The organism is Amycolatopsis sp. DSM 110486 (assembly GCF_019468465.1).
In the GTDB taxonomy this organism is placed as follows: Bacteria; Actinomycetota; Actinomycetes; order Mycobacteriales; family Pseudonocardiaceae; genus Amycolatopsis.
The window spans coordinates 7,916,606-8,030,905 of sequence record NZ_CP080519.1; the positions used below are offsets into that span (position 1 = coordinate 7,916,606).

Annotated in this window: 110 protein-coding genes, 1 tRNA gene and 4 pseudogenes (2 of these 115 only partly in view); 62 read left to right on the forward strand and 53 right to left on the reverse strand. The window is 70.5% G+C overall.

All coding sequences use genetic code 11. The annotated features are described in order from the left end of the window. The 13 genes from pqqC to K1T34_RS38460 all read right to left on the reverse strand — a co-directional run. Positions 1–294, reverse strand: partial view of a pyrroloquinoline-quinone synthase PqqC gene (pqqC, locus tag K1T34_RS38400; protein ID WP_220239624.1) — the 5' end (the start) only. The gene continues 411 nt to the left of window position 1, outside the view; 294 of the gene's 705 nt are visible here — the first part of the coding sequence; its start codon is at positions 292–294; its stop codon lies beyond the left edge, outside the window. A gap of 3 nt (positions 295–297) precedes the next feature. Continuing rightward, positions 298–1,251, reverse strand: a complete 954-nt coding sequence (pqqB, locus tag K1T34_RS38405) for a pyrroloquinoline quinone biosynthesis protein PqqB (RefSeq protein ID WP_255637856.1) — start codon at positions 1,249–1,251, stop codon at positions 298–300. A gap of 9 nt (positions 1,252–1,260) precedes the next feature. Next, positions 1,261–1,356, reverse strand: a complete 96-nt coding sequence (gene pqqA, locus K1T34_RS38410; protein ID WP_220239625.1) for a pyrroloquinoline quinone precursor peptide PqqA — start codon at positions 1,354–1,356, stop codon at positions 1,261–1,263. Between the two features lie 45 nt (positions 1,357–1,401). Next, entirely contained in the window at positions 1,402–3,108 is a 1,707-nt protein-coding gene (locus K1T34_RS38415; protein WP_220239626.1) for a PQQ-dependent dehydrogenase, methanol/ethanol family, read from the reverse strand. Positions 3,109–3,121: 13 nt separating this feature from the next. Beyond that, positions 3,122–3,583 (reverse strand): MSMEG_3727 family PQQ-associated protein, encoded by a 462-nt coding sequence (locus K1T34_RS38420; protein WP_220239627.1) that lies wholly within the window; start codon positions 3,581–3,583, stop codon positions 3,122–3,124. A gap of 353 nt (positions 3,584–3,936) precedes the next feature. Beyond that, positions 3,937–6,189, reverse strand: a complete 2,253-nt coding sequence (gene katG, locus K1T34_RS38425; protein ID WP_220239628.1) for a catalase/peroxidase HPI — start codon at positions 6,187–6,189, stop codon at positions 3,937–3,939. Positions 6,190–6,251: 62 nt separating this feature from the next. Then, the gene (locus K1T34_RS38430) at positions 6,252–7,646 is read right to left on the reverse strand and encodes a DNA-binding protein (protein ID WP_220239629.1); all 1,395 of its coding nucleotides are present in this window, start codon (positions 7,644–7,646) and stop codon (positions 6,252–6,254) included. Between the two features lie 360 nt (positions 7,647–8,006). Further along, entirely contained in the window at positions 8,007–8,915 is a 909-nt protein-coding gene (locus tag K1T34_RS38435; protein WP_220239630.1) for a sigma-70 family RNA polymerase sigma factor, read from the reverse strand. A gap of 74 nt (positions 8,916–8,989) precedes the next feature. Further along, complete coding sequence (locus K1T34_RS38440; RefSeq protein ID WP_255637858.1) at positions 8,990–9,433, reverse strand: carboxymuconolactone decarboxylase family protein; 444 nt, start codon at positions 9,431–9,433, stop codon at positions 8,990–8,992. 114 nt (positions 9,434–9,547) lie between these two features. After that, positions 9,548–10,756: an FAD-dependent monooxygenase gene (locus K1T34_RS38445; RefSeq protein ID WP_220239631.1), complete on the reverse strand. Its 1,209-nt coding sequence runs from the start codon at positions 10,754–10,756 to the stop codon at positions 9,548–9,550. A 10-nt stretch (positions 10,757–10,766) separates the two neighbouring features. Then, positions 10,767–11,444, reverse strand: a complete 678-nt coding sequence (locus K1T34_RS38450) for a maleylpyruvate isomerase family mycothiol-dependent enzyme (RefSeq protein ID WP_220239632.1) — start codon at positions 11,442–11,444, stop codon at positions 10,767–10,769. After that, on the reverse strand, positions 11,441–12,286 hold the full coding sequence (locus K1T34_RS38455) for a fumarylacetoacetate hydrolase family protein (RefSeq protein WP_220239633.1): 846 nt from the start codon (positions 12,284–12,286) through the stop codon (positions 11,441–11,443). The genes K1T34_RS38450 and K1T34_RS38455 overlap by 4 nt, the downstream gene beginning before the upstream one ends. Continuing rightward, a complete protein-coding gene (locus K1T34_RS38460; RefSeq protein WP_220239634.1) occupies positions 12,283–13,413 on the reverse strand; it encodes a cupin domain-containing protein in 1,131 nt (376 codons plus the stop codon). Before K1T34_RS38460 ends, K1T34_RS38455 begins: the two co-directional genes overlap by 4 nt. A gap of 48 nt (positions 13,414–13,461) precedes the next feature. On the opposite strand from K1T34_RS38460, the gene K1T34_RS38465 reads away from it, so the two are divergent. Further along, positions 13,462–14,196 carry an IclR family transcriptional regulator gene (locus K1T34_RS38465; protein ID WP_220239635.1) on the forward strand — a complete coding sequence of 245 codons (735 nt, stop codon included), beginning with the start codon at positions 13,462–13,464 and terminating at the stop codon, positions 14,194–14,196. 55 nt (positions 14,197–14,251) lie between these two features. On the opposite strand, the gene K1T34_RS38470 is transcribed toward K1T34_RS38465, so the two are convergent. Beyond that, positions 14,252–15,613 carry an MFS transporter gene (locus tag K1T34_RS38470; RefSeq protein ID WP_220239636.1) on the reverse strand — a complete coding sequence of 454 codons (1,362 nt, stop codon included), beginning with the start codon at positions 15,611–15,613 and terminating at the stop codon, positions 14,252–14,254. Between the two features lie 31 nt (positions 15,614–15,644). Beyond that, on the reverse strand, positions 15,645–16,106 hold the full coding sequence (locus K1T34_RS38475; protein ID WP_255637859.1) for a carboxymuconolactone decarboxylase family protein: 462 nt from the start codon (positions 16,104–16,106) through the stop codon (positions 15,645–15,647). Between the two features lie 381 nt (positions 16,107–16,487). Between K1T34_RS38475 and K1T34_RS38480 the strand changes: the two genes are divergently transcribed. From K1T34_RS38480 to K1T34_RS38525, 10 genes are all read left to right on the forward strand, one after another. Next, a complete protein-coding gene (locus K1T34_RS38480; RefSeq protein ID WP_220239637.1) occupies positions 16,488–16,967 on the forward strand; it encodes a pyridoxamine 5'-phosphate oxidase family protein in 480 nt (159 codons plus the stop codon). 26 nt (positions 16,968–16,993) lie between these two features. Further along, a complete protein-coding gene (locus tag K1T34_RS38485) occupies positions 16,994–17,725 on the forward strand; it encodes an alpha/beta fold hydrolase (RefSeq protein ID WP_220239638.1) in 732 nt (243 codons plus the stop codon). A 109-nt stretch (positions 17,726–17,834) separates the two neighbouring features. After that, positions 17,835–18,296, forward strand: a complete 462-nt coding sequence (locus K1T34_RS38490) for a GNAT family N-acetyltransferase (RefSeq protein WP_220239639.1) — start codon at positions 17,835–17,837, stop codon at positions 18,294–18,296. 36 nt (positions 18,297–18,332) lie between these two features. Next, positions 18,333–19,292, forward strand: a complete 960-nt coding sequence (locus K1T34_RS38495) for a zinc-binding dehydrogenase (protein WP_220239640.1) — start codon at positions 18,333–18,335, stop codon at positions 19,290–19,292. A 637-nt stretch (positions 19,293–19,929) separates the two neighbouring features. After that, positions 19,930–22,602, forward strand: a complete 2,673-nt coding sequence (locus K1T34_RS38500) for a Pls/PosA family non-ribosomal peptide synthetase (protein WP_220247616.1) — start codon at positions 19,930–19,932, stop codon at positions 22,600–22,602. A gap of 14 nt (positions 22,603–22,616) precedes the next feature. After that, complete coding sequence (locus K1T34_RS38505) at positions 22,617–25,862, forward strand: amino acid adenylation domain-containing protein (RefSeq protein WP_220239641.1); 3,246 nt, start codon at positions 22,617–22,619, stop codon at positions 25,860–25,862. A 22-nt stretch (positions 25,863–25,884) separates the two neighbouring features. After that, positions 25,885–26,889, forward strand: coding sequence for a TauD/TfdA family dioxygenase (locus K1T34_RS38510; protein WP_220239642.1), 1,005 nt, complete (start codon positions 25,885–25,887; stop codon positions 26,887–26,889). After that, positions 26,886–27,956 carry a 2,3-diaminopropionate biosynthesis protein SbnB gene (gene sbnB / locus K1T34_RS38515; RefSeq protein WP_220239643.1) on the forward strand — a complete coding sequence of 357 codons (1,071 nt, stop codon included), beginning with the start codon at positions 26,886–26,888 and terminating at the stop codon, positions 27,954–27,956. Before K1T34_RS38510 ends, sbnB begins: the two co-directional genes overlap by 4 nt. A gap of 24 nt (positions 27,957–27,980) precedes the next feature. Next, positions 27,981–28,967 carry a 2,3-diaminopropionate biosynthesis protein SbnA gene (gene sbnA, locus K1T34_RS38520; protein ID WP_220239644.1) on the forward strand — a complete coding sequence of 329 codons (987 nt, stop codon included), beginning with the start codon at positions 27,981–27,983 and terminating at the stop codon, positions 28,965–28,967. Between the two features lie 49 nt (positions 28,968–29,016). Beyond that, on the forward strand, positions 29,017–29,367 hold the full coding sequence (locus K1T34_RS38525) for a VOC family protein (RefSeq protein ID WP_255637863.1): 351 nt from the start codon (positions 29,017–29,019) through the stop codon (positions 29,365–29,367). On the opposite strand, the gene K1T34_RS38530 is transcribed toward K1T34_RS38525, so the two are convergent. From K1T34_RS38530 to K1T34_RS38545, 4 genes are all read right to left on the reverse strand, one after another. After that, the gene (locus tag K1T34_RS38530) at positions 29,331–30,362 is read right to left on the reverse strand and encodes a GNAT family N-acetyltransferase (RefSeq protein ID WP_220239645.1); all 1,032 of its coding nucleotides are present in this window, start codon (positions 30,360–30,362) and stop codon (positions 29,331–29,333) included. The two genes, K1T34_RS38525 and K1T34_RS38530, sit on opposite strands and share 37 nt — an antisense overlap. A gap of 14 nt (positions 30,363–30,376) precedes the next feature. Continuing rightward, positions 30,377–30,913 (reverse strand): helix-turn-helix domain-containing protein, encoded by a 537-nt coding sequence (locus K1T34_RS38535; protein WP_220239646.1) that lies wholly within the window; start codon positions 30,911–30,913, stop codon positions 30,377–30,379. An 87-nt stretch (positions 30,914–31,000) separates the two neighbouring features. After that, a complete protein-coding gene (locus K1T34_RS38540; RefSeq protein ID WP_220239647.1) occupies positions 31,001–32,509 on the reverse strand; it encodes a sodium:solute symporter in 1,509 nt (502 codons plus the stop codon). A gap of 9 nt (positions 32,510–32,518) precedes the next feature. Next, entirely contained in the window at positions 32,519–32,746 is a 228-nt protein-coding gene (locus tag K1T34_RS38545) for a DUF3311 domain-containing protein (RefSeq protein WP_220239648.1), read from the reverse strand. Positions 32,747–32,912: 166 nt separating this feature from the next. On the opposite strand from K1T34_RS38545, the gene K1T34_RS38550 reads away from it, so the two are divergent. Next, complete coding sequence (locus tag K1T34_RS38550; RefSeq protein ID WP_220239649.1) at positions 32,913–34,049, forward strand: aminotransferase class V-fold PLP-dependent enzyme; 1,137 nt, start codon at positions 32,913–32,915, stop codon at positions 34,047–34,049. Continuing rightward, the gene (locus K1T34_RS38555; RefSeq protein WP_220239650.1) at positions 34,046–35,299 is read left to right on the forward strand and encodes an amidohydrolase family protein; all 1,254 of its coding nucleotides are present in this window, start codon (positions 34,046–34,048) and stop codon (positions 35,297–35,299) included. The genes K1T34_RS38550 and K1T34_RS38555 overlap by 4 nt, the downstream gene beginning before the upstream one ends. Before the next feature lie 245 nt (positions 35,300–35,544). On the opposite strand, the gene K1T34_RS38560 is transcribed toward K1T34_RS38555, so the two are convergent. From K1T34_RS38560 to mftR, 4 genes and pseudogenes are all read right to left on the reverse strand, one after another. Next, a complete protein-coding gene (locus K1T34_RS38560) occupies positions 35,545–36,378 on the reverse strand; it encodes a spermidine synthase (RefSeq protein WP_220239651.1) in 834 nt (277 codons plus the stop codon). Next, positions 36,375–36,767, reverse strand: a complete 393-nt coding sequence (gene speD, locus K1T34_RS53755; RefSeq protein ID WP_255638825.1) for an adenosylmethionine decarboxylase — start codon at positions 36,765–36,767, stop codon at positions 36,375–36,377. The genes K1T34_RS38560 and speD overlap by 4 nt, the downstream gene beginning before the upstream one ends. 60 nt (positions 36,768–36,827) lie before the next feature. Then, positions 36,828–37,952: pseudogene (locus tag K1T34_RS53760) on the reverse strand (type III PLP-dependent enzyme); the annotation flags it as partial. Then, positions 37,949–38,596 carry a mycofactocin system transcriptional regulator gene (mftR, locus tag K1T34_RS38570; protein WP_220239653.1) on the reverse strand — a complete coding sequence of 216 codons (648 nt, stop codon included), beginning with the start codon at positions 38,594–38,596 and terminating at the stop codon, positions 37,949–37,951. The gene mftR and the pseudogene K1T34_RS53760, both read right to left, overlap by 4 nt. Before the next feature lie 97 nt (positions 38,597–38,693). On the opposite strand from mftR, the gene mftA reads away from it, so the two are divergent. The 9 genes and pseudogenes from mftA (at position 38,694) to K1T34_RS38615 (ending at position 45,838) form a co-directional block, all read left to right on the forward strand. Beyond that, the gene (mftA, locus tag K1T34_RS38575) at positions 38,694–38,789 is read left to right on the forward strand and encodes a mycofactocin precursor MftA (protein WP_220239654.1); all 96 of its coding nucleotides are present in this window, start codon (positions 38,694–38,696) and stop codon (positions 38,787–38,789) included. Beyond that, entirely contained in the window at positions 38,779–39,066 is a 288-nt protein-coding gene (gene mftB / locus K1T34_RS38580; protein ID WP_220239655.1) for a mycofactocin biosynthesis chaperone MftB, read from the forward strand. Before mftA ends, mftB begins: the two co-directional genes overlap by 11 nt. Next, entirely contained in the window at positions 39,066–40,259 is a 1,194-nt protein-coding gene (mftC, locus tag K1T34_RS38585) for a mycofactocin radical SAM maturase (RefSeq protein WP_220239656.1), read from the forward strand. The genes mftB and mftC overlap by 1 nt, the downstream gene beginning before the upstream one ends. Position 40,260: 1 nt before the next feature. Further along, positions 40,261–40,950 (forward strand): mycofactocin biosynthesis peptidyl-dipeptidase MftE, encoded by a 690-nt coding sequence (gene mftE / locus K1T34_RS38590; RefSeq protein ID WP_220239657.1) that lies wholly within the window; start codon positions 40,261–40,263, stop codon positions 40,948–40,950. Continuing rightward, complete coding sequence (locus tag K1T34_RS38595) at positions 40,947–41,726, forward strand: mycofactocin-coupled SDR family oxidoreductase (RefSeq protein ID WP_220239658.1); 780 nt, start codon at positions 40,947–40,949, stop codon at positions 41,724–41,726. The genes mftE and K1T34_RS38595 overlap by 4 nt, the downstream gene beginning before the upstream one ends. Continuing rightward, positions 41,723–43,144, forward strand: a complete 1,422-nt coding sequence (gene mftF, locus K1T34_RS38600) for a mycofactocin biosynthesis glycosyltransferase MftF (RefSeq protein ID WP_220239659.1) — start codon at positions 41,723–41,725, stop codon at positions 43,142–43,144. The genes K1T34_RS38595 and mftF overlap by 4 nt, the downstream gene beginning before the upstream one ends. Continuing rightward, entirely contained in the window at positions 43,141–44,334 is a 1,194-nt protein-coding gene (gene mftD, locus K1T34_RS38605) for a pre-mycofactocin synthase MftD (RefSeq protein ID WP_220239660.1), read from the forward strand. The genes mftF and mftD overlap by 4 nt, the downstream gene beginning before the upstream one ends. 58 nt (positions 44,335–44,392) lie before the next feature. Continuing rightward, a pseudogene (locus K1T34_RS38610) lies at positions 44,393–44,754 on the forward strand (dihydropteroate synthase); the annotation flags it as partial. Positions 44,755–44,914: 160 nt separating this feature from the next. Beyond that, a complete protein-coding gene (locus K1T34_RS38615; protein WP_255637865.1) occupies positions 44,915–45,838 on the forward strand; it encodes a PLP-dependent cysteine synthase family protein in 924 nt (307 codons plus the stop codon). Between the two features lie 22 nt (positions 45,839–45,860). Here K1T34_RS38615 and K1T34_RS38620 read toward each other — a convergent pair whose 3' ends face one another. Further along, positions 45,861–47,324 carry an amidase family protein gene (locus K1T34_RS38620; protein ID WP_220239662.1) on the reverse strand — a complete coding sequence of 488 codons (1,464 nt, stop codon included), beginning with the start codon at positions 47,322–47,324 and terminating at the stop codon, positions 45,861–45,863. Positions 47,325–47,363: 39 nt separating this feature from the next. Then, positions 47,364–47,966 (reverse strand): DUF302 domain-containing protein, encoded by a 603-nt coding sequence (locus K1T34_RS38625; protein ID WP_220239663.1) that lies wholly within the window; start codon positions 47,964–47,966, stop codon positions 47,364–47,366. A gap of 19 nt (positions 47,967–47,985) precedes the next feature. On the opposite strand from K1T34_RS38625, the gene K1T34_RS38630 reads away from it, so the two are divergent. The 3 genes from K1T34_RS38630 (at position 47,986) to K1T34_RS38640 (ending at position 49,279) form a co-directional block, all read left to right on the forward strand. Next, positions 47,986–48,594 carry a TetR/AcrR family transcriptional regulator gene (locus K1T34_RS38630; RefSeq protein ID WP_220239664.1) on the forward strand — a complete coding sequence of 203 codons (609 nt, stop codon included), beginning with the start codon at positions 47,986–47,988 and terminating at the stop codon, positions 48,592–48,594. A gap of 140 nt (positions 48,595–48,734) precedes the next feature. After that, positions 48,735–48,908: a hypothetical protein gene (locus tag K1T34_RS38635; RefSeq protein ID WP_220239665.1), complete on the forward strand. Its 174-nt coding sequence runs from the start codon at positions 48,735–48,737 to the stop codon at positions 48,906–48,908. A gap of 77 nt (positions 48,909–48,985) precedes the next feature. Beyond that, complete coding sequence (locus K1T34_RS38640) at positions 48,986–49,279, forward strand: hypothetical protein (protein ID WP_220239666.1); 294 nt, start codon at positions 48,986–48,988, stop codon at positions 49,277–49,279. Positions 49,280–49,288: 9 nt separating this feature from the next. Here K1T34_RS38640 and K1T34_RS38645 read toward each other — a convergent pair whose 3' ends face one another. Then, complete coding sequence (locus K1T34_RS38645) at positions 49,289–50,608, reverse strand: DUF4474 domain-containing protein (RefSeq protein WP_220239667.1); 1,320 nt, start codon at positions 50,606–50,608, stop codon at positions 49,289–49,291. Beyond that, a complete protein-coding gene (locus K1T34_RS38650) occupies positions 50,605–50,913 on the reverse strand; it encodes a hypothetical protein (protein ID WP_220239668.1) in 309 nt (102 codons plus the stop codon). The genes K1T34_RS38645 and K1T34_RS38650 overlap by 4 nt, the downstream gene beginning before the upstream one ends. 186 nt (positions 50,914–51,099) lie before the next feature. On the opposite strand from K1T34_RS38650, the gene K1T34_RS38655 reads away from it, so the two are divergent. Further along, the gene (locus K1T34_RS38655) at positions 51,100–51,702 is read left to right on the forward strand and encodes an LLM class flavin-dependent oxidoreductase (protein WP_220239669.1); all 603 of its coding nucleotides are present in this window, start codon (positions 51,100–51,102) and stop codon (positions 51,700–51,702) included. 165 nt (positions 51,703–51,867) lie between these two features. Continuing rightward, positions 51,868–52,518 (forward strand): PhoU domain-containing protein, encoded by a 651-nt coding sequence (locus K1T34_RS38660; RefSeq protein ID WP_255637867.1) that lies wholly within the window; start codon positions 51,868–51,870, stop codon positions 52,516–52,518. On the opposite strand, the gene K1T34_RS38665 is transcribed toward K1T34_RS38660, so the two are convergent. From K1T34_RS38665 to K1T34_RS38725, 13 genes are all read right to left on the reverse strand, one after another. Beyond that, a complete protein-coding gene (locus K1T34_RS38665; RefSeq protein ID WP_255637869.1) occupies positions 52,440–53,021 on the reverse strand; it encodes a DUF2231 domain-containing protein in 582 nt (193 codons plus the stop codon). The two genes, K1T34_RS38660 and K1T34_RS38665, sit on opposite strands and share 79 nt — an antisense overlap. A gap of 207 nt (positions 53,022–53,228) precedes the next feature. Next, positions 53,229–53,429 (reverse strand): hypothetical protein, encoded by a 201-nt coding sequence (locus K1T34_RS38670; RefSeq protein ID WP_220239670.1) that lies wholly within the window; start codon positions 53,427–53,429, stop codon positions 53,229–53,231. Between the two features lie 50 nt (positions 53,430–53,479). Continuing rightward, on the reverse strand, positions 53,480–54,295 hold the full coding sequence (locus K1T34_RS38675; RefSeq protein WP_220239671.1) for a hypothetical protein: 816 nt from the start codon (positions 54,293–54,295) through the stop codon (positions 53,480–53,482). A gap of 209 nt (positions 54,296–54,504) precedes the next feature. Then, the gene (locus tag K1T34_RS38680) at positions 54,505–54,795 is read right to left on the reverse strand and encodes a gas vesicle protein K (RefSeq protein WP_220239672.1); all 291 of its coding nucleotides are present in this window, start codon (positions 54,793–54,795) and stop codon (positions 54,505–54,507) included. Next, on the reverse strand, positions 54,788–54,970 hold the full coding sequence (locus K1T34_RS38685) for a gas vesicle protein (RefSeq protein ID WP_220239673.1): 183 nt from the start codon (positions 54,968–54,970) through the stop codon (positions 54,788–54,790). Before K1T34_RS38685 ends, K1T34_RS38680 begins: the two co-directional genes overlap by 8 nt. Then, positions 54,967–55,737: a GvpL/GvpF family gas vesicle protein gene (locus K1T34_RS38690; protein WP_220239674.1), complete on the reverse strand. Its 771-nt coding sequence runs from the start codon at positions 55,735–55,737 to the stop codon at positions 54,967–54,969. The genes K1T34_RS38685 and K1T34_RS38690 overlap by 4 nt, the downstream gene beginning before the upstream one ends. After that, entirely contained in the window at positions 55,724–56,080 is a 357-nt protein-coding gene (locus tag K1T34_RS38695; protein ID WP_220247619.1) for a gas vesicle protein, read from the reverse strand. The genes K1T34_RS38690 and K1T34_RS38695 overlap by 14 nt, the downstream gene beginning before the upstream one ends. Before the next feature lies 1 nt (position 56,081). Further along, positions 56,082–56,411, reverse strand: a complete 330-nt coding sequence (gvpO, locus tag K1T34_RS38700) for a gas vesicle protein GvpO (protein ID WP_220239675.1) — start codon at positions 56,409–56,411, stop codon at positions 56,082–56,084. 6 nt (positions 56,412–56,417) lie between these two features. Then, positions 56,418–56,684 (reverse strand): gas vesicle protein GvpG, encoded by a 267-nt coding sequence (locus K1T34_RS38705; protein WP_220239676.1) that lies wholly within the window; start codon positions 56,682–56,684, stop codon positions 56,418–56,420. A 4-nt stretch (positions 56,685–56,688) separates the two neighbouring features. Then, positions 56,689–57,474 (reverse strand): GvpL/GvpF family gas vesicle protein, encoded by a 786-nt coding sequence (locus K1T34_RS38710; protein WP_220239677.1) that lies wholly within the window; start codon positions 57,472–57,474, stop codon positions 56,689–56,691. A gap of 5 nt (positions 57,475–57,479) precedes the next feature. Then, complete coding sequence (gene gvpJ / locus K1T34_RS38715; RefSeq protein WP_220239678.1) at positions 57,480–57,878, reverse strand: gas vesicle protein GvpJ; 399 nt, start codon at positions 57,876–57,878, stop codon at positions 57,480–57,482. Beyond that, positions 57,875–59,047 carry an SRPBCC family protein gene (locus K1T34_RS38720; RefSeq protein ID WP_220239679.1) on the reverse strand — a complete coding sequence of 391 codons (1,173 nt, stop codon included), beginning with the start codon at positions 59,045–59,047 and terminating at the stop codon, positions 57,875–57,877. Before K1T34_RS38720 ends, gvpJ begins: the two co-directional genes overlap by 4 nt. Beyond that, on the reverse strand, positions 59,044–59,811 hold the full coding sequence (locus K1T34_RS38725; RefSeq protein WP_255637870.1) for a hypothetical protein: 768 nt from the start codon (positions 59,809–59,811) through the stop codon (positions 59,044–59,046). The genes K1T34_RS38720 and K1T34_RS38725 overlap by 4 nt, the downstream gene beginning before the upstream one ends. A gap of 159 nt (positions 59,812–59,970) precedes the next feature. Between K1T34_RS38725 and K1T34_RS38730 the strand changes: the two genes are divergently transcribed. Further along, complete coding sequence (locus K1T34_RS38730; RefSeq protein WP_220239680.1) at positions 59,971–60,153, forward strand: CDGSH iron-sulfur domain-containing protein; 183 nt, start codon at positions 59,971–59,973, stop codon at positions 60,151–60,153. Here K1T34_RS38730 and K1T34_RS38735 read toward each other — a convergent pair. The 3 genes and pseudogenes from K1T34_RS38735 to K1T34_RS38745 all read right to left on the reverse strand — a co-directional run bounded on the left by K1T34_RS38735 (position 60,138) and on the right by K1T34_RS38745 (position 64,016). Further along, positions 60,138–61,132, reverse strand: a pseudogene (locus tag K1T34_RS38735) (iron-containing redox enzyme family protein). The gene K1T34_RS38730 and the pseudogene K1T34_RS38735 overlap by 16 nt on opposite strands. Positions 61,133–61,389: 257 nt before the next feature. Beyond that, positions 61,390–62,386, reverse strand: a pseudogene (locus tag K1T34_RS38740) (DNA topoisomerase IB); the annotation flags it as partial. Between the two features lie 130 nt (positions 62,387–62,516). After that, a complete protein-coding gene (locus K1T34_RS38745) occupies positions 62,517–64,016 on the reverse strand; it encodes an FAD-dependent oxidoreductase (protein WP_220239681.1) in 1,500 nt (499 codons plus the stop codon). Positions 64,017–64,191: 175 nt separating this feature from the next. Between K1T34_RS38745 and K1T34_RS38750 the strand changes: the two genes are divergently transcribed. Beyond that, entirely contained in the window at positions 64,192–64,470 is a 279-nt protein-coding gene (locus tag K1T34_RS38750; RefSeq protein WP_220239682.1) for a GlsB/YeaQ/YmgE family stress response membrane protein, read from the forward strand. Positions 64,471–64,546: 76 nt separating this feature from the next. Here the strand turns inward: K1T34_RS38750 and K1T34_RS38755 are convergent, their stop codons facing one another. The 3 genes from K1T34_RS38755 to selD form a co-directional block, all read right to left on the reverse strand. After that, complete coding sequence (locus K1T34_RS38755) at positions 64,547–65,224, reverse strand: HAD family hydrolase (protein WP_220239683.1); 678 nt, start codon at positions 65,222–65,224, stop codon at positions 64,547–64,549. 163 nt (positions 65,225–65,387) lie between these two features. Continuing rightward, complete coding sequence (locus K1T34_RS38760; RefSeq protein WP_220239684.1) at positions 65,388–65,822, reverse strand: ATP-binding protein; 435 nt, start codon at positions 65,820–65,822, stop codon at positions 65,388–65,390. Positions 65,823–67,008: 1,186 nt separating this feature from the next. Next, positions 67,009–68,001, reverse strand: coding sequence for a selenide, water dikinase SelD (gene selD, locus K1T34_RS38770; protein WP_220239685.1), 993 nt, complete (start codon positions 67,999–68,001; stop codon positions 67,009–67,011). A 54-nt stretch (positions 68,002–68,055) separates the two neighbouring features. On the opposite strand from selD, the gene K1T34_RS38775 reads away from it, so the two are divergent. The 6 genes from K1T34_RS38775 (at position 68,056) to nrfD (ending at position 76,159) form a co-directional block, all read left to right on the forward strand. Continuing rightward, positions 68,056–68,150 (forward strand) — tRNA-Sec (locus K1T34_RS38775). Further along, positions 68,150–69,436, forward strand: coding sequence for an L-seryl-tRNA(Sec) selenium transferase (gene selA / locus K1T34_RS38780; protein ID WP_220239686.1), 1,287 nt, complete (start codon positions 68,150–68,152; stop codon positions 69,434–69,436). Before K1T34_RS38775 ends, selA begins: the two co-directional genes overlap by 1 nt. After that, positions 69,427–71,181, forward strand: coding sequence for a selenocysteine-specific translation elongation factor (gene selB, locus K1T34_RS38785; protein ID WP_220239687.1), 1,755 nt, complete (start codon positions 69,427–69,429; stop codon positions 71,179–71,181). Before selA ends, selB begins: the two co-directional genes overlap by 10 nt. Before the next feature lie 10 nt (positions 71,182–71,191). After that, complete coding sequence (fdh, locus tag K1T34_RS38795) at positions 71,192–74,419, forward strand: formate dehydrogenase (protein WP_255637871.1); 3,228 nt, start codon at positions 71,192–71,194, stop codon at positions 74,417–74,419. Then, positions 74,412–75,239, forward strand: a complete 828-nt coding sequence (locus K1T34_RS38800) for a 4Fe-4S dicluster domain-containing protein (protein WP_220239690.1) — start codon at positions 74,412–74,414, stop codon at positions 75,237–75,239. The genes fdh and K1T34_RS38800 overlap by 8 nt, the downstream gene beginning before the upstream one ends. Continuing rightward, positions 75,236–76,159 carry an NrfD/PsrC family molybdoenzyme membrane anchor subunit gene (gene nrfD, locus K1T34_RS38805; RefSeq protein ID WP_220239691.1) on the forward strand — a complete coding sequence of 308 codons (924 nt, stop codon included), beginning with the start codon at positions 75,236–75,238 and terminating at the stop codon, positions 76,157–76,159. The genes K1T34_RS38800 and nrfD overlap by 4 nt, the downstream gene beginning before the upstream one ends. 185 nt (positions 76,160–76,344) lie before the next feature. On the opposite strand, the gene K1T34_RS38810 is transcribed toward nrfD, so the two are convergent. Continuing rightward, complete coding sequence (locus tag K1T34_RS38810; RefSeq protein ID WP_220239692.1) at positions 76,345–76,833, reverse strand: carbonic anhydrase; 489 nt, start codon at positions 76,831–76,833, stop codon at positions 76,345–76,347. Between the two features lie 416 nt (positions 76,834–77,249). Here K1T34_RS38810 and K1T34_RS38815 point away from each other — a divergent pair, with 416 nt between their 5' ends. From K1T34_RS38815 to K1T34_RS38835, 5 genes are all read left to right on the forward strand, one after another. After that, complete coding sequence (locus tag K1T34_RS38815) at positions 77,250–77,627, forward strand: hypothetical protein (RefSeq protein WP_220239693.1); 378 nt, start codon at positions 77,250–77,252, stop codon at positions 77,625–77,627. A gap of 40 nt (positions 77,628–77,667) precedes the next feature. Continuing rightward, a complete protein-coding gene (locus tag K1T34_RS38820) occupies positions 77,668–78,978 on the forward strand; it encodes an ammonium transporter (protein ID WP_220239694.1) in 1,311 nt (436 codons plus the stop codon). After that, positions 78,975–79,313, forward strand: coding sequence for a P-II family nitrogen regulator (locus tag K1T34_RS38825; RefSeq protein ID WP_220239695.1), 339 nt, complete (start codon positions 78,975–78,977; stop codon positions 79,311–79,313). Before K1T34_RS38820 ends, K1T34_RS38825 begins: the two co-directional genes overlap by 4 nt. 139 nt (positions 79,314–79,452) lie before the next feature. Further along, positions 79,453–80,994 carry an amidase gene (locus tag K1T34_RS38830; RefSeq protein ID WP_220239696.1) on the forward strand — a complete coding sequence of 514 codons (1,542 nt, stop codon included), beginning with the start codon at positions 79,453–79,455 and terminating at the stop codon, positions 80,992–80,994. A gap of 261 nt (positions 80,995–81,255) precedes the next feature. Then, positions 81,256–83,475, forward strand: a complete 2,220-nt coding sequence (locus K1T34_RS38835; protein ID WP_220239697.1) for a GAF domain-containing sensor histidine kinase — start codon at positions 81,256–81,258, stop codon at positions 83,473–83,475. Positions 83,476–83,523: 48 nt separating this feature from the next. Here the strand turns inward: K1T34_RS38835 and K1T34_RS38840 are convergent, their stop codons facing one another. The 3 genes from K1T34_RS38840 to K1T34_RS38850 are packed head-to-tail and all read right to left on the reverse strand — an operon-like array spanning position 83,524 to position 86,257. Further along, positions 83,524–84,627, reverse strand: a complete 1,104-nt coding sequence (locus K1T34_RS38840; RefSeq protein ID WP_220239698.1) for an amidohydrolase family protein — start codon at positions 84,625–84,627, stop codon at positions 83,524–83,526. After that, positions 84,624–85,748, reverse strand: coding sequence for an amidohydrolase family protein (locus tag K1T34_RS38845; protein ID WP_220239699.1), 1,125 nt, complete (start codon positions 85,746–85,748; stop codon positions 84,624–84,626). The genes K1T34_RS38840 and K1T34_RS38845 overlap by 4 nt, the downstream gene beginning before the upstream one ends. Continuing rightward, positions 85,745–86,257: a Rieske 2Fe-2S domain-containing protein gene (locus K1T34_RS38850; RefSeq protein WP_220239700.1), complete on the reverse strand. Its 513-nt coding sequence runs from the start codon at positions 86,255–86,257 to the stop codon at positions 85,745–85,747. Before K1T34_RS38850 ends, K1T34_RS38845 begins: the two co-directional genes overlap by 4 nt. A 252-nt stretch (positions 86,258–86,509) precedes the next feature. On the opposite strand from K1T34_RS38850, the gene K1T34_RS38855 reads away from it, so the two are divergent. From K1T34_RS38855 to K1T34_RS38865, 3 genes are all read left to right on the forward strand, one after another. Beyond that, a complete protein-coding gene (locus K1T34_RS38855) occupies positions 86,510–87,829 on the forward strand; it encodes an MFS transporter (protein ID WP_220239701.1) in 1,320 nt (439 codons plus the stop codon). 68 nt (positions 87,830–87,897) lie between these two features. Beyond that, positions 87,898–89,412: a GAF domain-containing sensor histidine kinase gene (locus K1T34_RS38860; protein WP_220239702.1), complete on the forward strand. Its 1,515-nt coding sequence runs from the start codon at positions 87,898–87,900 to the stop codon at positions 89,410–89,412. Next, positions 89,409–90,074: a response regulator transcription factor gene (locus tag K1T34_RS38865; protein WP_255637872.1), complete on the forward strand. Its 666-nt coding sequence runs from the start codon at positions 89,409–89,411 to the stop codon at positions 90,072–90,074. Before K1T34_RS38860 ends, K1T34_RS38865 begins: the two co-directional genes overlap by 4 nt. 103 nt (positions 90,075–90,177) lie before the next feature. Here K1T34_RS38865 and K1T34_RS38870 read toward each other — a convergent pair whose 3' ends face one another. From K1T34_RS38870 to K1T34_RS38880, 3 genes are all read right to left on the reverse strand, one after another. Further along, positions 90,178–91,602, reverse strand: coding sequence for an MFS transporter (locus tag K1T34_RS38870; RefSeq protein ID WP_220239703.1), 1,425 nt, complete (start codon positions 91,600–91,602; stop codon positions 90,178–90,180). Between the two features lie 66 nt (positions 91,603–91,668). Further along, a complete protein-coding gene (locus tag K1T34_RS38875; protein ID WP_220239704.1) occupies positions 91,669–92,679 on the reverse strand; it encodes a LysR family transcriptional regulator in 1,011 nt (336 codons plus the stop codon). Positions 92,680–92,800: 121 nt separating this feature from the next. Further along, positions 92,801–94,204 carry an aminomethyl transferase family protein gene (locus K1T34_RS38880; RefSeq protein WP_220239705.1) on the reverse strand — a complete coding sequence of 468 codons (1,404 nt, stop codon included), beginning with the start codon at positions 94,202–94,204 and terminating at the stop codon, positions 92,801–92,803. A 331-nt stretch (positions 94,205–94,535) separates the two neighbouring features. Between K1T34_RS38880 and K1T34_RS38885 the strand changes: the two genes are divergently transcribed. From K1T34_RS38885 to K1T34_RS38975, 19 genes are all read left to right on the forward strand, one after another. After that, positions 94,536–95,417, forward strand: coding sequence for a methylenetetrahydrofolate reductase (locus tag K1T34_RS38885; RefSeq protein ID WP_220239706.1), 882 nt, complete (start codon positions 94,536–94,538; stop codon positions 95,415–95,417). Further along, complete coding sequence (gene purU, locus K1T34_RS38890) at positions 95,414–96,286, forward strand: formyltetrahydrofolate deformylase (protein ID WP_220239707.1); 873 nt, start codon at positions 95,414–95,416, stop codon at positions 96,284–96,286. Before K1T34_RS38885 ends, purU begins: the two co-directional genes overlap by 4 nt. 24 nt (positions 96,287–96,310) lie before the next feature. Then, positions 96,311–96,655: a protocatechuate 3,4-dioxygenase gene (locus K1T34_RS38895; RefSeq protein WP_220239708.1), complete on the forward strand. Its 345-nt coding sequence runs from the start codon at positions 96,311–96,313 to the stop codon at positions 96,653–96,655. Beyond that, entirely contained in the window at positions 96,648–97,502 is an 855-nt protein-coding gene (locus K1T34_RS38900; protein WP_220239709.1) for a class III extradiol dioxygenase subunit beta, read from the forward strand. Before K1T34_RS38895 ends, K1T34_RS38900 begins: the two co-directional genes overlap by 8 nt. After that, positions 97,499–98,206: an alpha/beta fold hydrolase gene (locus K1T34_RS38905; RefSeq protein ID WP_220239710.1), complete on the forward strand. Its 708-nt coding sequence runs from the start codon at positions 97,499–97,501 to the stop codon at positions 98,204–98,206. Before K1T34_RS38900 ends, K1T34_RS38905 begins: the two co-directional genes overlap by 4 nt. Positions 98,207–98,221: 15 nt before the next feature. Next, positions 98,222–98,518, forward strand: coding sequence for a muconolactone Delta-isomerase family protein (locus K1T34_RS38910; protein ID WP_220239711.1), 297 nt, complete (start codon positions 98,222–98,224; stop codon positions 98,516–98,518). An 853-nt stretch (positions 98,519–99,371) separates the two neighbouring features. Next, the gene (locus K1T34_RS38915) at positions 99,372–99,824 is read left to right on the forward strand and encodes a hypothetical protein (protein WP_220239712.1); all 453 of its coding nucleotides are present in this window, start codon (positions 99,372–99,374) and stop codon (positions 99,822–99,824) included. Positions 99,825–100,383: 559 nt separating this feature from the next. Continuing rightward, positions 100,384–101,682: an ATP-binding protein gene (locus K1T34_RS38920; protein WP_255637873.1), complete on the forward strand. Its 1,299-nt coding sequence runs from the start codon at positions 100,384–100,386 to the stop codon at positions 101,680–101,682. Positions 101,683–101,938: 256 nt separating this feature from the next. Continuing rightward, positions 101,939–102,718 carry an isocitrate lyase/phosphoenolpyruvate mutase family protein gene (locus K1T34_RS38925; protein ID WP_220239713.1) on the forward strand — a complete coding sequence of 260 codons (780 nt, stop codon included), beginning with the start codon at positions 101,939–101,941 and terminating at the stop codon, positions 102,716–102,718. An 879-nt stretch (positions 102,719–103,597) separates the two neighbouring features. Continuing rightward, entirely contained in the window at positions 103,598–106,345 is a 2,748-nt protein-coding gene (locus K1T34_RS38930; RefSeq protein WP_220239714.1) for an AAA family ATPase, read from the forward strand. A 1,134-nt stretch (positions 106,346–107,479) separates the two neighbouring features. Then, on the forward strand, positions 107,480–108,496 hold the full coding sequence (locus K1T34_RS38935) for a nitroreductase (protein ID WP_220239715.1): 1,017 nt from the start codon (positions 107,480–107,482) through the stop codon (positions 108,494–108,496). Then, positions 108,493–109,377 carry a universal stress protein gene (locus K1T34_RS38940; RefSeq protein ID WP_255637874.1) on the forward strand — a complete coding sequence of 295 codons (885 nt, stop codon included), beginning with the start codon at positions 108,493–108,495 and terminating at the stop codon, positions 109,375–109,377. Before K1T34_RS38935 ends, K1T34_RS38940 begins: the two co-directional genes overlap by 4 nt. Beyond that, positions 109,374–110,006: a CBS domain-containing protein gene (locus tag K1T34_RS38945; RefSeq protein ID WP_220239716.1), complete on the forward strand. Its 633-nt coding sequence runs from the start codon at positions 109,374–109,376 to the stop codon at positions 110,004–110,006. The genes K1T34_RS38940 and K1T34_RS38945 overlap by 4 nt, the downstream gene beginning before the upstream one ends. Beyond that, positions 110,003–110,875, forward strand: a complete 873-nt coding sequence (gene ppk2, locus K1T34_RS38950) for a polyphosphate kinase 2 (protein ID WP_220239717.1) — start codon at positions 110,003–110,005, stop codon at positions 110,873–110,875. Before K1T34_RS38945 ends, ppk2 begins: the two co-directional genes overlap by 4 nt. Positions 110,876–110,926: 51 nt before the next feature. Continuing rightward, a complete protein-coding gene (locus K1T34_RS38955) occupies positions 110,927–111,772 on the forward strand; it encodes a universal stress protein (RefSeq protein WP_220239718.1) in 846 nt (281 codons plus the stop codon). Positions 111,773–111,790: 18 nt separating this feature from the next. Beyond that, entirely contained in the window at positions 111,791–112,363 is a 573-nt protein-coding gene (locus K1T34_RS38960) for an HPP family protein (RefSeq protein ID WP_220239719.1), read from the forward strand. A gap of 49 nt (positions 112,364–112,412) precedes the next feature. Next, a complete protein-coding gene (locus K1T34_RS38965) occupies positions 112,413–112,694 on the forward strand; it encodes a DUF1918 domain-containing protein (protein WP_220239720.1) in 282 nt (93 codons plus the stop codon). Beyond that, entirely contained in the window at positions 112,681–113,574 is an 894-nt protein-coding gene (locus K1T34_RS38970) for a universal stress protein (protein WP_220239721.1), read from the forward strand. The genes K1T34_RS38965 and K1T34_RS38970 overlap by 14 nt, the downstream gene beginning before the upstream one ends. A gap of 309 nt (positions 113,575–113,883) precedes the next feature. Continuing rightward, positions 113,884–114,300: the 5' portion of an HPP family protein gene (locus tag K1T34_RS38975; protein ID WP_220247624.1), read on the forward strand. 198 nt of this gene lie beyond the right edge of the window; the window shows 417 of its 615 coding nt (coding positions 1–417); it begins with the start codon at positions 113,884–113,886; its stop codon lies off the right edge, out of view.

Below are 114,300 nucleotides of genomic sequence, written 5' to 3' on the forward strand. Positions count from 1 at the left end.
CTCGATGCCGCCCTCCCCGGGGTGGCGGCCGTCGTGGTCGACGATCCGGCGGATCCACCGGCGGCGGACTTCCAGGTCGGGACAGCCGGAGAGGATCGCCGCGTCTTTGCGGGGGATGTTCTCCTGGTAGTAGAACCGGTTGGCCACCCAGCCCCGGATCTGTCCGCGGCTCAGCCGGCCGGCGTTCATGCGGACGTGGAACGGGTGCTGGTCGTGGTACCGGCGTGAGTGGGCCCGCAACGTCTCGACGAACTCGTCGGTCGTCGCGGCGGTGGTCCCGGTTGTCGTTGTCATGCTTTACACCTCGACCTCGAGTCCGTCCACGGCCACCTCCATGCCGGCGGCCTCCACGAGGTGCCGCTCGGCCGTGTCTTCCAGCAGGATGGGATTGGTGTTGTTCATGTGCACGAAGATCACCCGCCCGACGTTCAGCGACGGGAGCCGGGCCAGCGTGCCGTCCGGGCCGTCGAGGGGCAGGTGGCCCATCTCGCGCGACGTCTTGCCGGCCAGGCCGAGCCGTACCAGTTCGTCGTCACGCCAGCAGGTTCCGTCGATCAGCAGGCATTCGCAGCCCGCGATCTCCGCACACAGCTCCGGCGTCAGCGCCTGCATCCCCGGCAGGTAGACCAGACGTCCTCCGCTGCGGTCGTCGGTCAGCCGGTAGCCCACCACACGACCGTGGTCCGCCCCGGGTCCGAACCGGTCCCGCTTGGTGGTGGGCACGTCGAACGCGCGGCACGACAGCCCGTCGGCCAGCGGCACGTCGGCCCCGGGGACCACCGCCCGCCATTCGACCGGGCAGTAGAGCTCGAGCGTGCGGAGCACCCCCGAGCCGTCGCGCAACGTCTTGTGCACCGCAGGCGTGGCGTGCAGCCGCAGACCGCGGGCCTCGCGCAGCAACAGCAAGCCGAGGGTGTGGTCCAGTTCGGCATCGGTGAGCAGCACCGCTTCCAGCGGCGACGCGCGATCACCGTCGTGTGGCCGCAGCCCTGGGAACGCCTCGATCTGGGTGCGGACGTCGGGGGAGGCGTTGATCAGGAACCAGGATCGGCCCTCGGCGCTCACCGCGACCGAGGACTGGGTGCGCGCGTGCCCGGTCCCGGACCGGACGGCGGTGCAGACCGGGCAGCCGCAGTTCCACTGCGGGGAGCCGCCTCCCGCAGCCGAGCCCAGCACCCGCAGCCACATCCCGGCACTCCGTCCGTGGTCGTCCGAGCGGGCGGAGGGCGCCGGGCCGAAGCCCGGCGCCACCCACGTCCTCTAGTCGTCCAGCTGAGCGATGTACATGGTCACCTCGGGCGCGACTCCGATCTCGTCGAACTCGGGCGTCTCCCACACATCGAGTCGAGACTCCATGGACTCACCTCCTTTGCCCGGTTCTCGGCGGGTTCTTCTCGAGCGTCACGCGGGTTCCGGGAGAGCGAAGACGAACAGGGCGCTTCCGTGCCCCGCACCCAGCATGCCGGGGAGGAACCCCTCGGCCCACCCGCCCCAGCCGACCGGCACGGCGATGTACTGCCGCCCTTCGACCGTGTATGTGGTCGGGTTGCTGTGGTGGCCGCTTCCGCACTGGAACTGCCAGAGCAGCTCCCCGGAGCGCGCGTCGAGCGCGTTGAACTCGCCGGTGGCCTCGCCGGCGAACACCAGGTCGCCACCGGTGGCCAGCGTCGAGGCGCACATCGGGAGTTCGTTGCGCCAGCGCCACTTCTCCTCGCCGTTGCCGTCGAACGCGCTGATCGATCCGGCCATGTCCTCGGCGTCCACCTGAACCCCGGCGCCCCAATAGGGGATGCTCTCCTTGAACTCCCGGCGGCGCCGGGTGGCCGTGGCCCCCGTGTCCTGGACCGGGACGTAGAAGAACTCGGTCTTCGGGCTGTAGGACGCGTGCGTCCACTCCTTGGCGCCGGCCGGACCCGGGTAGAAGTGAACCGGTTCGCCCTCCTTCTCCGGGTACAGCTTGGCGGTGACCCGGCCGTCCCGCGTGACCGCGCCCCACGTGATGCGGTCCACGAACGGCGTGACCGACACCAGCTCACCATCGGTGCGATCGACGACGTAGAAGTAGCCGTTCTTGTCGAAGTGCCCGAGCAGCTTGCGGCCGTCCTTCTCGAACAGGATGTTCTCGGCGATGCTGTCGTAGTCCCACAGGTCGTGCGGCGTGCACTGGTGGTGCCAGCGGATCTGCCCGCTGTCCGCGTCGACGGCGACGATGCTGTCGGTGTAGAGGTTGTCGCCTTCCCGGACCTCGCCGTCGAAGTCGGGAGCCGGGTTGCCGGTGCCCACGTAGAGCAGGTTGGTCTCGGGGTCGAACGTGCTGGTGACCCAGCAGTTCGCGCCGCCGCGCGCCCAGGCCTCGCCGTCGGCGGGCCAGGTCTCCGAGCCGGGTTCTCCGGGCTTCGGCACCATGTAGCAGCGCCACTGGTGCTCGCCGGATTCGAGGTCGAACGCGTCCAGGTGACCGCGCACGCCGAACTCGCCGCCGGAACTGCCCACGATGACCATGTTCTTCACGATCAGCGGCGCGACGGTGGCGCTCTCACCGGCCCGCACGTCGCCGTACGTCTTGGCCCAGACCATTTTCCCGTTGGTCGCGTCGAGCGCGATGAGGCGGGCGTTCGCCGTCACGAAGAAGACCTTGCCCTGCGCCACCGCGCAGCCGCGGTTGACGTTCCCGCAGCACAGCGACACGTCGAACGGCACGGCGTGCTTGTACCGCCAGATCTCCACCCCCGTTTTCGCGTCCAGGGCCCAGATCCAGCCGTCCCAGCCGGTCAGGAACATGATCCCGTCGACGACGATGGGAGCGGCCTCGAACGAGTAGGTCGACGCGCCCGCGATCAGGCCGGTCGTCCCGGCCTGGAACACCCACGCGGGGACGAGCCGCTTGACGTTCTCCGTGTTGATCTGGTCCAGCGGGCTGTAGCGCTGCCCGTCGTAGGCGCCGTAGTAGGTCAGCCAGTTATGCGGTTCGTTGCGCGCGTTGAGGATGCGCTCGTAGGTCACCGCGGCCGTCACCGGCGGAGCGATCTCTCCGCCCGGCATCTTGCCACTCAGGTTTCCCTGGTCGATGGCCTCACCCGCGTCGACATAGTCTTCAGACGTCGTCATGGTCTCCTCCTCCCTACGGCTGCGGCTGGTCGGGTCGGTCGAGACGAGCCTCCGGCGGCGCGTCGCCCAGGACGACGATGGCCCCGGTCAGCCCCCGGCCCTCGTCGTTGCCGGTGGGTGAGCTGTACCAGTAGTAGCCCGGGCCGTCGAGGTTGAGCGTCGCCCGGCCACGCGAATGATTCACCAGCCAAATGAATTTCCGGTCGCCATTGCTCGGCAGGAGCGCACAGTGGGTGTTCTTGTCGTCGTTGACGAGTTCGAGGTCGATATCCCCTCCGTGGGGCATCACGAGAATGGAGGGATCCCACATCAGCTCGTCCTCGTTGATGCGAATGGTGGCCTGCATACGGCCATCCGATCCTTCGCTGGCCCGCCCGATCTTTCCGGTGCCCAGCACGCGACCCAGTGTTGCGTGGTTCTGCACGTCCAGCCCGAGCTCTTTGAGCAAGTCGGTTCGCTCCGGCGCTGTTGTCATCGGCCTTCACCTTCCTCATCCCGATCGTCGTGCCGACTTCGCATCGGTCGCATCGAAGGTGCTCGGGCGCGGGGATGCGCATTTCCGCACGGAAATTCTGCGAAATCCGATCAATTTTCCCGCGTCGTCCGACGTCCGACTCAAAATCGGTGCTCAATAGGCACGCTACGCCGGAGAAAACACGCCGACAAGCACGCGGGGTGGGTGGACCGGCCCGCGCCGTTCACCTCGAATCGACCACCGTTCGCACCCGGTTCGGCTCCGTTGGGCAAGGGGCGGATCATCCGAAACCCGTCCCGGGTGCGGCCGGTGGCGCCCGGTGAAAAACTCGGCCGGCCGAGGACGCGCCCCGATCACGACCGAAGGTCGTACCGGTCGAGATTCATGACTTTGTCCCACGCCGCAACGAAGTCACGCACGAAGTGCGCCCCCGCGTCGTCGCTCGCGTAGACCTCCGCGAGCGCCCGCAGCTCGGAGTTCGAACCGAACACGAGGTCGACGCGGCTCGCGGTCCACCTGACCTCGCCGGTGGTCCGGTCGCGGCCCTCGAAGCAGTCCGCGAGCGAACCGGACCCCGGCCTCGGCTGCCACGCCACCCCCGCGTCGAGGAGGTTCACAAAGAAGTCGTTGGTCAGCGACCCGGGCCGGGACGTGAAAACGCCCAGCGGCGACTGCCGGTGGTTCGCCCCGAGGACCCGCAGACCGCCCACGAGAACCGTCATCTCCGGCGCGCTCAGGCTCAGCAGGTTCGCCCGGTCGACGAGCTGGTGCTCCGGCGTGAGCCGTCCGCCGTTGCCCCGGTGGTTGCGGAACCCGTCCGCAGCCGGTTCGAGCGCGGCGAAGGACTCCACGTCGGTCCACTCCTGCGTCGCGTCCATCCGGCCCGGGGTGAACGGGACTTCGACGTCGTGGCCCGCGTTTCCGGCGGCCCGCTCGACGGCGGCGGCCCCGCCGAGCACGACGAGGTCGGCGAGCGAGATCTTCTTGGCCCCGTTTCGGGATTCGGTGAACGACTGCCGGATCTCCTCCAGGGAGCGCAGCACCCGTGCCAGCCGGTCGGGCTCGTTGACCGGCCAGCTCCGCTGCGGTTCGAGGCGGATGCGCGCCCCGTTCGCCCCGCCCCGCTTGTCGCTGACGCGGAACGTCGAGGCCGACGCCCAGGCCGTGGAGACGAGCTCGGAGACCGACAGCCCGGAGGCGAGGATCTCGCTCTTGAGCGCCGTGATGTCCGCCGCGGAGACGAGTTCGTGGTCCACCGCGGGAATCGGGTCTTGCCAGAGCAAGGTCTCGCGCGGGACCAGCGGCCCGAGGTAGCGCTGGATCGGGCCCAGGTCGAGGTGCGTCAGCTTGAACCACGCCCGGGCGAACGCGTCCGCGAGCAGGTCCGGGTTTTCCAGGAAACGCCGGGCGATCGGCTCGTAGACCGGGTCCGTCCGCAGCGCCAGGTCCGTCGTCAGGATCGTCGGGGCGTGCGTTTTCTCCGGGTCGTGGGCGTCGGGCACGGTGCCGGTTCCGCCGCCGCCTCGCGGGATCCACTGCCACAGACCGGCGGGGCTCAGCTCCAGGTCCCACTCGTAGTCGAACAGGGTTTCGAAGAAGCTGTTGTCCCACCTCGTCGGGGTGGGGGTCCACGTGCCCTCGAGCCCGCTGGAGATGGTGTCCGCGCCTTTGCCGGTGCCGTAACCGCTCCTCCAGCCCAGGCCCTGCTCCTCCACGGCCGCGCTTTCGGGTTCGGGGCCGAGGTAGGTGTCCGGCTCGGCGGCACCGTGGGTCTTGCCGAACGTGTGCCCGCCCGCGATCAGCGCGACGGTCTCCTCGTCGTTCATCGCCATTCGGCGGAACGTCTCGCGGATGTCGCGCGCGGCGGTGAGCGGGTCCGGGACGGTGTGGGGCCCCTCCGGATTGACGTAGATCAGGCCCATCTGGGCGGCCGCGAGCGGGTTCTCCAGCTCCCGGACGCCGCCGTGCCGCTCGTCGCCCAGCCAGACGTGCTCGGGACCCCAGTACACGTCGTCGTCGGACTCCCAGACGTCCGCCCGGCCGCCGGCGAAGCCGAAGGTGGCGAAGCCCATCGTCTCCAGGGCGCGGTTGCCGGCGAAGACCATCAGGTCGGCCCAGGAGATCTTGCGCCCGTACTTCTTCTTCACCGGCCAGAGCAGCCGGCGCGCCTTGTCGAGGTTGCGGTTGTCTGGCCAGCTGTTCTGCGGGGCGAAGCGCTGCATGCCCGTCGCCGCGCCGCCCCGGCCGTCGTCGATGCGGTACGTCCCGGCACAGTGCCAGACCATCCGGATCACGAGCGGGCCGTAGTGGCCGAAGTCGGCGGGCCACCACTCCTGCGAGGTCGTCAGCACCTCGTCGACGTCGTTCGCCAGGGCGCCGAGGTCGAGGGTCCGGAACTCGGCGGCGTAGTCGAAGTCCCGCCCGAAGGGGCCGGCCGCGGCGGGGTGTTTCCGGAGGATGCCCAGGTCGAGCCGGTCCGGCCACCAGTCGCGGTTGCTCGTGGGCGCGGCCGGGCGGTTGCCGAGGTTGGCCGAGGCGGGGAGGCCGAGGCCGCCCGCGCTCCGGTCGTTCGTCTCGCCGACAACGGCGTCGGGGCTGTCAGACACCGGTGAATCCTTCCGGGTGGTGCGGTGGTGAGGTGGTGCGGTGGTGCGGTGGTGCCGGGAACTCAGAGGTCCAGCGCGCGGCGCACGGCCGGAGCGTTGCGGCGGGAGACCGGCACCATCTCGTTCGCCCCGTCGTCCATGACGAGCCGAAGCTCGCCCTTGTGCCCGCGCTCGATCTCCCGGATGCGGCTGAGGTTGACCACGTATCTGCGGTGCACCCGCAGGAAGCCCGCCTCCGCCAGTTCGGTGTCGAGCTTGTCCAGGCTCTGCGAAGCGGCCCGCAAGCGTCCCTGCGCGGTGGACAGCCACACGTCGTTACCCTCCGACTCCGCGAAGGAGACTTCCGGCAGGTGCAGCAGCACCATCCGGCTGTCCCGCATCCCGACCACCCGGCGCGGCCGCACACGAGGGCGTGCCGACGCCTCCCTCTGGGGCAGCTGCACGCCGTCGGAGATTCCGAACGAAACGAGATGCCCGATCAGCTGAGCGCAGGAGAAGACGGGCCGGATGCTGATCGCGGTCGGCTCGTCGGCCAGGTGGGTGAAGATCTGCGTCGAGCCGACCCAGTCGGGGTTGTGGGCGGCCTGCTTGCTGGCGTGCCGAGCGGCTGCGATCAGCTCCGGGAGCCCGGGGTTCCAGCGCAGCGTCGCGTCGATCGCCGGAGTCGACGCCGGGACGCCCATGAGCACGCTCGCCGTGTCGTCCGCGATCACCGCCTTGCCCGCGGTGTCGACCGCGGCGAGCGGGGTACGGGAGCGGGCACTCGCCTGGGTGAAGACCGCGACCAGCTCGGCTCCGCTGTCGCGGGCACGCCGCTTCAAGGCGCTCTGGGTCTTGGCGACCGCGTTCGCCAGCCACCCGCCCGCCGACGGGGGGAGCTGGCTGCGCCAGCACGAGAGGTTCAAACCCCCGATCGGCTCCCCGGTCACCACGTCGCGCACCGCGATGCCCGCGCCGACCCAGTTGTGGAACGCCTGGCACCAATGCTCCGCACCGCTGATCAGCACCGGGCCGTGCGCCTCGAGCGCCGTGCCCATGCCGTTCGTGCCCGCCGCGCATTCGGACCAGCAGAACCAGGGCGCCAGGTTGAGATCGGTGGCTCGGGCGAGCGTGGCCGGGTCGCCCCAGTCGCCCAGGATCCGGCCGGCCGCGTCGGTGACGGTGACGACGCCCGGCAGGCTCCCCATTTCATGGGCCACGGAGGCGGCGCGGAAACCCAGCTCGGCGAAGACGACATCGTGTTCGGGGTTGTGAGCACGCTCGGCGACGGCGACCGGAGCCTCGGTCAGGTGCGGATCCACGCGGTATTGCTCCCGGCACCGGTGCCAGGAGATCGCCACCACCGGCCGGACGCCGGGGACTTGGTCCTCGCCCTGGACGAACCGCTCCCACGCCGCGAAAACGGCGCCGCCGGCGGGGCTCGCCGCCTTCCCTTCGAACCGATGCGCATCGCCCATGGTGGGGACCCCCTCTGGTCCATCACCGACGCTCGACGGCAAGCCCATGGCCCGTACCGGTTTCCGTTCGTCCGGGCCTGGTCTGGCTTGCAGTGGACTGGCCACTGCCTCACGCTTGCCGCGGCGTCGTCACTCGTTCCAGGTTGTGTCACCGACCGGTACTGCCCAGTCTAGGTACCGTTGCCAGGCTGCGCACGTCTCGTGACCAGGCGAATCGTCTCGCCGATCGCCGCGGGTCGGAAAGCTATTGTGGTTGCGGCGCCCCAATATCTTCTTTCCACTGCCCGGTGAAGTCCGTGATGAGTTCACCGTCGGGGCTTTGGTCGGGGTGTGTCCACGGTGGACGGACGCAGCGATGGTTCACTCGAAATCCGGGCGCCGGTCACCCGGCCGGCGTGAAGCGGCCGAGTTTGTCCGGGTTGGACATCCACTGTATTCCCGTGATGAGGCCGTCGGCGGTCTCGAAGGAGCAGACGTGCCACGTCGAGCCGAGCCGGACGACCAGCGCGGCTTCGCCGTTGACGTCGGCGGCGCGGAACTCGACCTCGGAGTACTTGCCGATCGTGCCGAAGACGAACCGGCCAACCTTCGCGGCCCCGGACACCGGCCGCAGGGCCGCGCGCGGACCTTGCCGCCGCCGTCGCCCCAGAGGGTGACGTCCCGGGCGAGCAGGCCTTGCAGGGCGGCCCGGTCGCCGGTGCGGGCGGCGGTGAGGAACCGGTCCACGAGTTTGCGGTGCACGTCCGGGTCGAGGGTGAAGCGGTCGCGTCCGGTCGCCAGGTGCGAGGCGCCGCGCCGGTGCAGCTGCCGGGCGTGGGCCTCGCCAAGGCCGAGTACCTGCCCGATCTCCTCGTACGGCAGTTCGAAGGCTTCCCGCAGCACGAAAACCGCGCGCTCCGGCGCGGAGAGGCGGTGCATGAGCCGGAGGGTGGCCAGCGAGAGGGTGTCGCGTTGCGCGGCCGTGTCGGCCGGTCCCAGCGGCTCGCCCTCGTGGGTGTTCACCGGTTCCGGCAGCCATGGACCGACGTAGGTTTCGCGCCGCCGGTGGGCCAGGCGCAGGCGGTCGATCGCCAGCCGGGACACCACCTTGACCAGGAACCGGCGCGGTGCCTCGACCCTCGTGTGGTCGACCTCGGACCACCGCAGCCAGGCCTCCTGGACGACGTCCTCGGCGTCGTCGAGGCTGCCGAGGATCCGGTAGGCGGCGCCGAGCAGCACCGGCCGGTGCGCTTCGAAAGCCGCGCCGGCACCACTGGTGTCCGTCTCCACGGGACCGGCGTGGGAAGCAGCGCCCCGGGCGGCCCGCGTTCGGCTGGCCGCCCGGAGTGTCGTGGTCGCCGGGCTCACGCGTCCAGCGTCGGGGCCTGGCGGGTGCTGATCGCGATGCGGTTGAAGGCGTTGATCATGATGATCGCCATCACCAGGTCGGCCACCTCCTTCTCCGACCAGATCTCCCGCGCCTCGTCCCACACCTCGTCGGGCACACCGTCTTCGCCGATCTTCGTGACCGCGTCGGTCAGCGCCAGGGCGGCGCGTTCTTCCCGCGAGAAGAACGGCGACTCGGGCCAGACCGAGACCGCGAACAGCCGCTGCGCGGACTCGCCGGCCTTGAGCGCGTCCTTGCTGTGCATGTCGACGCAGAAGGCACAGCCGTTGACCATCGAAGCCCGGAGCTTGATCAGTTCCAGCAGGGAAGCCTCGACCGTGCCCTGGGCGTAGGTGTACAGCTCGAACACCTTCTTGTACGGCTCGGGCGCGACCTTCCCCATCACGATGCGTTGCGGCACGGTGGTTCTCCTTCTCCTGGTGTCTTGTTCTCCCGGTGTGTCTTGCGGGCACCCGAACGACGGGACAGCCGGGTCCCGGCGTGACAGAACCGTCGCGCGAGTGACCCGGATCACTTACGCACCGTGTCCGTAGAGCCAGTCCACGTAGCGGTAGTCGTCCGCGGCCCGGTCGCGCAGCAGGGCGTTGCGGGTGGCGCGGAACAGGCCGTCGCAATGCCACAGATCGCCCCAGTCGCGCGCGGTGCGCTGGACGCGCGCGGTGCGCACGGCCCGGGCCGCGGCGTAGTCGCGCAAGGCCGGGTCCCAGTCCGTGCCGGAACCGGTGTCGTGCTTGTCGGCTTGCTCGACGAGACCGGCGGCGTCCTCGAGCGCCTGGCAGGCGCCCTGGGCGAGGTACTGGAGCATGGGGTGGGCGGCGTCGCCGGTGAGGGCGAGGCGGCCGTCGACCCAGGTGCCGATCGGCCGGCGGTCGTACATGCGCCACCAGCGGTCCCGCCACAGGTGCGGCAGACCGGCGCGGACCGGTTCACAGGTGGCCGCGAACGCCGTGTCGAGCTCGTCGGGCGTGCCCCAGTCCTCTTCTCCGGCGAGGGCCTTGGGGGAACGGAACACGGCGACGGTATTGAGCATTTCGCCGCGGCGCAGAGGGTATTGGACGAGGTGGCAACCCGGTCCGACGTGGACGGTGACGTCCTCGAGGGCAAGGCCGCCGGTGTCCGGGAGGTCGGCGAGCGGGACAGCGCCGCGGTAGGCGACGTAGGCGGAGCTGACGGGTTCGTCGGAGCTGAGCCGGCGGCGCAGACCGGACCGGAGGCCGTCGGCCGCGATCACGATGTGGCCCGTGTCGCGACGGTGGTCGCCGACGGCTGTCGCGGAGTCCGGCCCGTTCTCCACGCCGGTGACAGTCGCGCCGGTGACCAGGTCGACGCCGGCGTCGCGGCAGGCCCGCACGAGGATGGCGTGCAGGTCGCTGCGGTGGATCACGACGTAGGGCGCGCCGTAGCGGCGTTCGGCGTCGGCGAGGTCGAGGTGGGTGAGCTCGCTGCCGTCGAGCGCGTCGCGCATGACGAGCCGCCGCGGGCGGACGCCGTGTTCGACGACTTCGCCGAGCAGGTCCCAGTCGCGCAGGACGCGCGTCGCGTTCGGGGCCATCTGCAGGCCGGCCCCGACCTCGCCGAACTCCGCCGCCTGCTCCAGGACACGCACCGCGCGCCCCGAGCGGGCCAGCGCCAGCGCGGTGCCGAGCCCGCCGATGCCGCCCCCGACGACGACGGCGTCGACGGCGTCGACGGCGGGAACGGTGGTCACGATCGAATCGGTCATCGTCGTCTCCTCACAGCCAGTGCGGCAGGGTGGGCAAACCGGCCTCGCGGTGGCGACCGGCCAGCCAGGCGGCGGCCGTCGCGAGCGGGAGGTCGACGGGCACGGGCGTGCCGTCGCCGGTGATCTCGTGGTCGGTGCGCGGGGTGGTGAGCAGGATCGCGGGTCCCGGCCGGGCCGAGCGCCAGGCGGCGATGTCGTCGACCAGCACCGCGAGGAACCCCTCGGGAAGGTCGTCGAACGTCGTGCCGGTCCCGAGGTCGACTGCGTGGACGCAGGTCTCGCGCGCCCGCATCCACGACGTCTCGCCGGCGGCGACGGTCCGGCCCTGGGCCGTGACGACCTCGGCGGCCCACGCGGTGGCGGGCATCGCGTCGGCGGCCTCCGCGAGTTCGGCGGCGGAGGCGGCGACCCAGCGGCGGAGGTCGGGGCGGGCGGCGCCGGACTCGATGGTGGCGGCGCGTTCGCGGGGGGAGGCGTACATCGGGGTTTCGACTCCGGTGCGCGCCCAGCTCAGCAGCCGCCCGAGCGCTTCCGCGTTGGACGCCACGTGGGCGAGCAGGTGGCGACGGGTCCAATCGGGGAGCGCGCACGGCTCGTCCAGCTCGGCGTCGCTCAACGTGTCGAGCCCGGCGAGCAGAAGCCCGGTGCCGGCGTCGGCCCAGGTCCGGGGATCCGGTGCGGGGGTCATGCCGGCCCCGACGTGCCGAGGCGCGCGGTGTTCCGTTGCGTGCCAAGGCCTTCGATCTCGGTGACGAGCACGGAGCCGTCGGTCAGGTAGCGCTTCGGGTCGCGCGCGTGCCCGACGCCACCGGGCGTGCCGGTCGCGATGACGTCGCCGGGGCGCAACGTGAGGATCGTCGAGACGTAGGCGACCAGCGCGACGGGATCGAACACCAGGTCCGCGGTGTTCGCGGCCTGCACGAGCTCGCCGTCGACGGTGCACCGCAGATCGAGCGCGGGACGGGCGCCGCCGGGCAGCTCGTCCGGGGTGACGAGGTACGGGCCGAACGGGGTGGTGGCCTCGAAGGTCTTGCCCTGCAACCACTCCACGGTCCGGTACTGCCAGTCCCGCATCGTGACGTCGTTGAGCACGGCGAAACCGGCGATCGCCGCTTCGGCTTCCGCGACGCCGGCCCGCCGGACGGGGGCGCCGACCACGACCGCGAGCTCCGCCTCCCAGTCCACGGCCGCCGAGGCCTCGTCGAGCGAGACGGAGTCGGCCGGACCGACCAGCGCCTCGGCGAACTTGGCGAACAGCGTGGGGTGTTCAGGCAGCTCGCGGCCCATCTCGAGGATGTGGCCGCGGTAGTTCAGCCCGACGCACAGGATCTTTCCGGGCCGCGGCAGCACGGGCGCGAGGTCGGCCGAGGAGAGCTCGTGGCGCGGTCCGTCGGCCGCCGCCGCGCGCTCCCGCCAGGCGGGGTCGGCGAGCAGGGTGCCGACGTCGGGCGAGTCGATCTCGATCGCCACGCCGGAATCGACGCGGGCGGCGCGGGTGCCGGCCGGGGTGCGCAGGGTCGTCAGCTTCACGCCGGGGCTCCTTCCACCTGGACGCGGTCGGCGTGCAGCCGTTCGAAGATCGGGGTGTCGGCGAAGCGGAACAGGTCGAGCCGGGTTCCGGCGGTGATCGTCAGCGGTTGCCAGGACGGCGCCGCGACCAGGTCACCGCGCCTGACACGCCAGCTGCGCGCACCGACCTCGACGGTGCCTTCGCCCTCGAACACCTGCCACACCGCGGAGCCGACCTCGCGCCGCGCGGCGGTGGTGGTGCCCGCGCGCAGGCGGTGCACCTCGGCGCGGATCGTGGGCAGGACGTCGCCGCCGGTCGTCGGGTTGGTGAAGCGGACGGCCGCGTGGCCCGGCTCGAGCACCCCGGGGTGGCCCTCGGCCTCGAGGTCGAGCTGGTCGCGCAGCGCGGCGTCGGTGTGCTCCCACCGGTAGGCGGCGATGGGGGAGCTCACCCGCGGCCCGTTCTGGGACACCGGTCGCAGGCCGGGGTGGGCCCACAGCCGCTCGGCGCGTGAGCGGTCCGGAGTGGAGCGGTCCTCGACCTGATCGGGGCCGAACTCGAAGAAGGCCGATCCGGTGTGGTGGGCGAACGGGATGTCGAGGCCGTCGAGCCACGCCATGGGGACGTCGGACTGGTTGTGGTGGCCGTGGAAGTGCCAGCCGGGCGTGAGCAGGAAGTCGCCGCGCCGCATCGCGACCGGGTCGCCGTCGACGACCGTCCACACGCCCTCGCCCTCCAGGACGAACCGGAACGCGTGCTGGCTGTGGCGGTGGACCGGAGCGTCTTCGCGGGGCTTGAGGTACTGGATCGCCGCCCACAGCGTCGGTGTCGCGTACGGCGCCCCGCCCAGGCCGGGGTTGGCCAGCGCGATCGCCCGGCGCTCGCCGCCGCGCCCGACCGGCACGAGCTCGCCCGAGCGCTCCGCCAGCCCGAGCAGGTTCGCCCAGCGCCACAGGTGCGCCTGCGCGAGCGGCCGGGGGCTCGCCGGCATCAGGTCGCCGATCTCCGCCCACAGCGGGATCAGCAGTTCCTGCTCGAAGCCGCGGTAGAGCTCGTGGAGCTCGGGGGTGGGTTCCGGCTGCCCTGGTCCCGCGGTGGCGCGCAGGGTCACCGGGGAGGCCGGTCGGTGTTCCGCCTTCGCTGTCATGCGGGCAACGCTAGACAAGTTCTGCTGTGCGGTGCTTATAGTTCTGATGTGAAGAACAAGCCGACCTACGGGATCGATTCCGTCGACCACGCGCTGCACCTCGCGACGATCCTTCAGCAGGAGGGTCCCCTGCGGCTGACCGAGGCGGCCGAACGGCTCGGCGTCGCCCGTTCGACCGCGCACCGGCTGCTGGCCATGCTCGTCTACCGGGACTTCGCCGAGCAGGACGAGGATCGGCGTTACGTCGCGGGTTCGGTGCTGCGGCGCCCGACGGTGATCGAACCCGTCGACCACCTCCGCCAGATCGCGTTGCCGCACCTGCAGAACCTGACCGAGCGGACCCGGGAGAGCAGCAACCTGATCGTCGTGGTCGGCGACCAGGCGCGGTTCGTGGCGACGGCCGAGAGCGACCAGGTGCTGCGCGTCGGGGACCGGGCCGGGCGCATGCTCCCCGCTCACCTCGCGTCGGGTGGGCGGGTGGTGCTGGCGGCGCTCGACTCCGACGACGTGCGCGCCCGGTACGCCGGGACGGACGTCGACGTCGAAACGCTGGTGCGGGACCTCAAGAAGGTGCGGCGCCAGGGCTTCGCGCTCAACGACCAGCTCACCGAGGTCGGGCTGACGGCCGTCGGCTGCCCGATCGCCGGTTCACCGGGCTCGATCCCGGCGGCGATCTCGATCGCCATGCCCACCGCCCGGTACCGGCGCGACCGTCTTCGCGAGTGGGTCGCCCACCTCACCGCCACCGCCGAGGACATCGCGCGAGAGCTCGCCGAGGCCTGAGCACGCAGCCGGGCCGCCGACCGGGGTGGTCGGCGGCCCGGACTGCGTCAGGCCGTCACGCGGCCGGGGTGTCGAGGTCGACGTCCTTGGTCTCGGGACCGAGCACCGCGCCGGCCACCGTGCACACGGCGCCGATGACCAGCAGGACCGCCACGCCGTACTCGTAGCTGATGACCTTTCCGAGCCCGATGAGCATGAACGAGTACAGCCCGGGGACGATCACGGCGAGCGTGAACCCGATGCCGTAGCCCGAGGCGCGCACGCCGACGTGGAACCGCTCGCACAGGTACGGGATCAGCACGGCGTTCGGCGCGACGCTGATGCACAGGGCGATGGTGAAAAAAACCATCGCCAGCCAGAACGGCCCGCCGGTGCCCAGCGTGCGCAGCATGCCGATCACACAGCCCACGGACACGGTTCCCGTCAGGACGCCGCAGACGATCAAGGTCCTGCGGCGGCCGAACCGCTGTCCCCACGCGCCGAGGAGCAGGTAGCAGGGGAAGAGCACCACGTTGGCGGCCAGGATGCCCCAGATCACGGTCTGGCTGGGCAGGTGCAGGTAGGAGATCAGGAGGCCGGACGGCGCGACGGTGAGCATCTGGATGGCGAACCAGATCCCCGTCATGAGCAGGAAAACCTGCCCGAGGCTGCGCAGGTTGTCCCCGCGGAACAGCTCCCGCAGCGGCGACCGGGTCTTCGCCGCCTGCTCCTCCTTGGCCTTGTTGGCGGCCCACGCCTGCGACTCGGCGGTCTTGCGCGCGTAGGCGAACAGGACGAACGCCATCACCGCGCCGATCAGGAACGGGATCCGCCAGCCCCAGGTGGCGTACGCCGACGTCGCCGAGCCGCTCGGGAACACCACCACGAGCACCGCCGTCAGCAGCGACACCGCGACGTAGGAGACCGGCCAGGCCGACGCGATGAACCCGCCCACGACCCCGCGCCGGGACTTCTCCGCGGACTCCATGGCCAGCGGGTTGGCCCCGGTGTACTGCCCACCCATGAAGATCCCGCCGAGCAGCCGCAGCAGCAGGACGCCGGCGAGACCCCACATGCCGACGGATTCGTAGCCCGGCAGGAACGCCACCAGCAGGACCGCGAACCCCATGCCGACCGAACACACGACCGTCGTGCGGCGCCGGCAGAGGGTGTCGGCGAGGTGGCCGAAGATCACGCTGCCGATCGGCCGGCCCAGGAACGCCGCGGCGAACGTGAGGAACGTGAGCGTCGACTTCGTCTGGGGTGGCAGCGTGGACGGGAGGAAGTACTCGATGGCCGGCCCCAGCGCGATCACCGGGAGCATGATCTCCCAGTAGTCGACGAGGAGGCCGTAGAAGGCGGCGCGTGCTGCTCGCTGCCCGCTCGTTTTGGCTTTCGTGCCGGGGAGGGTGGTTCGCCCGGCGGCGGAGGTGGACATCATGGTTCCTTCGGGGAGTCGGAGGGGCCGGCTACTTCGACACGACCGGCGTGGACCGGCCGGGGACCATGCCGGTGGTGATGGCCAGCCGGGTGAACGCGTTGATCGTGATGACGGCGAGCACGACGTCGGCCAGTTGCCGCTCGTCGAAGAACTTGCCCGCCAGCCCCCAGGTCTCGGCGGGAACACCGCGGCCGGCGATGAGCGTCATGGCTTCGGCGAGTTCGAGCGCGGCGCGTTCCTCGTCGGTGAACTCCGGCGATTCGCGCCAGACGGAAAGTGCGTAGATCCGGCTTTCCTCTTCGCCGTGTTTACGGGCGTCGCGCGTGTGGACGTCGACGCAGTAGGCGCAGCCGTTGATCTGCGCCACCCGGATCTTCACGAGTTCGTGCAGGGTGTGGTCGATCGACGACGTCGCCAGGTACTTCTGCATGGCGAGCATCGACTTGTACGCCTCCGGAGCGACGGCGGAGTAGTTCATGCGCTCGGTCACTGCGATCTCCCGGTTTCGTTCGCTGGGCTTGTCGGTCGGCTTTCGGGTCACCTGGAGAGTTCACATCCTGGATCGACCAGGTCCAGGTCGTGTTGACCGAGGACACTAACCTCGCGACGCTCGGTCGTGACCGGGAATTCTTGTGTGCAGAACGGTTGCGCGCCAAACCGGTCCACGGAGCCGGTGGGGAAGTGGACCAGGTGCCGGCGCCGGAATCCGGCTAGCGTGGCGGGAGGCAGCCGACGAACTCGGCGCCGACCGGACAGGAAATCGGCGCCGGGATCCCCTGCTGGTTCTGCTCAGAAGAATTTCAAGCTCCGCCGCACTGGCACGCGGTTAAGTGTCGGGCAGGCTCCAGAGATACGTAATGAGGTGTTTTCCGTGCCCACGATCAGCCAAGAAATGACCGACGTCATCGAAGCCGCGAAACTGATGTTCGTCGCGACCGTCCGTCCTGACGGGACTCCCAACGTCTCGCCCAAGGGCTCGGTGCGCGTGCTCGACCCCGAACACCTGATCTTCATGGACATCGCTTCGCCGCAGACCGTGGAGAACCTGCGCCACCAGCCGGCGATCGAGGTCAACGTGGTGGATTTCATCGCCCGCAAGGGTTTCCGCTTCCGGGGCACCGCCGAGATCCTCGACGCGGGACATCCGGATTTCGAGTGGATCCGCGCGTGGCTGGTGTCGAAGCACAGCGACAGCCAGCCGACCAACCACGCCGTGAAGATCGCGGTCAGCGAGGCGGCTGAGCTCCTGTCGCCCGCGTACACGGTGGACCACGTGCCGGAGGCCGACGTCCGCAAGGGCTGGCTGCGCAACTACGGCCTCGCCGAGGCCACGTCCGAAGCCGGCGTGTAGCCGCCCATTCCCCTGAAGGAGCCGGAGTGTCAGTTTTTGTTCTCGTGCACGGTTCGTGGCACGACGGATCGTCGTGGGCCGAGGTGGCCGAGCGCCTGGAGGAGCTCGGGCACGAGGTGCACAGCCCGACTGTCGCCGGCCACGGCGCCGGAGCGTCGCGGGAGGTGACCCACGACGACTGCGTGGCCTCGATCACGGACTACGTCGACCGGCACGACCTCGCCGGCTTCGTCCTCGTGGGACACAGCTGGGGCGGGAGCGTGATCGCCCGCGTCGTCGAGCGCTTGCCCGACCGGGTGCGGCGGCTGGTGTTCCTGAACGCCTTCGTCCCCGCGAACGGGACGAGCGTGCTGGACAACGCTCCGCCCGCCTACCAGGAGCTGTTCCCGATCCTGGCCGCGCAGTCGAGCGACAACACGGTGATGCTGCCGTTCGAGGTCTGGCGCGACGCGTTCATCGGCGACGCCGACCTGGCCCGGGCTCGGGAGACCTACGAGATGCTCACCCCGGAACCGCTCGGTCCGACGGTGGAGAAGTTGGACCTCACGAAGTTCTACGCGTCGACCGACGTTCCCCGCAGCTATGTCCTGTGCGGCGAGGACTCGGCTCTTCCGCCAGGCGACCCCGAGCACGGCTACCTGGCCAACGCCCGCCGGCTCGGCACGTTCCGGCTGGTGACGCTCGAAGGTTCGCACGAGGTCATGTTCACCAACCCGGCTCTGCTGGCGCGCAAGCTCGAGCTCGCGGGCCGGGACTGATCGGGTTCGACGGCTTGTCGCCGCGTCCGCGCCGGGCCGGGCCCCGCGGACGCGGCGACGTCCCCACCCGGGGGCCGGGTGGGCTGGAAGAACGAGGAGCCGCACGTCGATGGGCGAAGCCGAGCTGGTTTTCCGGGAGCTGGGACCGGCCGACGATCCGCGGGTGAGGAAGGACTTGCTGCCGCTGCTGCTGCGGCTGCGGCCCGCGTTGTCCGGCGAACTGTTCGAAGAGCTCGTGACCGAAGGACACGACCAGGGGCTGCGGTACCTGATCGCGTACTCGCCGGCCGGGCAGCCACTGGCCGCGGCCGGGTACCGCACGCTCGTCACCAGCCGGGGCCGCGTCCTGTTCGTCGACGACCTGGTCACCGACGAGGCCGCGCGGTCGCGGGGGGTCGGCGCCCGGTTGATGGGCGAGCTGAAGACGCTGGGCCGGCGCGGCGGCTGCGTCCGGCTGGAGCTCGACTCCGGCGTCGCCAACCCCCACGCGCACCGGTTCTACCTCCGCCACCGGCTGGACATCACGGCGTTCCACTTCGCCGGGCCGGTGGAGCTCGAGACCCGGTCTTGACCCGCGTCGGTACCAATCCCTTCAGGAGGAGAAAAAGTGCGTGCGGCCTACGTCGAACGGCTCGGTGGCGTGGCGGAGATCCGCTTCGGCGAGCTGCCCGAGCCCGTGGCCGGCCCGGGTGATGTCGCGGTGGATGTCGTTGCGGTGTCGGTGAACCCGGTCGACACCTTTGTCCGCTCCGGGCTGTATGTGACGGAAGTCCCGCTGCCGCTGGTGCTCGGCCGGGACCTCGTCGGGCGCGTCGCGGCGGACGCCCGGGGATTCCGGGCCGGTGAGTGGGTGTGGTGCAACAGCCTCGGCCACGCGGGGCGCCAGGGCGCGGCCGCCGAACGCGCGGTGGTGCCCGCCGACCGGCTCTACCGCGTGCCCGAGGGCGCCGACCCGCTCGACGTCGTCGCGATGGCGCATCCGGCCGCCACCGCGTACCTGGCTCTGGTCACCTTCGGCCGCGTGCTGCCCGGCGAGACGGTTCTGGTCGCCGGCGGCGGCGGGAACGTCGGCGGCGCGCTGATCGAACTGGCGGCCGCGGCGGGCGCCCGGGTCTTCGCGACCGCGTCGGCCGCCGACCTCGGCCGCTGCCGTGACCTGGGCGCCGCAGAGGTGTTCGACTACCGCGACGAGCGGTTGTCCGACAGGCTGGCGTCCGCCGGGCCGGTCGACCTGTTCGTCGACACCTCCGGCCGCAACGACCTGGAGGCGGCGGTGCGCCTGCTGGCCTGGCGGGGCCGCATTGTGCTGCTGGCCGGCGCCCGCAGCCGCCCCGTGCTGCCGGCCGGTGAGCTGTACATGCACGACCGCTCGGTCCTCGGCTTCGCCATCTCGAACGCGACGGCCGCCGACCTCGCCGAGGCCGCCGCGGCCCTGAACCCCCGCTTCGCCGCGGGCGGCTTGCGTCCGCGCCGGGTGGAGCACCGCACCCTCGCGGACGCCGCGGAAACCCATCGCCGCCTCGAACGCGGCGAGGTGCACGGACGTGTGGTGCTGCTGACCCCGTAGGACAGTGTCCACGGCGGACACAACGCGTTATCCGGATGCCCGGGCGGCCCCCGGGATCACATTCGTGCAACACCGCGAATAGTGCGATTCAGGCGGGTTGGAGTATTTCATCCCCCGTTTGTTCCTCGCTCAGACTGGCCGGTTACGGACAGTGAAGATCAAATTCACGACGGTGAATGATCAAATCGGCGTCACTGCTTGAAAAACAAATCTCGAATCGCTGTAACGGCCCGGTCGGAAAGGCCGATCAGCCGGGTCAGTCCTGATCTTGAACCCGACGCGACGAACTCGGCACCGTGTGCGAACCCCCTGGTGGATCAAGGAGAGCGCACGCCAGATCGCCCGGCCGACCCGGTTGCCGCTGAAATTTTCCGCTAACTCGGAAGACTTTCTCGGGAGAACTCCGGCCCCGGGGACGTAATGTGCCCGTAAGGACCGTTTTGGGGTCGACGGCACGCGGAGGGGGATTACAGTGGGTGGCGAACGGCCTCGAGACGATGCCGGTACGTCCGGCCGGTCGGGGACGTGGAGGTGGGAGAATACAGGTGGGAAGACCCAAGCCCGGAGCCTGGGGGAATCTGACGAATTCCTGACGGGGGACCGGGCAGAATCTCGACGGGGTAGTGGCAGGCACGCCATCACCCCCGACCGTACGGAGCGCGTCTACGCCGAGGTGCTCGCGGACGTGGCGAAGGTCGACCAGGTGTCGGCCGAGAGCCACTTCTTCGACGACCTGGGCGTGAACTCGCTGGTGATGGCGCATTTCTGCGCGCGGCTCCGCAAGCGGGCGGACGTGCCGTCGGCGTCGATGAAGGACGTCTACGCCAACCCGACCGCGCGGAGTCTCGCGACCGCGCTCACCGTCGACGAACCCGCTGAGGCGGAGCCGGCGGCCGAAGCACAGGCCCGGGAACAGGGCACACAACAGAACCCGGTGAAGGTTGCTGACCTCCCCCGCGCCGGCGCGGTGGCGTACGTCCTCTGCGGACTGCTCCAGTTCGTGACTTTCCTGGGTTATTCCTATCTCGCCGCGCTCCTGGTGGTACGCGGTGCTTCGTGGGTCTACGCCTCGGCGAACCTGCTGGAGGTCTACGTGCGGCTCGTGCTGTTCGGCGGTGCGAGCCTGATCGGGCTGTGCCTGCTGCCGGTCGTGGCGAAGTGGGTGCTCATCGGCCGGTGGAAGCCGCAGCGGATTCGTGTGTGGTCGCTTGCCTACTTCCGGTTCTGGCTTGTCAAGACGCTGGTGCAGCGGAATCCGGTGGCACTGCTGTTCCTGGGCTCGCCGCTGTACGTGCTGTATCTGAAGGCACTGGGCGCGAAGATCGGCCGGGGAGTCGCGATCTTCTCGCGCAACGTGCCCGTGTGCACCGACCTGCTCACGATCGGCGCGGGCTCGGTGATCCGGAAGGACTCGTTCTTCACCGGGTACCGGGCCGAATCCGGCGTGCTCCAGACCGGTTCGGTGACGCTGGGCAAGGACGTGTTCGTGGGTGAGCTGTCGGTGCTCGACATCGGCACGTCGATGGACGACGGCTCCCAGCTGGGGCACGTGTCGTCGCTGCACCCCGGGCAGGCGGTGCCGGCCGGTGAGCGCTGGCACGGGTCGCCGGCGCTGCGCGCGGAGGCGGACTACCGCGGGGTCGGGCCCGCGCGGTGCGGCCGGGTGCGCCGGTTTTCCTACGGTGTCTCGCAGCTGCTGACCACGCTGTTCGTGTACCTCCCGTTGGCGGTCGGCGGTGTGGACGTGCTCATCGACAAGGTCCCGCGGCTCAACACGGTGCTCGGGACCCCCGTGGTCGCCTTCGGGAGCTGGGCGTTCTACGGCAAGGCGCTGGCGGTCACGTCCGTGATCTTCTTCGGCGTCTCGCTGCTCGGGCTGCTCTTCATCGCCGTCGTCCCACGCGTGCTCAGCCTCGCGCTCAAACCGGACAAGGTCTACCGCCTTTACACCTTGCGCTACTCGATCCTGCGGGCGATCCGGCTGATCACCAACCTCAAGTTCTTCATGACCGTGTTCGGTGACAGCTCCGCGATCGTGCACTACCTGCGCTACCTCGGCTACCGGATGCCCGACGTCGAGCAGACTGGTTCGAACTTCGGCACGGCCATCAAGCACGAGACGCCGTTCCAGAGCTCCGTCGGCAGCGGCACGATGGTGGCGGACGGGCTTTCGATCGTGAACGCCGACTATTCGAGCACGTCCTTCAAGGTGTCCCGGGCGGCCATCGGCGCGCACAACTTCCTCGGCAACGTGATCGTCTACCCCGCCCAGGGGCGGACGGGGGAGAACTGCCTGCTCGCGACCAAGGTCCTCGTGCCCGTTGACGGCCCTGTCCGCGAGAACGTGGGGCTGCTGGGCTCGCCGAGCTTCGAGATCCCCCGCACGGTGGCCCGCGACCACCAGTTCGACCACCTGCGGACCGGCGATGAGTTCCGCCGCCGGCTCGCCGCGAAGAACCGGCACAACGCCGGCACCGTCGTGATGTTCCTGCTGGTGCGCTGGTTCTACTTCTTCGCGGTCATGCTGCTCGGCTGGGCCTCGGCGGAGCTCTACCCGCGCTTTGGGGTTTCGGCGGTGGCGCTGGCCTCGGTCGCCGCGCTGCTGTTCAGCTCCGTGTACTTCACACTGGTGGAACGCGCGTCCATCGTGATCCACCCGTTGCGGCCGCTGTACTGCTCGATCTACGACCGCCGATTCTGGCGCCACGAGCGGTTCTGGAAGGCGGCGGCGTCCACAGTGCACGTCCAGGCCCTCAATGGCACCCCGTTCAAGAACCTGGCCTGGCGGATGCTCGGGGTCAAGGTCGGGAAGCGCGTGTTCGACGACGGCGCGGCGATGCCGGAGAAGACCCTCGTGACGTTCGGCGACGAGGTCACCCTCAACATCGGCTCGCACGTGCAATGCCATTCCCAGGAGGACGGTGCCTTCAAGTCCGACCGCATCGTCGTCGGCGCGCGCAGCACCGTCGGGGTCGGTGCGTGGGTCCACTACGGAGTGACGATGGGCGAGGGTTCGGTGCTCGCGGCCGACTCCTTCCTGATGAAGGGCGAGGACGTACCGCCGCACACCCGGTGGGAGGGCAACCCGGCCCGGGAGATCCGGCCCGGCCGTGAAGCCGACAGTCGGGTCGCGGCCGGCCGGCACCGGCGACGGGAAGGGCACAACGGCAAGTCGATCGAGCACTTCAGCGTCACCGACGGAAAACGGCGGCCCAGCCCGCGGCGCCGCGCCTCGGACGGACACAACGGACACAACGGAAAGGCGATCATCGCCGACGGAACGTGGCGGCCGAGCCCGTGGCCACGGTGAGCGGAGGGGAACACATGGGAGAGCTACCGAGAGCGGACTTCCGGTTCTGGCGCGACGTGCTCGTGGCCGGAGGGGCCACGACCGTGCCGCGCTGGACCTCGGGTTCGGGGGCGGGAGTGGGGACGACGACCGTGCGGCTGCCCGCCCCGGTGGCGGCGGGAGTGCGCCGGCTGGCGCGGGAGCTGGGGATCCCGGGCAGCGCGGTGCTGCTCGCCGCGCACGCCAGGGTGCTCGCCGCGCTGACCGGTGAACGCGAGGTCGTGACCGGCTATGCGACGCCGGCCGGCGCGCCGGTGCCGTGCCGCCTGACGACGGAGCCGGAAACCTGGCGGGAACTGGTGACCGAGACGTACCGGGCCGAGTCGCAGTTGTTGGCGCACCGGCATTTCCCGGTGGACGAGCTGCGGCGCGACCTGGGTGTGCCCGGCCCGGTCACGGAGACCGTGTTCGACCCCGCCGGCGACGGTGAGCTCACCGGGACGACGGTGCTGCGCGTCGGGTTCGCGAACCGCCGCAGGCGTCTGGACGTGCGTTACCGCGCCGACGTGCTCGACGCGGCCGCCGCGGCCCGGATCGCCGGCTACCACGTCGCCGCGCTCGCGCGGCTGGTGGCGGCCCCGGACACCGAGCACGCGCCGCAGAGCCTGCTCGCACCCGACGAGCTGCGGTTCCAGCTCGACGGGCTCGCCGGACCGAGTCGGCCTTTGCCCGACCTGCGCGCGCACGAGCTGTTCGAGCAACGGGTGCGGCGGCACCCGGACGCGATCGCGGCCGTGCACGGCGAGCACGCGTGGACTTACCGCGAGCTCAACGAGCGGGCCAACCGGCTCGCGCGGGCGCTGCTCGCCCGCGGCCTGCGCCGGGAGAGCGTGGTGGCGGTGGTGACCGAGCGGAACCTCGGCTGGCTCACCGCTGTGCTCGCCGTGTTCAAGGCCGGTGGCGTGTACCTGCCGGTCGAACCGCACTTCCCGCCCGAGCGGATCGCGAAGACGCTGCGGCGGGCCGGCTGCGAACTGGTGCTGACCGAACGCGGCAGCAGCGAGACGCTCGACCACGCGCTGGAGTTGCTGCCCGGCGCGGTGCGGCTGCACATCGAGGCGGCCTGCGCGGAGGACCGGTCCTCGACCGACCTCGGGATCGACGTGACGCCGCGCCAGCTCGCCTACATCTACTTCACCTCCGGCTCCACCGGTGAGCCCAAGGGCGCGATGTGCGAGCACGCGGGGATGCTGAACCACCTGCACGCCAAGATCGACGACCTGGGGATCGCCGAGGGACAGGTCGTGGCGCAGACCGCGCCCCAGTGCTTCGACATCTCGTTGTGGCAGCTGCTGGCGCCGTTGCTCGTCGGCGGGCGGACGCTGCTCGTCGAGCAGGAGGTGATCCTCGACGCCGAGCGGTTCGTCGACCGGCTCGCGCGGGACCGGGTCGCGGTGGCGCAGGTCGTGCCGTCCTACCTGGAAGCCGTGCTGTCCTTTGTGGAGAGTCATCCGCGCCCGCTGCCGGACCTGCGGTGCGTGTCGGTGACCGGCGAGGCAGTGAAGAAGGAGCTGGTGCAGCGCTGGTTCGCGGCGTACCCGGACGTCAAGCTGGTCAACGCCTACGGCCTCACCGAGACCTCCGACGACACCAACCACGAGGTCATGGACCGGCCACCGGACGCCGGCCGGGTCCCGCTCGGGCGGCCCGTGAACAACGTGCACGTCTACGTCGTCGACGAGCACCTGCAGCCGGTGCCGCTGGGCGCGCCAGGCGAGATCGTGTTCTCCGGTGTGTGCGTGGGGCGCGGGTACGTGAACGACCTCGCGCGGACCCTCGCGGCGTTCCTGCCCGATCCGCACCGGGCGGGCGAACGCCTGTACCGCAGCGGGGACCGCGGGCGCTGGATGCCCGGGGGCCGGCTGGAATTCCTGGGCCGCCGCGACAGCCAGGTGAAGATCTCCGGCTTCCGGATCGAGATCGGCGAGGTCGAAAACACGCTGCTGCGTGTGCCCGGCGTCGGCGACGGCGCCGTGGTGGTCGCCGAGCGGGACGGCCAGGGCAAGCACCTGGTGGCGTTCTACTCGGCCGCCGAGGCTCTGCCCGGCGAGACGTTGCACGCGCGGTTGAGCGGCTCGCTGCCCGGTTACATGGTCCCGTCGGCGTTCCATTGGCGGGAGCAGCTTCCCCTGACCGCCAACGGCAAGATCGACAAGTTGGTGCTGACCGCGCTGGCGACGGAGCTCGAAGGCGCCGAAGAAGACCACGACGCTCCGGCGACACCCGCCGAGCAGCGGCTGGCGGCCGCGTGGGCCGGCGTGCTCGGCCTCGCGCCGGAGAAGATCGGCCGGCGCGACCACTTCTTCGACCGGGGCGGCACGTCGCTCTCGGCGGTGAAGCTGGCCGTCGCCCTGGATCGCGCGGTGTCGCTCGCCGAGATCACCCGGCACCCGGTGCTCGCCGACCAGGCCGCGCTGCTCACCGACCAGCCCCGCGCCGAGGCCGTCGAGCTGCTGCAGCCGCTCACCGAGCCGGTCGGAGAACCGGACGCCGTGCTCGTCTGCTTCCCGCACGCCGGGGGCAACTCGGTGAACTTCCGGCCGCTGGCTTCGGAGCTGCAGGGGAGCGGGCTCGCGATGTACGCCGTGGAGCTGCCCGGGCACGACCTGGCCGCCGATCGCGAGGCGTTCGCGCCGATGGCGCGGGTGGTCGACCAGGTCGTCGCGGAAATCGATCACCTCGCGCCGAAGGGCGTGCTGTTGTGGGGCCATTCCTCCGGTGCCGCGTTCGCCTTCGAGACGGCCCGGCGGCTCGCCGGGCGCGGGGTGGACGTGCGGCGGGTGTTCCTGGGCGCGCAGCTGCTGGGCGACGCCGACGAACGGCGCGCCTCGATCACCGAGCTGGGCCGGCTGAGCAACTCCGCGATCGCCGCGGAGCTGGCCGCGGACAGCGGCGACCCCGCGCTCGGCGAGCTCGACGCGCAGCGGGCCGAGCAGGTCGGCGCGGCGTTCCGGCACGACTGCGTGTCCGCGCACAGCTACCTCGCCTCCGCTCTGGCGAACCCGCCGGCCGAGAAGCTGACCACGCCCGTCACCGTCGTCGCCGCGGACGACGACCCGATCACCGTGGACTTCCGCGACCGCCACGGCGAATGGCGGCTGCTGGCCGAGCACGTCGAGGTGCGTGCGATCGCCGGCGGCGGCCACTACTTCCCGCGCACCAACCCGGCCGAGACCGCGCGGATCGTGCTGCGGGCCGCCGAACCGGTGCTCGTCACGTGAATTCGAGCCGAAAGGACAAGTCATGGTTTCCTCAACGTCGGCATCGCTCGCCGAAGTGCAGCTGAGCCCGGGCGGGGTTCCGCTGCTGCCGGCCGAGCCGGGCACCGGTGCGCCGGGCTGGGCGAGCGAACACCGCGACACGCTGCGCGCCGCCGTCGACGAGCACGGGTCCGTGCTCGTCCGCGGCCTCGGGCTGAGCGACGCCGCCGACGTCGCCGCCGTGTTCGAGCGCCTGGCCACCGAACTGATGAAAGACCGCGAGGCCTTCGCGTCGCGCGAGGTCTACTCGGCCGGGGTGTACTCGTCGTCGGCGTGGCCGCAGAACCAGCCGATGTGCATGCACCACGAGCTGAGCTACCGGCTCGAGGTTCCCGGTCTGCTGCTGTTCGCCTGCCTCGGCGCGCCCACCGAAGGCGGCGCCACGGCTGTGTCGGACTCGCCGACCGTGCTCGACGCGCTGCCCGCGGACCTCGTCCAGCGGTTCGAGCAGGAGGGCTGGCTGCTCACCCGCAGCTACAACGACGAGATCGGCGCGACGGTCGCCGAGTCGTTCGGCACCGACGACCGGGCGGAGATCGAGAACTACTGCCGGACAAACGCGATCGAGTTCGAGTGGCAGCCCGACGGCGGGTTGCGCACCCGGCAGCGGCGCAGCGCGGTGGTGCACCACCCGGTCACCGGCCGGCGCTGCTGGTTCAACCAGGTCGCGTTCCTCAACGAGTGGACCATGGATCCCGAGATTCGCGAGTACCTGATCGACGTGTACGGGGCCGACGCGCTGCCGTTCAACACCTGCTTCGGGGGCGGTGACCCGATCGGGGAGGACGTGGTGGCGCTGCTCAACCGCGTCTACGAGGCCAACACCGCGCGCGAGCCGTGGCAGGCCGGGGACCTGATGCTGGTGGACAACATCCGGACCGCGCACAGCCGGGAGCCCTTCGAGGGGTCCCGCGAGGTGCTCGTCGGGCTGGCCGATCCGGTGCGGCGGGCCGACCTCGCGCCGAGTACCGAAGCGGGTGCGAGATGACCGCGATCCGACCCACCCCGGCCCGCGCCGAAACCGGCGGGCCGAACGCGGTGCCCCCGTTCGCCGTGATCGGCGGCGGCCAGGTGCGGCGCACGCTCGCGGGGCGCGAGCAGGAGATCGTCGAACTGGTGGAGGGCACCTACCGGCTGCACAGCGCGGGCGACACGGTGAACCCGCCGTCGTACTTCCTGCGGTTCCCCGACCGCCCGGCGTCCCGGATCATCGCGCTGCCGGCCTCGATCGGCGGACAGGTGCGAGTGGACGGTCTGAAGTGGATCTCGAGCTTCCCCGAGAACATCGAGTCCGGCATTCCGCGGGCGTCGGCGGTTCTGATCCTCAACGACCACGACACCGGATACCCGTTCGCGTGCCTGGAAAGCTCCATCATCAGCGCCACGCGGACCGCCGCTCTGGCGGCGTGCGCCGCGGCGGCGCTCAGCCGGGGCCGGGCGCGGCCGACGCGGGTCGGGTTCGTCGGGACGGGGCTCATCGCCCGCTACGTCCACACTTTCCTGGCCGGCACCGGCTGGGAGTTCGACGAAATCGGCGTGCACGACCTGTCGGCCGAGAGCGGCGCGGGGTTCCGCGGGTACCTCGAGCGATCGGGAACCGGCGGGCGGATCACGGTCCACGAGTCGGCGGAGTCGCTGATCTCCTCGAGTGACCTGATCGTGTTCGCCACCGTCGCGGGCCGGCCGCACGTGTCCGAGCGGTCGTGGTTCGACCACAATCCGGTGGTGCTGCACGTTTCTCTGCGCGATCTCGCGCCGGAGCTCCTGCTGAGCACGGCGAACTTCGTCGACGACGTCGAGCACTGCCTGAAGGCCGGCACGTCGCCGCATCTGGCCGAGCAGCTCACGGGCGGGCGCGAGTTCCTCGACGGCACATTGGACGACGTCCTGGCCGGACGGGTCTCCGTGCCGGCCGACCGGCCGGTGGTGTTCTCGCCGTTCGGGCTCGGGGTCCTCGACCTCGCGGTGGGCAAGTACGTCTACGACGAAGTGACCCGGGCCGGCGAGCTGACCGTCATCCCGGACTTCTTCCACGAACTGCGCCGCTACGGCTGACGACAAACCAGGGAGGGGGTCATCGTGACCGTGATATCCGATCCCACGGACTTCAACGAGGAAGAGCTGTACGTCGATCTCGAGTCGATCTTCGGGCATTCTCTCTTCCTCAAGTGCGAGGGTTTCAACTTCGCCGGGTCGATCAAGCTCAAGGCCGCGACCGAGATGGTGGAGGCCGCCGAGTGGCAGGGACTGCTGACGCGGGACTCGATCCTGGTCGAGTCGTCGTCGGGCAATCTCGGCGTGGCGCTCAGCATGGTCGCCGCCAGCAAGGGCTACCGGTTCCTCTGCGTCACCGACTCGCGCTGCAACCTGGCCAGCCGGCGTCTGATGGAGGCGCTGGGCAGCCGCGTGCACATCATCGCGGAGCCCGCCGCCGACGGCGGTTTCCTGGGTGCGCGGCTCGCGCTGGTGCGTGAGCTGTGCGCCTCCGACGAGCGTTACGTCTGGCTCAACCAGTACGCCAACCCGGAAAACTGGAAGGCGCACTACCGGACCACCGCGCCGGAGATCGCCCGCCAGTTCCCGAAACTCGACGTGCTGTTCGTCGGCGCGGGCACCACGGGCACGCTCATGGGCTGCGCCCGCTTCTTCCGGGAATGGCCCCGACCGGTCCACATCGTCGCGGTGGACAGCGCCGGCTCGGTGACCTTCGGCGGCGCGCCGGGCCGCCGGATGATCCCCGGCCTCGGCACGAGTGTCCGGCCGGCGCTGCTCGATGAGTCCTATGTGGACGAGGTGATCGCCGTCGAGGAGGCCGACACCATCCGCAGCTGCCACCGGCTGGCCCGCAGGGGGTTCCTCTTCGGCGGCTCCACCGGCACCGTCGTAAGCGGCGCCATGCGTTGGCTCCCCGAGCACGAGGGGCAAGGCCTCACCGCCGTCGCCATCGCGCCGGACCTCGGCGAGCGCTACCTCGACACGATCTACCAGACGAACTGGCTTCAGGACCTCTACGGCGACGACGTGCTCGACCACGACGAGATGATCGCGGGCTTCCGGCGGGACTGATCGTTTGCGGAGTCCAGCTTCCGGCGTCTGGGTGTGCGACAGTGACCGCATGCCCATCAGCGGAGCCCACGTGATCGTCTCCAGCCACGACGCCGAAGCGGACCGCGCCTTCTTCCGCGAGGTTCTCGCCTTCCCTCACGTCGACGCCGGCGGCGGCTGGCTGATCTTCAAACTCCCGCCGGCCGAACTCGCCGTCCACCCCGGCGACGGCCCGCCGTCCCACGAGCTGTACTTCATGTGCGACGACCTGGATGCGACGCTGGCCGATCTGGCCGCCGCCGGCGTCACGTGCGCGCCGGTCGAAGAAGAGCGGTGGGGGCGGTTGAGCGGCTTCCGGCTCCCCGGCGGCAGTCAGGTGGGGATCTACGAACCCCACCATCCGCGGGCCACCGATCTCTGAGCTCGACGGCGCGCGAGCTTCTCGGTGTCCTGGGCGAGGATCACCGTTTCCCGCGTGGTCCGGTAGCCGAGCGCCACGTTCACGTTGACCATGTAAGGGTTCGCCGCCGCCGTCGACGTGACGACCTGTTCGACGTCGGGGCGCTCGGCGAGCAGCAGGCGCAGCATGGCCGCCTTCGCGCAGAAACCGAGTCCGCGCCCGCGGTGCGCGGCCAGCACGGCGATGTCGCCTTGGTAGCCGAGGTCGCGGCGATGCGGGTACAGCTGCAGTTCCGTGAAGCCCACGACCCGCCCGGAACCCCGGTGTACCACCGCGACCACCCGGTGGTCGATCCCGCGCCGGCGGCGGTCGGCCTCGGACTCGCGCACGCGGTCGGCGGTCCACCTCGGAAACCGGTACGCTGAGCGGCCGAACGGGCTGTCCGCGATCGCGCGCCGCGCCTCGGCGTAGGAGGTCACCAGTTCCTCCGGCGCGCTGCCGTGCCAGGTGTGCAAGCGATATCCGGCTGCCGGGGAGACTTCCCACGCGCAGCGATCGGCGCCGACGAGCGACAGCGTCTGGAACACCGTCTCGTCGACCACCTCGAAGCCGAGCGCCGTGCCGAAGGCGACGCAGGCGCCGCCCTTGGTGACGTTCCAGCACTCCAGGACCGTGCGTCCGCGCAGTTCCGGCGTGATCGCGCTGAGGACGGCGGTGCCGATGCGGCGGCGACGGGCCTCGGGGTGGACGGTCAGCTCCAGGAGGCCGAGATGGCTGTTTTCGGCGTCCGGAAAGTACAGGGCGGCGAGTCCGGCGACGCGCCCGTCCCGGCGTGCCACCCAGCGCAGGGCGCGGCCCAGGTTCGGCTGAGGATTCTCGAGCCGGCCGATGGCCGCGTCGAACGTCACCGGCGGTGCGCCCGGCTTGTCCAGCCGATCGGCGGCCGAGACCACCTCGTGGACGCCCTCGAGAACCGAGCTGCCGGCCGCCGCCGGGTCGAGCGGTTCGATCTCCACGTGCGAGCCCCTCGTCAGTAGCTCGGCGGAGTCACGCTCACCATGAACCGCGCGCTCGTCCGACCGTCGTTGCGGAAGCGGTGGGGGATGTTCGAGTCGAAGTGGCAGCTGTCGCCCGTCTTCAGCACGTGCACCTGGTCGCCGACCTCGACCGTGAGGCGGCCGGTGAGCACCACGACGCACTCTTCCGAGGGGTGGGAGCGCAGCGTGTCCGCCGACACCGAGCCCGGCTCCAGCTGGCCTTCGAGCACCTCGAGCTTCGCGCCGCCGGGGGAGACGCGGGTGTAGGTGATCGCGTGGTGCGGTGACGAGATGCGGTACCGGTTCTCGCGCCGGATGACGGCGACGGTGTCGTGCTCGCCGTCCTGGAAGAGGCTGAACAGCGGCACCTCGAGGACCTCGGCGATCCGCCGCATCGTCTCCAGGCTCGGGTCGGTGACGCCGCGTTCGACCTGGCTGATCAGCCCGGTGGACACCGAGGCCCGGTCCGCCAGCTCGCGGACGGTCAAGCCCCGGAGGGTGCGGAACTCACGGATCCGAGTCATGGTCATCCGGCCATTATCGTCTGCCGGCCAGTCGAGCCGTGGTGTGTCCGGTCCCGGGCGCGCACGCCCGGGACCGGAAGGTGCCCGGAGCGTTCATCGGTGCAGCGCGGCCTCACCGACGGGCTCCCGGTCCTCGGCAGGAGCACTGTCCCCGGTCCCGGCGTCGATCGCCGCTGCGGCCGGCGGTCGCGTCACCAGGCTCACCAGCACCGTGACGACGAGGTTGACCACCAGAGCGGGCAGGCCGATGACGGTGCCCGGCGGCACCGTGTGCGCGAAAAGCGCACTCAGCTGCGGCACGCCGACGATCAGCCCGCCGCACACCGCCCCGGCCGCCAGCCCGACCGCGGTGACCCGCCGCCACAGCATCGAGAGGAACAGCGCGGGCGCCAGCTGCCCGACGGCGCTGTACACGTTGGTCATGATGCTGAGCAGTTTCGAGCTGCTCTGCGCCACGAGCAGCACCACGATCGCGGTGAACACCACCACGCCGGCCCGGGAGATCGTGAGCGAGCCGGCCAGCTTCTTCGACATGCCGCCCACCACGTTGCGAGTGAACAGGCTGCTGGCGGTGAGCACGAGCACCGCGGTCGGCACGAGGGCGACGAGGATGCCCGCGCCGCCGAGCAGCCCGATCACCCAGCTCGGGAAGTTGTCGTGGACGAAGATCAGCAGCGACGCGTTGGCCTGCTTGTCGGGCAGGTTCGGCAGGGCCAGCACCGCGGCCAGCGCGATCAACACGATCAGCACGTAGAACAGCGAGTACAGCGGCTGGATCACCTGGTTGCGCCGGATCGTCGCCACGTCCTTGGCGGTGTAGGACACCTGGAACATGTGCGGCAGTGCGAACGAACCGAGCGGCGTGATCAGCAGGAAGCTCATCCACCACCACGTGTTCGTCGCCGCGGTGCCCTTGATGCCGGGCAACGTGGCCGCGTGCGGCTGGGTGTCCTTGAGGGCGTCGAACACCCCGAGCGGCCCGCTCGCCCCGGCCGCGCTCGCCGCGCCGACCGCGATCACCAGCAGCACCGCGATGAGCAGCACGTCCTTGACCACCGCGGTGAACGCCGCGCTGCGCATCCCGCCGACGAGCACGAACGCCGCCACGAGCACGCCGCCGGCGACGACGTAGGCCAGTGACGGCAGGCTGTCGCCGAACAGGCTGCCCAGGATGAGGCTGAGTCCGGTCAGCTGGACCTGCGCGTAGAGCAGCAACGAGATGATGCCGAACACCGCGATCAGGCCGCCGAACCAGGGCGCGGAGAACCGGGTCGTGAAGTAGTCGCCCATGGTGACCAGGCCGTGCTGCTTGCCCGCCCGCCAGATCCGCGGCACCACCCAGTAGCCCACGGCCGCGGTGAGCACCATGGTGCCCAGCACGTAGTAGCCGGGCGCGCCGTTGCTGAACACGCTCTGGGACGCGCCCAGCAGCGCGAAGGTCGTGAACGTCTCGCCGACCATCAGGAACCAGAACAGCCAGGTGCCGAAGCGCCGGCTCCCGACCGACCACTCCTGCAGGTTCATCTTCCGGCCGCGGGCCGCGGCGACCGTGCCCCACGCGATCGAGCCGACCGCGATCACCAACGCCAGGATCAGGGCCATCGCGTGCTCCTAGAACCGATCCAGATCGCCGTTGCGGCGATCGATGACGTAGACGGCGCCGATGGCGGCGGACCCGGCGAGCACGCCGAGGGTCATCCACACCAGCAGGAAGGGGATCGAGCCGAACAGGTAATGGACCCGGTTGGCCAGCGGGATGGCGGCGATGCACCAGACGAACGGGACCAGCAGCAGTAACCAGTGCCGCCGGCGGCGGGCCGGGGCCTTGGGTTCGGACATGGGCGCTCCTGAGGGGACACGGCGAGGTGTTCAGCTGTGATGAATTCGCATCAGTGTGGGTGATCGCCCCTGCTCCGTCAACCGGCAATCCCGGGTATTGCGCAGCCAGGCTTTCGCATGTTCACTGTGACTGACCAAGACCACAAGTTGCGCACGGAGGTGACTCGTGGACCCGCAGCGGTTCCGAGAGCAGTTCCCCAGTCTCGTCGACACGACGCACCTCGCGTCGTGCAGCCAGGGCGCCATCGCCACCAGGGTGACCGCCGCGCTGGCCGAGTTCGCGTACCTGCTGCGCGACCAGGGAGCGCCGTGGGGACCGTGGATGTCCGAAGTGGAGCGTCTGCGGACGTCGATCGCGGCGTTCCTCGGCGCGAGCGCGGACGAGATCGCTTTGGTGCCTTCGGCTTCGCACGCCGCGTACCAGGCTGTCGGGGCGCTGCGCTTCGCCGAGGAAGACGTCGTCGTGTCGATGGCCGCCGAGTTCCCCAGCGTCGGCCAGGTGCTGCACGCGTGCCGCCCGGGCGAAGGGCAGATGCGCTGGGTCGACGACGCGTCGATGCGCGAGCACGGCGTGGTGGAGGCTTACCGCGCGCAGATCGACGAGCGGACGCGGCTGGTGTCGATCCCGTTGGCGCTCTACACCAACGGTTCGCTGCAGCCGGTCAACGAGATCGCCAAGCTGGCCCGCGAAGTCGGTGCCCGAGTGCTGGTCGACGCGTACCAGGCGACGGGCGTCGTGCCGGTCGACGTGGCCGAGATCGACTGCGACTACTTGGTGACCGGCACGCTGAAGTACCTGCTCGGGCTGCCCGGCGTCGCCGCGCTGTACGCCCGGGCCGGCGTCGAGGACGAGCAGCGGCCGACGATGACCGGCTGGTTCGGCCGGACCGACCCGTTCGGCTTCGACCCGGTCGCGCTCGACGGGCCGGCCGCGGCGCGCCGCTTCGAGTCCGGCACCCCGGGCATTCCCGCGGTGTACGCGGCGCAGGCCGGGCTTCAGGTGCTGGCCGAGGTGGACCCGGCGGCCCGCTGGCGGCACGTGGCGAGCCTCGTCGAGGAGGCCACCGCGCGGCTGACCGAGGCGGGCGAGGTGCTGAGCCTCCCGATGCCCGACGCCCGCCCTGGGCCGCAGGTCGCCTTGGTCGACGCCGATCCCGACGCGCTGGGCCGGTTCCTCGCCGAGCGGCGGATCGTCACGTCGCCGCGCGGGTCGATCCTGCGGGCCGCGTTCCACTACTACAACAGCAGCGAAGACGTCGGGAAGTTCTGCGCGGCGCTGGCGGAGTACCGGCGGTCGGCATGACCGGGATCTACACGGCCGCCCGGCTGCTGACCGACTCGGCGGCGCCGCTGATCGAGGACGCCGCGGTGTGCGTCGAGGACGGGCTGATCACCTACGCCGGGCCACGTGCTTCGGCTCCGCGCGCCGACGACGCCACCGATCTCGGCGACACGACGCTGATGCCGGGCCTGATCGACTGCCACGTACACCTGTCCCTCGACCCCGCCGCGGGCGCCGTCACCCTCGCCGGGCCGGACGACGAGGACGCCCTGCGCCACCGCATGATCGCCAACGCCCGGCGGCTGCTGGACGCCGGCGTCACCACCGCCCGCGACCTCGGCGCACCCGGCACCCTCGGCACCGAGATCCGCGACCTCCTGCCGACCCTGCCCGAGGCGGCGCCCCGGATCCTCGCCGCGAACGCGCCGATCACCGTGACCGGCGGCCACGCCGAGTCCATGGGCGGCGCCGCGGACGGCGTCGCCCAGCTGCGCATGCGGGTGCGACGCCACGCCGAGGAGGGCGTCGACCTGATCAAGGTCATGACCACCGGCGGGTTCATGACCCCCGGCAGCCACCCGTCGGAAGCGCGCTACACCACCGCGGAGCTCACCGCGCTGGTGACCGAGGCCCACGCACTCGGCCTCCCGGTGACCACCCACGCCCTGGGCGTGGAAGGCATCGACCGCGCCGTCACGGCCGGCGTCGACTGCATCGAACACTGCGGCTGGGTCACCCGCACCGGCACCCGCTTCGACCCGGCCATCGCGGCCCGCATCGTCGCCGGCGGCATCGCCGTGAGCCCCACCATGAACTCCGCCTGCACCGCCGCGGAGTACTTCTGCCCCTGGGACGAACGCGACACCGTGCTCGACAACCTCCGCCGGCTGGTGGCCCTCGGCGCGACCATCGTGGCCGGCACGGACGCCGGCATCCCCCTCGTCCACTTCGACCGCTACGCCGACGGCCTCGACCTGCTGGCCGAAACCGGCATGTCGCCCCGCGGCGTCTTGGCGAGCGCCACCGAAGTCGCCGCGTCGGTCTGCGGGCTGTCCACCGTCACCGGCCGCTTGGCTCCCGGGCTGAGCGCGGACCTCATCGCGGTGGCCGGTGACCCGACCGAAGACCTGTCGACCTTGCACCGGCCCCGGTTCGTGCTGGCCGCGGGCAGCCGCCATCTCCCTCGCCCACCTCGGACCGACGTGGCGGACGAGCGCGAGCGGGAACGCTTGCGGCGCACCATGACGGAGGGCGCGGGCCGCACTTCCTGAGGTTGTGACCCCACCGGTGTGAGTACTCGTCGCTACTACTCTCGCGGCGCACGAACCGGCCGCGGCGGCGATTCCCCGAGTGGCTGCGTCGTTGCGGGCGAGGGCTGGTTGATGGTGATGATCTGGACGCCGTCGCGTGCCTCGACCAGGACGGGGGGCTGCTCTTCGGGGGGTCTGACCGAGCCGTCAACACGCATGAACTTCGTGGCCAGCGTCAACGGCGCGCGCGGGGGAGCACCAGCCGATCAGCGGCGGAGACTGAGAGGCGGCACCGTGGATCCGCGCAGGGTCGGCTCGTTGATCGTCTCCGGGCGGTACGGCAGGGTCGCCCAGCGCCGCACCATGGTGTCCACCGGCGCGTCGAGCTCGGTGCCGAAGAGGAACGCCCACTCGTGCTCGTCCGAGCCGAAGTACACCGGCGAGGGGAACGTCTCCGTGAACCGGTGCCAGCACTTCACGAGCGTCGAGTTGCGCCAGAGCGTCGGGCAGCCACCCTGGTATGCCACCACCCCGCCGGGGGTGAGCAGGTTCCGGCACAGCCGCAGGAAATTTGTGCCGTACAAGCGGTTGTGCTGCGCGTCGGTGCCGTCCTGCTCGTCGGGCAGGTCGACCACCACGATGTCGTACTTCTCGGTGGAGGCGCGGATGAATTCCCAGCCGTCGGCGTAGTGCACGCGGATCGCGCCGTCGCCACGCTCGGCGGCGGCCAGCTCGGCGGCCGAATAGCCGTAGGGCAGGTGTTGCGCGCACAGCCGCACCGCCTGAGCGTCGATGTCCACGTGGTCGACGACCGACGCGCCCGCCTGCACCGCGAGCCGGCACACCACACCTTCGCTCGACCCGACGACCAGCACCCGGTTCACCTGGGCGGCCAGCAGCAGCGCGGGCACGAGCAGGGCCTCGTGGTAGACGAGCTGGCTCAGCTCGGTGCTCTGCCGCTCGTCGTCGCAGAACAACGAGATGCCCTGGGCGGTCTTGCCGATCACCAGGTGCTGGTAGTCGGTGCGGGTGTCGACGAGCACGTCCGAGACCTGCCAGGCCCGCGTCAGGCCCGCGCCGACCGATTCCGTGATGTTCACCGTGCGTCCTGTCCTCTGTGGATGGTGCTGGTCCTGGCCGCCGTCGCGCCGAGCATGTCCTGCAACAGCTGCACAGCCAGTTCGGGGTCCGCGCGGCGCCCGCACGTGAACACGTCGACGAACACCGACCCGCGTTCGGGATAGGAGTGGATCGACGCGTGCGATTCCGACAGCAACGCGACCACGGTCACCCCCTGCGGGTCGAACCGCGTGGACGTCACCTCACGCACGGTCGCGCCGGCCTTGCGCAACGCGCGTGCCAGGCTCTCGCACAGGAATTCGACGTCGTCGAGCAGTTCGGCCGCCACACCCGAGAACTCGGCGAGCACGTGCCGGCCGGCGAACTCGCCGATCTCCTCGGGTTCTCCGCCGACGAAGTACGTTTTCAACGGCGGGAACCCGTTGAACGACACCGACGAGTAGCTCTGCGTGTAGGCGCCCGTGCTCAGGATGTCCACGTGGTCACCGGCCGTCAACCCGAGCGGCAGGCGGTACGGAGTGCGAAGGTAGAGCACGTCGTCGCCGTCGCACGTGGGACCGGCGACGACGACCGGGCCGTCGGGAGTTCCGTCGAGCGCGGTCTCCAGGCGATAGGCGATGGCCTCGTTCTCGGTCTCGGCCAGCCCGCCGTACCGGCCGATGTCCAGGTACACCCAGCGTTTTTCGTCGGTCACGGACTTGCGCGACACCAGCACGACCTCGCTGCGGATCAGCCCGGCGTCGGCCACCACCGCCCGGCCGGGCTCGAACGCGAGGTCCGGCGCGACGGGGAAGTGCCGCGCGATCGACGCCCGGATGGCCGCCGCGTACTCGGCGAGCGGCGGGGGCGTGGTCGTGTACCGGCCCGGCAGCCCGCCGCCGATGTTCAAGCCGCGCAACGCAACACCGCGCGCCGCCACCTCGCGTGTCACCCTCGCGGCGGTGGCGACCCCGGCCTCCCAGGCCCGCGGGTCGAGGTGCTGCGAGCCGACGTGGAACGCGACGCCTTCCGGGTCCAGCCCCAGGGCGGCGGCCCGCGTGAGGAGGTCCACCGCCATCTCCGGGGCGCAGCCGAACTTCTGCCCGAACGGGGTCTGCGAGCCGGAGCTGTCCACGAGGACGCGGCACGACACCGTCGACCCGGGCGCGTGCTCGGCGAGGTTGGCGAGGTCCTCGGCGCTGTCGAACGTGAACCGGCGAACCCCGGCCCGGAACGCGAACGCGATGTCCCGGGCCTTCTTCACGGTGTTGCCGTACGAGATCAGCTCGGGGCGTGCGCCCTGGGCGAGGCAGAGCTCGATCTCCTCGCGGCCCGCGACGTCGAAGCCCGCGCCGGCCCGGACGAGCAACCGCACGATCTCCGGCGCCGGGTTCGCCTTCACCGCGCAGTACATCCGCGCGTCGGGCAGCGCCTCGCGAAGCCGGTCATGGCTTTCCCGCACCGCGTCGAGATCGATCACGAGGCAGGGTGTCGGGGGTCTCCGGTCGTCCAGGAACGCCCGAGCTCGTTCCGGCGCCGGCGGTCGGACGTCGATCACAGGCGCCGAGTATAGGGGTGTTTCCGCTGGTGCCGGGCCGGATTCGGCACGCCTCACACGCGCTCGGCCGGCGGATCGGGCTCGGTGGTCAGCACGGGGTCGGCGAACCCGGCGGCCAGGGCTTTCAGGGCGGCCTCCAGGTACACCGTGAGGTCGGCGTCGGCGCGCGCGGACCAGCGCTCGTAGGCGGCGCGGCAGGTGGCGAGCACCGAACGGCCGACGGTGAGCGGGTAGAGGGAGTCCGTGGGCTGGCCGGTGCGCCGGGCGACGAAATCGGCGACGGCGCGTTCCCAGGCGTCGTAGTGGATGGTGGCGCTGGCGGCGAGGTCGGGGATGGTGCTGATCAGGCTCATGCGCTTGCGCAGCTCCGGCACGTCCTCGGCGCTGTAGTGGTTGGCCTCGAGCACGGCGCGGAGCACGGCCTCCATGACGGTCAGGTCTTCGGGCACCGCGGCGAGCAGCGACCGGATCGTGGCCACCTCGTGGTCGAACTCGTTCCACAGCACGTCGGCTTTGGTGTCGTAGTAGCGGAAGAACGTGCGCTTGGTGACGCCGGCCGCGGACGCGATCTCCTCGACCGTGGTCTCGTGGAAACCCTGCTCGGTGAACAGCCTGAGGGCGATGACCTCGAGCTCGCGGGCGCTCGTGCCCGGCGGCCGGCCGCGGCGGGAGGCGCGAGGGGCGGGGGCGTCAGTGCTCATCGGGTGACCGTTCGTCGGGAGTCTTGTCTTTCGTCACGCGGTGACGTTACTCTCCCTGATATTCGTCGCGAGGTGACGAAAATCGAAGGAGGTCCTGATGGACGACACCACCGCCGAGGTCGAGGCCACGGACGTGGCCGAAGACCTGCTGGTCGAAGAGGTCTCGATCGACGGAATGTGCGGTGTCTACTGACCCCGCGCCGTTCGAGCTGGATGGCGCCTGGGAGCTCGACGCCCAGGTGTCCGTCCGGCCCGAGCGGTTCGGCGCGCTGCTGTACCACTTCGGCACGCGCCGCCTGTCCTTCCTGAAGAACCCGACGCTGCTGGCCGTGGTGCGAGCCCTGCCGGAGCAGGCGACCGCCCGCGCGGCCTGCGCGGAAGCCGGCGTGGCCCCGGCCGAGCTGCCCCGTTATCGCGGTGCGCTGGCCACGCTGGCCGCTTCGCGGATGATCCGCCCGAGGAGTGTGTGATGTCGCTGGTCGAGGAGTTCCAGTACGGGCTCGACGCGCCGATCTGCCTGACGTGGGAGCTGACCTACGCGTGCAACCTGTCGTGCGTGCACTGCCTGTCCTCGTCCGGGCGGCGGGATCCGCGCGAGCTGAGTACGGCCGAGTGCAAGGCGCTGATCGACGAGTTCGAGCGGATGCAGGTCTTCTACGTGAACATCGGCGGCGGTGAGCCGACGGTGCGCCCGGACTTCTGGGAGCTCGTCGACTACGCGACCGAGCACCACGTGGGCGTGAAGTTCTCCACCAACGGCATCAAGATCACCGACGAGGTGGCGCGCAAGCTCGCCACGAGCGACTACGTCGACGTGCAGATCTCCCTCGACGGTGCCACCGAGGAAGTGAACGACGCCGTGCGCGGCCCGGGTTCGTACCGCACCGCGGTGCGGGCCATGGAACGCTTGCGGGACGCGGGTTTCGCAGACTTCAAGGTGTCCGTTGTGGTCACCCGGCAGAACGCCGGGCAGCTGGATGCGTTCAAGGCCATCGCCGATCGCCACGGTGCCCAGCTGCGCCTGACCCGGCTGCGTCCTTCGGGCCGTGGCGCGGACGTCTGGGACGAGCTGCACCCGACGGCCGCCCAGCAGCGCGAGCTCTACGACTGGCTCGTCGCCAACGGCGACAACGTGCTCACCGGCGACTCGTTCTTCCATCTCGCCGGCTACGGCGACGGCGGCCTGCCGGGGCTGAACCTGTGCGGCGCCGGGCGTGTGGTGTGCCTGGTCGACCCGGTCGGCGACGTCTACGCCTGCCCATTCGCCATCCACGACACGTTCCTCGCCGGCAACATCCGCTCCGACGGCGGGTTCGCCCCCGTGTGGCGGGATTCGGAGTTGTTCGCCGAGCTCCGCAGTCCCCAGACCGGGGGTGCGTGCACGTCGTGCTCCGCGTACGACTCCTGCCGCGGCGGCTGCATGGCGGCGAAGTTCTTCACCGGCCTGCCGCTCGACGGCCCCGACCCGGAATGCGTGCGGGGACAGGGGGAACTGGCGCTGGCCGGGGTCGCGCCGGGCAGCGCGCCGAAGCCGTCGCTGGACCACTCGCACCGCGGCGCCCCCTCCCGGCGCCGCACCGGCCCGGTGCCGGTCACCATCGGCCTGCGGCGCCCGCCGGAGCGCGCCTGCGACGAGAGCCCGCTGGCCGGGTTCGGGCACTGAGATGCAGCTGTCCGACTTGCCGTTCCCGGAGGTCGCGCGGCGCGCCGCGGCGGGCGCCGTCCTCGCGGTGCCGATCGGCGCGACCGAGCAGCACGGTCCCCACCTGCCGCTGTCCACCGATACCGACATCGCCCTCGCGCTGTGCGAGGCGCTCGCGGCGGCGCGGCCCGAGGTCCTGATCGCGCCCGCGGTCGCGTACGGGTCCAGCGGCGAACACGCCGGTTTCGCCGGCACGCTGTCCATCGGGCAGGCCGCGACCGAGCTGCTCCTGGTCGAACTGGGCCGGTCGGCCACGGAGACGTTCGGCCGGGTCCTGTTCGTGTCCGCGCACGGCGGCAACGCGGAACCGGTCGCCCGCGCCGTCGCCACGCTGAGGTCGGAATCCCGCGACGTCTCCGTCTTCCAGCCCCGCTGGAGCGGCGAGCCTCACGCCGGTGCTCCGGAGACCGCTCTGCAGCTCGTCTTGCGGCCGGCCGCGGTGCGCATGGAGCGGGCCGTCGCGGGGGACCGGCGTCCGTTGAGTGAAGTGCTGCCGCTGCTGCGATCCGGAGGCGTGCGGGCCATCACGGACACCGGCGTCCTCGGCGACCCGACCGGAGCCACGGCGGCCGAAGGCCACGTGCTGCTGGATACGTTGACTGCTCAGCTCCTCGCGCACGTCGCGGCCTGGCTTCCGGTGGTGGCCTCGTGAGCCCCCGCGTCGCCCTCGTCACCGGCGCCGCGCGCGGCATCGGCGCGGCGACCACCCGGCGGCTGGCTTCGGACGGCTGGGCCGTTCTGGCCGTCGACCTCGCCGCCGACGATCCGGCTTTGCCCTACAGGATGGGCACTCTCGCTGAACTGTCCACTGTGGCCGAACACCCGAACGTCGTGGCGCGCGTCGCCGACGTTCGCGACCGAGCCGCGCTGGCCTCCGCCGTCTCCGAAGCCGAAGAACGCTGGGGCGGCCTCGACGCGGTCATCGCGGCGGCGGGCGTGATCGCCGGTGGCGTTCCGCTGTGGGAAGTTCCTGAGGAGCAGGAAGACGCTGTGCTCGACATCGACCTCCGGGGCGTCGTGAACCTCGCGCGCGCCGCGATCCCGGCGTTGCTGCGCCGCCCGGCGCCACGCTCGGGCCGGTTCCTGGCCGTGGCCTCCGCCGCGGCGACGCGGGGGCTGCCCATGCTCGCGGCGTATTGCGCCGCCAAAGCCGGTGTCGCCGGGCTCGTCCGCGCGCTCGGCGTGGAACTGGGCGACACCGGGGTAACCGCCAACGCCGTCAGCCCGGGCTCCACCGACACCCCGATCCTGGCCGAAAGCGCCCGGCTCTACGACCTGCCCGCGGCCGCCGCGTTCGCCACTCAGCAGCCGATGGACCGGCTGCTGGACCCGGACGAAGTCGCCGCGGTGCTGGCGTTCCTCGCCGGTCCGGACAGCAGCGGGATGACGGGCTCGGTCGTACCGGTGGACGGAGGGCTGGCCCTGTGACCGAGCCTTTGCCACACGGCTTCCGTGTCGTCCTCGATCCCGGCACCAAACAGCTCACCGGCGCCCTGTGGTTCGGCGGCTCCCCGGCCCGCGTGCTGCGCCTGACGGCCGCCGGGCAGAAAGCGTGGCGCACCCTCGAAAACGGCCCGGTCGACTCACCGGCGACCGGTGCACTGGCGCGCCGGTTCACCGACGCCGGCCTTGCGCACCCCGTGCCGCCACCTCAGCGGAACCCGCCGGACCTCACAGTGGTCGTCCCAGTGCACGACCGCGCGGACGAGCTCGCTCGGTGCCTGGCCGGGCTCGACGGAGCCCACCCCGTCCTGGTCGTCGACGACGCCTCGGCCGACCCGGCCGCGATCGCGGCCGTGGCGGCCGCGCACGGGGCGAAGCTGGTGCGCCGCGACAGCAACGGCGGTCCCGCCGCCGCGCGTAACACCGCGCTCGACCACGTCACCACCGAGCTCGTCGCCTTCCTCGACAGCGACTGCGTCCCCCGTCCCGAATGGACAGACCGGCTCGCCGCCCACTTCGCCGACCCGCTGCTCGCCGCGGTGGCGCCGCGGATCCGCCCTCTCGCGCCCGACACCACGGCCGGCCGCTACACCCGCGCCGCCGGCAGCCTCGACCTCGGCGACCAGCAGGCGCGCGTCGCGCCGGGGACCCGGGTGTCCTACGTCCCGACCGCCGCACTCGTGGCCCGCCGCTCCGCCCTCGAGGCAGTGGCCCAGGGCGGGGCGGTGTTCGACCCGGCGATGCGGGTCGGTGAGGACGTCGACCTGGTCTGGCGCCTGCACGCCGCCGGCCTGCGCGTGCGCTACGACCCGTCCGTCCTCGTCGATCACGAAGAACCCACCACCTGGCGCGGACTGCTGTCGCGCCGCTTCCGCTACGGCACGTCCGCCGCGCCGCTGACCCAACGGCATCCCGACGCGATGGCACCGCTCGTCCTGCACCCCTGGCCGACACTCACGGTCGCCGGCCTCCTCACCAGGAAGCCACTCGCCGCCGCCGCCGGATTCGCCGGGGCGGTGCTGAGCATGCGCAAAACCCTTCAGCAGGGCGACATTCCCACCGACGGCGTCACCCGCGCGATGGCCACCGCCGTCCACCAGACCTGGCTCGGCGCCGGCCGCTACACCACGCAGTACGCCGCGCCGGCCCTGGTCGCCGTGCTGCTCGCCGGCGGTCGCCACCGCCTGGCCGCCGCGTCCCTGCTCCTCGGCCCGCCCCTCGCGAGCTGGCTCACCCGCCGCCCCGACCTCGACCCGGTGCGCTACAGCGCCGCCGCGGTCGCCGACGACCTCGCCTACGGCGCCGGCGTCTGGGCCGGCTGCCTCACCCACCGCACGGCCGCGCCCCTGCGCGTCCGCGTCGCGTGGCGTCCTCTCCGCATCGACCGCAAGGAAAACCGATGAGCAGCACCTGGTTCGAATCCGTCGCCGAAGCCCAGCGCAGGGCCAAAAAACGCCTGCCCGGCTCCGTCTACTCGGCACTCCTCGCCGGGTCCGAAAAAGGCCTCACCCTCGCCGACAACCTCGGCGCGTTCGACGAACTGCGCTTCGCCCCGCGCACCGCCGGGCACTCCGCGCAGCGCGAGCTCGCCACGACAGTGCTCGGCCGCGACGTCGCCCTGCCCGTGGTGATCTCGCCCACCGGCGTGCAGGCGGTCCACCCCGACGGCGAGGTCGCGGTTGCCCGCGCCGCCGCCGCGCGCGGCACGTCGATGGGCCTGTCGTCGTTCGGCAGCAAGCCGATCGAGGAGGTCGTCGCCGCCAACCCGAACACCTACTTCCAGGTCTACTGGACGGGCACGCGCGACGACATCCTCCAACGGCTCGACCGCGCCCGCACGGCCGGAGCCGTCGGCATCATCCTCACCCTCGACTGGTCGTTCTCCCACAGCCGCGACTGGGGCAGCCCGCACATCCCCGACAAGCTCACTCCGCGCGAGCTGCTCCGGTTCGCGCCGGAAAGCCTGCGGCACCCGCGCTGGCTCTACAGCTACGCCCGCACCCGCCGGCTGCCCGACCTGTCCGTGCCCAACATGACCCCGCCCGGCGGCACCGCGCCCACCTTCTTCGGCGCGTACGGCCAGTGGATGCAGACCACCCCGCCCACGTGGGACGACGTGCGCTGGCTGCGCGAGCAGTGGGACGGCCCGTTCCTGCTCAAGGGCGTCATCCGCGTCGACGAGGCCCGCCGCGCCGTCGACGCCGGCGTCAGCGCCATCTCCGTGTCCAACCACGGCGGCAACAACCTCGACGGCACCCCCGCCACCATCCGCGCCCTGCCCGCGATCGCCGACGCCGTCGGCTCCGACGTGGAAGTCCTGCTCGACGGCGGCATCCGCCGCGGCAATGACGTCGTCAAGGCCCTCGCCCTCGGCGCCCGCGCCGTGCTCATCGGCCGCGCCTACCTCTGGGGCCTCGCTGCGAACGGCCAGGCCGGCGTCGAGAACGTGCTCGACGTCCTGCGCAACGGCATCGACTCCACCCTGCTCGCCCTCGGCCACCGTTCCGTTCACGACCTCAGCCGTGAGGACGTCGTGGTGCCGGACGGGTTCGTCCACGCTCTGGGTTCCGATGTCCGCGCCACCGCTCACTGACCGCGCGCCGGGGATCCGGCTGGGACGGCACGAGTTCACGGGCGAGGAGTTCCTCACCATGGCGATCGTCAACCGCACCCCGGACTCTTTCTACGACAAGGGCGCCACCTGGAACGAGCAGGCCGCGTACGACCGCGTGCGCCAGGTCGTGGCCGAGGGCGCCGAGATCGTCGACATCGGCGGGGTGAAGGCCGCGCCCGGCGAAGGGGTCACCGCCGCCGAGGAGATCCGCCGGATCGTCGACTTCGTCGCGAACGTGCGCGCCGAGCACCCCGACGTCGTCATCAGCGTGGACACCTGGCGCGCGAAGCCTGCGCCGCCGGCGCGGACCTGATCAACGACACCTGGGGCGGCTACGACCCGGACTTGGCCGTCGTGGCCGCGCAGGCCGGCGTCGGCCTGGTCTGCACCCACACCGGGCGCGACGGTGGGGTGGGTGAAGAGGCGGTGGTGGACTTCAGGGCCGAGCCGTGTTTCGGTGATCGCCACGATCTGCGTTCAATCGGAGGGGCACAGCCCGCGCTGCGCGCGAGCACGGCGGGAGAGGGGTTCGATGATGCGAGCAGGGATCGCTTCGTCAGTGCTCGACGCCATCGGAGGAACCCCTCTGGTGCGGCTGACCCACGTCGTCCCCGGCGCGGCGGCGCAGGTTCTGGTGAAGCTCGAAGGTGGGAATCCCACGGGAAGTTACAAGGACCGGATGGCGCTGGCCATGATCGAGGGAGCCGAGCGCGCCGGTGTGCTTCAGCGCGGCCGGCGTGTTGTGGAGTACACCGGCGGCAGTACGGGCTCTTCCCTGGCGTTCATTTGTGCTGTCAAAGGGTATCCGCTGTCCATTGTGACTTCGGATGCCTTCGCGCCGGAGAAGCTGAGCACCATGAGAGCGTTCGGCGCCGACCTGACCGTGGTCCCGAGCGAGGGTGGGCGGATCACGCCTTCGCTGTTCGACCGGATGCGTGAGGAGGTTGACCGCATCGTCGCCCGAGAGGGCGCCTTCTGGACGGATCAGTTCCGCAACACGCACGCTCTGGCGGGCTACGAGCGGATGGGCCGTGAAATCCTCGAGCAGGCACGAGCCGGGGGAGTGACCGTCGACGCCTTCTGCGCCGGCGTCGGGACCGGCGGCATGCTGGCCGGGGTCAGTGCCGCGTTTCGCGCTGATCACCTTCCGACGCGGTTTGTCGCCCTCGAACCGGCGAGCTCGCCCATGCTCACGGCGGGACACGGTGGTCCGCACCGGGTCGAAGGGATCGGTACGGGCATGATTCCGCCGTTGCTCACCTCGGCGGTCTTCGATGAGGCGAGGGCCGTCGACGAAGACGAGGCGCGCGGTCTGGCGTTGCGGCTGGCAAGGTGTGAAGGGCTTTTCGCCGGCACTTCGTCCGCGGTGAACGTCTCGGGCGCGATCACGCTCGCCCGGGAGCTCGGGCCCGGGCACAGCGTGGTGACCATCGCGGTCGACACCGGACTCAAGTACCTCAGCGGTGATCTCTTCACCGAGTAGCGTGGCGCTGTTCCTGACGTCTTCACGCGGGTGCGAGCACCGTGCCGAAAACGGCCTGTGCCCGACGGGCCACGTCGAGCAGCTCGCGGTCACGACCGTGGGCGCCGTCGATCTCGATGCCCAGCGGCAGGCCGTTTCCGGTCAGCCCGAGGGGGATGCTGATGCCCGGCAAGCCCGCCCCGCTCGTGGGGACGGTGTTCCTCGCGAGAACCAGCTCGTCCACCTCCTCACCCGCGATCGTGAAGCGCGGCCGATCGTCGATCAGCGGTGCGGGGCAGGGCGTCGTGGGAAAGATCAGGGCGTCGAACCCGCTCCGGGTGACCACCTCGCCGAACCGGCGCCGGAGTTCCGGGCGGTCGACGGAAAGCGTGGTTTCGTAGGCGTCCTCAGGGAGGAATCCTTGGCCGCTCGGCAAGACCAGGTGACTCCACACTTCTTTGAGGCCGGGCTTGAGCTCGGTGAAGACGTCCTCGAAGGAGACCGGGAAGTTGTTGTGCAGTAGGAATTCGGAGACGGCTTGGTGCGCCTCGCGGAAGAAGAGGTTCCATGTCAGCCGGTCTGCCAGGGCGGAGAAGTCGTCGCCGAGGTCGATTTCACGGACTTCGGCACCGGCGTCGCGCAGGCGGTGCAGTGCGCTCGTGAACTGTGCTTCGGTCTCCGGATCGATCAACCGCAGGTAGTGGCTGGGTGCGTAAGCGAATCTCACCCCTTTCAGATCGGCGCGATCGGACGAGGGAGCGCCTGCCTCCCCGGTGACGATTCGGTCGATCAGCGCGCAGTCCTCGACGGTGCGGGCGAAGACGCCCGGCGTGTCGAGCGTGTGCGAAATCGGGGCGACCCCGCCGCGCGGCCATCGGCCCGTGGTCGGCTTGAATCCCACCACACCGCACAGCGACGCCGGCACCCTGATCGAACCGACCGTGTCGCCCCCGAACGCGGCGGGCACGATCCGGGCCGCGACGGCTGCTGCCGAGCCGCTCGAAGATCCGCCGGAAACACGGTAGTGGCCGTAGGGGTTCTTCACCTGGCCGTAGCGCCTGTTGTGCCCGGTCAGCCCGAAGGACATCTCGACGAGGTTGTTCTTGCCGAACACGATGCCACCGGCATCCTTGATCGCGCCCACGACATCGGCGTCTTCGGCCGGTGTGAAACTTCCCAGGCTTTCCAGCCCGAGTGTCGTGGGGAGACCACGCGTCAGGTAGCTGTCCTTCACTCCGAGAGGGACGCCGAGCAGCGGCGCGCTGGAACCCGCGGCGCGCGCCTTGTCCGCCTCCGCGGCCGCGGTCAGCACGGCGGATTCATCCACGGTGATGAACGAATTGAGGTTCGAGTACTTCCGAGCGTGCCGCAGAAGCGCGGCCGAGTACGACTCGGACGTGATGTCGCCCTGCCGGATAGCGGCGGCCGCTGCCGCCACTCCGAGTCCGGCCAGCTCGGTCTCCTCGGCCGTCGGCACGCTGTCGACGGAAATATCCTTGTCCTGCATGAGTACCTCTCCATCGAAATGGTCCTGAGTGGACATTTGTCACATCTGCGGGAGAACGGGAACGTCCAACACTCGGAGAAGATCGGCGACCTTGCGGTCCAGTTCCCGTCCGACGGCCGCGATCTCCGGGACTCCGAAGCTCGCGAACAGGGTGCTGGGCTGGTCGAGGGAGAACCGCGTGACCCCTTGCCCATCCTGGTGGATCGTCGTTCGCAGCGGGGCGTGGAGCATCACCGCGGGGTCGTGCCGGTACATGCGTTCCGCGATGGTGTGGTTTCCCATCAGGTAGGCAGCGCAGGATCCCGCATTGCCCGCGAGCTGCATGAGCCCTCCGACGTCAGTGCTCCAGAACCGCATGAAGCCATGCGGCGCGTTCTCTGTCGCCGCCGCGAGCACGGTGTCCCAGCTCGCGTGCTCGGCGCGGTGTCGCGCCATCCGATCGAGGTCCAGCACCGGTACGGCTGCTTCGTAGCGATCCCTGAAGTCCTCAAAGGATGTTCCTGTGTCGATCGACCACCGGACGACCTCGTGGGAAACCGAGGCGATTTTCTGTGTGGACATGGGTTGCGGGCTCCTCTTCGGGAGAGTGAAGTAAAGCGATCGTTGTACTTGACCGTAGCAGGCTTCGCCGAAGAAGTACAACGATCGCTATACTTGCGGCATGGCATCAATCGAGGCGACGGTCAACGCCCCCAAGGGCGGCCGCGGGGCGCGCGAGCGCATCCTGCGCGCGGCGACCGAGCTGTTCACGAGCGACGGCATCCACGCCACGGGCATCGCGAAGCTGACCGACGTGGCGCACGTGTCGACCCGGACGCTCTACCAGCACTTCCCGAGCAAAGAGGCCCTGGTCAGCGCCTACGTGCAGTCGATCGAGTCCGACGACGACTTCCTCGCCGAGACCGCCCTGGGGCGCACCGACCTCAGCGCCCGCGAGCGTCTCCTGGCGCTGTTCGCCGAACGCCCGGCCGGCCCGGCTTCGGCCACGGTCGTCCGCGGCTGCCCCTTGCACAACACCGCCGTCGAAGCGGCCGGCACGATGCCGGAAGCCGCAGCGGTGGTCGAGCGCCACAAGCGGGAACTGGCCGCGCGCCTGATCGCCACGGCCGCCGAGGCGGGCGCCCCCGACCCGGAAACCCTGGGGCGGCGCCTCGCCGTGCTGTTCGAGGGCGCTCGCGCCCTGGCGACCTCGCTCAACGACCCCCGCCCGTTCGAAGACGCCGAAGCCCTCGCCAGGACACTGATCGACGGAGCGGCCGGGCTCGCCTGACAGCCGCGGTGCTCCGGCTGTGCGCGAGCCGGTGCGCGACTCCTCGTCGCGGGCGCTCAGCTCTCCAGGGCGCGCCTCGCACCGGCAGCCGCGGCAGCTTCGACGTCCCGAGGCTGTCGCCGAGGCGCACGATCCGCGGCGTGACCCTCGGCGACAGCGAGCCGGAAACGTTCGTCCCGATCCTCGTGGACGCCTACCGTCGCGGCGCGCTGCCGCTGGAACGCATCCAGCGCCGCTACCGCTTCGAGGAGATCAACCAGGCTGCCGCCGACGCCGCGTCCGGGAAGACCGTCAAGCCGGTTCTGGTGTTCTGATCGTTCGGCCGCGGGGTCGCATGGGCCGCCGCGCGAAATGCGCCTTTTCGCCCGCCCTGGCCGGATAGTGTGTGCCCATGACTGAGTCGAGACGTGCCGGCGAGACGTCGGAAGAGCTGGCCCGCACGTTGCGCGCCCGAGCCAGGAACGCCGCGGTCGCCGTGCTGCGCGAAGGGCTGGAAGAGATCGACGAACGGCACGGACAGGGCGTCGCCGACGAGGTCGCCGGGATGATCGACGTCGCAGAGGTGTTCGCCGGTCTCGCCGACCGCGAGGTTCCGGCACGGCCGAGCCGCGAAGGTCGTGGGAGCCGCGGGGGCCGCGAGGACGACGACGAGCCTTGGGAGTTCAGGCCGCTGACCTCGTTGTGACCCCGCCGGTCACTTTTTCCAGTCGTAGCTGAGCACGGGCGGGTGGTCGGACACCTTCGTGACGGTGAGGTTCTCTTCGGGGTGCGCGGCGGCGTACCGCGTCATCTCGTTGTAGATCCGGTCGCGCATGTCCGTGTCGCGAACCTCGATCGTGGCTCGCTGGCCCAGCTGGTCGGGGTGCACGCCCGGCTCGGAGCGGATCGCCAGGTTCCAGAAGTGCCGTTTGTCGCTGCCGTCGGCGCCCTGGCCGTCGTTGGTGAAGTAGACCTTGCCGCTTTCCTTGTCGTAGATCTGCTGGGTCACCTTGATCTGGTCGTCTCCCTGCGCGGCCGAGTAGTAGCCGGACGGGTCCTGGGACTGGGCGTCGCGGGCGTAGAACCCGACTTCGCCGCCGAACGCGCCGCCGAACCCGTAGCTGCCCTTCCACAGTTCCAGCCGGTACTGCTTCCCGGTTTTGGGGTCGGTGAACTCCATGTTGTCGCCTTGGGCGCTGGTGCGGTCGAGGTCCGCGCCGATGAGCTTCTCCATCTTGTCGTAGATGTCGTGCCAGCCGAGGTAGCTCTGCACCGAGTGCTCGCCGGTGGTGTAGAAATCGCTGCCCTCGACGTACTTGAAGCCGAAGTAGTCATAGATCTTCTGCGCGACCTCGGGGTCGCGCATGATCGTGTCCCAATCACCTTTGAGCAGGGCGAGATCGAGCTTCGGGTTTTTCGCGACGAGCGCGGCGAGGCCAGGGATCTCGCGCAGGATGAGCGCGGCGATCTCGGCCGGGTTCCGCTTCTCGGAGCCGGCGAGCTCCCAGATCTGGCCCGTTTTGTTGCGCAGCTTCAAACCCTCGGCGAGCAGGACCGCGTCGTAGGTCGTGACCACCCGCTGCAGGTCGGCGAGCAACACGAGGGCCTCGGCCTTGATGATCTTGTCCTGGGCCCAGGCGAACACGATGTTGCCCTTGCCGTGCGAGAGGTCCTTCCACACGTTGTCGAGTTTCGCCTGCAATTTCTCGGCGTCCTCGCGTTTGCTCCTGGCGTCGGACTGCGCCTTCGCCAGCGCGTCGCGCACGACTTCGAACGATTTCGCCGACTCTTCGAGGTCCTCGGCCTGGTCCTCGCGGTTCTTCTTGAAGGCATCCAGCGAGGAAAGGGCCGACTCCCCGGCCCCGCCGTGCCAGCTCTCGCTCAACTGCGTACGGACGCTTTCCACCAGCGATTTGGCGTCCTCGACCGATTCCTTGGTGGCTCTGCACGCCCGGGCCCGATCATCCAGTTCGGTCGTGCTGCCTTTCTCCACTTTGCCGGCGAGCTCACGGATCTTGTCGAACACCGCCGTCACCGGTCGATCCGTGCGAAACCGCTGTCCAGCGCTTTCAGGAACACGCCGCGTGCTTCGTCGTCGCTGCTGTCGTAACTCTTCGCGGCGTTGCCGATCGTTTCGACCAGACTGTCGACCTGCTGCTGTGCCGCGTCCAGATCTTCCTGCCGGGTCAGCAGCCAGACCTCGTAGTCGCCCGCGAAGCCACCGGCCCGATCCGTTCCACCCACGTTCGGCGCCCCCGGCGCGGACAGCGACGGCGGCGTCCCTTGGCCGAGCTTGGCCGCGGCGTTGCTGATGTTCTCGACATCGACCTCGAACCCCACAGAGCTTCCTTCCGCACAGTCCCGCTCGCCAAGCGGAAGTCACCGACGAGCCGAGTGACATCCCGTGTCGGTAATGTAACACTCGTCCGTTCTGAGACGTCGGGATTCCGTGCCCGGTTCCCTCACGGTCACGCGGGGTTCCTTCCCGGATCCTGGACCCCCCGGGCTTTTGTGCCGCCTTCACTTTTGCCCGGCCCCGCGCCGGCGCCGGCGGGCCGTATCGGGTCGCTGGAGCGCGCCGCGTTCCTGGCCGAGGTGACGAGTGAGCTGGGGCTCGTGCCGGTCGTGTCGACGACCTACACCGAACCGTTCCACGTGTCGTCCGCCCTCGCCGCGCTGGACCACATCGGCCACGGCCGGGCGGGCTGGGTCGTGGGCAGCACCGAGAACCCGGCGGCCGCGCTCGCCTGGAGCCGCCCCGCGGTGACGGGGGATACCGCGCTGCGCGAGGCCGCCGACGGCCTGCGGGTGGTGCGCGCGCTGTGGGACTCGTGGGAGGACGACGCGGTGGTCCGCGACGTGGCCACGAGCCGCTACCTGGACCGCGATCGCTTGCACTACATCGACTTCGAGGGCGAGACGTACTCGGTCAAGGGGCCGGCGATCGTGCCGCGGCCGCCGCAGGGCAACCCGGTCGTGTTCGCCGCGCCGGAGCTGGTCGATCCGGCGGACGCCGACGTCGCCCTGATCTCCGGCAGGGACCTCAGTGCGGTGGTCGCGGCGTCGAGCCGGGCGAGCGCCGCACCGCGCCGGTTCGCCGAGGTCGACAAGGGCCACGGCGGTCCGTAGCGCCGCTGCCTGGGGCACACGACCGTTTATCCGGCTGCATTCCGGGTACTCGTTTGCTCCGGCGTCGACTGCAGAGGTCCGGCGGCGGCGCAGCGTCACGAGTCGATCAGGGCCCGGCTGGGCTTGCTGACGCGGTGGCGGGAGGCGCGCGAGAGGTTGGGTTCGATGGCCATGCGACAAGCATTTCATCACGAGCTGGCTCGGCTCGGCGCCGAGATGACGGCGATGTGCGTCGCCTGCTCGGAGGCGATGCGACAGGCCACGGCGGCGTTGCTCACCGCGAACTTGGAGCTGGCCGAGCAGGTGCTCGGCAGCGACGTCGAGCTGGATCTGCAGCGCGCCGAGTGCGAAGAGCACGCTGAGGCGCTGTTGGCGTTGCAGGCCCCGGTCGCCCACGAGCTGCGACTCGTGCTCGCCGCGGTGTACTGCGCCGACAAACTCGAGCGCATGGGTGACCTCGCCGCGCACATCGCCGGCACCGCGCGCTTTCAGCACCCGGACCACCTCGACTCCGCCGAGCTGGAAGAGAAGTTTCGTCGCCTCGGCGACCTCACCGCGGGCATGGCCGACCGGCTCGCGGACATGATGGCGGCGCCGTTCGCGGGCATGTTCACCGAGCTGGACAACGCCGACCAGGCGGTGGACGACCTGCATGCTCAAGTGCTCGGCCTGATCACGAGCCAGGACTGGGCAGGCGGCGCCGCCGCGGCGGCCAACGCTGCCCTGCTGGCTCGGTTCTACGAGCGCTTCGGCGACCAGGCCGTGTCGGTGGCCAGACGCCTCGAATTCACCGTGACCGGAGCCGTGCCCGTCTGACTCTGTGCGCGCTGCCAGCGGAAGACCCCCGCGCCCTGGGCGTAGGAGAGGTGGCCGCCGAGCGCGCCACCGACACCGAGGACGAGCAGGCCGAGTACACCGAGCAACTTGCCCCCAGCCGCACCGCGGCGACGCCGGCGGTAGGAGGCGGCGAAGACCACGGTTGCGACGAGGTTGAGCACGAGATGGCAGAACCCGACCCGGCGCTGTCGCTCGTCGAGTACGTGGTAATCGGCCGCACCGAGAACCGCGGCCGCCGGAGCCGCCAGCAAGCCGATGCCCACGAGGCGACGGGCAGCTTCGTCGTTGCCCGGCACCAAGTCGAGCAGCGACGAGCACGCCCACGCGCCGATCGGGAGAGTAACCGCGACTGGGTGCAGTGGATGGCCGAGCCGGCGGCCTCGTAGCTCTTCGCCGGCCTGGCCGCTGAAGAACTCGTCCACCGGCCTCGCCACCGCGGCCGCGGGTGCGTCCAGCGCTTGGACGTCTTCGAGGGCGGACATCAGCCGGTGCGGCGGGGACTCCGTCGCAGTCCGGGTCCTGGTGTACCTGATCGCTGATGGTGAGTTATCGGTCATGACAGGGGCCTACCCCCACGGTCGGGCTCCAACCCTCACCGCGGAATCGACTTGTTCGCGCTCCCGCCGCTGGCCCGGGAAACGGGCCGCGCGGTGCGGCGGAGGCGGTGGCGTCGTCTTCGCAGCCGTCCATCATGGCCTCTCGTCCATCGCTTGGTGGATGACGTACCAGATATCCGAACCGTCTGCCTTGGCGTGGTGCAGTTCGCTCTTCGGCCCGCAGAGACAGTCGTCGCAGAAGTCGTGCCACACCACGTCTTCGATGGGCACCAGGTGCAAGCCGCCGTCGTCAGCCCAGACGTTCGCCCACTTGGCTCGCTGTTCGGGCTTCATCAGACCAGCTCCTCTTCTCCGGCGCCCGCGCCGATTCCTCGTCGCTCGGGTCAGGATCGGTGAGCGCCCTCGGTGGTGGCCCTGGGCTGGGCCTGGACAGGCGGTGCACCCGCCTGCTGCTCGGCTTTGTGCTTGGTGTCGGCGGCGTCCTGGGCGGCGCGCTGTTTGCCGATCGCCGGTTCGGACTTGATCTGGTCGTTCTCATCCCTGGCCTTCTCGTACCCGGAATTGACCAGGTGCGCGGCGGCGTCCCGGCCGCCGATGCCGAATGCCAGTGCCGCGGCCAGTGCCGCCGCGCCGACCAGCGCGGCGTAGGTGATCGTGACGATCACCGGGGAGATCCCCAGCTGAGTCAGGATCATGAAAACGGCGATCCCCATGATCATCGCCGGGGCGAGGGTGCGGGCGATCTTCCCGGTCGGGGTGTCGCCCATGGTGCGGTGCAGCAGCCCGCCGACCGCGCCGGCGACCGCGGCCGCGACGATGAAGATCAGCAGCGCGGCGATGACGTTGGGCAGGTAGCTCAGCACCTGGTTCATGAACGCGGTCAACGCCGGAATCCCCAGCGTCCCGATGGCCGAGGAGATCACGAACAGCATGATCACCCAGAACACGACCAGACCGACGAGCTTGGACGGGCTGCCCCGCGGGGAGAGTTTCTCCACGTAGTTCGCGCCGCCACCGGACTTCAGCCGGTCGTCGACCTTCGCCTTCTGCAGGCCCTTGGTGATGGCCTTGTCCAGCAGTTTGGCGATGATGAAGCCGATCAGTAGCACGAGAAGCGCGCCGATCAGCTGGGGCAGGTAGTTCACGAACGTCGTGAATGCGCTCTGCAGACTTTGCAGGATGTTGAAGCCGGTATTCATCGATCTCGTCCTCTCGTGGACAAAATTCGGTTACGTTGATGGGTAGGTCCCGAGTCTGCTGTTGCCGTTTCGGCTCTGGCGTTTCGAGCGGCGACAACCCGGGCAGGTTGTATTTCCGCTGCGTACCCGGTCGGCGGCCGGTCAAACACGCTGTTAGCACCAGACGGAATGCGTCGTTACCCGGTCATTCGATCTCGAAAGTGGCAATGCTATTCCTCGGAAAGCAGCGATCCCAGTGGTCCGAGATCGATGTTCAGGTCCCGCCGCTCGAGTCCGAAGTGATCGCACAATTCTTCCATGCGCAGATCGAGGTACATCAGCGTCTGGCCGATCTCCTCGACCTTGTCGTCGTCCAGATCTCCGTGGTCGACGCGGCGCAGCGCCTGACGCTCCATGAGCTGGCGCAACAGTTCCACCACTGTTAGCACCAGACTGACGAGGCTGCGTTCCGCCGTCTCGGGATCGGCGTCGATCCGGTTCTTCCGCTCGTCGTCACCCATGGGGCTGCAATGCTGTGATCGACGTGATCAGGGTTCGCAGGGAAACGTGCACGAGATCGACGTCGGCGATGGACAGGGTGATTTCGCCGCTCACCACGACACCGCCCGCGAGTACGCGGTCGAGCAGGTCGATGAGGGCGACGTTGCGGTTTCCGGCGCGTACCGGCACAGTCATGGTTCCTCCGGTGTAGAGAACGAATACGGCGGCCATGGCCCGGTCAGCTCCACGGTGAGCATGGTGCTGTCCCGGCCACGCCAGTCCACCGCCTCGGCGAATCGCCCGGCTTCCGCGTCGTCGACGAGGTACGCGCCGTTGAGCATCATCGGCCCGTCCTGGTCGGTCAGCGCCCGGCTCTGCGGGGGGTGGGTGCAGGCGTCGGCCGCGAGTTCGCAGAGCGCGGCGTGGAGTCGGCTCACCTGGTCCGCGGCCCGCTGCTGACGTTCTTCCTGTGACGCCAGCGCGCTGCGCCGCCGCGCCAGGTAGGCAAATCCGGGGCCTTCGCCGTCCGGCACGGCCGCGGCGGGCTCCGGTTCGGACTGCAGGAATGCCTTCACCCCCCACTCGACCCGGCCCGAGACGTGCTCGAGCGTCCGCTCGAAATCGGTGCAGCGCTCCTCGACGGCGATCCGGACGGAGTCGTCGTCGTGGTACACCGTCGCGAGGCGGACGGGCGCCACCGGCCCCTGCTCGACGAGCGCCGCGACCACGGAGTCGTGCGCTCGCGCCACCGCGGCCAGCCAGTCGAGGTCCTCCAGGTTGCGACGCAAGGCTTCCGCGCCGAACGAGCCCAACGGGACATCGCCCACCACCGCGGCCAGCCTGCCCGCCGTGACGACCCGCGGGCGTTCGGCGGAGACGCCGGTCAGGCCGCCGAGTGCGGCGGCCCCGACTTCAGGCGTCACGGCGTACAGCCACACGCCCGTCTCGTCACTCTCGTTCATCGTCTTCCCCGCCGGCCTCGATGTATTCCGGCGCCGCCTCCAACTCGGCGACGCGCGCCCGAAGCTGCCGGTTCTCGTCTTGCAGCTTTCCGTTGTCACCGGTCAGCCACGGATCGCTCTCCCACCAGTTGATGCCCACCTCCCGGGCGGTCTCGAGCGAAGCGATCACCAGCCGCAGCTTGATCGTCAGCAGTTCGATGTCGAGCAGGTTGACCTGGATGTCCCCGGCGATGACCAGTCCCTTGTCCAGCACCCGTTCGAGGATGTCGCCGAGGTTCGCGGGCTGGCTTCCGGTAGCACCGAGCGAGCCCTGGGACCTGCTGACCGGTTGCCCCGATACCATCTCAGCTCCCCTCATTGCCGGTGCCGGACTTGCCGCGCGCGTACCGCCGCGTGCGGCGGAATGCGAGCAGGTCGCCTTCGGTGTCCAGCTCGATCTCGTACAGCGCCAGGATGTCGGCCGACGACGGGATGCGGTGCTCTTCGATCACTTCGACCTCGACGACCCAGCCGTCTTCGAGCGGCTCGACCGACGTGACGCCCACGGGTTCGTTCGTGATCAGCTCGTCCAGCTGACGCACCGCCGAAGCGGCCGCTGTCGAGGCGACCATGCCGTCGCGCCCCGATCGACGCCGGGTCGGCGGGGACCGGTCTTCACTTTTTGCGGTGGCCATCGGCCCTCACCTTTTCCTCTCGTCGCTTCGGTGCACGGGCCGGCTCGGCCGGGGGCCCGTCAGCCGGCTCAATGCCTGTTGCTGCGCTTCGGCTTCTTCTTCGGCCGAGATCTCGCCGGCGGCCCGCGCCTGCTCCACGGCCTCCAGCTCGCGCCGGACCGACGCTGGGTCGTGCAGCTCTTCGTCGACCCGCCGCCGGATCAGCTCGCCCAGGGCGAGGACCCCGCGGACCGGTGCCAGCGGCAGACCGACGATTCCTGACAACAGACCCACCGCGTCACTCCGGCGTCCGCGTGACGACGAAGTCGTACGCAGCGAGCGGACCGAGCAGGCGGACCTCGACGCGGCCTTCCCAGTCCTTCGCCAGCTCGCCGATGACGGCTTCCAGATCGCCCTGCCGGTCGGTCTCGGCCAGCACCGCGAGGTGCACCGCCTCCTCATCGTGAGTCGGCTGTCGCGGCGCGAGCTCCACGACCGAATCGGCCAGCGCGTCGGCGACCCGTTGCGTGTCGACCGCACGCTTCGCCTCGATCGCCTGGGTGATCTGCTCGCCCAGGGCCATGCGCTCGTTGCGGGTGGCATCCTGTGGCTTGCCCCGGATCGCGTCCGCGAGCTGCGCCATGCCGTCGTTCTCGGACAGGATCTCCCGCAGGATGGCCCCCTCGTCGTAGCGCGCCCGGACGAGGTACTCCGCTTTGCCCTCCAGCTCCTCCAGCGCTGCTGTGAAGTCATCGCGGTTCGCGTCGAGCAGCTCGTCGACCACCGCTCGCTCGTCCGCGACCACGGCGCCGAAGCGCAGCGGCAGCACCGGGACCTCGGCTGCCGCCGCGTCCAGCAGCCCGGCGTGCGCCGAAAGGTCCTCCGGCCGGCCCAGCGGCGTGTCCTGGGGGATTTCGCTGACCAGCGCGGCGATCGGTCCACTGTGCACTGTGGTCACGGCGGAAGGCGGATCGCCCACTCCACGCGCGTCGCCGTCGATCTCGACGTCGGCGGGCAGGATGCCGTAGACGTAGATCGCCGTCTCGGTTCCGGTCTCCGTCTCGGTGCCGGTTTCGGCGGTCACTCGCCTCACCGTCCCTTCCTGCCGCGGCTCACGGGTTCTTCCTCGTCTTCGTCTTCGCCGAGGATGTCGCGCAGCTTGTCGCCTGCTGCCTCGAGCGCACCGCGCGTCTTGGCCTTGGCGCCGCCGGAGGTCACGTCCTCCAGGAGGTCGGGCAGGCCCTTCTGCTCGGTGCCCGAGATGTCGAGCCGATTCACCGCTTCCGCGAACCGCAGGTAGGTGTCGACGCTGGCCACCACGATCCGGGCGTCGATGGTCAGCAGCTCGATGCCCACCAAGGACACCCGTACGTACGCGTCGATCACGAGGCCCTTGTCCAGGATCGTGTCGATCACGTCGGCGAGGCTGCTGGAGGACGGCCGGTCAAGGCCGCCGCCCCCACCGGAGGGCTGTACTGCTGTTGTCATCGCCTGCTCCCTCGGCTTCTGCCGGCGCCGGCACCGGCGCGAGCGCGGCCGCGACGAGGCCGCTCTTCTTCGGCCGCCTCGTCGGTCTCTTCGGCCTCTTCGGTTTCGTCGGTGTCTTCGGTCTCTTCCGGCTCCTCTTCCTCCGGCTCCTCTTCGGACTCTTCTTCCTCTTCGGGCTCCTCCTCGGACTCGGCGGCCTCGTCCTCTTCGGAACCGGTGTCGGCGGACTCCTCGTCCTGCTCGGGCCCGGTGTCCTCGGCCTCGTCGCGGTCGGCGCCCTCGTCCTGCTGCTCGACGACCTGCCCGTCGTGGATCTCGCCGTGCCACCCCTCGATGTCGTCGGGGTGCAGCAGGTCTTCCGTCATCACGTGGCGGCGGAAATGCTTGAGCTCCAGCCGCGCCCGGCGGCCCTGCGCCCGCCAGATGTTGCCGGTGCGTTCGAACAGCCCCTGCGGGTGGTACGCGAGCACCAGCACGACCTTGGTGAGATCCGGCGTGAGCTCGTGGAACGTCACCGCTCCGTCAACGTGACCCTTCGCGCCCTTGGAGCGCCACACGATCCGCTCGAACGGCACCTGCTCCAGGATGGTCGCCTCCCAGGTGCGGTGCGACCAGAGGACCTGCGCCTTCCACTCGGTCTTCTCTTCGCTGACCTGCTCGACGTTGTTGACCTTCTTCATGAACGCCGGGAAGTCGGTGAACCGGGTCCACTGGTCGTACACGAGGTCGATCGGCGCACCGATGTCGATCTCCTCGACGATGTTGGTGAGCTTGATCTTGTTGCCCTTTCCGCTGCCACGGCCGCCCCCGCCGCTGAACGCGTCCTTCACCTTCTGCGCGATACCGGACAGGCCGCCCTTGGCGGCGCCCATCATCGCCTTGCCCTTGATGCTGCCCTTGCCACCGGTCGCCGCTTCGAGAAGGCCACCGCCGCCGCCTTCGGCGAAGTCGGTCAGGCGCCCGGCCGTCGAAGAGATCCGCTTCGTGATGGAACCCGTCGCCCGGGTCATGGCCGCTTGACCCAGCCCGCGCAGGGCATCGGTCAGCTCACTCGTGTTGCCACCGGTCGCGTTCGACGCGGCGCCGGCGACCGTGCCGGTCGCTTTGCCGGCTGTGCTGGTGGCCTTGTCGGTGGTTTTCTTCAACGTTTTGGTGACCACTGCGTTCACCTCCTCGCCCGGCGGACGGGCGAGCGCTTGGTGGCGGTGCGTGTACTGCCAGAACTCTTGTCGCCGTCATCGGACGGCGTGGACCGCCGGCTCGATGAACGCCGCTGTGTCTGCTGTTCGTCGCCATCGCTCGAGCGGCGGGCCGCCGCACGGCGGCGCTGGGGCTTCTCGGGCTCCGGCTCTTCCTGGTCTTCGTCTTCGTCCTCGTCCTCGACTTCAGCTTCGTCTTCGTCTTCCGGCGTGGCGTCGTGCTCGTCGTCGGCCTTGGACTTCTTGCCGCGGGTGAGCGCGCCGCCGTCCGAGAGGCGTTCGCTCAGTGATTCGATCTTCCCGCTGGCGGCCGTCACCGCCGCGGCCTTCGCCGCGGAGAGCAACTCGTCACGCGCCAGCGACGTCAGCTGGCCGATTTCCGCGGACGAGCCCAGCTGCTTGAGACCACCTTGGACGAGCTTCGTCGGCGACACCCCGGCCTTGCCGGTGGCCCCTGCGGCCGCGATCATCAACGCGAGGCGCCCCTTCTTCGTCCGCCCCAGTAGATAACCGGCCGCGACTCCGACCGCCATCCGTGTTCCTGCCTTCATGGCCGCTCCTCCTGACTCTTGCGATAGCGAGTTCGTCCCGCACAACCTGCGCGCCGCCCCCGAAACCAAGGCGAACAGGAATGTGACTTCGTTTGATTCGGCTACCCGCAAGGTTCTGCGCGAAAACGCGAGAAAATGGAAAACACATTTCTTCGTCGTGCGGTAATGGGGAGAAAAAATCACGAAAGCGGTTCCAGCGATTTCGCCTTCTTACTGACGGGTATCTTTTGTCGAAAGCATGTTTCACCTGCAGGTGATCGATAGATGCAGCAATCGTCGCGGTGCGGTAAGACGGGCTCGGCGGACTGACCCCGCTGAGGAGCGTTACTACCCGTTGCCGCTGTGGCACTGAAATCGGCTGTTCGGTCCGGCCATCGGTTTTTCAACGCTCCCGGGACGCCGGACGGGGACGTCGTGCGCTCGGACCACTTCGTCGTCGCGGTGTGCACGTGCCGGCGCAGCAAGCGGTTCCCGCTGTGCGACACGAGCCACCGCAAGCGGGTGAGGACTCAGGACAACGGTTGACGCAGTGAGGACCGCCCGGCGCGCCAGCACGCCAGGAGGTGCTCACTGAGGCGTGCTTCGAGGAGATTGGTCGCCTGGACGCCGAACACGACGTCGGCTGCGAGCCCGGGATCCCGGGTGAGCAGGTCGCCGACGACGACGTGGCGCATCACCTGCTCGTGGACGGCGTCGGCCTCGATGTGCTCGGTGTAGAAGAGCTTGCACGCCTCGGCGGCACCCAGGCGGGTCAGCGCTTGCACCATCCGGTGCGCTGACGGTCCCGTGGTCACCTCAGTGGCGGCGAAATGACCGACGAGCGCGCCCCGCAGCGACCGGTGCAGACCGAACAGCGACATCATGTTGACGATCGCGATCATCGGTGCGGGCACGTGCTCCAGCAGAGCGAGGTAGCCGTCCGGCAGCTCGGCGCCGCGCAAGAGGTCGGCGAACAAGCGCGAATGGGCGGATTCCGCCCGGCCGCCGCCGAACTCGTCGAACTCGACTGCCACGAGCGCGGCCTTGGCCCGGCCGCACAGTCTCGGAATGACCCACGCGTGGGGGTCGCCTTCCTTGAGGTGGTAGATCGAGCGGTGGGCGAAGACCTCCCGCACGTGCCACCACTTTCCTTCGTCGCGAAGGAAGTGGGAAACGCCGGAGCTGTCGATCGGCTCGACGAGCAGGGCCTCGAACTCGGCGCCGACGTCGTGGCCACCGGGTACCGCGCCCTGGAGGCCGGTCAGGAACTGGTGCTCCAGTGCCGCGCGGGCCCGGAGCAGGTCCGGATCCCACTCCCACGTCTCGTCGACGCCGGCGTTCCCTGGTAGTGCTGTTCGTAGCAGAGGTGCAGCGCGAGTTGCAGGTCGTTGCCGAACGGCTGGGCGCCCGCGAGAGCGTCGAGCACCAACGGCCGCCCAGTCGGCGGAGCGGACAGCGCCGCGGCGACCGTGGCGGAAAGCGGGCCCCGGGCGGCGGGCAGGACGGGGGAGGACAGCATCGTCATGGCCGCTGGTTACCCCGCCGCGGCGGCTTCATGCCCGCCGGCCGGCACGGTCCGCTTGGCGAGCAGGCGGAGCACCGCAGGCAGCCCGGCCGTGGCGGCGGCGCGCTGCGCGACGGAATCGCGATCCTGGCGTTCCGCCGCCGCTGACGGTGAACGGCGTCGCCCGCGCGGGCACCGCCCTGCGCGGGTTCTCCGGTGAAAGGTTCCGTTGCCCGGCGGTGACCCCCCGGGCGGGCTACTGGGTTCTTCCTTCGGCTCAGCAGCCGGATGGTGGCGCGTTCGAGGACCGCGCGAGCGTCGTCGCTCTCGGCTTTCGCGGCGCGGCTCAGGGCTCGGCTGATCGTCCGTGACCAGCGGTAGGCTTCGACCACTCGGGGGTCCACATAGGACACCCGGCACACGGCCGGGGTGTTGCCGAGCGCTTCGGAGACCTGGCGGATCACCGCGGCCTCCGCGCGTTGGGCCGCCGCCTTCGACTTCGGTTCCGCCGCGGTGGCGAACGCGGCCGCGGCGAGCACGGTGGCGTTCCAGGTGCGCAGGTCCTTGGCCGTGCAGTCCTCGCCCGGCGAGCTCCTTGAACCGCTCGTTGACGTCGGCGGCGTGGATCTCGTGCCAGCCCGAGGGGGTGCGGTAGACGAGCAGCCGGTCGCTGTCCGCGCGGCTGCGCAGCAAGGATCGCAGCACCTCCACCAGCGCCGGATCGTCGATCGACACCGCCCTCGCGGCGCCGCCTTTGGCCGGGTACTCGAACACGCAGGCACCCTCGCGCACACAGGCGTGCTCACGCAGCAGGGTGGCCACGCCGTGGCTGCCGTTCTCCTGGGCGTACTCCTCGCCGCCGGTGTGGAAGATGCCCCGGTCGAGCATCCGCAGCGCGGCGCCGAGCACGCGGCGTTCGGTGAGTCCGCGTTCGGCCAGGTCGTCCTCGACCTGGGTCCGCCATCCGGGCAGCCGCTTCGCCATGGCCAGCACCCGGTCGTGCTTCTCCTCGTCGCGGTCGCGGCGCCACTGCGGGTGGTACAGGTACTGCCGCCGACCGGCGGCGTCCGTGCCGACGGCCTGGATGTGGCCGTTCGGCTGCGGCGCGATCCACGCGTCACGCCACACCGGCGGGATGACCAGGTCCTCGATCCGCTCCAGCGCCTCGTCTTCGGCGAGCCGGTCGCCGGCGGGATCGAGGTAGGAGAACCCGTGCCCGCGTCGCACCCGCCGGATGCCCGGGGCGGTGAGGACGCTGCGTCGCAGCCGCGTCATTCCCGCCAGATACCCCGGGTGGGGCCCTCGAAATCACGCTTCGGGGTGGTTGCCCGTCGCGCGCGATACCGATGCGTCGGTACCAGTCGATCGGAGGGTCCGTCGAACAGGCCAAGGGCGTGCTGATGGTTCAGCGCGGATGCCGGCGCAACGGCCGGACGGCGGGGCCCTGGACGACCGCGCCGTCGGGCGCGAAGCGGGAGCCGTGGCACGGGCAGTCCCACGTGTGTTCCGCGTCGTTGAAGGTCACCAGGCAGCCGAGGTGCGTGCAGTGGGCTTCGACGGTGTGCAGGTCGCCTGTTTCCGCTCGGTAGGCAGCGACGAGTTCGGCGCCTACGCGGACCACGGCGCCCTGGCCCGGTCGTACCTGGCCCAGAGAGCGGCCCTGCTGCAGCACGGACACGTGGTCGCCGACGAGGTGGCGGCCGACCTCGAAGGCGTCTTCGGCGAGGCTGAGCACCGAGCGCGCGTCGAAGCGGTTGGGGTCGAACAGCGCGGCGGCGGGATGCTCCTCGCCGAGGATGCGGGCGCTCACGACCTGGCCTGCCGCGGTGCCGCCGGTCATGCCCCACTGGCCGAAGCCCGTCGCGACCCACAGCGGGAGCGAGGCGGGTAGATAGCGGCCGGCGTACGGTAGACCGTCCAAAGTAGACAGATCGTGCGCGGACCAGCGGTGGGTCACGCGGTGCAGGCCCGCGTGTTCGCCGGCCCAGGCGGCGAGGCGTTCGTACCGCCGCTCGATGTGTGATTCGGCGCCGACGCGGTAGTGCTCGCCGCCGGCGACGACGATCGGGGTGCCGTCGGCGGTGTAGGCGCGCACCGAGTGGTGGGTGTCGGCGTCGAGGTACATGCCGTCCAGGGAGGTGTTGCCGGCCGCCGGGCCCGCGACGACCAGGTCGCGCACCGGGTCGAGTCGGGCGAAGTAGACCCCTCGGTCGAACACGGGGTAGTGCGTGGCGACCACCACGTCGTCGGCCTCGACGTCACCCTGGGACGTCCGCACGACCCGGCCGCGCACGTCGAGGCCCAGCGCGCGCGTGTGCTCGAGGACGGTGCCGCCCGCGTGTTCGACCTCGGCGGCGAGCCCGAGCAGCCAACGGCGGGGGTGGAAATGGGCTTGCCCGGCGACGCGTACAGCACCGAGGGCGGGCACGTCCAGCTCGACGTCCTTCACGTACGCCGCCGGGAGCCCGGCCTTCGTGGCCGCGTCGGCTTCCTTCTTGAGCTTGTCGACGGTCCCGTCCTGCGTCGTGTAGACGTAGCTGGGCGCGCGGGTGAACGCGCAGTCGATGCCCGCTTCGCCGGCGATCCACTCCAGTGCCGCGGACTGCGCCCCGGCGTAGGTCTTCGCCGCGTCGGCACCGTGGCGTGCCTCGAGCTCGGCGTACTTCAGGCCGTGCTGGGCGCTCACCTTCGCCGTCGTGTGCCCGGACACGCCGCTCGCCACCCGGCCGGCCTCGAGCACGACCACCGACTTCCCGGCCCGCGCCAGCAGCACCGCCGTGGTCAGCCCCGCGATCCCGGCCCCGAGCACGACCACCTCGGCCCATGTGGGCGGCGGCCCAGAGCCGCGTTCCGGCGCGGGCGCGGTGTCGATCCACAACGACAGCGGGGCGGGCAAGTCCGGCATCCCCGGGTGGTTCCCCCGGGGAGTGAGCCCAAACACCGGGCGTTTCACCCCGGCGCAATCCGGTCGCGGTATTACGGGGCGGCGGTCGATGGTGTTCTTGCGAATTTCCGCAAGCGCTGGTTTTGCTCGGCCGCGTCCGGGTATTCGGGGTCATCGCTTGGAAAAGAAGTCAGCGATGACCATCACCGGAATCATTAGTGCACTCGTCATCGGTTTGATCATCGGCGTTCTCGGTCGGCTGCTTGCGCCGGGAAAGCAGAAGATTCCGTTGTGGCTCACGATCGTGGTCGGGATCATCGCGGCGTTCGCGGGGACGGCGATCGCGCGTGCGGCCGGATACGCCGACACCGAAGGGTTTGACTGGCTCGAGCTGATCACCCAGCTCGTGCTGGCCGGGCTCGGGGTTTCGCTTGCCGCTGCCGCCTTTGGCCGGAGGCGGAAAGTGCTGCGATGACCCCTGCCCGCCCAGCCCGGTCCAGTTTTCTGGACCGGGCTGGTGCGTGGCGCCGTTACAAGATCGTCCGCGGCGATCAATCCCAGAGCAGTGGTGCCAGCGGGCTGTCGTCGAGCTGTGCCAATATTTCGGCGACGTCGCGGTAGACGGCCACTGCGCCGGCTTCGCGGAGTTCCGCGGCGCTGGTTCCGCCGGAGAGGACTCCGACCGTTCGGACCTCCGCGCGGCGGGCGGACTCGACGTCCCAGACGGCGTCACCGACGAAAATCGACCGTGCAGAACCGGCGCCGGCCGCGTCCAAGGCGACGACGACCGGCTCGGCGTCGGGTTTGGTCGCTTCGACGTCCTTGCCGGCGATGACCGCGGCGACCTCGTCGTCGACGTCGAGGACCTTGCGCAGGATCTCCAGCTCGTCGGGCCCTGCGGACGTGGCGAGCACGACGCGTGCTCCGCGCCCGGCCAGGGTCCGGATCAGCTCGCGGGCACCGGGAAACGGCCGCAGCAGGGCCGAATCACGCAGGTACAGCTCGGAATGCAGGTCCTTCACGCGGGAGCCGAGCTGCTGGGCGTCCGCGTGGCCGAGGAGCCGGACGAGGAGTTTGTCCGAACCCATGCCGATCGCCCGGTGCACGCGCCAGCCGTCCACCGGACGATCCACGGCGTGGAAGGCCCGCAGCCAGGCATGGACGTGCAGGTAGTTCGAATCGACGAGTGTGCCGTCCACGTCGAACAGCACGGCGGTCGGCTCGGGCATGCTGTGTTCCTTTCCGGACTGTCGCGGGGGTAACCGGTCGGCCACGCTTTCGCCAAGGAGGCGCCACCGGCCGAGTGACCGGCGGCGCGTCTCGGCTCGGGCCGCGCCCGCAGCGAGGTTTACCCGCTTCCTTGCCGGCCGAACGTCTCTGCACCGCGGAGTGTCAGTCCGAGGCACTACTGGCCGTCAGGTGCCAGGTCATGGTGACTGTCGTGCCGTGGGGTGTCGGCGTGATGGCGACGTCGTCGGTGAGGGCGCGGATGAGGGGCAAGCCGTGACCGTGGCACACGTCGGGGCCGCGTGGTGGCTGCCATCGGCCTTCGTCGGTGACCGTGACGCGGAGACTGCGCTCTTCGTGGTGGGCCCGCAGTTCCACTCCGCCATTCGCGGAGTCTGCGGCGTACGCGTGCTCGACGGCGTTGATCAGGGCTTCGTAGACCGCGAGTTCCACGTCGGTGATCAGCGGCGGCGCCAATCCGCGGGCGTCGGCCCAGCGGGCGACCGCCCGGCGCAGCGTGGCCGCGTGGGGCACCTGCGCGGGCTCGTGGAGATGCAGCGTGGCTGGGGGGCGGTACTGCGGGGCGCTCGCCGGGCACATCGCGGCCACTCCTCGACGTCGGCTGGACGTGGTCTGCTTTCTGCGTACCCGCTGGGGCCGAGGCTATGCGTGGTCTTCCGCGGTTCAGCCGGTTTCGTCCGTGACCTGGTGCGGTGCGCCGACGGGTTGGGCTCGGGGAGCCGCGGACTCGCGAACCGCGGCCCACGGGTGAGAAGGCCGTGCAGCAGCCCGTCACCGAGGGCCACGCCGAGCCCCAGTAGCGCGAGTGCGACGAACAGCCGTTCCAGTTGACGGCCGAAGGCGTGCAGCACCTCGTGGTACTCGTGGGACCGTTCCTCCGTGCGCACCGCGACGGCGGCGACGAACACGGCCACGAAACCGTTTCCGTGCACGAGTTCCGCAACCGCGTACGGCAGGAAGCGAGGGCGAGCAGCATGAGGCCGTCGGCGTAGTCGGCCAGCCGGAATCGCGAGGAGGTCGTGCGGAACGTCGCCCATCCCAGCAGTTTCCCGGCGCCGAGTCCCACCAGCACGCCGATGCCGACCGGCAGGACGAGGTCCACCAGGATCCAGCCGGCGTCCGGCTCGGGGGCTGCCCGGCCAGTGCCAGCGCCAGGAGGACGAAGGGCATGGTCAGGCCGGCCTCGATGGTGACCGTGGACCGGATCTCGTTGTGGCGGGCCAGGTCGGCGTCGGCGTCGGCGTCGGGGGAGGGGACGCCGACGTCGCCGGCCAGCACGGGGGTCGGTCGGCGCCAGGACCGCACCCAGCAGGATCGCGACGGCCGGGGTGAGCGCCAACCACCAGCCGAGCGGCGCGACGACGGCGATCATCGCGGGCATCGTGATGCCCAGCTGTCGCCCGGCCGACGCCCAGCGGCGGACTCCGAACGGGCGGTCCACCGAAAGCCCGGCCCCGGCCAGCGACACGAAGATGCCCAGCTGGGCGAACGATTCGACGCCGGTCAGGTGCGCGGCCGGGTCGGCCCACCCGTCGCCGTACGGCGCGGGCAGTGGCAGCAGGCCGAGCCCGATGCCGGCGACCAGCATCACGAGCGGGGTCGAGAACGGCCGGTCGGCGACCACTTCGGCAGCACGGCCGCGGCGAGCGCGAGCAGGCCGGCGACGCCGAAGAGGACGGTCAACATGGACACCGCGACACCTGCTGATCTTCCGGGTCGCCGATTTCGGAGCTTACCCGCCGGACGCGCGGCGCAAACGCGGCCCTCAGCCGGCCACGACGGTGTGGTCCGAGCGCGAAACGAGCTCGCCGATCACCGGGTGGCCGGGCAGCTCGCCCGCGACCAGCAGTCCGCCGGAAGTCTGGGCGTCGGCCAGGAGCAGGGCTTCGGTCTCGGTGGTCCGCGACAGGTCGGCGTGCGGGCGGACCCAGTCGAGGTTGCGCCGGGTGCCGCCGCTGACGTAGCCGTCGCGCAGCGCTTCGCGCGCGCCATCGAGGTAGGGCACGGCCGCCGGGTCGATCCGCGCGGTGACGCCGCTGGCGCGGGCCAGCTTGTGGAGGTGGCCGAGCAGTCCGAACCCGGTGACGTCCGTCGCGCACACGGCGCCCGCGGCCAGTGCGGCGACCGAAGCGTCGCGGTTGAGCGTGATCATCGTGGCGATGGCGTGCTCGAACCGCTCGCCGGTGGCCTTGTGGCGGGAGTTCAGCATGCCGATGCCGAGCGGCTTGGTCAGGGTGAGGGGTACGCCCGCGCGGCCGGAGTCGTTGCGCAGCAACCGGTCCGGGTCCGCCGTCCCGGTGACGGCGAGGCCGTACTGGGGTTCCGGGGAGTCGACGCTGTGGCCGCCCGCGAGGTGGCACCCCGCTTCGCCGCACACGTCGAGCCCGCCGCGCAGGACCTCGGCGGCCAGTTCGAACGGCAGGACGTCGCGCGGCCAGCCCAGCAGGTTCACCGCGACCACGGGAGTACCGCCCATCGCATACACATCGGACAGTGCGTTGGCCGCGGCGATCCGGCCCCAGTCGTACGGGTCGTCGACGACCGGGGTGAAAAAGTCCGTGGTCGCGATGAGCGCCGTCCCACCGGAAATCCGGACAGCCGCGGCGTCGTCACCGGCGTCCAGGCCGACCAGCAGCTCACCGGCCGCGTTCGCGGGCCGGGCGCCGGTGAGACCGCTGACGACGGATTCGAGCTCACCGGGCGGGATCTTGCACGCGCAGCCGCCGCCGTGCGCGTACTGGGTCAGCCGGATGGTCATGGCGCTCATCATGCGCGGGCGCCGCCGTGTTGGCAGGATGGCGGGATGCCCCAGGGAGGCGTTTCCGGCCTGGTGACCGGCACGGTCTTCAAAACCGTTGAGCGGCAGGTCCTGCCGCTGGCGGGTTCGATTCCCGTCCGCCTCCGCCATGGGTGACCCGCGCCGGGCGATCCCGCGCACCGATGCCGTGCTCGCCGAGCCGCGGCTCGCGAAAGCGGCCGGCACGCTCGGGCGTGACCTGGTGAAGTCGCTGGTCGTGGCGGCGCAGCAGCGGGCGAGAGCCGGGGAGATCGGGCCGGGCGACGTCGTCGACGAGGTGTTGGCCCGGCTGCCCACCACCGGGTCTTCGCTGCGTCCCGTACTGAACGCGACCGGCGTTCTCGTGCACACCAACCTCGGCCGCGCGCCGCTGTCCGCCGCCGCGCTCGACGCGGTCGTCGCCGCGGCCGGGACCACCGACGTCGAGTTCGACCTCGGGACCGGCGAGCGCGCGAAACGCGGCCGCGGTGCCCTCGCGGCCCTGGCCGCCGCGGTGCCGGGCGCGGCGGTGCACGTGGTGAACAACAACGCGGCCGCCTTGCTTTTGTGCGCGCTGGTTTTGGCGCAGGACAAGGAGATCGTGGCCAGCCGCGGCGAGCTGGTCGAGATCGGCGACGGCTTCCGCATCCCCGACCTGCTGGAGTCGACCGGCGCGCGGCTGCGCGAAGTCGGCACGACCAACCGCACCTCCGCCCGCGACTACGCGGCGGCCGTCGGCCCGGGCACGGGGTTCGTGCTGAAAGTCCACCCCTCGAACTACCGCGTTACCGGTTTCACGTCCGAAGCGAGCGTCGCCGAGCTGGCCGGGCTCGGCGTGCCGGTGGTCGCCGACGTTGGGTCCGGGCTGCTGGCCCCGCACCCGTTGCTGCCCGCGGAGCCGGACGTCACGACCGCGCTGGCCGACGGCGCCGCCGTGGTGACCGCTAGTGGTGACAAGCTTCTCGGCGGCCCGCAGGCCGGGCTGCTGTTCGGAGACGCCGTGGTGATCGAACGGCTTCGGCGTCATCCCGCCGCGCGGGCGCTGCGCGTGGACAAGCTCACGCTCGCCGCGCTCGAAGCCACCCTGCGCGGCCCGGAGCCACCGGTGCGTGCGGCACTCGGCGCCGACGTCGGAGAACTCCGGACGCGCGCCGAAACGCTGGCCGCGGCTCTGCGCTCGTCCGGAGTGGACGCCCGGGCCGTGGACTCGGTGGCGGTCGTCGGAGGCGGCGGAGCGCCGGGCGTCGAACTGCCGAGCTCGGCCGTCTCCTTGCCCGTCCGCTACGCGGCGGAGCTGCGGCGGGGTGAGCCTCCGGTGGTCGGCCGGATCGTGCGCGAGAAGTGCCTGCTCGACCTGCGCGCGGTGCGCCCGACCGAGGACGTGATGCTGCGGGAGGCCGTGCGCCGATGCGGGTGATCGCCACGGCCGGGCACGTCGACCACGGGAAGTCCACGCTCATCCGCCGGCTCACCGGCATGGAGCCGGACCGGTGGGCTGAGGAGCGCCGCCGTGGCCTGACGCTGGACCTCGGCTTCGCCTGGACGCGCCTGGCCGGCGAGCAGCTCGCGTTCGTCGACGTTCCCGGGCACCGGCGGTTCGTGCCGAACATGCTGGCCGGGATCGGCCCGGTGCCGGCCGTGCTGTTCGTCGTCGCCGCGGACGAGGGCTGGATGCCGCAGTCGGCGGAACACCTGGCCGCGCTCGACGCGTTCGGGGTCCGCCACGGCCTGCTCGTCGTCACCAAGGCCGACCGCGCGGACCCCGCCGCGGCCACGACGGCGGCGTCGCGGGAAATCGCGCAGACATCGCTCGGCCAGGTGCCCGCTGTCGCCGTCGGCGGGACGACCGGTGCGGGCCTCGACCAGCTGCGCACCCGGCTGGCCGGGCTTGCCGCCGGCCTGCCGCCGCCGGACCCGGGAGCGGACGTCCGGCTCTGGATCGACCGGGCGTTCACGATCAAGGGCGCGGGCACGGTCGTCACCGGCACGCTCGGCGCCGGCACGCTGCGGGTCGGAGACGAGCTGACGCTCGGCGAGACCCACGTCCGTGTGCGCGGCCTGCAGTCCCTCGGCGAAGCGCACGAGAGCGTGTCGGCCGTGGCCCGGGTCGCCGTGAACCTGCGCGGCGTGGCCCGCGATGCGGCGGAGCGGGGCGACGCCCTGCTCACGCCCGGCGCGTGGCGCACCACGGCCGAGCTCGACGTGCGGTTGCGCGGGACGCCCGCGGCCGAGCTGCACCGGCACCTGGTGGCGCACCTCGGCTCCGCGGCCGTGCCCGCCCGGGTCCGCCCCCTCGGCCTGGACACCGCGCGGCTGCTGCTCGCGACGCCGTTGCCGCTGCGCGTGGGCGATCGGGGACTGCTGCGCGACCCGGGGGAACACCGGATCCCGGCCGGGTTCGACGTCCTCGACGTCCGGCCGCCGCCGCTGGCGCGCCGTGGCGCGGCACGAGCGCGGGGTACGGAGCTGGCGGCGCCGGAACCCGGCTGGGATCTGCTGCGCCGCGAAGGGTTCGTGCGCCACGACGACTTCCACGCCCTCGGCCTCCCGGAGGCCGGCGAGCGGCTCGGCGGCTGGCACGCCGACCCGGCGCACCTCGCCCGGCTGCGTGAGGAGGCGCCCCGGGTGGTGGTCGGATGGACGCGCGAGCATCCGAATGCCGCGGGCATGCCGGTCGACGTGCTCCGGCAGCGGCTCGGCCTGCCGGCTGCGGAGCTGGTCCAGGCGATCCTGGCGGACGGCCTGGCCGCGTCCGGCGGACTCGTGCGGAGCCCGGGCGCGGCGTTGAGCGCGGACGTCGAACGCGCGCTCGCCGTGCTCGAGAAGCGCTTCGCCGGGCACCCCTTCCAGGCGCCGGAAGCGGACGAACTGCGCGAGCTCGGCCTGGGCACCCGCGAGCTGGCCGCCGCCGTGCGACTGGGCCGCCTGAGTGCTGTCGCGGACGGCGTGGTACTTTGCCCGGACGCACCGCGGCGCGCTGGAGAAGCGCTGGCCGCGCTGGGGAAACCGTTCACTGTGTCCGAGGCCCGGCGGGCGCTGGACAGCACCCGCCGCGTGATGATCCCGCTGCTGGAACACCTGGACGCCCTCGGCGTCACCGAACGGCAGGCGGATGGCACCAGACGTGTGGTTGGGGCTGCGAATCCCGCGTACGACGATTAGCGTGCGAGGCATGGGCGTGCGGCAGTGGATCGAAGGCTGGCCGGTGTACCGGCAGCTGACCGGTCCCGACCGCATGGCCCGCGCCGCCGCGGCCAAGTCCGCCGGTTCGGAGACCTGGCACGCCCGCACCGAAGACGCCGACAAGGTCGTCCGGTCGATCTGCCCGTACTGCGCGGTCGGCTGCGGCCAGAAGGTGTACGTCAAGGACGGCGCCGTCACCCAGATCGAAGGCGACCCGGACTCGCCGATCTCGCGCGGCCGCCTGTGCCCGAAGGGCTCGGCCAGCAAACAGCTCGTGACCAGCCCGAGCCGCGTCACCGAGGTCCTCTACCGCCGCCCGTACGGCACGGAGTGGGAGCGCCTGCCGCTGGACGAGGCGATGGACATGATCGCCGACCGCGTGCTGAAGACTCGCGCCGACACGTGGCAGGACGTCGACGAGCAGGGCCGCAAGCTCAACCGCACGCTCGGCTTCGCCAGCCTCGGCGGCGCGACGCTGGACAACGAAGAGAACTACCTGATGAAGAAGCTCTACACCGCGCTCGGCGCGATCCAGATCGAAAACCAGGCGCGTATTTGACACTCCGCCACGGTTCCCGGTCTGGGGACCTCCTTCGGTCGTGGGGGTGCCACGACGTTCCAGCAAGACCTCGCCAACGCCGACTGCATCGTCATCCAAGGCTCGAACATGGCCGAGTGCCACCCGGTCGGGTTCCAGTGGGTGATGGAGGCGAAGGTCCGCGGCGCGAAGATCATCCACATCGACCCGCGGTTCACGCGCACCAGCGCGGTCTCGCACGTCCACGCGGCGCTGCGGGCCGGGTCGGACATCGCGTTCCTCGGCGGGCTGATCAAGTACGTGCTGGACCACGACCTCGACTTCCGGGAATACGTGCTCGCCTACACCAACGCGGCCGCGATCCTGCGTGAGGACTTCGCCGACACCGAGGACCTCGACGGTCTCTTCTCCGGTTTCGACCCCGAGAAGCGCCGGTACGACATGACGACGTGGGCCTACGAGGGCGCCCCGACGGTGCCGGCGGCCGGGTCGACTGATCCGGAGCAGCCCGGCGAGCCCGGTTCGGAGCCCCACCACAGCGGGAAGGGCCATCAGCGCACCGCCCGCGCCGACTCGTACGGCAGCGGCGGCGCGGCGGTGGGCGCCAAGCCCAAGACGGACGAGACGCTGCGGCACCCGCGGTGCGTCTACCAGGTCCTCAAGCGGCACTTCGCCCGCTACACACCCGAAGCCGTCGCCGACATCTGCGGGATCCCGGTCGCGCAGTTCACCGAGATCGCGGAGGCGGTCACCGCGAACTCCGGGCGCGAACGCACCACGGCGTGGGTGTACTCGGTCGGGTGGACGCAGCACAGCGTCGGCGCGCAGTACATCCGCACGGCGTCGATCCTGCAGACGCTGCTGGGCAACATCGGCCGGCCCGGCGGCGGCATCCTCGCGTTGCGCGGGCACGCCAGCATCCAGGGCTCCACCGACATCCCGACGCTGTTCAACCTGCTGCCCGGTTATATCCCGATGCCGCACGCGCACCAGCACCAGACCCTCGGCGAGTTCGTCGAGGCGGATGCGGGCCAGACCGGCTTCTGGGGCAACATGCACGCCTACACCGTCAGCCTGCTGAAGGCCTACTGGGGTGACCACGCCCAGCCGCACAACGACTTCGCGTTCGGTCACCTGCCGCGGCTGACCGGCGACCACGGCACGTACGCAACGGTGCAGCAGCAGATCGAGGGGGAGTGCAAGGGCTACTTCCTGGTCGGCGAGAACCCGGCGGTCGGCTCGGCCAACGGGAAGTTCCAGCGCCTCGGCATGGCCAACCTCGACTGGCTGGTCGTGCGGGACCTGCAGATGATCGAGAGCGCGACGTTCTGGAAGGACGGCCCGGAGATCGAGACCGGCGAGCTGAAATCGGAGGAGATCGGCACAGAGGTCTTCTTCCTGCCCGCCGCCGCGCACACCGAGAAAGACGGCAGCTTCACCAACACCCAGCGCCTGTTGCAGTGGCACCACAAGGCCGTGGAGCCGCCCGGCGAGGCCCGCAGCGACCTGTGGTTCTACTACCACCTGGGCCGACTGATCCGGGAACGCGTGGGCGACGACCCGCGTGACGCGGCGATCCGCGACCTCACCTGGAGCTACCCGACCGAGGGTCCGACGGCCGACCCGAGTGCGGAATCGGTGCTCGCGGAGATCAACGGCCACGGTCCCGGCGGCCCGCTGTCGGCCTACACCGAGCTGAAGGACGACGGCTCGACCTCCTGTGGCTGCTGGATCTACTGCGGAGTCCGCGCCGACGGACACAACCACGCGGCGAACCGGCAGCCGGGGTCCGAACAGGACTGGGTGGCGAACGGCTGGGCCTGGGCGTGGCCCGCGAACAGGCGGATCCTCTACAACCGCGCCTCGGCGGACCCGGACGGAAAGCCTTGGAGCGAACGGAAAAAGCTGCTCTCCTGGGACGCCGAGCAGGGCAGGTGGACCGGCCCCGACGTCCCGGACTTCGAGCCCACCAAGGCACCGGACTACGTCCCGCCCGAAGGGGCGAAGGCACAGGCGGCGCTCAGTGGCAGCGATGCGTTCATCATGCAGACCGACGGCAAGGCCTGGCTCTACGTGCCCGCGGGGCTGGTCGACGGTCCGCTCCCGACGCACTACGAGCCGTTCGAGAGCCCGGTCGACAACGCCCTGTACAGCCGGCAGGAGTCGCCGACGCGCCAGACGCTGGACAGCCCGTCGAACCCGTACAACCCGGCGCGCAGTTCGGTGTACCCGTACGTGTTCACGACCTACCGGCTCACCGAGCACCACACGGCCGGCGGCATGAGCCGGACGCTGTCGCACCTGGCGGAGCTGCAGCCGGAGTTCTTCTGCGAGGTTTCCCCGGCGCTCGCGGCCGAACGCGGCCTGGAGAACGGCGGCTGGGCGACCATCGTCTCCGCGCGCACGGCGATCGAAGCCCGCGTGCTCGTGACCGATCGGATCAAGCCGCTCAAGGTCCGGGGCCGGACCATCCACCAGATCGGGCTGCCCTACCACTGGGGTCCCAACGGCCTCTCGCGCGGCGACGCGGCCAACGACCTGCTCTCGATCGTGCTGGACCCGAACGTGTACATCCAGGAGGCCAAGGCGGCCACCTGCGACATCCGCCCGGGACGGCGGCCGCGCGGGCCGTCCCTCCTGGACTTCGTGGCCGACTACCGGAGGCGAGCCGATGGCTGAGTACGGTACCCAGCCCCGCATGGGGTTCTTCACCGACACGTCCGTGTGCATCGGCTGCAAGGCGTGCGAGGTCGCCTGCAAGGAGTGGAACGGCGTCCCGGAGTCCGGTGGGCTGGACCTGCTCGGGATGTCGTATGACAACACCGGCGACCTGGGCTCGAACACCTGGCGGCACGTCGCGTTCATCGAGCAGCCCGCGGTGGACCTGGGGATGCCGACGGTCGGCGCGCCTCGACAGCTTGAGCAGGAGCCCGGTGTGCGCTGGCTGATGTCCAGCGACGTCTGCAAGCACTGCACCCACGCCGCGTGCCTCGACGTCTGCCCGACGGGCGCGTTGTTCCGCACCGAGTTCGACACGGTCGTGGTGCAGCAGGACATCTGCAACGGCTGCGGCTACTGCGTGCCCGCTTGTCCGTACGGTGTCATCGAAAAACGCGAGAGCGACGGCCGCGCGTTCAAGTGCACCCTCTGCTACGACCGGCTCGGCGCCGGCCTGGAACCCGCGTGCGCCAAGGCCTGCCCGACCGAGTCCATCCAGTTCGGGGAGCTGGCCGAGCTCCGCTCGCAGGCCGCGTCGCGAGTCGACGCGCTGCACGCGGACGGGGTGCCGGAAGCCCGCCTCTACGGCCACGATCCGGACGACGGCGTCGGCGGCGACGGCGCGTTTTTCCTGCTGCTGGACGAACCCGAGGTCTACGGCTTCCCACCCGACCCCGTCGTGACGACCCGCGATCTGCCGGCGATGTGGAAACGCGCCGCGACGACCGCGGCCGGGGTGGCCGCCGCGCTGGTCGTGTCGTTCCTGGGCCGGCGCCGATGAGCCCCCGCCGCGAACGCGCCATGGTCGAACCCGTCGAGTTCCGCTCGTATTACGGTCGCCCGATCCTGAAGGAACCGGCCTGGAAGCAGCCGGACGTGCCGCTGTACCTGTTCCTCGGCGGCGCCGCCGGGGCCTCGGCGTCGATGGCCGCGCTGGCCGACCTCACCGGCCGCCCGGCACTGGCCCGGGTGGGCCGGCTGGTCGCCTCGGGCGGCTCTCTCGCGAGCGTCGCGGCGCTGGTCCACGACCTGGGCAAGCCGACGCGGTTCCTGAACATGCTGCGCGTGCTCAAGCCGACCTCGCCGCTGTCGGTGGGGTCGTGGATCCTCTCCCCGTTCTCCGGGCTCGCGGCCGTGGCGGCCTTCTCGGGGGTGACCGGCATCCTGCCGCGCGTCGGCCGCCTCGCCGGGGCGGGCGCGGGCGTACTCGGCCCGGCGATGTGCACCTACACGGCCGTGCTGCTGGCAGACACGGCGACCCCGTCGTGGCACGAGGCTCGCGGCACGCTGCCGATCCTGTTCGCGGGCAGCGCGGTGACCAGCGGCGCCGGGGCGGCGCTGATTTCGGTGCCTCCGGCGGAGAACGGCCCGGTCGTGCGCGCGGGCCTCGCCGCGGCCGCGGCGGAGTTGCTCGCCGAGCACCACCTGGAGACCGGACTGGGCCTGGTCTCGGAGCCGTACCGCACGGGCCGCGCGGGAAAGCTGCTCAAAGCGGCTAAGTCGCTCACCGCCGCCGGCGCCGTGCTGTCGCTGGCCGCGCGCCGCAGCCGTGTTGCGGGTGTGGCCGCCGGGACGGCTTACCTGGCGTCCGGGCTGTGCACGCGGTTCGGGGTGTACGCGGCCGGAGTGGAGTCCACAAAGGACCCGAAGTACGTGGTGGTGCCGCAACGGGAACGGCTGGCCCGCCGCGCGGAGGGCTGACGGCAGCCCACCACGAGGCGAAGTGGTGATCAACCCACGTCCGCCGCGGTCCTGGCGAGTTCCCATTCTTCTCGGGACCGGACGGCGAGCACGGGCACGGCCCGGCTGGTGCAACGCGGCTCCCCGGAGTCGAAGCCCGTCCGTACCGAGCATCAGGCGACGGACGAGTCCGGCTGAGCCGGGATTCACCGGACTTCGTCGAGTTTTCCGGTGGCCACGTCGAACACGAACCCGCGCACGGACTGCTTCTTGGGGATGAAGGGCGAGTTTTCGATGCGGGCGATCGACTGGCGGACGTCGGTGTCCAGGTCGGCGAACGCTTCGGCGGCCCACGCGGGTTTGACGCCGGTGTCGTCCTGAATGGACTTCTTGAACTGATCGTCGGTGAAGGTGAGCATGCCGCAGTCGGTGTGGTGGATGAGGATGATTTCCTCGGTGCCGAGGAGGCGCTGGCTGATGGCGAGCGAGCGGATTTCGTCCTCGGTGATCACGCCGCCGGCGTTGCGGATCACGTGCGCTTCGCCTTCGTTGAGTCCGAGGATGCTGTAGACGTTGATGCGCGCGTCCATACACGCCACCACTGCGACGTGTTTGGCCGGTGGCAAGGGGAGCGGGCCGGAGAACTGCTCGGCGTAGCGGGCGTTGTTGGCCAGGAGTTCGTCGGTGACGGACATGGGGAGTCCCCTTCCGAAGTGGGTGTCCCGCCGAGTGGACTGCCCCGGCCGTTTGTGCGCAACGGGGTCCAGTCAGTGGAAACTCAGGTTCGTCGCCCGATACCGAACGTGAACCCGCTCGCCCTCGGGTCTTCGCCGGTCGGCTGTGGCGTGCCTTCGCGCGGGCCGGCGAGGAACTCGCCAAGGGTTTCGGCGGGGGCGCAATCGAATTCGGACTCGCGCGCATCGTGTCCAGGAGGACGGCCGCAGGACGGTGTCGAACAGACCCGGGGTTACAGGCACAAGGCGCAGCCGGCGGCGGGCCGCGCTCGAGCTCCGCCCGATCCGGGTGTCTTCGGGGCGAATCCGCGGTTCAGCTCAGCAGCGGCCGGTCCCGCACAGGCCGGGCGTCGCGAGGCGCGGAGGTGCCGACGATCATGACCGACCCGTTTCCCCGAACCACGGCGACGTTCGTCGTCACCACCACTCGCAAGTCGGCCGCGGGCGGCGACCTCGACTGCGCCGTCGCCGAGCGCCTGTCCGGGCTGCCGGCCGACGAGCTCGCGTTGCGCCCGAGTGTGCTGATCGTCGACCTGACCCGCGTGACCTTCTGCGGCACGCGGGTCCTGCACCTGCTCCTGACGGCTGCGGCCGATGCCCACGCGGCCGGAATCCCGTGCGTGTCCTCCGGTATGTCCTTTCCGGACAGTCCACGGCGGATCGCCGGTTCCGTTCGTCCGTTTCACACGTTTTGTCGTATTCGGAGTAGGCGGCGGACTCACAGCGGAAACACGCCGGTAACACCGCCCGGTTAACTTCCTGCCGCGGGTCGGCGAGACGAGGAGACGTACGGGCGTGGTGGATACGGGAAGCACGGCGTGGTTGCTCGTCAGCGCGGCACTGGTGATGCTGATGACGCCGGGCCTCGCGTTGTTCTACGGCGGGATGGTCCGCGCCCGGAGCGTGTTGAACGTGATGGCGATGACGTTCATCTGTCTCGCGACCGTCGGCCTCGTCTGGGTGGTCTACGGGTATTCGCTCGCGTTCGGCGCCGATTGGTTCGGCGGGCTGCTCGGCGATCTGCGGCTGGCCGGTCTGCGCGGGATCGCGGAGCAGACGATCGGGCCGGCGGGGAGCAAGGTGCCGCTCTTCGCGTTCGTCGCCTTCCAGATGATGTTCGCGGTCGTCACGGTGGCGCTGCTGGCCGGCGCGATCGCCGAGCGGGCCCGGTTCTGGACCTGGACGGTGTTTTCCGTCGTGTGGGTCACTCTGGTGTACCTGCCGGTCGCGCACTGGGTCTTCGCGCCCGACGGGTGGGTCGCGAGCAAGCTCCATGTGCTGGACTTCGCGGGCGGCACCGTCGTCGAGGTGAATTCCGGTGCCGCCGCGCTGGCGCTGGCGATCGTGCTCGGTCGCCGCCACGGCTGGCCGAGGCAGGCCGCCCGGCCGCACAACCTGCCTTTCGTGATGTTCGGCGCCGGGCTGCTGTGGTTCGGCTGGTTCGGTTTCAACGCCGGCTCCGCGCTGGCGGCGAAGAACTTGGCTGCCACGTCGTTCTTGAACACCACCGTCGCGGGGGCGGTCGCGGTGCTGGGCTGGCTGCTCGTCGAGCAGTTCCGCGACGGGAAACCGACCACCCTCGGCGCCGCGTCCGGTGCGGTGGCCGGGCTGGTGGGGATCACGCCCGGGTGTGCCTACGCCGAACCGCTCGGCGCGATCGCCATCGGCCTGGTGGCGGGGGTGGTGTGTTCGTTCGCGGTGGGACTGAAGTACCGGTTCGGGTTCGACGACGCACTGGACGTGGTCGCGGTGCACGGCGTCGGCGGCTTGATCGGGACGCTGCTGATCGGCTTGTTCGCGACCGTCAGCGTGGATCCACAGGGGGTCAACGGCCTGTTCTACGGCGGCGGACTCGACCAGCTGTGGCGCCAAGCGGCCGGGACGTTCGCGGTACTAGGGTACTCGCTGGTCGTGACCTTCCTGATCGGCTGGGTCATGCACAAGTTCATGGGATTCCGGCTCGACCGCGAGGCTGAGATCGACGGTGTCGACGAGGCCGAGCACGCCGAAGGCGCGTACGAGCTGGCAGTCCAATCCGGACGCCGGGGCAGCGTGCCCGCCGGTGCCGCGGGATCGCACCGGCCGGCACGCGAGGAGACTCGATGAAGCTGCTGACCGCCGTCGTCAAACCGTTCGTGCTCGACGACGTCCGGGAGGCTCTGCAGGAACTCGGCATCGCGGGCATGACGGTCACCGAGGTCCGCGGATACGGCCGGCAGAAAGGCCACACCGAGATCTACCGGGGCGCCGAGTACGCGATCGACTTCATCACGAAGCTCCGCCTGGAAATCCTCCTCGACGACGACCAGGTCGAGGCCGTGCTGCGCACGGTGCGCGAGACCGCCCACACCGGCAAGATCGGCGACGGCAAGATCTGGGTCACCCCGGTGGAAACCGTCGTCCGCGTCCGCACCGGCGAACGCGGATCTGACGCTCTGTAGGCCTGCCCTGCTCCGCAACAGAACCCATTGCCGACACCCCGAGCCGGCTCTCACCCAGGCCGCGTCGGCTCGACACGCGTTGACGTGCTGACCGATCGTCCCTAGGTTCGACCCCATCGCCGACCTCGAGGGAGCGGTCATGGCCATTCCGGTGCCCGATGCGGTAAGGCTCGCGGCGCTGTCGCAGCACTACGGATTCGACTTGACCCAGGCCGAGGTCGGGGAGTTCGTCCCGGTGGTCGAGGGGACGCTGGCGGCGTCGGAGGAGGTCGAGCGGCTCTACCGCAGGTCTGCGCCCGAGGCACCCGTGCGTGAGTTCGCGCTGCCGGCGGACAATCCGCTCAACGCCTGGTCGGTGCGGACCGCGATCAGCGAGACGGCGGAAGGCTCGCTGGCGGGCCGGACGGTCGTGGTGAAGGACAACGTCGCCGTGGCCGGGGTTCCGATGGTCAACGGTTCGGCGTCGATGGACGGCTTCGTGCCGAGGCGGGACGCCACGGTCGTGCGCCGGCTGCTGGCCGCGGGCGCCACCATCTCCGGCAAGTCGACGTGCGAAGACCTGTGTTTCTCCGGGGGCAGTTTCACGTCGTGGCCGGGGCCGGTGCGCAACCCGTGGGACCTCTCGCGCAACGCGGGCGGGTCCTCGAGCGGCAGCGCCGCACTGGTGGCGAGCGGCGGTGTCGACCTGGCGGTGGGCGGGGACCAGGGCGGCTCGGTGCGGATCCCGGCGTCGTTCACCGGCATCGTGGGGCACAAGCCGACGTACGGATTGGTGCCCTACACCGGCGCCTTCCCGATCGAGCAGACCATCGACCACCTCGGGCCGATGACGCGCACGGTGGGCGACGCGGCGCTGATGCTGAGCGTGCTGGCCGGTGTCGACGGCTACGACTCCCGCCAGCCGACAGTCCTCGATCCGGTCGACTACGTCGCCGCTCTGCGCGAGAGCGCGTCCGGTCTGCGGGTCGGCGTGGTGCGGGAAGGATTCGGCACACCCGTGTCACTGACCGGTGTCGACGACGCGGTCCGTGGCGCCGTGGAGGTGTTGCAGGCGGCCGGGCTGACCGCGGACGAAGTCTCGATCCCGTGGCACCTCGACGCCATGGCGGTGTGGAACGTGATCGCGACCGAAGGCGCCGCCTACCAGATGATCGACGGCCACGGGTACGGAATGGGCACCTGGGGCCAGTACGACCCCGAGCTGATCGCGCACTACGCCCAGGGCCGGGTCGCGCGCGGTCGCGACCTGTCCAAGACGGTCCAGCTCGTCGGCCTCTCGGGCCGCTACACCTTCGAACTCGGCGGCGGCAAGTACTACGCCATGGCGCGCAACCTCTCGTACGAATTGCGCGACGCCTACGACGCGGCACTGGCCGAGTACGACGTCCTCGTCATGCCGACGCTGCCCTACGTCGCGCGGGAGCTGCCGTCGCCGGACGTGTCTCTTGCCGACTACCTGGACACGGCGCTGTCGATGATCGGCAACACCGCGCCCTTCGACGTGACCGGGCACCCCGCCTGCAGCGTCCCCGCCGGCCTCGTGGACGGCCTGCCCGCCGGCATGATGATCATCGGCAAGCGGTTCGACGACGCCACCGTCCTGCGCGTCGCCCACGCCTACGAGCAAGCCGTGGGAGGTTTCCCCGCTCCGGCCGGCGCCGCGGCGCCGGCGACGTCTTGAGGGGCGACTCTGTGTGTTCGGCGTGCTGGCGGTTGCCCACGCTCTCGAGGCGCTTCGCCGGGCGTTGGCATCAGACTGGGCTGTTGAGTCGCGCGGCCTGGCGTGTCCGGGCACTCGATCGACGCCTGGGCCCGGCACGTGCCGGACGCGGTTGCGGTCGAGCGTCGCCAGGCCTTGACCCGGGGTGACGTGCCCGTCGTTCCAGTTGCTCCCGCTGATTCTCAGTACCTCTGGCTGGTACTCGGTTCCTTGACTGCATTCATGGTCGGGCGCACTGTTGGGTATCGGCGACGTCCAGTGTGTGGCGCCGCCGTTGCGGAGGATCTGACGGCTGACCGGACGGACGAGCGGATCGCTGAGGAGCGGGCGGCGCTGCGGCGAGTGGCGGCGTTGGTGGCGAGTGCCGTGCCTCCCGGCGAGGTGTTCGCGGCGGTTGCCGCCGAGATCGGGCGTGTGGTGGGCACGGACGTCATCACGATAAACCGTTACGGTCCGGATCGAATCGCAGTCGCGGTCGGCGTGTGGACACGGACTGCCACGAACTCGCCGCGTCCTGGCACCCGGTTCAGTGTGGATGACTCCGACGTATTGAAGTTGGTGCACGAGACGGCCCAGCCAGCGCGAATCGACCACGTCAACGAACTCGTCGACACGCCCACCACGGGGGCGTGCAAGCAGCTTGGTTCCGTGGTGGGCGTGCCGATCAGCGTCGAGGGCAGGCAGTGGGGTGCCGTAGTCGTTCTGTCGTTGCAACCGCGAACGTTGCCGGACGACATCGAGGAGCGCCTGGTCGGATTCACCGAGCTCGTCGCGACGGCGATCGCGAACACGCAGGCACGGGTCGAACTGCGTCGGTATGCCGACGAGCAAGCCGCGCTGCGCCGTGTGGCAACGCTGGTCGCGAGTGCTGCGACGCCTGAGGACGTGTTCGCCGCGGTCACGGCGGAGGTCGGCGGAGTCTTGGAGGTCGACTTCACGTTTCTGAGCCGATTCGACGCGGCCGATCGTGCGACGATCGTCGGCGCCTGGTGCCAGACCGATGACAGCACTGGGCTGGCCACCGTCGGCACCGGGTACGACCTGGCCGGATCGAACATTCCGACTCTGGTGTCACGAACGGGTCGAACCGCCCGGATCGATGACTACTGGGAGGCCACGGGCGCTGCCACCGACCTGATCCGGAAGCTCGGCATCCGGTCCGCGGCCGGGGCACCGATCAGCGTCGAGGGCCGGCTGTGGGGTTGCATCAGCGTGATGTCCTCGCGCGAGCAGTCACTGCCTGCCGACGCCGAAGGTAGGTTGACCGCGTTCACCAAGCTGGTCGCGACAGCCCTGGCGGATACGCTGGCCCGGTTGGAACTGCGTCAGTACGCCGATGAGCAGGCCGCGCTGCGTCGCGTGGCAACGCTGGTCGCTCGCGCCGCACCGCAGGGCGAGATGTTCACCGCCGTTGCCACCGAGGTCGGGATGTTGCTGGGGGTGGACCTTGCCGTTCTGAGCCGGTACGACCTCGACGGCTCTGCGGCTGTCGTGGGCGGTTGGTTGCGGTCCCGTCCCGACGAGCCCTTCTCCGCACGCGATCGACTCACGTCCGAGGGCCCACTGCACACCAAGGTTTTCCAGACTCACGCGCAGGCGAGAATCGACGATTACACAGTCAAGTCTGCCTCCGGTGCCTCATTCGCACGGATCTCGGGATTGCGCTCGGCGGTCGGTGTCCCGATCAACGTCGAACAACGGGTCTGGGGCGTCATCAGTGTGGCGACCACCGGGACCGAGCGCTTGCCGTCGAACACCGAGAAACGGCTGACCGCGTTCACCGAACTGGTCGGCACCTCGCTGGCCAAAGCCGAGGCACAAGCAGCGTTGCGAGCATCTCGGGCACGGATCGTGACCGCGGCCGACACCGCACGCCGCCGCATTGAGCGTGACTTGCATGACGGCGTCCAGCAACACTTGGTGTCTCTGGCACTTCTGCTGCGCGAAGCTCAGCTTGCCGCGCCGCCGAACGCCGGCGAACTGGTTCACCAACTCGACGGCGTCGTGGATGGGCTGGGCAGCGTGCTCGACGAGATCCGTGAGATCTCCCGTGGCGTCCACCCGGCTGTTCTGGCGGAGGGCGGGCTGCTGCCGGCTTTGAAGTCGTTGGCCCGGCGCGCGGCTCTGCCGGTCCATCTGGATATCCGCACGCAGGCGCGGTTCCCGGAACCGGTTGAGATCGCCGCCTACTACATCGTCGCCGAAGCACTCGCCAATACGGCCAAGCACGCGAACGCGACCGTGATCGACATCTTGCTGACCTCTGATGACGGCACACTGCGGCTCACAGTCCAGGACGACGGCCAGGGCGGAGCAGACCCCTCCCGAGGTTCAGGGCTGGTAGGCCTCACCGACCGAGTCGAAGCGTTGGGCGGCCATCTGTGGCTGCACAGTCCGCAGGGCGCCGGCACAACAGTCCGGCTCGCTATACCGCTTCCCTGACCCTGCGACACGGACCGGCACCGGCCATCGGGATCGATACCTCGAGGATCACGGGCCGAACGAGTACCAGGCGTCGGCGTTGCCGGCCAAGACCCGCGCCCGTTCGCCGTCGGTCAGTGCTGCCAGCAGCCGCTGCCCGCCGGGGCCGTGGTCGTGGGGGTGGTCGCTCGCGTACATCAGCATGGTGCCCGCGTCGAAGAGGTCGAGCGCCTGCCTGACCTGGAGCGGGTCCTGCGGCAGGTGGGCCGGCGCAGTGGTGAGCCGCAGGTGCCGCTGCGCGACCTCCGAAGGTTTGCCGGTCAGCCAGGGCACTTCGCGCCAGACGCCCTTCCAGTCCTTGTCGAACCGCCACAGCAGGGCCGGCAGCCACGAGAACCCGCATTCCAGCAAGGTCACCCGCAGCTCGGGCAGGTCGGCGAAGGCGCCTTGGGTGATCAGGCTGGTGATCTGCGCCTGCACGAGGATCTGCGAGTTGGCGAGGTAGTCCTCGAGGTAGGTGTGGGTGAGCCCGCTCGGGGTCGGCGCCTGGCCGATCCGTCCCCACGCGTGCAGGCCGACGACGAGACCGTGTTCGGCGGCGGCGCGAAGCAGCGGGCGGTGGCGGGTGTTGCCCCACGGTGCGTCGGTGCGTACCGGGAGCAGCACCTGCACGATCTGCGGATGGCTGCCGAGGCGTTCGATCTCGGCGACCGCGGCCGCGGGGTCGAGTGTGGGCACGACCATGCTCGCCCGCAGCCGGTCGTCGCGGCTCAACCACTTCTCGACGAGCCAGTCGTTGACCGCGCGGGTGAGAGCGGCCTCGTAGTACGGGTTGCGATTGCAGTGGAACGACGTGGTGCAGTTCAGCACGGCGAGCCTGAGCGACTCCGGGTCCAGCACCGCGGAGCGCACCTGCTCGACCTCGGTCGCGGGCAGGAGACCCGCGGCTCGTGCGGCGGGTGTGGCACTGGTGGGTGCGAGTGGCGGGTACGCCCCGCCCTGCGACGGCGACAGCGACTGCCCACCGTCCACGAGGTACTCGCGCCAATACTCGTCGAGGAACGGGGCCAGCTCGGCCAGCGACGCCGGTGCGCAGTGCACGTCGGTGTCGACGGCGCCGGTGCCGATCGCGGTCTCCGCAGCCGACACAGCCGACACAGCCGACACGCTCATCGCGTGCCCTCCGTGGCTCGCGCCGGCAGCCCGTACAGCCGGCAGGCGTTGGCCCCCATGATCTGTTCCCGTGCGTCGGACGGGAACAGTCGTGGCGCCAGCCGCGGGGAGTCGAAGTCCCAGTGCGGGTAGTCCGAGGCGAACATGATCCGATCGGTCATCCCGACGTGCTCCAGTGCGGTGGTGAGGTGGCGTGGGTCGTCCGGCTCTTCGATGGGCTGTGTGGTGAACCAGAGGTGCTCGCGGAGGTACTCCGAGGGCGGCTTGCGCAGGTGTGGCACGTCGATGCGCAGCCGCGGCCACGCCTCGTCGAGCGCCCACATCAGCGGCGCGGCCCAGACGATCCCGCCTTCCACGCAGATCACCTGCAGCGACGGGAACTCCTCGAACACGCCTTCGCACAGCAGGTTCGTGACCAGCGCCGCCATCACGTTGCCGTTCCAGACGTGCTCTTCGAGGTAGAACGACGGCCACCCGGCGCCGCGGTGCTGCTCGATCCCGCCGGTGTGCGCCGCGACCGGGAGGCCCGCCTCCACCGCGGCGCGGTAGATCGGCCAGTAACGGCGTGAGCCGAACCCGGTCTCGCCACCGGTGGGCAGGAGCACCTGCACGAACCGCGGGTCGTCGGCGCGCCGCGCGATTTCCTCGGCGGCGAGGTCGGGGGACTCGGTGGGGATCGCGATCGAGCTGCGCAAGCGCGGTTCGGGCGTGAGCCACTCCTCGGCCAGCCAGCCGTTGAGCGCGCCGCAGAGGGCCGCGGAGTACCGCGGTTCCTCGGCGCCGAAAGTGTGTCCCTGCAAGGGGATCAGGACTCCGTGGTCGATGCCGAACTCGTCGAGCAGTTGCGCCTGCGTCGTACCCAGGTCGCTGCCGGGGATGCCGCCCGCCTCGGGCCACGAGTCGAGCCGGAAGCCGGCGTTGCGCACGCGCGGGTAGAACTCGGGCGGGTTCGGCACCCTGCCGCCGAACATCTCCCAGCGTTCCCGGTGCGCGCCGCTCAACCGTGCCCGGATGTCCGCGGCCTGTGCGCTCGGGTGGATGTCGGTGTCGACGATCGTGTACCCGGCCCGCGCGGCCGCGGTGCCCGGCGACGACGCACCGGTGGGCAGCGTGCTTGTCATGACGCACCTCCGACTGTGCCCGGCTTGGCCGCCGGGTGTGGGCTGGTCTCGACCACCACGTAGGCGTCCTCGACGTGCACGGGGTAGGTCTCGGTGACGTACGGGCCGGGGCGGCGCCCGCCCTTCGCACCGGGCTCAGGCGCCGAGACCTGATCGGCCGCGACGGTGCCCTCTTCGACGCGAGGCTCCACGGACACCGTGTACGTGCGGGCCCGCGGCTCACCGGGGCCGAGGAACGACTGGCCGGTCTCGAGGTCGTACTCCCAGCCGTGCCACGGGCAGGCGACCAGGGCCTCTTCCTCGGCCATCGCGTACTCGCCCGGCCCGGCGGAGCTGACCCACGGCTTCGTGCGGCCGAGGCACAGCGGCCCGCCCATGTGCGGACAGTGGTTGTTGATCGCGTAGAAGCGGTCACCGACCCGGAACACCCCGATCGACCTGCGCCCCGCCTGCACGATCCGGCGCTCGCCCGGCGGGAACTCGTCGAGTCGCGAAACGACTATCTTCACGGTTCGGACTGTAAGCAGCCGCTTCCCCGCGGTGGAAGCAGAAACTCGGGATACGCGACATCAACGCGGTGAATACGCACTCGATCGGCGTAGCCGGTGCGCGGCCACTGTCCTGAAAGGACGGTTCCGATCAGCGGGCACCGAGACAAACGACGTAGGCCGAACAGGTCGCCGCGGCCGTGCCCGGCGCGGTTTTGTCTGCTTTCCTCGGTGCGCCACCCGTGCCGAACCGCCCGCGAGGAGTACGGATCCATGGCCGAACCAGCACCGTCGACGCGTCCGTCGAAGAAGACCCTCTTCGCCGCGAGCCTCGTCGGCACGTCGATCGAGTGGTACGACTACTACATTTTCGGGACCGCGGCGGCACTGGCGTTCGGGTCGGTGTTCTACCCGAAATTCTCCTCCGCCGCGGGCACGCTCGCGGCTTTGGCGACGTTCGCGGTCGGCTTCGTCGCCCGCCCGCTCGGGGGTGCGGTGATCGGGCACTTCGGCGACCGGATCGGGCGTCGGTCGATGCTCGTGCTCACCCTGCTGCTGACCGGCGGCACGACCACGCTCATCGGCGTCCTGCCGACCTACGCCGCGATCGGCGTCGGCGCTCCGCTGCTGCTCGTCCTCCTGCGGGTGCTGCAGGGCTTCGGGGTCGGCGGGGAATGGGGCGGCGCGGTCCTCATCGCCTCGGAGCACGCCACCCCGCGCCGCCGCGCGGTCTACGGCAGCTTCGCGCAGTTCGGCGTGCCGGTCGGGGTGCTCACGTCCAATCTCGCCTTCCTGGCCGTGTCCGGCCTGTCCGACGACGACTTCCTGGCGTGGGGCTGGCGGATCCCGTTCCTGCTCAGCGTCGTCCTCGTGGTGGGCGGGCTGCTGGTGCGCAGCCGGCTGCAGGACTCGCCGGAGTTCACGAAGGCCAAGCGGGAGCGGGCCACGAGCCGGGCGCCGTTCGCCGAACTGGTCCGCCGGCAACCGGTGACGCTGGTCCTGGCGAGCCTGGCCTCGATCGCTCCGCCCGCGATCGGCTACACCGTGACCGTCTACATGCTGACCTACGGGACGACCGTGGTCGGGTTCGACCGGACCACCCTGCTCTGGCTGATCCTGGCCTCGACCGCGATCTGGATCGGTGCGATCATGCTGGCCGCCCTCGCGAGCGACCGGTTCGGCTCCCGGCGGGTGTACGTGCTCGGCGCGGTGACCGCCGTGCTGTGGCCGGTGCCGATGTTCTTGCTGGTGGACACCGGCGACGCGGGCCTGGCGTTCCTCTCCTTCGCCGTCGCCGCGCTCGTTCAGGGCATCATGGCCGGGGCCCAGGGCGGGCTGTTCACCGAGATCTTCGACGTGCGAGTGCGCTACAGCGGGATTTCGATCGCCTACCAGCTCGGCGGGATGGTCGGCGGCGCCGTCACGCCGATCGTCGCGACCGCGCTGTTCGGGGCGAGCGGATCGTCGACCGTCGTCGCGCTCTACGTCGCCGCGCTGTCGCTGGTGAGCCTGGTGGCTGCGGTCGGGCTGAGCGTCCGGCGCGCGACCCTGACGGAAGACCGTTCCGCCACATCGGTGCGGCCGTCGGCGTGATTTCCACTCTGGCACCGCATAATGGGGCCATGCCAGGGCAACGGAGTCCGAGCGGAAGCAGGCCGGAATTGCCGTCCGAAGCTCTCCACGCCCTTGTTTCGGTGTCCGCCGACGGGCTCGCATTGCTCGACGCCGCGGGTTGTTTCGCCGCCCTCAACGACTCGGCCGCGGCCCTGCTCGGTTCGGCCGCAGCCGACCTGATCGGTGAGCCTGCGCCGTTCGCGCCCGACCCCGTGGAGCCCGACTCGGTGAAGCCCGACGCCGTGGCGCCGGACGGTGGCCGGCAAACCGTTCGCTGGCCGGTGCCGGGCGGACGGGTCCTGGATCTCGAGTACCGGCTGTCGCCGTTGTCCGACGGCGGGCAGGCGGTCTGGTTCAGCGACCGCACGGATGTCCGGCGTCAGCAAGAGCGGCTCACCGCGATCGCGCGGGCCGCGTCCAGCGTGGCCGGGGCGTTTTCGCTGCGGGCCACCCTTGACGCGGTGGCGCGCGAGATGGTGATGACGGCCAACATTGTCGCCGTGCAGATCCTGGCGCTCGACGATCCGGCCGCCGACCTGCGCATCCTCGGCATGGCGGGGTTCGGTCCGGCCGCCGATTTCGTCGACCGCCTCAGCGCGTGCCGGCGGCTCGGGGCGCACGTGCGGTTCTTCGACGCGTTCGTCGGCGGCGAGCCGGTGGTGCAGGTGCATCGCAAGGCCGCGATCATGGCCGACCCGACGTGGGAGCCGCTGCACGAGATCATGAACCGGCCGGACTGGGACGGGTTCGTCGCGATGCCCATGGTGGTCCGCGCCCGCACCGTCGGCGTGATCAACGCCTATTACCGCGCCGGGGAGGATCCGGGCGCGGGCTCGCTCGCGTTCCTGCAGGCGATGGCCGACCACGCCGCCGTCGCGATCGACACGGCGTCGTTGCTGGCGCAGACCCGCACGCGCGCGCAGTCGGACGAACGCCGCCGGCTGGCCCGCGATCTGCACGACTCGGTGGTCCAGCAGCTCTTCTCGATGCGCATGCAGGCCAAGGCACTGCGCGGCCGGCTCGATGGTCGCGACGCCGCGCTCGAGCACATCCGCCCGATAGCCGAGGAGCTCGCCGAGCTGTCCGCCGGCGCGCTCACCGACCTGCGGCTGCTGGTGTTCGAGCTGCGACCGCTGGACCTCGCCGAACACGGCCTCGTGGCCGCCGTTCGGGCGCACGCCGAGAGCGTGCGCGTGCGGACCGGGCTGGTCATCGACGTGGTCGCGGCCGACGAGCTGCGGATGACCGGCGCGCTCGACGTGCAGGAGGACCTGTACCGGATCGTCTGCGAGGCGGTGCACAACGTCGTGAAGCACGCCCGTGCGTCAACCGTCGAGGTCGGCCTTCGCGTCGAGGCCGACGACCTCGTCGTGCGGATCCGGGACGACGGTGCCGGTGGCGACGAGCCCCTCGGCAGCCGCGACCAGCTGGGCCTGGTGTCCATGCGCGAGCGCACCGAGCGCTGGGGCGGGCGGTTCGCGGCGGGGCCGGGCCCCGGCGGGGGCTGGACGGTGCGGGCGGCGGTGCCGCTGCGGCGAGTGCGGGAAGAGGCCACCGGATGAGCCCCGAAATGATCCGGATCGTGCTCGTCGACGACCACGTGGTGGTGCGACGCGGGCTGCGGGCGTTCGTCGAGATCGAGCCGGCCCTCGAGGTGGTCGGCGAGGCGGGGGACGGGGAGCAGGCGATCGAGCTGCTGCGCGAGTGGCGGACGCTGGAGCGGCCGCTGCCCCATGTGGTGCTGATGGACCTGCAGATGCCCCGGATGGACGGCGCGGAGGCAACCAGGCGAATCCTCGCGGAGCACCCGGAGGTGAAGGTCGTGGTCCTGACCAGCTTCGGCGAGGCCGAACGCGTGCACACCGCGCTCGCCGCCGGAGCCGCCGGCTACCTGCTCAAGGATGCCGAGCCCGAGGAAGTCGCCACGGCCATCCGCGCCGCCGCGGCCGGTGAGGTCCACCTCGACTCGGCCGTGGCCAAGCAGCTCACCCGGCGGATGGCCGCGCCCCGGGTCGGGCTCTCGGCGCTGACCGCGCGCGAGCGGGAGATCCTGGTGCTCGTGGCGCGGGGCTTCGCCAACCGGGACATCGCGGACACGTTGGTGATCAGCGAGCGCACCGCGCGTACGCACGTCAGCAATGTGCTGAGCAAGCTGCAGCTCTCGTCCCGCACGCAGGCGGCGCTGCTGGCGATCCGGGAGGGACTGACTCCGCCACCCGGCTGACGTCGGGCACCGCGATTTCCCCGCTGTGGCGGGGATCCCTCGTCGCAGCGGAGGGCTTCCCCGGTGCGCGGGAAGCCCTCCGCTGTCCACGGTTTCCGGTGGTTCAGCCGGATGTGGTGGTCTCCTCGCGAGTGGGCCGGGCCGCGTCGGTGGCCGTGGTCACGGGACGCAGCGCACCGTCCGCGGTGGCGGGGAGGTGGCGCTGGAAGCGGCCCAGCACCAGGAGCGCGGTCATCATCACGACGGGGAAGACGGCGAACACGAAGAAGGTGCTCTGCGCACTGAGACCGTGATCCAGGAGCACCCCGGCGAGCCACGGGCCGAGCATCGCACCGAGCTTGGACATCGAGGTCGCCCAGCCGGCGCCGTTGGCTCGGATCGCGGGGCGGTAGAAGATGCCCGAAATGCCGATCACGCCACCGTGGCCGCCGATGATGAACACGTTCGACAACAGCAGCACGAACACATACGCCAGCGCCGAGAGGTGGACGAACCCGATCACGAGCAGGCACGGCACCGCCAGCAGCGGCATGATCGCGATGGTCCCGGCCCCGCGGCGGTCGATGAAGCGGCCGATCAGGACCTGTCCCAGCGCGCCCGCCGCGGAAGTTCCCGCGGCGAGGGTGGCGGCCGCCGACACGCTGAAGCCGATCTGCTCGTTGAGGATCGGGCCCCAGAACGTCAGGTAGAACACGACCGTCGCCGAGCAGAAGTAGGACGCCCACACCAGCGTGGTGAGCACCGCCAGCCGCCCGCGGAACAGGGCCACCGGGGTGAAGTGCTTGCGTTCGACGACGTCGGTCCCGACGACGTAGGTCGCGTTGTCCGGCAGCGAGAGCCCGGGCCGCACGCGCAGCAGGGTGCGCTTGATCCGGTCCGGGGCGAGGCCCTTCTGCGCCAGGAACTTGACCGACTCCGGCAGCGCCGGCACCACCGCGAGGAGCACGACCAGTGACGCCGCGCCACCGACGAGGAACACCGACTGCCAGCCGAAGCGCGGGATCAGCAGGTTCGAGAGCGGGCCGCCCGACGCGCTGCCGATGCTGTAGCCGACCATCACGATCACCACGGACGTCGACCGCAGCCGGATCGGCGCGAACTCGCTGACCAGCGCCCACACCGGCGGGAGCGCGCCACCGACGAACAGCCCGGTGATCAGGCGCAGGAGCACCAGTTGGGGGTAGTCCTGCGCGAAGGCGACCAGGACCATGAAGATCCCGAACCCGGCGACCGACACGACGATGGCGGGCTTGCGGCCGACCCGGTCACCCAGGTAGCCGATGACGATCCCGCCCAGCAGAGTCCCGACGACACCCACGGTGCCCAGCGTGCCGAGTTCGGTGTTGGTCAGGTCGAACGATTGTTTCAGATAGCGGCCCGCGAAAGAGATGACTTGGAGGTCGAAGCCGTCCAGAAACGCGACCAGCCAGGATACGGAGAAGAGTGCGGTCCAGAACCTCCCCACTTTCTGGTTCTCGATCAGGGGGAGTACGTCGATGATCGGTCTGCTCGTCGTTGAATTCGACAAGGCACACTCCTTTGTGCGCTCGGGCCAGAGTGCTTCACCGTGTTTCGCAGATTGCCAGTATGTGGCTCACAGAGCGGGGTTCGGTAATAAATCGTCTGCACCCGCCGCATAACCGCCGTGAATACCCCGTTCGGGCTCACGAAGGCCGTCCGCGGCCTCTTCGACCACCGAGCGCAGCCACGCGTGCGTGCGTTCCTCGGTGTTCTTCCGGTGCCACCACAGAACTTCGACGATCGGTGGCGCGTCACCCGGGTACGGCAGGATGCGCAGATCGCCGCGGTCGGCGAACTGCCGGGCGAGCCGGTGCTGCATCACCGCGACCCGGTCCGTGCCCGCCACGAAGTACGGCGTCGCCTGGTAGCTGTCCACCCGCACGGCGACCTGCGGCTGCGTGGACAGTTGGGCGAGCACCGGCGCGAGCGGTGAACTCGCCGGGTACCCGTCGTCGGGGTGGTTGGGGATCACCCACGCCATCCGCTCCAGGTCGGCGAGACGCGGCCGGTCCCCCACCGGATTTTCGGCCGCCACCACACACGACCAGTGGTCGCGGAACAATTCCCGACCTCGGATTTCGTCGACCTTGAACGCGGACTTCGGCGCGGAAATGATCACGTCGATTCCGCGGAGGGTTTCCGGCAGATCCGCGGGCAGCTCACCTTTCGCCACTTTCACGCTCAACCGCGCACGAGGTGCTGCCGCGTGGAGTGCGCGTGACAGCGATTCGCCGAACGCGGCGATGACGTAATCGTTCGTCAGAACGGTGAATTCACGCTCGGTGTCTTCAGGGTGGAATTCCGGTTCGGGTGAGAAGAGCCGTTCGACGCCCAGGTACACCGGTTCTATTTCGGCGGCCAGCTGCTCCCCGAGCGGGGTGAGGACGAATCCCGAGCGCGTGCGTTCGAGCAGGTCGTCGCCGAAGTGCCGGCGCAGCCTCCCCAGCGCGGCGCTGGCGGCGGGCTGGGTCACACCGACGCGCTGGGCCGCCCGGGTCACGTTCTGCTCGCGCAGCAGCTCCCGCAGGATGACGAGCAAGTTCAGGTCGATGTTCGCCAGAGAGCCGACGCCCCGTCGGGTCACGTGCGATCACCACCGTGCGGTCACCTGCCAACAGGCCGTCCCGGGGACGACGACGGCCTCGCACACCGTACTACGCCCCTGGCGACCTCGGCAGCGCGGCGAAAGCACGGTCACGGCGTGCTCACACCGTCACGGCCGAGCGCCAGCCGGGGTGGTAGCTCTCGCGCGCCATCGCCGAGTACGGAGCCGGGCTGACGATGGCCCGGACGGAGAACTGTTCGTGCGGCTGCACGGTGGTCTTGCGGGAGCCGCCGTCCGGTTCGCCCCAGACCACGCGGACCTCCGCTCCGAGCGGCACGTCGGGGTTGACCGTGGCCAGTGACAGGGCGGCGCGCTCGTTCGCGCTGTAGCCGGTGAACAGCGACAACCCGATCCGGTTGCCGTCGGCGTCGAGCACCGAGTCGAAGTTCGACGAGCCGTAGTTGGCGTTGGGCAGGTCGAAGAACTGGTAGCCGGGACCGTCCGGATCGACGGGTGAGGTGAGCAGGGTGCCCACGTCTTCGGCGTTCCACGCGAGGGTGACCTTGCGCCGTTGGCTCTGGGGGTCGATCGCGGCGAGCGCGTCGCGGCCGATGAAGTCGTGGTCGAACTTGACGAACGAGCCGTAGCCGAGCTCCCAGGGGTTGAGGTAGTAGTCCTCGATCCGGTCGGACACGAAGCTGCCGGCCAGCGCGTTGGTCGCCTCGTAACTTTCGGCGCCGAGCCATTCGCGGTACGGGCGCAGCTGCTCGCCGGTGTAGATCGCGGGCAACGGCGACGGGATCCAGCCGGACTCCATCGTGTTGCACGAGTACGCGCGCGCCCCGGCCGGCTCGAGCCCGAACTCGCGGCCGGCTTCCAGGATGGTTTCGCGCACCTCGTCGTAGGTTTCGTACGGGCCCCACAGCTCCAGGCCGGGCGCGCCCGCCATCCCGTGGCGCAGGGTCCGGACCTGCCGGCCGGCGATGTTCAGGTGTCCCATGCGGAAGAACCGGACCTGCTCCACCGGGCCGCCGTGGACCTTTTCGATCACGGGCCAGGCGTTCGGGCCCTGGATCTGGAAGCGCCACAGATCCCGGGTCACCGGCTTGCCGTACGGCCGCGACGGCGACCGCTGGTCCAGCCGCAACTCGACGTCGTAGCCCTGGCTCGCGTGGAAGGTCAGCCAGTTGGCCACCGGGGCGCGGCCGACGAACACGAATTCCTCCTCGGCCAGCCGGAACAGGATGCCGTCGCCGATCACCCCGCCGTCGGGCGAGACGGGGACGAACTGCTTGGCCGAGTCGACCGGGAACTTCGCGACGCTGTTGATGCCGGTGTCGGAGATCAGCTTCAGCGCGCCGGGGCCCGAGAGGAAGAGGTTGACCATGTGGTGGGTCTGGTCGAACAGCACGGCCGTGGACCGCCAGGCGATCACCTCGCGGCGGAAGTTGGTGAACTCGGCGGGGACGACCGGGTAGATGTAGGCGCCGAGCTGGGAATTGCGGAGCAGGTCCACCGTGTTCTCCGCCTGATCGACCACGTCCTGCAGGCTTTTCGCGCTCATGTGCGGTCCGTTCTCGTGCGACTGGTGTCTGGGTCCCGGCGGCGGTCGCACGCCGCCGGAAGGCCGAGGGCCACTCGCCGGTCCTGGGCTGCCCCCGTTGGACGGTAGGCCCGCGGAGGTGCCGAGCGTGAGGTCCCGCAGGCCGGTCTCGGCTACGTCATTCGACCTAGGCGGATCGCGCAGGGCGGACGCCCCCGTCATTTGTCGCGGTGAACTAGGCCTCCCTGCCGGACGAAAAACGATCGGCGTTCCGTTCTACTGGTGGCCGGCCGATGGCGCGCCGGTCGGCGCGGCAGGCAGCGCTTGCGGTACGAGGAAACGAGGGCGGCGCATGACCATCCAGCAGGAGGTTGCGGGCTCGGGGCGCCGGCGGCCGGATCTGGCCGATCTGGTGCGGACCATGAGCTACGAGGTGATGCCGTTCCGCGGCACCGAGTCGGCCGTGCTCGAGCACGTGCCCACCGCCGTCCCGTTGACGGTCACCGTCACCGAGGCGAAGGGTATCGACACCACCCTGGACCTGACCGAACGTCTGCTGCGTCACGGTTATCAGGTCGCTCCGCACCTGCCGGCGCGGCAGTTCATCGACCGCGCCCACGTCGCCGACGTGGTAACCCGCCTGCGTGAGACCGGGGGGCGGTCGGTGTTCGTCATCGGGGGTGACGCGCCGAAGCCGGCGGGCGAGTTCGCCGACGCGTACGCCTTGCTGCGGGCGATGGAGGACCTGGGCCACCCGTTCACCGACGTCGGTATCGGTGGCTACCCGGAAGGCCACGCGAAGATCCCGGCCCCCGCGCTCGAGCGGGGGTTGCGGCAGAAGGCTCCGCTCGCGACCCGCGTGATCACCCAGATCTGCTTCGACGCGGCGGTCACCGGCGCGTGGTCCGCGGGACTCTCCGCCTCCGGGATCGACCTGCCGGTCCACATCGGACTGCCGGGCCCGGTGAACCGCCAGAAGCTCGTGCGGATCTCGGCCGGGATCGGGCTGGGGCAGTCGGCGCGGTTCCTGCGCAAGCAGCAGAACCTGATGTGGCGGTTGCTGCTGCCGCGTGGTTACGAACCGACGAAACTGGCCAGGCAGCTCGCCGCCGAGGCGCCGCGCGGCGGCAACGTCCACGGGCTGCACGTCTTCACGTTCAACGAGCTCGCGAAGACCGAAGCGTGGCGGCAGGAGCTGCTCGCCCGGGTCGAGGGAAAGGACGGGCGCGCGTGACCGGGGCCACCCAGGACGACGACTACGGGCGCCTGATCGTGCAGGGCGCGGACCGGCCGGGGATCGTGGCGACCGTGTCGGGGGTGCTGACGGACGAGGGCGCCAACATCGTCTCGCTCGACCAGTCGACCAGCGATCCGTCCGGCGGCCGGTTCTTCCAGCGCACGGTTTTCCACTTGGCGGATCTGCCTTCGCGGCTGGCCGACCTGAACGCGACATTGGAAACGCGCCTGGGCGAACAGCTGGGACTCGAGTTCCGGCTGGTGGAGGCGAGGCGGCGCAAGCGGGCCGCGATCCTGGTGTCCAAAGCGGACCACTGCCTGCTCGACCTGTTGTGGCGCCAGCGCCGCGGCGAGGTGCACATGACGGTACCGATGGTGGTGTCGAACCACCCCGACCTGGGCGACGACGTGCGCGGCTTCGACATCCCGTTCTTCCACGTGCCGGTGGGCAAGGGGGACAAGGCGGCCGCTGAGAAAGAACAGCTGAACCTGCTCAAGGGCAACGTCGATGTGGTGGTGCTGGCGCGCTACATGCAGATCCTGTCCGCCGATTTCCTCGCCGAGCTCGGCGTGCCGGTGATCAACATCCACCATTCGTTCCTGCCGGCGTTCGTCGGCGCCGGGCCGTACCAGCGGGCGAAGGAGCGCGGTGTGAAGCTCGTCGGCGCGACCGCGCACTACGTCACCGAAGACCTCGACGAGGGGCCGATCATCGAGCAGGACGTCATCCGCGTGTCGCACCGGGACTCGGTACCCGAGCTACAGCGAAAGGGGGCGGACGTCGAACGGCTCGTGCTCTCTCGCGCGGTGGCGTGGCACTGCGACGACCGCGTCGTCCGGGACGGCTCCACCACCGTGGTGTTCTAGCCGGGGGAACGGAAGGGAGTGGCTATGACGAAGGCCCGTGACGACTACCTGCTCGACCTGCGCGCGAGCCGGCGGGGGTACGCGCTGAACAAGATGTGCCTGTCGCTGAAGGACGAACGGAACCGGCGGCGGTTCACCGAGGACGAATCCGCCTACTGCGACGAGTTCGGGCTGTCGCCGGAGCAGAAGAAGGCGATCCTCGAGCGGGACTGGACCGGGATGCTCGAACTCGGCGGCTCCGTCTTCTACACCTACAAACTGGCGATGCTGGACGGGAAGTCCATGCAGTACCTCGGCGGTGTGTTCACCGGCATGACGGCCGAGGAGTTCGCCGAGGCGATGCGATCGGGAGGGCGGAAACTTGGCTAGGGTGATCTGGGGTCTCGCCACGTCGCACGTCCCGTCGATCGGCGCGGCGATGGACAACCGCAAAACCGCCGAGCCGTACTGGAAACCGTTGTTCGACGGGTACGCCCCGGCCCGGGAGTGGATGGCCGAGCATCGGCCGGACGTCGCGGTGATCGTGTACAACGACCATGCCAACGCGCTCGACCTCGACCTGGTCCCGACCTTCGCGGTCGGCACCGCGGAGTCCTACGAAGTGGCCGACGAGGGTTGGGGCCGCCGCCCGGTGCCACCGGTCGTCGGCGCGCCGGAGCTGAGTGAGCACCTCGTCCGCCGGCTCATCGACGACTCCTTCGACATCGCGACCTTCCACGGCCTCGACGTCGACCACGGCCTCACCGTGCCGCTGTCGGTGTACTGCCCGGATCCGGGGGAGCAGTGGCCGTGTGCGGTGGTGCCTGTGCTCGTCAACGTCATCCAGCACCCGCAGCCCACGGCCGCCCGCTGCTACGCGCTGGGGCAGGCGATCGGCCGCGCGATCCGGTCGTTCCCGGAGGATCTCGGCGTCGCGGTGTTCGGCACCGGAGGCATGTCGCACCAGCTGGCCGGTGCCCGCGCGGGTTTGATCAACACGCCGTTCGACCGCATGTTCCTGGAGAAGATCGAGACCGACCCGGAGGCCCTCACGCGGCTCACGCGGGAGGAGTACGTCGCCCAGGCCGGCACTGAGGGCATCGAGCTGATCATGTGGCTGGTGATGCGGGGCGCGATGGAGGAGCGGATCACGCGGATCCACGAGACCTACCACGTGCCGGCGTCCAACACCGCGGCCGCGCTGGCGCTGTTCGAGAACGGGGGAGCACCCGTATGACCGCTTTCGTTCTGCTGCACGGAGCGTGGCACGGGGGCTGGGCTTGGCAGCGGGTGACCCCCGCGCTGCGCTCGGCCGGCCACGAGGTCTTCGCACCGACGCTGACCGGGCTCAGCGACCGCGCCCACCTGCTCAGCCCCGCGGTGGGGCTCGGCACGCACATCCAGGACGTCGTGAACCTGCTCGAGGCGCACGACCTGCGCGACGTCGTGCTGGTCGGGCACAGCTACGCCGGGCAGGTGGTCACCGGTATCGCCGATCGGGTGCCCGAGCGGCTCGCCAAGCGGGTGTACCTCGACGCGTTCGCCGGCCGTGACGGCGAAGCCGCCATCGACCTGCTGCCCGAGCAGGTCGCCGGACACTACCGCGAGTCGGTGGCCGGCCCGGGTTTCGGCTGGCTCATCCCCGTCCGGTCCCTGAGTGTGCTCGGCGTGACGGACGAGGCCGACCTGGCGTGGCTCGGCCCGCGCCTGACGCCGCAGCCGTGGCTGACCTACACCGAGCCGCTGCGTCTCACCGGCGCGGGCGAGGGCGTGCCCGCGGAGTTCGTCGAGTGCACGGACTGGATGCGGGTGTTCCGGACCCACGCGGAGCGGGCCGCGAACCGCGGCTGGCCCGTGCACGAGATCGCCACCGGGCACGAGGCCATGGTGACCGCGCCCGGCGAGCTCGCGGACCGCCTGCTCGCGATCGCGAAGTCGTAGCCCACCGGAGGAACCGTGGAATTCCTGGTCCGCACCGAGAACCTGCTCCCGCCCGAGACCCCGGACGAGCTCCGTGAGCGCCTACGCAAGGCCGAACGCGAGCGCGCGCACGAGTTGCGCGCCGCCGGTGTGCTCAAACGACTGTGGCGGGTGCCGGGCCGCAACGCGACCATCGGCCTGTACGAGGCCGAAGACCCGGCCGCCCTGCACGACGCCCTGACCTCGCTGCCGATGTGGAAGTGGATGGACGTCAACGTCGAGGCACTGGCCACTCATCCGCAGGAGCGTTCGGCGGGGAACGGAGCGCCGTGACGCGGTAGTACTCGCTGAGCGGGGGACGAGTTCGACGGACACCATCGGCGATCCGTGGTCGTCATCCGCCACAGCCACACGGCCGATCTCCGGCCTCGAGCCGCTGCGATCGTTCCGGCTGAACAGAAGACAGTGTCGGCCGACTGCGGTACGGCAGCCGCCTTCCCCCAGGATGCCGTCTCCGACCTGCTGGTCTCCTAGGACGCGGCCGGCAACACGACCTCGATCACCGGTGATCAGATTCTCAGCCGGCCCGCTCAGCGCTCCGACGGCCGTGGCCAAGGGGTCAGCGCGACCATCGACTGCGCGGGCATCACGGTGATCCAGTGACGTGCCGAGGTAGGTCGTGCAGCCGATGTCCGAAGCGGGCTCCGAGCGACTCGTCGAGTCCTGGGGGTAGGCCCATTCGGGCTCGGTCCGGTTGCGGAAGCAGCACAGGTCGGCCTTTGTCGCCGGGAAGAATCTCGGCGTAGGCGAATCTGCCACACCTTCTTGATCAAGACCGTGCAGTGAATCCGCTCACTCGACGCCGGCTCGCCGTCTACGGCCTGGCTCGCGGTCAGTGCGTGCTGCCCGTGGGCGTGAACGTGCTCTAGCCAGCGCCGTTGTTCGCCGGCGGCGGCTGCACGATGGCCGCCTCGTGTTGTCCGCTGCAGACGCGCTGCTCGTCGGAGGAAGCGCCTGGGTCGTCGGGAGCCGAATTCCCGGCGGCGGCCGGTAACGCCGGGCGGGGTCGGACCGACCATGTCGTGTTGATGTCAGCGAAGGAGCACCAGTGTCCAACTCACACCCGATGGTCCCGCCACAACCAGCGTCCAGAGCGAGGCGGCGCTGGCCGTGGATCTTCGGGGCGGTGCTGGTCGTCGTGATGGTCGGGGTCGGCGCAAACGCTCGTCGAGCGGAGAGTCTGCAGCCCTCCCAGGCTGCCCACGATGCGGCGACGTCGTCGGCTACGGCAACCGACGGCGGCACCGGCGAGGCGGCCATCCTGCGTGCGGCCGGCCTGCTGCACGCGCACGTCGAGAACCTCGAGCAACTGATCTGCGACCCGTACACGGCGACCGCGACGGCGACCGCCGGTGGGTTCGATGTCCACGTCACCTACCCGGGCCCCGCGAATTTGACCGTCTTCGCCGAGACCTTCGACGAGCGCCCCAGCACGCAGCACAAGACGATCGGTGGGCAAGACGCCGGGGCGACGTTCACGTTCACCGGATTCCCGCTCGATCAGGTGATGGCGATCTCGGTGTCGGAGACATCGGACCGCGGCCCCGGCACTTGCGACGTCTTCGATCGGGCTCCGTAGCCGACACCGCTTCCCCGGCACGTGCGCCAGTGTCGGCGGTGATCTCCCGCGCCACGCGCCGGGCGGCTTCTTCGACGGCGCCATCGAAGAAGCCGGCCCGGAAGTCGGCGAGACAGCGCGAGCAGCTGGCTACGACGATCGTCGTAGGGCACCGTCGAACTGGATTCTGGTGCTGAGCTGGAGCAGGTCGAACGCGAGGATCCGGGCCCGGCAGGTCGTCGACGAGGCGGTAGCTGATCTTCCGCTGCGGGAACCTGACGCTTTCCTGGCCGCTCCAGTCCGTCCGTTCGGAAGTCTCGTTGGTTCGAGAAATGATCGGCACCACGGCCGACCCGCTGGTCGGCCCCTGCGCTCGGCGGCGATTCGGTGGAGCTCTCACGCCGTGGTGAAGTGAAACGCGGTCAGGTCCTGCCCCACCTTGGCCTCGGCTACCGATTGGTAACCGACGTTGGCCTGGGCACCTTCAAAGTGCGCCCCTGCCGGTGCGCTGGCGGTGTTGCGAGCCTTCGGAGAGCCGAGTCTGCCGCTCCTGGACGTTGGGCCTCGCACACCAGGCGCGGTGGCCGGTACCGTGCTGATGGTGCCGACGTGGCGTTTACGGGATTTCCACGACGACGATCTGGACCGCGCCATCCAGCTCTGGGATCAGGACCGGCAGGCGGACGATTCGCCTCCGGTGTTTCCGATTTCGGAGGTCATGGCTGCGACCCGGACCGGCGTTGTCGTGGTGGCGGTGGTGGGCGATGACCTGGTGGGGATGGCGGTCGCCCAGGCACAGGGGGAGCGGGCCTGGATCACGGGGGTGTCGCTCGAGCGGCGGTGGCGCAACCGGGGGATCGGCAGCTCCTTGATCGGCGAGCTCGAGCGGCGGCTGAGGGAGCACGGAATCCGCCGGATCAGTGCGCTGCTCCCGCCCGGCGCGACGGGAACCGTGGCCCTGGAAAACTCCGGCTATCCGGCTCGCCCCGGGTTGATCTTCTACGAAAAGGTCGAGCATCTCGGGGCCAGCGACGCGGGCCTGCTCGCGGAGCTCGGCGGGCGGGTTCTGCCGCGTGGACTGTGGACCGATCTCGCAGGGATGGAGCGGGAGAAGGAAACCATCGAGCGGCGGATCGTGCTGCCGCTGGCCAAGCCCGTGCTGGCGGACCGGTACGGCGTCGTGCAGCCGAAGGCGGTCATCCTCTTCGGCCCGCCGGGCACGGGCAAGACCAGCTTCGCCAAAGCGGTCGCCTCCCGGCTGGAATGGCCGTTCGTGGAGCTGTTCCCCTCCAGGCTCGCGTCGTCGGGAGCCGGAGGCTTGGCTACTTCGCTACGGGACACGTTCGCCGACCTGGCCGACCTCGAGGCCGTTGTGCTGTTCATCGACGAAGTCGAGGAGATCGCCGGCGTCCGGTCCGGGCTGGCCGTCGATCCTGGCCACGGAGTCACCAACGAGCTGCTCAAACTGATCCCGGGCTTCCGCGACCACGACGACCGCCTGCTGATCTGCGCCACCAACTCCGTCCGCTCTCTCGATCCGGCGTTCCTGCGCCCGGGCCGGTTCGACTACGTTCTTCCGGTCGGTCCCCCGGACCCGGCGGCCCGGGCGGCGATCTGGCGGCGGTACCTCGGCCCCGCTGCCGGCGGTGTCGAGCTGGAGCGGCTCGTGGCGGCGAGCGAGATGTTCACCCCCGCCGACATCGAGTTCGCCGCTCGCAAAGGTGCCCAGGCCGCGTTCGAACGTGATGTCGTCCACGGCCGCGGCGCCCCCGCCGGCACCGAGGATTACCTCGCCGCCGTCGCCGACACCCGGCCCACCCTCACCGAACAGGCCCTGACCGAGTTCCGGGAAGACATCGCCCGGTACGTGCGGATGTGATCGGCGCACGCGTCGGCCGTCGCCGTCTCGAACTCGGCCGCACCACGAGGTTCGCCCGCGCGCCGGGACACCTCGCTGAGCGGCGTCGGCTGTGCTCACCAGCTCAGTTCCCGGTTGACCACGGGCAGCGTGACAGCGACGACCCGACGCTGCCAGGCGCTGCGCGACTCCCGCGATGCCTGATGCCAGTCAGCGAACGTCGGCCGGGATCGTCCTTGTCATTCGGCCGGAAGATTGACCGGATAGATTGACCGGCATGACTTCCACCGGCGACAAGGCCACGCTGCTGCAGGAGCTGCACGCGGCCCCGGAACTGCTGCTCGTCGTCAACGTCTGGGACGCGATCACCGCCAAGGTTGTCGCCGAGACGCCCGGGACCAAGGCACTGGCCACACCCAGCCACGGGATCGCGGCTTCCCGCGGCTACCCCGACGGCGAGAAAATCCCGCGCGACGAGATGATCGCCGAGGTCGCCCTGATCGTGCGCGTCGCGGGTGACCTGCCGGTGACCGCCGACCTCGAGGCCGGCTACGGCGACCCGGGCGGCACGGTGGCGCGGGCGATCGACGTCGGCGCCGTCGGCTGCAACCTCGAGGACCAGATGAAGCCGCTGGCCGACTCAGTGAAGGCTGTCGAGGCCGCCGTGGCCGCCGCCCAGAACTCGGGTGTCGACTTCGTGCTCAACGCCCGCACTGACGCGTTCCTCAAGGCCGGCGACCGCGACCCCGACGAGGTGCTCGCCGACGCCATCGCCCGCGGCCGCGCCTACCTGGCGGCAGGTGCGTCGAACTTCTTCGTGCCCGGTCTGCTCGACGAGGACCAGGTGGCCCGCCTGGTCGACGCACTCGGCGAGCGCAAGGTCAACCTGATCGGCATCCCCGGCTCGATCCCGTTGGCGCGTGCGCAGGAACTGGGCGTCTCACGGGTGTCCTACGGTCCGTGGAGCCAGAATGTGGCGCTCACCGCCCTCGCGAAGCTCGCCGAGGACGTATACGCGGGCGGCGGCCTGCCCTCGGACACGCGCAAACTGAACTGACCCCACCTCCGGCCCCGGCAGGCCGAACGCTGCGAGGGCCGGACTCGTTCACCGCGTCATGTGGCGATCTCGACCACCCGCCGCCCCGACGCCGACCGGACCCGGCGACCGCGAAGCACGTTGCTTCTAACGTGTTTCGCGGGCGCCCACCCGAACCGCAGCTGTTCTGAGCGATCAGCCACGCGCACGGCGGGCCGGGCCGCGTTCATGACCGACATGACCGCTGCGTTGACGTCGGCCGGGCTCGACTCCGCACCATCCACACAGAGCTGTTCGGCGCGCTCGACGCCATCAACCCCGGGCTCGTCGGGCCGATCACCCGGCCGCCGCACCCGCCGGCCGGGCCGCCCGGCACCGGGCCGGGCGTCACGTTCGCCCGCAGTGGCATTTCGGCACCGTTCCCAGGCGGCACGCTGCTGGAACTCGCCGACGCGTGCGACGTGCCCGCACGCTGGAGCTTGCTGCACCGGCGCGTGCCAGACGTGCGGCACGCCGGTCCTGTCGGGCTCCGTCGGCTACGCGCAGTTGCCGCTGGAGTCGCCGGCAGCAGGCCAGGCGCTGCTCTGCTGCTCCACCCCGCGCACCGACCTTCGATAAACAAGCGCGTCGGAGTCGGCACCCTCTCGGCCGGCGATGTCGGCAAAGCACTGGAGTGGGACCTAGACGATGCTCGCGAAATCCGCTCGGTCGGCTGATGACCGCTCGTTGACAACGCGCTCGCGTCCGTGTTGAGACAGCGCCCGGTTGTGAACGTGGAACTTGGTCGACCGGGCGTGCACGCGGTGCCGGAGTTATGTTTGAGGCTCCGATGAGGTCGCCGCGGGGTCTGTCCGATCAGGCCGGCGGGGGCGGCGACGGAGCGGGTAGCGGTGGTGCGAGATGCTGCGGGACCGGCACAGGGAGCGGGTTGAATTCGACCGGCTGGTCGACGCCGTGCGGGCGGGCCAGAGCCGGGTCCTGGTGGTGCGTGGCGAGCCCGGCGTGGGCAAGACGGCCTTGCTGGAGTACGCCGCCGAGGTCGCCCGGGGGTGTCGGGTGATGCGCGCGGCCGGGGCTCAGGCCGAGGCGGAGCTGGCCTTCGCGGGGCTGCATCAGGTGTGCGCGCCGATGCTGGCTGGGCTGGCTCGATTGCCGGGGCCGCAGCGGGTCGCGCTGGAAACGGTTCTGGGGATGGGGAGGAGCGACAGGCAGCCGGATCGGTTCCTGGTCGGGTTGGCCGTGTTGAGCCTGCTGGCGGAGGCCGCCCACGAGCGGCCGCTGGTGTGCCTGGTGGACGACACGCAGTGGCTGGATCAGGCGTCGGTGCAGGCTCTGGTGTTCGTGGCGCGGCGGTTGTCGGCGGAGTCCGTCGGCATGGTCTTCGCCGTGCGGGAGCCGCAGGAGACCGGGGAGCTGGCGCGGCTTCCGGACCTGGTTGTCGGTGGTCTTCCCGCCGAGGAGGCGCGGGAGTTGCTGAGCTCAGCGCTGGGACCGCTGGACCCGGAGGTGCGGGACCGCGTCGTGGCCGAGACGCGGGGGAATCCGTTGGCGCTGTTGGAACTCCCGCGCGGGCTGAGCCCGGCCGAGCTGGCGGGTGGGTTCGGGCTGCCGAGCATCGAGGGGCTGCCGAACCGGATCGAGGAGAGTTTTCACCGGCGATTGGCGCCGCTGCCGGCCGAGACGCGGTTGCTGCTGCTGGTCGCGGCCGCCGAGCAGAGCGGCGAACCGGTGCTGCTGTGGCGCGCGGCCCAGCGGCTCGGCATCAGGATCACGGCAGCGGCACCGGCGAAGGAGACCGGCCTGGTCAGCTTCGATCCACAAGCGTGGTTCCGGCATCCGCTGGTGCGCTCGGCCGTCTACCGCGCCGCATCTTCCGAAGATCGGCGCCGCGTACACGCCGCGCTGGGCGCGGTCACCGACGCGGAGCAGGATCCGGATCGACGGGCGTGGCACCGCGCCCACGCGGCCGCGGGGCCGGACGAGATGGTCGCGGCCGAGCTGGAAAACTCGGCCGGGCGGGCGCAGGCGCGCGGGGGTGTGGCCGCGGCTGCCGCGTTTCTCGAGCGGGCCACTCGCCTGACTCCCGACCCCGTCCAGCGGGCCGAGCGAGCGCTCGGCGCCGCGCAGGCCAAGCAGCAGGCCGGCGCGCCGGACGCGGCGCTGGAACTGCTGGCCACTGTCGAGGCGGGTCCGCCCGACGAATTCCGCCGTGCTCGCTGCGAGCTGCTACGCGCCCAGATCGCGTTGGTCACCAGGCGCGGCCGCGACACCCCGCGGCTGCTGCTCGAGGCCGCCACTCGGCTCGCGCCACTCGACGCGCGCCTGTCGCGCGACACCTTCCTCGGGGCACTGGAGGCGGCGGCTTTCGCCGGCCCGCTGGCGAGCGGCGGGGGAATCCGGGAGGTCGCGGAAGCCGCGCGGGCTGCGCCCCCGGCCCCGGAGCCGCCGCGCCCGCTCGATCTGCTGCTCGACGGTCTGATCCTGCAGATCACGGAGGGATACGCGGCCGCCGTGGCGCCGCTGAAGCGAGCGCTCGCGGCGTTCCGCAGCCCCGACCTCGCCCCGGAGGACGCCCTTCGCTGGACGTGGTTCGCGCTGGTCACCGCCCGCAATCTGTGGGATGACGAGACATTCGACGTCCTCACGCGCCGCCACGTCGAGATCGCCCGAGACACCGGCACGCTCGCCGCGCTCCCCCTCGCCCTCCAAACGCGCGTGTCCGCGCAGGTGGTCGACGGCGAGCTGACCGAGGTCGCGCCGCTGCTCGAAGAGAGCGCAGCGGCCGCGGAGGCGACCGGAATCGAGCTCCCGCCCTACGGCGGCCTGCTGCTCAGGGCCTGGCAAGGGCGGGAAACCGAGTTCCACGACCTGAGCGAACCGGTCGTCGCGGGCGCGGCCGCGCGGGGCGAGGGCATCGCGCTGGCCGCGACGGCGTGGACGAGCGTGGTGTTGTACCTGGGGCTGGCCCGCTACGACGACGCGCTCGGGGCAGCCCAGCGCCTCATCGAGTCGGACAACCCGGGCCAGCGGTTCGTTTCCCAATGGGGTGCGGCAGAGCTGATCGAGGCGGCCGTCCGGACCGGAACGCGAGACGCCGGTGCCGAGACATGGGCCTGGTTCTCACCCCTGTTGCGGGCCGCCGGCACCGACTGGGCGCTGGGCGTCGAGGCTCGTTCTCGCGCGCTGCTGGCCGACGGGCCGGGCGCAGAGCACGCCTACCGCGACGCCATCGAACATCTCGGCCGCACCCGCGTCCGGCCCGAACTGGCCCGAGCGCACCTGCTGTACGGCGAATGGCTTCACCACGAACGCCGCCGCGGCGACGCCCGCGACCAGCTGCGCACCGCGCACGACCTGTTCACCACCATGGGCATGGCCGGCTTCGCCGAACGCGCCGCCCGCGCACTCCACACCACCGGGGCGACCGTCCGCACCCACCGCACCGAGACCGACACCACCCTGACCGCGCAGGAAACCCAGATCGCCCGCCTCGTCCAGGACGGCCACACCAACCCCGAAATCGCCGAACGGCTGTTCCTCAGCCCCCGCACCGTCGAAAGCCACCTCACGCGCATCTACGACAAGCTCAGGTCACCGCCGCCGTCTCCTCCAGTGCCGCCGTCACCACCCTTGCCGCCGGCGACGTGACTGCCGCGGGCCGGATCGGCGGATTCCGGCTCCACCATCGTTCGCCGCCGTTCTGGCCTCTGGCACCTGTGCCACCGCTCGCCGCGCAGGTGCAGCCGAACCCGTTGTGGCCAAGGAGTTCTGCGACGTATTCGCGTTGGATGTTGCGCCAGAGCGAGAAGTCTGCGGCGACGGCGGCAGGCAGGACGCTGCAGAGCGCCGCGGATGTTGACGGTGCCGACGGCTCCCATCAACGGTCGGAGACCGTTGCTGCAAGGCCCTGCGACGAGAGCGGGCGCTATTCGCCGACACCGGTCTCAAACTGGAGATTTTCGGGCTCAACGTCAGCTCGGCCGGCGCGATCAGCCAATCGCCTGATCGCCACGAGATCAGCTGGGCGCAGAACGTCGAGCTGGTCCGCGCGGCTGAGGCCGCCGGGTTCGAATCCGCCGCGACCCCGCGGCTGCGCGCGAGAAGAGTCAGGAACTACGCAGCCTGGCCGCGCGGGAGAACCGAGCGATCCGGGTGTGGATGTCCGCCAGCGTCATCCTCGGCGAATCGGACACCGACGCCGCCCGCATCCGCGACGACTACGAGACCCGCCACCGCGACGACTAAGCCATCCGCAACTGTCTCGACTGGACCATGGGCGGCGCGCACCTGCCCCCGGACCGACGGCGGCACCTGGAACGCACCCTGGCTTCGACCGCCGGCAGCCACAGCCTCATCGGCGGCACCTGGTGTCCGAGCTCGCGGGGCATGGCCACGGCCCCGACGAGTCCACCGTCTGGCGTGAGGATCCGTCGGGTCGGCTCATCGACGGCGGCGAGCAGCCGACATTCGCTGCGGTAGAAGGAACACCGCTGTTCGAGGGCCGAGGTCACATGGTGATCTGCGGTGCGGGTGGCCGACGGTGTCACGAGGATCCGTCTCCATGGGCTGGGGGACGTATCGGGCAGCGTGCACCGGTCTGCAGGGCTGCGGTAGGCGGAGGTGTGCGGACCGAGAGCCCGCGAGTTTCGCTGCGGGTCGAGAGGTTCGATCGCCGCTTCGGTGACGTTGGTCCTTCGCCGCGATGCCTTGTGGCCGGCGCGCCGAACCCGGTGCCGGCGGTTAGCTGAGGAGTCGGGCCAGTCGACACCTTCAGGAGAAGCCGTGACCAGCGAAGCCGATCCGGCACCCGGACCGCGGGGCGGTGCCTGGACGGGCGCCGAGGTGGAGGTACTCGGCCGCGCGGTGCTGCGCGCGCCGTCAGTGCACAACACCCAGCCCTGGACGGTCGAGCCGGTCGGGCGAGCGGTCGTGCTGCGCGAGCGGACGGATGTCGCGTTGCCGCGGCACGATCCCGATCGGCGCGACCTGGTGATGTCGTGTGGGGCTGCACTGGCGAACCTCGAGCTGGCGGTGCGGGTGCTCGGCCGGCGAGCGGACGTCACGATCCTGCCCGACACGGCCCATCCGGAAGTGGTGGCGCGCATCGATGCGACAGTCCCGGCGCAGCCGTCGGACGCGGACCTGAGGCGGTTTTCCGCGACCACGACCCGGCGCAGTCAGCGGGCGCGGTTCACCGGAACGCCCGTGGGGCGGAGGCTGGCCGAGCAGGTGGCGCGGGCCGCGGTGACGACCGGAGCCCAGGCGGTGCCGCTGCCCGACGCCGGTGAGCTGGCGGCGTTGTTCGACCACGCTGCGCGCGCGATCCGTGACGACGGCGCGTATCAACGTGAGATCGCCTTGTGGACGATTCGCGACGAAGCGAGTCACCGCCACGGAGCGGGGCTCGGCCGCACCGTGGTTCCGGGCGGCGAGTTCCCGTGGGCGGGGCTGGTCCGACGCACCACCGACCTACCGGAGCTGCCCGTCTTGCGATCCAGGCTGGCGGGCGAGACGTTCCTGCTCTTCCTGACCACCGATGACGGCCGCGCCGATCACGTCCACGCCGGCTACGCGCTGGAGCAGTGCTGGCTCGAGGCGATCGCTCGCGGGCTGGCGGTGGCGGTGCTGACACAGCCCCTGCACGTGCCGGAGGTGCGATCGGCACTGTGCGAGGACCGCGGCTTGCCCGGTTTCCCGCAGGCGTTGATGCGGCTGGGCCGTACGTCGCGCATCGCGCCGCCGAGCGTCCGCAGGGGCCTGGGTGAAGTCTTGATCGGGCAGCGGGGGAGCGAGTCGTGATCGATCACATGGTCGTGGGTGTCGACGGCAGCGAACCGGCCGCGGTTGCTGCTCGCTGGGCTGCGCGGGAAGCCGCGTGGTGGCACACGTCGCTGACTGTGCTCACCGTGTGTGGGGTCGACGGTCCGTCCGTCGGTGGCGCCGAGTGGCGTGCGGCCAAGGAGGCGCTCGTGCTGGAGGTTGCGCGGACGACGCGTGACGAGCTGGCGGTGGCCGAGCCCGGTGTGTCGATCACCACCGAGGCGAGCGGCGCCGGCGTCGAGGCCGCTTTGCGGCAGGCCTCCCAGAGCGCGCTGTTGCTGGTGCTGGGCCCGCCCACCGGAACACTGTCCGGTTTGCTGGCGGGTTCACCTGACGCAGACCTCATCGCCCGCGCCGGCTGTCCGGTGGCGATCGTCCGCGGCAGTGGCGCCACACGGGTGGACGGGCCGGTCATCGTCGGCGTGGACGGCAGCCCGACGAGCGACGCCGCGATCGGATGGGCGTTCGAGGAGGCGTCGCGGCGACACACCCGGCTGGTGGCCTTGCACGCGTGGCAGGACAGCTGCAGCGGCCGGCCGTTCGGGGAAAGCCACGCGACCCCACTGATCGACGTCGGCGAAGCGGAAGAGCGCGCGCTCGCTCAGCGGCTGGCCGGTCGGCGCGAACGCTTTCCGGACGTCGACGTCGAGCTCGTTGTGGAGCGGGACCGGCCGAGCGACCGGCTGATCGAATACGGCAAGGACGCGGCCGTCGTGATCGTGGGCAGCCGCGGGCGAGGCGGCTTCACGGGCATGGTGCTCGGTTCCACCACCCACGCGTTGCTGCACCACGCCGACTGCCCCGTGCTGGTGGTCAGCAGGGAGCGGAACGGACAAACCTCGACAGGGGAGGAACGATGAACACGAGCACGACACCCGTCGCAGCGGTGATGACGCCCAGTCCGGTGTGCGCGCGGCTGGACACCCCGGTCAAGGAGATCGCGGACGTCCTGGTCCGCCGCGGGATCAGCGCGGTGGCCGTGGTCGATCGCCAAGGTGCGATCGCCGGTGTGGTGTCCGAACGGGACTTGCTGCCGCTGCTGCGCTCGGATCGCCGTCGCGGCTGGTGGCGCCGCAACGCGTGGCCGCCGCGAACGGCGCGGGACGTGATGACGAGCCCGGCGTTGACCGTGGCTGCCGGTGCGCCGGTTGCCGACGTCGCGGCGCGGCTGGCCGAATCGGGGCTGCGACGGCTCTTCGTTGTCGCCGCCGGGCGGCCGGTGGGTGTTGTCGCGCGGCGCGACCTCGTCGGGTTGATCTCGCGCTCGGACTCCGAGATCGCCCGCGAGGTGACGGTCCTGCTGAGAAAGTCCCTGCGGATCGGGCCGGATCGTGCGCGGGTGATGGTCCACTCCGGTGTGGTGACGGTGGCGGGCCGGGTCGAGCAGCGCAGCGAGATCGCGTCCGTGACCAGTCGCATCGAAGCGGTGTCCGGGGTGGTCGAGGTGTGCAACGGCCTCGACTTCGTGTGGGACGACGTGACCCGATGACCGGAAAGCACCCCGCGGCGCGGCTGTCGCGCGCGGTTTACGAGAAGGAGCTCGCCCGGCTGCAGATCGAGCTGGTGAAGTTGCAGGAGTGGGTGCGCGCAGAGGGCGCGCGGCTCGTCGTGGTGTTCGAGGGCCGTGACGCGGCGGGGAAGGGCAGCACGATCAAGCGGCTGACCGAGCACCTCAACCCCCGGGTGGCGCGGGTCGAGGCGTTGCCGAAGCCGACCGAGCGGGAGCGCACGCAGTGGTACTTCCAGCGGTACGTGGAATTGTTGCCCGCCGCCGGTGAGATCGTGCTGTTCGACCGCAGCTGGTACAACCGCGCGGGCGTGGAGCGGGTGCTGGGGTTCTGCACACCCGACGAGTACCACCGGTTCTTGCAGCAGTGCCCGATTTTCGAGCGTCTGCTCGTGGGCGACGGCATCCTGTTGCACAAGTACTGGTTCTCGGTGAGCCGCGACGAGCAGGAGCGCCGGTTCCGGGCGCGGATCGACGACCCGCTCCGGCGCTGGAAGCTGTCCACGACGGACCTGGAATCGGTGTCGCGATGGGAGGACTACTCCCGGGCGAAGGACGACATGTTCGTGCACACCGACATCCCCGAAGCACCGTGGTACGTGGTCGACAGCGACCAGAAGCGCCGTGGGCGGATCAACATGATCGCGCACCTGCTCGCCGGCGTCCCCTATCGCGAGATCCCCCGCGAGGCCGTGACCATTCCGCCGCGGCCGAGCGACGGCGGGTACGCGCGGACGGACCGGCGGTTGCAGCGCGAGGTCCCCGACTACGCGGCGACGCTGATGAAGCACTCCGCGCTTTCGTCCCGTCCGGAAGGGACTTCCTCCCCTGACCGTGCTCATCGCGGCTGAGCGACGGTGGAATGAGTCACCGGTCTGAGGTGGCGGGAACGGAGACATGTCGTGACGGGAACGACAGCCCGCGCCGCGGTGGTGGTCGGTGTCGACGAATCGGAGGCGGCTTTGGCCGCCGCCCGGTGGGCGGCGGAAGAAGCGGTGCGCCGGGATTGCGTGCTCCGGCTGTTCCACGCCGGGCTGTTCGACACGGCCGACCTCAGCGGCCGCGAACGGTCGTGGGAAGAACCGCTGCTGCTGGAGCGTGCCCGCCGCTGGATCCAACGAGCCGCGCAGGTCGCGCAGGAGGCCGCGCCGGGCGTGCGTATCGAGTACCTGGTCCGGCTCGGGCTCGCCGCCGACTTGCTCGTCGGGCTGTCGGACGAGGCAGCGCTGATCGTGCTGGGTTCGCACGGAATCGGCGGGCTGCGGGGAGCCGCGATCGGGTCGGTGGCGTTGCGAGTCGCCGCGAGCGCGCGCTGCCCCGCGGTGATCGTGCGCGGCCGCGACAAGCAGGGCGGGCCGGTGGTCGCGGGTGTTGTCGGTGATGGTGACGGTCGCACGCTGAAGTTCGCGGTCGAGGCCGCCCGCGACCGCCAGGTGCCGCTGATCTTGGTGCACGCGTGGCACGGGGGACGGCTCGACGATCCGGAACTGGTCAAAGCGGCCGCGGAGGGCGAAGAGCGAGCGCTCCGACGCCGGGGCGACGACCTGGCACGGACCGGTCCCGGTGTCACGATCCTGGCTCGGGCAATCCGCGAACGCTCGGCTGCGCGCGCGTTGCTGGGTTTCGAGGACGCCCAGTTGCTCGTGATCGGCAGTCGCGGCCGGGGGTCGGTCTCGGGCGGTCTGCTCGGCTCGACCGGGAACCGGTTGCTCGCTCATGCGATGTGCCCGGTCGCCGTCGTTCATTGAGACATCAGGAGGAGAGCCGTGCGCGCACGGGACATCATGACGCGGCCGGTGGTCGTGTTCGGGCCGGCGACGCCGGTGCGGGAGGCGATCGTGCTGCTCATGGAGCACGGCATCGCCGCGTTGCCCGTGGTCGACGAGGAAAACCGCGTCGTCGGTTCGTTCACGGAGGCCGACGCGCTGAGCGGGGTGCTGACCGGAGAGCCGGTCGCGCCGGGCCGGCTCGTGGAATCCGTGATGACCAGGCTGGTCGTCGTGGTCGAGCTTGACACCGATGTCAGCGACATCGCCGCCCGCATGCTCGTCGACCGGCTGCGCAGCATCCCGGTCGTCGACGCGGGCGGTCTGGCGGGGATTGTCAGCCGGCGAGACCTGCTGCGCCCGCTCGTGCGGCACGACGACGCCATCGCCGCGCAGGTCCGTGGCTTGTTCAAGGACTACACGGGGCACCGCGACCTGTGGTCTGTCTCCGTCATTGCAGGTTTGGTGACTGTCCGCGGCACCTTCGCCGACGAAGCCGAACGAGGGCTCGTCGCCGCTCTCGCGAAAACGGTCGAGGGCGTCACCGCGGTGGAACTTGCCGGCAAGAACTGACTTGTGCGGCCGCGATTCCCGCCGCCGAACCTGATCTCGAGGAGGAGTGATGCACGCACGACCCGGCGACTGGCTCGTAGTGAAGGGAGTTCGAGTCGACCTGCCCGAACAGCGGGGCCTGATCTTCGCCGTCGGAGGGCCGGACGGCACCCCTCCGTTCAGCGTCCGTTGGCCGGCCGACGACCACGTGTCGATCGTGTTCCCCGGCCCGGACGCCATCGTCCTGACCGAAGCGGAGATCACCGCGCGTGACGAAGACGACCGTGCGCGGTTCGAGCGGTTGCGGGTGCTGCGACAGTCGGGCGAAGGTGCGCACAGTGTCCCGGCGTGACGACCGCGTGGTGCTGGCCGGCGTGGACGGTTCGGCTTCGGCCCTGCACGCTGCGGTCTGGGCAGCCGAGGTGGCTGTGCGCCGGGGCGCGGTGCTGAGACTCGTGCAGGCGTACGTGGTTCCCTCGCCGGGAGTCTCGGGCATGGCTGTGACAGCCGTGCGCGAAGGCTTCCGGTCCCTCGCCGAGTCGGGCGTGGCCGAGGCCGAGGGGGCCGTGCTGGCGAAGTGGCCGTCGGTGCGGATCGAGCGGGCCGTCGTGGAGGGCGGTCGGGTGGGCGTCCTGCTGCGAGAGTGTGCGGACGCCGAAGTGGTGGTGCTGGGCTCGCGCGGGCTGGGCGGGTTCACCGGGCTTCTGATCGGCTCGACCGCGGTCTCACTCGCCGCCCACGCGCCGTGCCCGGTCGTCGTGGTGCGCGGGCGTCGGCCGGACGACCCGCCGCCGGTGGCCGGCCCGGTGCTTGTCGGGCTCGACGGGTCTCCCGACAGCAACGACGCTCTGGGTTACGCGTGCGAAGAAGCCGCGGCTCGCGGCACCGCACTCGTGGCGGTGCACACCTGGAACGAGATCACGCCGGAGGGAAAGTTGCGGGCAGCGGGCACCCGCCCGGAGGACGTCGCCGCAACCGAACGACGGCGGGTCGACGAGCAGCTCGCGCCCTGGCGTGAAAAATTCCCCGACCTCCCGATCGACGTCGTGGTGGTCCGAGGACGGCCGGTCCGGACTCTTCTGGAGCTCGGAGCGGACGCGCAACTCGTCGTGGTGGGCAGCCGTGGCCGCGGCGGGTTCACCGGGATGTTGCTGGGCTCCACCAGCCAAGCGCTGCTCGTGCACTCCGCGTGCCCGGTCGCGGTCGTCCGCCCGGGCAGGCAACCGTCATGAACCGTCGCAGCACCACGGCGCCGAGGTCGCTCGCCGTGTCAGAGACGGTGTTCGCGCCATGCCCTCATGGCGGCTTGCGGTCCGGTCCGCGGTGATCGGGATCCACTAACCCGCGTGGCAGGAAACGTCTCTTGTGGACAGTCGTGGCGGGAACCGGCACAGCGCCGGCGGTGCGGGAAGCCGTGGTCCGGGGACTCGGATCGGCTCGCAGACGGTGACGTTGGTCCTTCGCGATGGTGACTCCGGACCGGCGTGGCCGGCCTTGCCCGGTGGTTACTTTCGGTGCAGCGAACGGAAGGGGCGAACTCCATGCGTGCACGAGATCTGATGTCCGCGCCGGTGGTGACGGTGCACCCGTGGGCGCCGGTGAAGGAGGCGGCCGCAGTGCTTTCCGAACATGGGTTCACCGCGCTGCCGGTGGTCGACGACGACGAACGCCTCATCGGCATCGTCACTGAAGCCGACCTGATCCGCGGGCGCATCCCGGCCGACGCGCGGACGGCCCATCAACGCCCGGAAATCCCCTCGGTGGCGGAGACGTCGGTCGAGCAGGTGATGACCACGCCGGTCACCGCGATGTCGTCGGGGACCGACGTCGCCGATCTCTGCCAGGCCCTCGTCGACGCCAAGATCCGCGCGATGCCGATCGTCGACGGCAGCCGCCTGGTCGGGATCGTCACGCGTGGTGACGTGGTCCGTGTGCTCGCCCGGGAAGACAGTGCGATC

Coding starts and splice junctions, on each gene's coding strand:
- pqqA (WP_220239625.1), bottom strand. CDS start 1,356: ATGGAGTCTCGACTCGATGTGTGGGAGACGCCCGAGTTCGACGAGATC.
- K1T34_RS38415 (WP_220239626.1), bottom strand. CDS start 3,108: ATGACGACGTCTGAAGACTATGTCGACGCGGGTGAGGCCATCGACCAG.
- K1T34_RS38420 (WP_220239627.1), bottom strand. CDS start 3,583: ATGACAACAGCGCCGGAGCGAACCGACTTGCTCAAAGAGCTCGGGCTG.
- K1T34_RS38430 (WP_220239629.1), bottom strand. CDS start 7,646: ATGGGCGATGCGCATCGGTTCGAAGGGAAGGCGGCGAGCCCCGCCGGC.
- K1T34_RS38445 (WP_220239631.1), bottom strand. CDS start 10,756: ATGACCGATTCGATCGTGACCACCGTTCCCGCCGTCGACGCCGTCGAC.
- K1T34_RS38450 (WP_220239632.1), bottom strand. CDS start 11,444: ATGACCCCCGCACCGGATCCCCGGACCTGGGCCGACGCCGGCACCGGG.
- K1T34_RS38460 (WP_220239634.1), bottom strand. CDS start 13,413: ATGACAGCGAAGGCGGAACACCGACCGGCCTCCCCGGTGACCCTGCGC.
- K1T34_RS38470 (WP_220239636.1), bottom strand. CDS start 15,613: ATGTCCACCTCCGCCGCCGGGCGAACCACCCTCCCCGGCACGAAAGCC.
- K1T34_RS38490 (WP_220239639.1), top strand. CDS start 17,835: ATGGGCGAAGCCGAGCTGGTTTTCCGGGAGCTGGGACCGGCCGACGAT.
- K1T34_RS38505 (WP_220239641.1), top strand. CDS start 22,617: ATGGGAGAGCTACCGAGAGCGGACTTCCGGTTCTGGCGCGACGTGCTC.
- K1T34_RS38510 (WP_220239642.1), top strand. CDS start 25,885: ATGGTTTCCTCAACGTCGGCATCGCTCGCCGAAGTGCAGCTGAGCCCG.
- sbnB (WP_220239643.1), top strand. CDS start 26,886: ATGACCGCGATCCGACCCACCCCGGCCCGCGCCGAAACCGGCGGGCCG.
- K1T34_RS38525 (WP_255637863.1), top strand. CDS start 29,017: ATGCCCATCAGCGGAGCCCACGTGATCGTCTCCAGCCACGACGCCGAA.
- K1T34_RS38535 (WP_220239646.1), bottom strand. CDS start 30,913: ATGACCATGACTCGGATCCGTGAGTTCCGCACCCTCCGGGGCTTGACC.
- K1T34_RS38540 (WP_220239647.1), bottom strand. CDS start 32,509: ATGGCCCTGATCCTGGCGTTGGTGATCGCGGTCGGCTCGATCGCGTGG.
- K1T34_RS38545 (WP_220239648.1), bottom strand. CDS start 32,746: ATGTCCGAACCCAAGGCCCCGGCCCGCCGCCGGCGGCACTGGTTACTG.
- K1T34_RS38555 (WP_220239650.1), top strand. CDS start 34,046: ATGACCGGGATCTACACGGCCGCCCGGCTGCTGACCGACTCGGCGGCG.
- mftR (WP_220239653.1), bottom strand. CDS start 38,596: ATGAGCACTGACGCCCCCGCCCCTCGCGCCTCCCGCCGCGGCCGGCCG.
- mftA (WP_220239654.1), top strand. CDS start 38,694: ATGGACGACACCACCGCCGAGGTCGAGGCCACGGACGTGGCCGAAGAC.
- mftC (WP_220239656.1), top strand. CDS start 39,066: ATGTCGCTGGTCGAGGAGTTCCAGTACGGGCTCGACGCGCCGATCTGC.
- mftE (WP_220239657.1), top strand. CDS start 40,261: ATGCAGCTGTCCGACTTGCCGTTCCCGGAGGTCGCGCGGCGCGCCGCG.
- mftD (WP_220239660.1), top strand. CDS start 43,141: ATGAGCAGCACCTGGTTCGAATCCGTCGCCGAAGCCCAGCGCAGGGCC.
- K1T34_RS38620 (WP_220239662.1), bottom strand. CDS start 47,324: ATGCAGGACAAGGATATTTCCGTCGACAGCGTGCCGACGGCCGAGGAG.
- K1T34_RS38630 (WP_220239664.1), top strand. CDS start 47,986: ATGGCATCAATCGAGGCGACGGTCAACGCCCCCAAGGGCGGCCGCGGG.
- K1T34_RS38640 (WP_220239666.1), top strand. CDS start 48,986: ATGACTGAGTCGAGACGTGCCGGCGAGACGTCGGAAGAGCTGGCCCGC.
- K1T34_RS38660 (WP_255637867.1), top strand. CDS start 51,868: ATGGCCATGCGACAAGCATTTCATCACGAGCTGGCTCGGCTCGGCGCC.
- K1T34_RS38665 (WP_255637869.1), bottom strand. CDS start 53,021: ATGTCCGCCCTCGAAGACGTCCAAGCGCTGGACGCACCCGCGGCCGCG.
- K1T34_RS38670 (WP_220239670.1), bottom strand. CDS start 53,429: ATGAAGCCCGAACAGCGAGCCAAGTGGGCGAACGTCTGGGCTGACGAC.
- K1T34_RS38675 (WP_220239671.1), bottom strand. CDS start 54,295: ATGAATACCGGCTTCAACATCCTGCAAAGTCTGCAGAGCGCATTCACG.
- K1T34_RS38680 (WP_220239672.1), bottom strand. CDS start 54,795: ATGGGTGACGACGAGCGGAAGAACCGGATCGACGCCGATCCCGAGACG.
- K1T34_RS38685 (WP_220239673.1), bottom strand. CDS start 54,970: ATGACTGTGCCGGTACGCGCCGGAAACCGCAACGTCGCCCTCATCGAC.
- K1T34_RS38690 (WP_220239674.1), bottom strand. CDS start 55,737: ATGAACGAGAGTGACGAGACGGGCGTGTGGCTGTACGCCGTGACGCCT.
- K1T34_RS38695 (WP_220247619.1), bottom strand. CDS start 56,080: ATGGTATCGGGGCAACCGGTCAGCAGGTCCCAGGGCTCGCTCGGTGCT.
- gvpO (WP_220239675.1), bottom strand. CDS start 56,411: ATGGCCACCGCAAAAAGTGAAGACCGGTCCCCGCCGACCCGGCGTCGA.
- gvpJ (WP_220239678.1), bottom strand. CDS start 57,878: ATGACAACAGCAGTACAGCCCTCCGGTGGGGGCGGCGGCCTTGACCGG.
- K1T34_RS38745 (WP_220239681.1), bottom strand. CDS start 64,016: ATGCCGGACTTGCCCGCCCCGCTGTCGTTGTGGATCGACACCGCGCCC.
- K1T34_RS38750 (WP_220239682.1), top strand. CDS start 64,192: ATGACCATCACCGGAATCATTAGTGCACTCGTCATCGGTTTGATCATC.
- K1T34_RS38755 (WP_220239683.1), bottom strand. CDS start 65,224: ATGCCCGAGCCGACCGCCGTGCTGTTCGACGTGGACGGCACACTCGTC.
- K1T34_RS38760 (WP_220239684.1), bottom strand. CDS start 65,822: ATGTGCCCGGCGAGCGCCCCGCAGTACCGCCCCCCAGCCACGCTGCAT.
- selD (WP_220239685.1), bottom strand. CDS start 68,001: ATGACCATCCGGCTGACCCAGTACGCGCACGGCGGCGGCTGCGCGTGC.
- selA (WP_220239686.1), top strand. CDS start 68,150: ATGGGTGACCCGCGCCGGGCGATCCCGCGCACCGATGCCGTGCTCGCC.
- selB (WP_220239687.1), top strand. CDS start 69,427: ATGCGGGTGATCGCCACGGCCGGGCACGTCGACCACGGGAAGTCCACG.
- K1T34_RS38800 (WP_220239690.1), top strand. CDS start 74,412: ATGGCTGAGTACGGTACCCAGCCCCGCATGGGGTTCTTCACCGACACG.
- nrfD (WP_220239691.1), top strand. CDS start 75,236: ATGAGCCCCCGCCGCGAACGCGCCATGGTCGAACCCGTCGAGTTCCGC.
- K1T34_RS38810 (WP_220239692.1), bottom strand. CDS start 76,833: ATGTCCGTCACCGACGAACTCCTGGCCAACAACGCCCGCTACGCCGAG.
- K1T34_RS38815 (WP_220239693.1), top strand. CDS start 77,250: ATGACCGACCCGTTTCCCCGAACCACGGCGACGTTCGTCGTCACCACC.
- K1T34_RS38825 (WP_220239695.1), top strand. CDS start 78,975: ATGAAGCTGCTGACCGCCGTCGTCAAACCGTTCGTGCTCGACGACGTC.
- K1T34_RS38830 (WP_220239696.1), top strand. CDS start 79,453: ATGGCCATTCCGGTGCCCGATGCGGTAAGGCTCGCGGCGCTGTCGCAG.
- K1T34_RS38835 (WP_220239697.1), top strand. CDS start 81,256: ATGGTCGGGCGCACTGTTGGGTATCGGCGACGTCCAGTGTGTGGCGCC.
- K1T34_RS38840 (WP_220239698.1), bottom strand. CDS start 84,627: ATGAGCGTGTCGGCTGTGTCGGCTGTGTCGGCTGCGGAGACCGCGATC.
- K1T34_RS38845 (WP_220239699.1), bottom strand. CDS start 85,748: ATGACAAGCACGCTGCCCACCGGTGCGTCGTCGCCGGGCACCGCGGCC.
- K1T34_RS38855 (WP_220239701.1), top strand. CDS start 86,510: ATGGCCGAACCAGCACCGTCGACGCGTCCGTCGAAGAAGACCCTCTTC.
- K1T34_RS38865 (WP_255637872.1), top strand. CDS start 89,409: ATGAGCCCCGAAATGATCCGGATCGTGCTCGTCGACGACCACGTGGTG.
- K1T34_RS38880 (WP_220239705.1), bottom strand. CDS start 94,204: ATGAGCGCGAAAAGCCTGCAGGACGTGGTCGATCAGGCGGAGAACACG.
- K1T34_RS38885 (WP_220239706.1), top strand. CDS start 94,536: ATGACCATCCAGCAGGAGGTTGCGGGCTCGGGGCGCCGGCGGCCGGAT.
- K1T34_RS38895 (WP_220239708.1), top strand. CDS start 96,311: ATGACGAAGGCCCGTGACGACTACCTGCTCGACCTGCGCGCGAGCCGG.
- K1T34_RS38905 (WP_220239710.1), top strand. CDS start 97,499: ATGACCGCTTTCGTTCTGCTGCACGGAGCGTGGCACGGGGGCTGGGCT.
- K1T34_RS38925 (WP_220239713.1), top strand. CDS start 101,939: ATGACTTCCACCGGCGACAAGGCCACGCTGCTGCAGGAGCTGCACGCG.
- K1T34_RS38930 (WP_220239714.1), top strand. CDS start 103,598: ATGCTGCGGGACCGGCACAGGGAGCGGGTTGAATTCGACCGGCTGGTC.
- K1T34_RS38945 (WP_220239716.1), top strand. CDS start 109,374: ATGAACACGAGCACGACACCCGTCGCAGCGGTGATGACGCCCAGTCCG.
- ppk2 (WP_220239717.1), top strand. CDS start 110,003: ATGACCGGAAAGCACCCCGCGGCGCGGCTGTCGCGCGCGGTTTACGAG.
- K1T34_RS38965 (WP_220239720.1), top strand. CDS start 112,413: ATGCACGCACGACCCGGCGACTGGCTCGTAGTGAAGGGAGTTCGAGTC.